At 62.6% G+C, this 115,343-nt stretch carries 86 protein-coding genes and 2 pseudogenes (2 of these 88 cut by a window edge); 49 read left to right on the forward strand and 39 right to left on the reverse strand.

Annotated features, from left to right (window positions below):
- Positions 1-870: the 5' portion of an acyl-CoA dehydrogenase family protein gene (locus tag J5M73_RS05700; protein WP_102865200.1), read on the reverse strand. Its footprint begins 366 nt before the window's first position; only the first 870 of its 1,236 coding nucleotides appear in the window; the start codon lies at positions 868-870; its stop codon lies off the left edge, out of view.
- 376 nt (positions 871-1,246) lie between these two features.
- Between J5M73_RS05700 and sfnG the strand changes: the two genes are divergently transcribed.
- Positions 1,247-2,341: a dimethylsulfone monooxygenase SfnG gene (gene sfnG, locus J5M73_RS05705; RefSeq protein ID WP_102865199.1), complete on the forward strand. Its 1,095-nt coding sequence runs from the start codon at positions 1,247-1,249 to the stop codon at positions 2,339-2,341.
- Between the two features lie 96 nt (positions 2,342-2,437).
- On the opposite strand, the gene J5M73_RS05710 is transcribed toward sfnG, so the two are convergent.
- Positions 2,438-2,917 carry a nuclear transport factor 2 family protein gene (locus J5M73_RS05710; protein WP_016965720.1) on the reverse strand — a complete coding sequence of 160 codons (480 nt, stop codon included), beginning with the start codon at positions 2,915-2,917 and terminating at the stop codon, positions 2,438-2,440.
- Between the two features lie 58 nt (positions 2,918-2,975).
- Positions 2,976-3,539, reverse strand: a complete 564-nt coding sequence (locus J5M73_RS05715; protein WP_102865197.1) for a TetR/AcrR family transcriptional regulator — start codon at positions 3,537-3,539, stop codon at positions 2,976-2,978.
- A 235-nt stretch (positions 3,540-3,774) separates the two neighbouring features.
- On the opposite strand from J5M73_RS05715, the gene pssA reads away from it, so the two are divergent.
- A complete protein-coding gene (gene pssA, locus J5M73_RS05720) occupies positions 3,775-5,118 on the forward strand; it encodes a CDP-diacylglycerol--serine O-phosphatidyltransferase (RefSeq protein ID WP_102865196.1) in 1,344 nt (447 codons plus the stop codon).
- Between the two features lie 106 nt (positions 5,119-5,224).
- Here the strand turns inward: pssA and J5M73_RS05725 are convergent, their stop codons facing one another.
- The 8 genes from J5M73_RS05725 to J5M73_RS05760 form a co-directional block, all read right to left on the reverse strand.
- Positions 5,225-6,424 (reverse strand): MFS transporter, encoded by a 1,200-nt coding sequence (locus J5M73_RS05725; RefSeq protein ID WP_102865195.1) that lies wholly within the window; start codon positions 6,422-6,424, stop codon positions 5,225-5,227.
- Positions 6,425-6,659: 235 nt separating this feature from the next.
- Positions 6,660-7,484: an iron uptake system protein EfeO gene (gene efeO / locus J5M73_RS05730; RefSeq protein ID WP_207815082.1), complete on the reverse strand. Its 825-nt coding sequence runs from the start codon at positions 7,482-7,484 to the stop codon at positions 6,660-6,662.
- 35 nt (positions 7,485-7,519) lie between these two features.
- Positions 7,520-8,833, reverse strand: a complete 1,314-nt coding sequence (gene efeB / locus J5M73_RS05735; RefSeq protein WP_207815084.1) for an iron uptake transporter deferrochelatase/peroxidase subunit — start codon at positions 8,831-8,833, stop codon at positions 7,520-7,522.
- 15 nt (positions 8,834-8,848) lie between these two features.
- Positions 8,849-10,048 (reverse strand): iron uptake system protein EfeO, encoded by a 1,200-nt coding sequence (gene efeO, locus J5M73_RS05740; RefSeq protein WP_207815086.1) that lies wholly within the window; start codon positions 10,046-10,048, stop codon positions 8,849-8,851.
- 10 nt (positions 10,049-10,058) lie between these two features.
- A complete protein-coding gene (efeU, locus tag J5M73_RS05745; protein ID WP_115582371.1) occupies positions 10,059-10,907 on the reverse strand; it encodes an iron uptake transporter permease EfeU in 849 nt (282 codons plus the stop codon).
- A 220-nt stretch (positions 10,908-11,127) separates the two neighbouring features.
- A complete protein-coding gene (locus tag J5M73_RS05750; protein WP_102865190.1) occupies positions 11,128-12,033 on the reverse strand; it encodes an AraC family transcriptional regulator in 906 nt (301 codons plus the stop codon).
- Between the two features lie 177 nt (positions 12,034-12,210).
- Positions 12,211-13,509, reverse strand: coding sequence for a glycosyltransferase (locus J5M73_RS05755; protein WP_207815089.1), 1,299 nt, complete (start codon positions 13,507-13,509; stop codon positions 12,211-12,213).
- An 85-nt stretch (positions 13,510-13,594) separates the two neighbouring features.
- Positions 13,595-13,954 carry a response regulator gene (locus tag J5M73_RS05760; RefSeq protein WP_102865187.1) on the reverse strand — a complete coding sequence of 120 codons (360 nt, stop codon included), beginning with the start codon at positions 13,952-13,954 and terminating at the stop codon, positions 13,595-13,597.
- 253 nt (positions 13,955-14,207) lie between these two features.
- Here J5M73_RS05760 and J5M73_RS05765 point away from each other — a divergent pair, with 253 nt between their 5' ends.
- The 5 genes from J5M73_RS05765 (at position 14,208) to J5M73_RS05785 (ending at position 20,765) form a co-directional block, all read left to right on the forward strand.
- Positions 14,208-17,702, forward strand: a complete 3,495-nt coding sequence (locus J5M73_RS05765; protein ID WP_207167827.1) for a response regulator — start codon at positions 14,208-14,210, stop codon at positions 17,700-17,702.
- Positions 17,702-18,517 carry a protein-glutamate O-methyltransferase CheR gene (locus tag J5M73_RS05770; protein ID WP_016964143.1) on the forward strand — a complete coding sequence of 272 codons (816 nt, stop codon included), beginning with the start codon at positions 17,702-17,704 and terminating at the stop codon, positions 18,515-18,517. The genes J5M73_RS05765 and J5M73_RS05770 overlap by 1 nt, the downstream gene beginning before the upstream one ends.
- A complete protein-coding gene (locus tag J5M73_RS05775) occupies positions 18,514-19,119 on the forward strand; it encodes a chemotaxis protein CheB (RefSeq protein ID WP_207815091.1) in 606 nt (201 codons plus the stop codon). Before J5M73_RS05770 ends, J5M73_RS05775 begins: the two co-directional genes overlap by 4 nt.
- The gene (locus tag J5M73_RS05780; protein ID WP_102865184.1) at positions 19,113-20,309 is read left to right on the forward strand and encodes a hybrid sensor histidine kinase/response regulator; all 1,197 of its coding nucleotides are present in this window, start codon (positions 19,113-19,115) and stop codon (positions 20,307-20,309) included. The genes J5M73_RS05775 and J5M73_RS05780 overlap by 7 nt, the downstream gene beginning before the upstream one ends.
- A gap of 78 nt (positions 20,310-20,387) precedes the next feature.
- Positions 20,388-20,765 (forward strand): response regulator, encoded by a 378-nt coding sequence (locus tag J5M73_RS05785; RefSeq protein ID WP_011061530.1) that lies wholly within the window; start codon positions 20,388-20,390, stop codon positions 20,763-20,765.
- An 8-nt stretch (positions 20,766-20,773) separates the two neighbouring features.
- Here J5M73_RS05785 and J5M73_RS05790 read toward each other — a convergent pair whose 3' ends face one another.
- The 7 genes from J5M73_RS05790 to mexE all read right to left on the reverse strand — a co-directional run bounded on the left by J5M73_RS05790 (position 20,774) and on the right by mexE (position 33,066).
- A complete protein-coding gene (locus J5M73_RS05790) occupies positions 20,774-22,444 on the reverse strand; it encodes a response regulator (RefSeq protein ID WP_207815093.1) in 1,671 nt (556 codons plus the stop codon).
- Positions 22,441-23,943: an ATPase domain-containing protein gene (locus J5M73_RS05795; protein WP_102879594.1), complete on the reverse strand. Its 1,503-nt coding sequence runs from the start codon at positions 23,941-23,943 to the stop codon at positions 22,441-22,443. Before J5M73_RS05795 ends, J5M73_RS05790 begins: the two co-directional genes overlap by 4 nt.
- A 423-nt stretch (positions 23,944-24,366) precedes the next feature.
- Positions 24,367-25,422, reverse strand: coding sequence for a HEAT repeat domain-containing protein (locus J5M73_RS05800; RefSeq protein WP_102865181.1), 1,056 nt, complete (start codon positions 25,420-25,422; stop codon positions 24,367-24,369).
- Positions 25,423-25,496: 74 nt separating this feature from the next.
- Positions 25,497-26,396, reverse strand: coding sequence for a bestrophin family protein (locus J5M73_RS05805; protein WP_207815095.1), 900 nt, complete (start codon positions 26,394-26,396; stop codon positions 25,497-25,499).
- Between the two features lie 809 nt (positions 26,397-27,205).
- Entirely contained in the window at positions 27,206-28,627 is a 1,422-nt protein-coding gene (locus tag J5M73_RS05810; RefSeq protein ID WP_102865179.1) for a TolC family protein, read from the reverse strand.
- Positions 28,624-31,803, reverse strand: a complete 3,180-nt coding sequence (locus J5M73_RS05815; protein ID WP_102865178.1) for an efflux RND transporter permease subunit — start codon at positions 31,801-31,803, stop codon at positions 28,624-28,626. The genes J5M73_RS05810 and J5M73_RS05815 overlap by 4 nt, the downstream gene beginning before the upstream one ends.
- 15 nt (positions 31,804-31,818) lie before the next feature.
- Positions 31,819-33,066, reverse strand: coding sequence for a multidrug efflux RND transporter periplasmic adaptor subunit MexE (gene mexE / locus J5M73_RS05820; RefSeq protein ID WP_102865177.1), 1,248 nt, complete (start codon positions 33,064-33,066; stop codon positions 31,819-31,821).
- 428 nt (positions 33,067-33,494) lie between these two features.
- Between mexE and J5M73_RS05825 the strand changes: the two genes are divergently transcribed.
- The 4 genes from J5M73_RS05825 (at position 33,495) to J5M73_RS05840 (ending at position 37,961) form a co-directional block, all read left to right on the forward strand.
- Positions 33,495-34,784, forward strand: a complete 1,290-nt coding sequence (locus J5M73_RS05825; RefSeq protein WP_102865176.1) for an MFS transporter — start codon at positions 33,495-33,497, stop codon at positions 34,782-34,784.
- 13 nt (positions 34,785-34,797) lie between these two features.
- Positions 34,798-36,273 carry a glycoside hydrolase family 32 protein gene (locus J5M73_RS05830; protein WP_102865175.1) on the forward strand — a complete coding sequence of 492 codons (1,476 nt, stop codon included), beginning with the start codon at positions 34,798-34,800 and terminating at the stop codon, positions 36,271-36,273.
- A gap of 101 nt (positions 36,274-36,374) precedes the next feature.
- A complete protein-coding gene (locus tag J5M73_RS05835; protein ID WP_102865174.1) occupies positions 36,375-37,373 on the forward strand; it encodes a LacI family DNA-binding transcriptional regulator in 999 nt (332 codons plus the stop codon).
- A gap of 216 nt (positions 37,374-37,589) precedes the next feature.
- Complete coding sequence (locus tag J5M73_RS05840; protein ID WP_102865173.1) at positions 37,590-37,961, forward strand: DUF4156 domain-containing protein; 372 nt, start codon at positions 37,590-37,592, stop codon at positions 37,959-37,961.
- Positions 37,962-38,164: 203 nt separating this feature from the next.
- On the opposite strand, the gene J5M73_RS05845 is transcribed toward J5M73_RS05840, so the two are convergent.
- On the reverse strand, positions 38,165-39,058 hold the full coding sequence (locus J5M73_RS05845) for a LysR substrate-binding domain-containing protein (RefSeq protein WP_102865172.1): 894 nt from the start codon (positions 39,056-39,058) through the stop codon (positions 38,165-38,167).
- Between the two features lie 159 nt (positions 39,059-39,217).
- Here J5M73_RS05845 and J5M73_RS05850 point away from each other — a divergent pair, with 159 nt between their 5' ends.
- Positions 39,218-42,277 carry an FAD-binding and (Fe-S)-binding domain-containing protein gene (locus J5M73_RS05850; protein ID WP_207815097.1) on the forward strand — a complete coding sequence of 1,020 codons (3,060 nt, stop codon included), beginning with the start codon at positions 39,218-39,220 and terminating at the stop codon, positions 42,275-42,277.
- Positions 42,278-42,380: 103 nt separating this feature from the next.
- Here the strand turns inward: J5M73_RS05850 and J5M73_RS05855 are convergent, their stop codons facing one another.
- The 3 genes from J5M73_RS05855 to J5M73_RS05865 form a co-directional block, all read right to left on the reverse strand.
- The gene (locus J5M73_RS05855) at positions 42,381-43,991 is read right to left on the reverse strand and encodes an amidohydrolase family protein (RefSeq protein ID WP_102865170.1); all 1,611 of its coding nucleotides are present in this window, start codon (positions 43,989-43,991) and stop codon (positions 42,381-42,383) included.
- Positions 43,992-44,089: 98 nt separating this feature from the next.
- Positions 44,090-45,319 (reverse strand): MFS transporter, encoded by a 1,230-nt coding sequence (locus tag J5M73_RS05860; protein WP_047304692.1) that lies wholly within the window; start codon positions 45,317-45,319, stop codon positions 44,090-44,092.
- Positions 45,320-45,366: 47 nt separating this feature from the next.
- Positions 45,367-46,257, reverse strand: coding sequence for an amidohydrolase family protein (locus J5M73_RS05865; RefSeq protein ID WP_207815099.1), 891 nt, complete (start codon positions 46,255-46,257; stop codon positions 45,367-45,369).
- Positions 46,258-46,558: 301 nt separating this feature from the next.
- Between J5M73_RS05865 and J5M73_RS05870 the strand changes: the two genes are divergently transcribed.
- Both J5M73_RS05870 and J5M73_RS05875 read left to right on the forward strand, forming a co-directional pair.
- Positions 46,559-48,685 (forward strand): TonB-dependent siderophore receptor, encoded by a 2,127-nt coding sequence (locus J5M73_RS05870; protein ID WP_102865168.1) that lies wholly within the window; start codon positions 46,559-46,561, stop codon positions 48,683-48,685.
- A gap of 121 nt (positions 48,686-48,806) precedes the next feature.
- On the forward strand, positions 48,807-49,019 hold the full coding sequence (locus tag J5M73_RS05875; protein WP_115582385.1) for a hypothetical protein: 213 nt from the start codon (positions 48,807-48,809) through the stop codon (positions 49,017-49,019).
- Positions 49,020-49,431: 412 nt separating this feature from the next.
- Here the strand turns inward: J5M73_RS05875 and J5M73_RS05880 are convergent, their stop codons facing one another.
- On the reverse strand, positions 49,432-50,346 hold the full coding sequence (locus J5M73_RS05880) for a LysR family transcriptional regulator (protein WP_102865166.1): 915 nt from the start codon (positions 50,344-50,346) through the stop codon (positions 49,432-49,434).
- A 269-nt stretch (positions 50,347-50,615) separates the two neighbouring features.
- Between J5M73_RS05880 and J5M73_RS05885 the strand changes: the two genes are divergently transcribed.
- Both J5M73_RS05885 and pgm read left to right on the forward strand, forming a co-directional pair.
- The gene (locus J5M73_RS05885; RefSeq protein WP_102865165.1) at positions 50,616-51,638 is read left to right on the forward strand and encodes a zinc-dependent alcohol dehydrogenase family protein; all 1,023 of its coding nucleotides are present in this window, start codon (positions 50,616-50,618) and stop codon (positions 51,636-51,638) included.
- Between the two features lie 255 nt (positions 51,639-51,893).
- Complete coding sequence (gene pgm, locus J5M73_RS05890) at positions 51,894-53,540, forward strand: phosphoglucomutase (alpha-D-glucose-1,6-bisphosphate-dependent) (protein WP_102865164.1); 1,647 nt, start codon at positions 51,894-51,896, stop codon at positions 53,538-53,540.
- A 180-nt stretch (positions 53,541-53,720) separates the two neighbouring features.
- Here the strand turns inward: pgm and J5M73_RS05895 are convergent, their stop codons facing one another.
- Complete coding sequence (locus J5M73_RS05895; protein ID WP_102865163.1) at positions 53,721-54,416, reverse strand: pirin family protein; 696 nt, start codon at positions 54,414-54,416, stop codon at positions 53,721-53,723.
- Between the two features lie 274 nt (positions 54,417-54,690).
- On the opposite strand from J5M73_RS05895, the gene J5M73_RS05900 reads away from it, so the two are divergent.
- Positions 54,691-57,147 carry a UvrD-helicase domain-containing protein gene (locus J5M73_RS05900; RefSeq protein ID WP_102865162.1) on the forward strand — a complete coding sequence of 819 codons (2,457 nt, stop codon included), beginning with the start codon at positions 54,691-54,693 and terminating at the stop codon, positions 57,145-57,147.
- Positions 57,148-57,198: 51 nt separating this feature from the next.
- Here J5M73_RS05900 and J5M73_RS05905 read toward each other — a convergent pair whose 3' ends face one another.
- Positions 57,199-57,468: a DUF1652 domain-containing protein gene (locus tag J5M73_RS05905; protein ID WP_102865161.1), complete on the reverse strand. Its 270-nt coding sequence runs from the start codon at positions 57,466-57,468 to the stop codon at positions 57,199-57,201.
- Between the two features lie 278 nt (positions 57,469-57,746).
- Between J5M73_RS05905 and J5M73_RS05910 the strand changes: the two genes are divergently transcribed.
- The 4 genes from J5M73_RS05910 to J5M73_RS05925 are packed head-to-tail and all read left to right on the forward strand — an operon-like array spanning position 57,747 to position 61,561.
- Complete coding sequence (locus J5M73_RS05910) at positions 57,747-58,562, forward strand: helix-turn-helix domain-containing protein (RefSeq protein ID WP_102865160.1); 816 nt, start codon at positions 57,747-57,749, stop codon at positions 58,560-58,562.
- Between the two features lie 51 nt (positions 58,563-58,613).
- Positions 58,614-60,020: an FAD-dependent oxidoreductase gene (locus J5M73_RS05915; RefSeq protein ID WP_207815100.1), complete on the forward strand. Its 1,407-nt coding sequence runs from the start codon at positions 58,614-58,616 to the stop codon at positions 60,018-60,020.
- 57 nt (positions 60,021-60,077) lie between these two features.
- Positions 60,078-60,419: a cupin domain-containing protein gene (locus J5M73_RS05920; RefSeq protein WP_102865158.1), complete on the forward strand. Its 342-nt coding sequence runs from the start codon at positions 60,078-60,080 to the stop codon at positions 60,417-60,419.
- Between the two features lie 47 nt (positions 60,420-60,466).
- Complete coding sequence (locus J5M73_RS05925; protein WP_102865157.1) at positions 60,467-61,561, forward strand: polyamine ABC transporter substrate-binding protein; 1,095 nt, start codon at positions 60,467-60,469, stop codon at positions 61,559-61,561.
- A 95-nt stretch (positions 61,562-61,656) separates the two neighbouring features.
- On the opposite strand, the pseudogene J5M73_RS05930 reads toward J5M73_RS05925, so the two are convergent.
- A pseudogene (locus J5M73_RS05930) lies at positions 61,657-61,826 on the reverse strand (SDR family oxidoreductase); the annotation flags it as partial.
- A gap of 30 nt (positions 61,827-61,856) precedes the next feature.
- On the opposite strand from J5M73_RS05930, the pseudogene J5M73_RS05935 reads away from it, so the two are divergent.
- The 7 genes and pseudogenes from J5M73_RS05935 to J5M73_RS05965 all read left to right on the forward strand — a co-directional run.
- A pseudogene (locus tag J5M73_RS05935) lies at positions 61,857-61,943 on the forward strand (cupin); the annotation flags it as partial.
- Between the two features lie 312 nt (positions 61,944-62,255).
- Positions 62,256-63,872 carry a tryptophan halogenase family protein gene (locus tag J5M73_RS05940; RefSeq protein ID WP_102865155.1) on the forward strand — a complete coding sequence of 539 codons (1,617 nt, stop codon included), beginning with the start codon at positions 62,256-62,258 and terminating at the stop codon, positions 63,870-63,872.
- Entirely contained in the window at positions 63,872-64,957 is a 1,086-nt protein-coding gene (locus J5M73_RS05945; RefSeq protein WP_102865154.1) for a monodechloroaminopyrrolnitrin synthase PrnB family protein, read from the forward strand. Before J5M73_RS05940 ends, J5M73_RS05945 begins: the two co-directional genes overlap by 1 nt.
- A 41-nt stretch (positions 64,958-64,998) precedes the next feature.
- On the forward strand, positions 64,999-66,702 hold the full coding sequence (locus J5M73_RS05950; protein WP_102865153.1) for a tryptophan 7-halogenase: 1,704 nt from the start codon (positions 64,999-65,001) through the stop codon (positions 66,700-66,702).
- 24 nt (positions 66,703-66,726) lie between these two features.
- The gene (locus J5M73_RS05955) at positions 66,727-67,818 is read left to right on the forward strand and encodes a Rieske 2Fe-2S domain-containing protein (RefSeq protein WP_102865152.1); all 1,092 of its coding nucleotides are present in this window, start codon (positions 66,727-66,729) and stop codon (positions 67,816-67,818) included.
- A gap of 112 nt (positions 67,819-67,930) precedes the next feature.
- On the forward strand, positions 67,931-69,166 hold the full coding sequence (locus J5M73_RS05960) for a cation:proton antiporter (protein WP_102865150.1): 1,236 nt from the start codon (positions 67,931-67,933) through the stop codon (positions 69,164-69,166).
- 24 nt (positions 69,167-69,190) lie between these two features.
- Complete coding sequence (locus J5M73_RS05965; RefSeq protein ID WP_102865149.1) at positions 69,191-69,751, forward strand: flavin reductase family protein; 561 nt, start codon at positions 69,191-69,193, stop codon at positions 69,749-69,751.
- A 91-nt stretch (positions 69,752-69,842) separates the two neighbouring features.
- Here the strand turns inward: J5M73_RS05965 and J5M73_RS05970 are convergent, their stop codons facing one another.
- From J5M73_RS05970 to J5M73_RS05990, 5 genes are all read right to left on the reverse strand, one after another.
- Entirely contained in the window at positions 69,843-70,604 is a 762-nt protein-coding gene (locus J5M73_RS05970; RefSeq protein ID WP_207815102.1) for an SDR family oxidoreductase, read from the reverse strand.
- The gene (locus tag J5M73_RS05975) at positions 70,601-71,983 is read right to left on the reverse strand and encodes an aspartate aminotransferase family protein (protein WP_102865147.1); all 1,383 of its coding nucleotides are present in this window, start codon (positions 71,981-71,983) and stop codon (positions 70,601-70,603) included. The genes J5M73_RS05970 and J5M73_RS05975 overlap by 4 nt, the downstream gene beginning before the upstream one ends.
- A gap of 61 nt (positions 71,984-72,044) precedes the next feature.
- Positions 72,045-72,860: a molybdenum cofactor biosynthesis F family protein gene (locus J5M73_RS05980; protein ID WP_102865146.1), complete on the reverse strand. Its 816-nt coding sequence runs from the start codon at positions 72,858-72,860 to the stop codon at positions 72,045-72,047.
- 90 nt (positions 72,861-72,950) lie between these two features.
- Positions 72,951-73,625, reverse strand: a complete 675-nt coding sequence (locus J5M73_RS05985) for a helix-turn-helix transcriptional regulator (RefSeq protein WP_102865145.1) — start codon at positions 73,623-73,625, stop codon at positions 72,951-72,953.
- A gap of 168 nt (positions 73,626-73,793) precedes the next feature.
- Positions 73,794-75,128: an aspartate aminotransferase family protein gene (locus J5M73_RS05990; protein WP_102865144.1), complete on the reverse strand. Its 1,335-nt coding sequence runs from the start codon at positions 75,126-75,128 to the stop codon at positions 73,794-73,796.
- Positions 75,129-75,402: 274 nt separating this feature from the next.
- Here J5M73_RS05990 and J5M73_RS05995 point away from each other — a divergent pair, with 274 nt between their 5' ends.
- From J5M73_RS05995 to feaR, 4 genes are all read left to right on the forward strand, one after another.
- Complete coding sequence (locus tag J5M73_RS05995) at positions 75,403-76,890, forward strand: aldehyde dehydrogenase family protein (RefSeq protein ID WP_207815104.1); 1,488 nt, start codon at positions 75,403-75,405, stop codon at positions 76,888-76,890.
- Positions 76,891-77,130: 240 nt separating this feature from the next.
- Positions 77,131-78,651 (forward strand): APC family permease, encoded by a 1,521-nt coding sequence (locus J5M73_RS06000; protein ID WP_102865142.1) that lies wholly within the window; start codon positions 77,131-77,133, stop codon positions 78,649-78,651.
- Positions 78,617-79,210 (forward strand): DUF3156 family protein, encoded by a 594-nt coding sequence (locus J5M73_RS06005; protein ID WP_102865141.1) that lies wholly within the window; start codon positions 78,617-78,619, stop codon positions 79,208-79,210. Before J5M73_RS06000 ends, J5M73_RS06005 begins: the two co-directional genes overlap by 35 nt.
- Before the next feature lie 149 nt (positions 79,211-79,359).
- Entirely contained in the window at positions 79,360-80,298 is a 939-nt protein-coding gene (gene feaR / locus J5M73_RS06010; protein ID WP_102865140.1) for a transcriptional regulator FeaR, read from the forward strand.
- A 270-nt stretch (positions 80,299-80,568) separates the two neighbouring features.
- Here feaR and J5M73_RS06015 read toward each other — a convergent pair whose 3' ends face one another.
- Positions 80,569-81,372, reverse strand: a complete 804-nt coding sequence (locus tag J5M73_RS06015) for a helix-turn-helix transcriptional regulator (RefSeq protein ID WP_102865139.1) — start codon at positions 81,370-81,372, stop codon at positions 80,569-80,571.
- A gap of 205 nt (positions 81,373-81,577) precedes the next feature.
- On the opposite strand from J5M73_RS06015, the gene J5M73_RS06020 reads away from it, so the two are divergent.
- From J5M73_RS06020 to J5M73_RS06070, 11 genes are all read left to right on the forward strand, one after another.
- A complete protein-coding gene (locus tag J5M73_RS06020; RefSeq protein ID WP_102865138.1) occupies positions 81,578-82,942 on the forward strand; it encodes an APC family permease in 1,365 nt (454 codons plus the stop codon).
- A gap of 9 nt (positions 82,943-82,951) precedes the next feature.
- On the forward strand, positions 82,952-84,052 hold the full coding sequence (locus J5M73_RS06025) for a P1 family peptidase (RefSeq protein ID WP_102865137.1): 1,101 nt from the start codon (positions 82,952-82,954) through the stop codon (positions 84,050-84,052).
- Between the two features lie 299 nt (positions 84,053-84,351).
- The gene (locus J5M73_RS06030; RefSeq protein ID WP_115579979.1) at positions 84,352-85,800 is read left to right on the forward strand and encodes a serralysin family metalloprotease; all 1,449 of its coding nucleotides are present in this window, start codon (positions 84,352-84,354) and stop codon (positions 85,798-85,800) included.
- A 93-nt stretch (positions 85,801-85,893) separates the two neighbouring features.
- Positions 85,894-86,277: an AprI/Inh family metalloprotease inhibitor gene (locus J5M73_RS06035; RefSeq protein WP_102865135.1), complete on the forward strand. Its 384-nt coding sequence runs from the start codon at positions 85,894-85,896 to the stop codon at positions 86,275-86,277.
- A gap of 216 nt (positions 86,278-86,493) precedes the next feature.
- Complete coding sequence (locus J5M73_RS06040) at positions 86,494-88,287, forward strand: type I secretion system permease/ATPase (RefSeq protein WP_102865134.1); 1,794 nt, start codon at positions 86,494-86,496, stop codon at positions 88,285-88,287.
- Between the two features lie 14 nt (positions 88,288-88,301).
- A complete protein-coding gene (locus J5M73_RS06045) occupies positions 88,302-89,618 on the forward strand; it encodes an HlyD family type I secretion periplasmic adaptor subunit (RefSeq protein ID WP_102865252.1) in 1,317 nt (438 codons plus the stop codon).
- A gap of 2 nt (positions 89,619-89,620) precedes the next feature.
- Positions 89,621-90,982, forward strand: a complete 1,362-nt coding sequence (locus tag J5M73_RS06050) for a TolC family outer membrane protein (protein ID WP_102865133.1) — start codon at positions 89,621-89,623, stop codon at positions 90,980-90,982.
- 48 nt (positions 90,983-91,030) lie between these two features.
- Positions 91,031-92,716, forward strand: coding sequence for a polyurethanase (locus tag J5M73_RS06055; RefSeq protein ID WP_102865132.1), 1,686 nt, complete (start codon positions 91,031-91,033; stop codon positions 92,714-92,716).
- A 607-nt stretch (positions 92,717-93,323) separates the two neighbouring features.
- Complete coding sequence (locus J5M73_RS06060; protein WP_243433690.1) at positions 93,324-96,332, forward strand: autotransporter serine protease; 3,009 nt, start codon at positions 93,324-93,326, stop codon at positions 96,330-96,332.
- Positions 96,333-96,442: 110 nt separating this feature from the next.
- Positions 96,443-98,296, forward strand: coding sequence for a polyurethanase (locus tag J5M73_RS06065; protein WP_102865130.1), 1,854 nt, complete (start codon positions 96,443-96,445; stop codon positions 98,294-98,296).
- Positions 98,297-98,465: 169 nt separating this feature from the next.
- Positions 98,466-98,846: a hypothetical protein gene (locus tag J5M73_RS06070; protein WP_102865129.1), complete on the forward strand. Its 381-nt coding sequence runs from the start codon at positions 98,466-98,468 to the stop codon at positions 98,844-98,846.
- Between the two features lie 14 nt (positions 98,847-98,860).
- Here the strand turns inward: J5M73_RS06070 and J5M73_RS06075 are convergent, their stop codons facing one another.
- Positions 98,861-99,085, reverse strand: a complete 225-nt coding sequence (locus J5M73_RS06075) for a YgdI/YgdR family lipoprotein (RefSeq protein ID WP_102865128.1) — start codon at positions 99,083-99,085, stop codon at positions 98,861-98,863.
- A 204-nt stretch (positions 99,086-99,289) separates the two neighbouring features.
- Here J5M73_RS06075 and J5M73_RS06080 point away from each other — a divergent pair, with 204 nt between their 5' ends.
- Positions 99,290-100,942: a VRR-NUC domain-containing protein gene (locus J5M73_RS06080; RefSeq protein WP_102865127.1), complete on the forward strand. Its 1,653-nt coding sequence runs from the start codon at positions 99,290-99,292 to the stop codon at positions 100,940-100,942.
- A complete protein-coding gene (locus tag J5M73_RS06085; RefSeq protein ID WP_102865126.1) occupies positions 100,939-103,236 on the forward strand; it encodes an ATP-dependent DNA helicase in 2,298 nt (765 codons plus the stop codon). Before J5M73_RS06080 ends, J5M73_RS06085 begins: the two co-directional genes overlap by 4 nt.
- 50 nt (positions 103,237-103,286) lie before the next feature.
- Here J5M73_RS06085 and J5M73_RS06090 read toward each other — a convergent pair whose 3' ends face one another.
- The 6 genes from J5M73_RS06090 to J5M73_RS06115 form a co-directional block, all read right to left on the reverse strand.
- Positions 103,287-103,700: a TIGR03067 domain-containing protein gene (locus J5M73_RS06090; protein WP_102865125.1), complete on the reverse strand. Its 414-nt coding sequence runs from the start codon at positions 103,698-103,700 to the stop codon at positions 103,287-103,289.
- Between the two features lie 26 nt (positions 103,701-103,726).
- Positions 103,727-104,374, reverse strand: a complete 648-nt coding sequence (locus J5M73_RS06095; RefSeq protein WP_102865251.1) for a response regulator — start codon at positions 104,372-104,374, stop codon at positions 103,727-103,729.
- A 74-nt stretch (positions 104,375-104,448) separates the two neighbouring features.
- Positions 104,449-107,688 (reverse strand): hybrid sensor histidine kinase/response regulator, encoded by a 3,240-nt coding sequence (locus tag J5M73_RS06100; RefSeq protein ID WP_102865124.1) that lies wholly within the window; start codon positions 107,686-107,688, stop codon positions 104,449-104,451.
- Positions 107,689-107,797: 109 nt separating this feature from the next.
- The gene (locus J5M73_RS06105) at positions 107,798-108,988 is read right to left on the reverse strand and encodes an EAL domain-containing protein (RefSeq protein WP_102865123.1); all 1,191 of its coding nucleotides are present in this window, start codon (positions 108,986-108,988) and stop codon (positions 107,798-107,800) included.
- Complete coding sequence (locus J5M73_RS06110; RefSeq protein WP_207815107.1) at positions 108,975-111,809, reverse strand: ATP-binding protein; 2,835 nt, start codon at positions 111,807-111,809, stop codon at positions 108,975-108,977. Before J5M73_RS06110 ends, J5M73_RS06105 begins: the two co-directional genes overlap by 14 nt.
- A gap of 204 nt (positions 111,810-112,013) precedes the next feature.
- Entirely contained in the window at positions 112,014-112,835 is an 822-nt protein-coding gene (locus J5M73_RS06115; protein WP_207815109.1) for an aldo/keto reductase, read from the reverse strand.
- A 224-nt stretch (positions 112,836-113,059) separates the two neighbouring features.
- Here J5M73_RS06115 and J5M73_RS06120 point away from each other — a divergent pair, with 224 nt between their 5' ends.
- The 4 genes in view from J5M73_RS06120 to J5M73_RS06135 are tightly spaced (at most 42 nt apart) and all read left to right on the forward strand, a layout consistent with a single transcriptional unit that may run on beyond the window.
- Complete coding sequence (locus J5M73_RS06120) at positions 113,060-113,275, forward strand: TOBE domain-containing protein (protein WP_102865121.1); 216 nt, start codon at positions 113,060-113,062, stop codon at positions 113,273-113,275.
- Positions 113,276-113,317: 42 nt separating this feature from the next.
- On the forward strand, positions 113,318-114,355 hold the full coding sequence (locus tag J5M73_RS06125) for an isopenicillin N synthase family oxygenase (protein WP_207167866.1): 1,038 nt from the start codon (positions 113,318-113,320) through the stop codon (positions 114,353-114,355).
- A 29-nt stretch (positions 114,356-114,384) separates the two neighbouring features.
- Positions 114,385-115,194, forward strand: a complete 810-nt coding sequence (locus J5M73_RS06130) for a MetQ/NlpA family ABC transporter substrate-binding protein (protein ID WP_102865119.1) — start codon at positions 114,385-114,387, stop codon at positions 115,192-115,194.
- Positions 115,191-115,343 carry the beginning of a methionine ABC transporter ATP-binding protein gene (locus J5M73_RS06135; protein ID WP_115579988.1) on the forward strand. Its footprint extends 825 nt past the window's final position, so the window shows 153 of its 978 coding nt (coding positions 1-153); its start codon is at positions 115,191-115,193; its stop codon lies beyond the right edge, outside the window. Before J5M73_RS06130 ends, J5M73_RS06135 begins: the two co-directional genes overlap by 4 nt.

Here is a 115,343-nt window from a genome sequence, read left to right on the forward strand (position 1 = left end):
TGCAATCTCGCCCACCACCTGCTGCACCTGGGCGTCGGCGCTGACCTGCGGTGCGTTGCCATGGCTGTAGATGCGCTTGCGCACCCGCACTTCGTGAGCCACATCGCGCAGTGCAGCGCGGCCGATCCCGGACAGGGTCGCCAGCAGCACCAGTTGATAGAAGGCGGTCTGGTATTTGAAACGGGTGGCGAAGTCGATGAGGTTCTCGGCCTCCACTTCGGCGTCGGTAAAGCGCGAGGTGCCACTGCCGGTGGTGCGCTGGCCGAAACCGTCCCAGTCATCGCTTTGCTGGATGCCGCTCTGGCGAGTCCTTACGGCGGCAATCACATCGGCGCCGGTATCGCTGCGCTGGGCGTAGACATCGATCCAGTCGGAGAAAATGCTGCCGGTGCTGTAGAACTTTTCGCCATTGAGGCGCCATTTGTCGCCGTCCGGCGTCACCTTGGTGATCACCTGGCCAATCTCCACCGCGCCGATTTCAGTCCAGGCGCAGCCGACGATATCGCCCTCGACAAAACGCTTGAACCACAGGTCCCGGGCCGGGCCAGGGGGCGCATTGAGGCGATCCTCGGCAAAGGCGAAGTGCCCGCGCAGGGCCTGGGGCACATTGGCATCGGCCTCGGCCAGCTCGATCAGCAGTTGAAACAGCTGGGGCAGGGAGGCGCCGCCGCCACCGTACTCCACCGGCACCCGTAGCGCGCCGAAGCCGGCCTCCTTGAGCCATTGGATAGGTTCATAAGGCAAGGTACGGCTGTGCTCGCGCTCCACGGCACCGGCGGCGATCTTCTGGAAGATTGGCCGGAAGCGCTCGGCCAGGGCTTCGTAGTCGACGCCTACGGACAGCGGATTGATTACCTGATGTTCGGTCATGGTGTGGCTCCTGGGGCAGGCAGTAAAAAACGGTAGGTGTCGAAGCTGATTGCACACAGCATGCCGGAATCCCCAGTGCCGGTTTGCCTGGGCGCGGGCGGGGACGAGCATCCGGCAACTGTTGACCGGGCAACAGTTGATCAACAAATCGGTTGATTGCGGGTTTTTTGGATGGCCTGTCGCAGCTGTTGCAAGTGGTACTTGCAGGGGCAACGAAGTCGCCCCTGCAACCCTGGCAAGCCGCTGCGGGCCTGGCCCTGCGCCGCGGGGCTGTGCCTTGCCCGGGCTCCGGAACAAGGCTTGCGCCGGCGCTGTCGGGCGCTGGCACGCTTGCTGCTCTGGTCCTTGCACCTTAATCAGTCCCGAGGACCGAATCATGAGTCAGCAAGCCGTCAAATTTGCTTATTGGGTGCCTAATGTCAGTGGCGGGCTGGTGGTGAGCAAGATCGAACAGCGCACCCACTGGGGCATCGACTACAACCGCAAGCTGGCGCAGATCGCCGAAGCGGCGGGCTTTGAATATGCCCTGACGCAGATCCGTTTCACCGCCGGCTACGGCGCCGAATATCAGCATGAGTCGGTGGCCTTCAGCCATGCGCTGTTGGCGGCAACCGACAAGCTCAAGGTGATCGCGGCGATCCTGCCCGGGCCCTGGCAACCGGCCCTGGCGGCCAAGCAACTGGCGACCATCGATCAACTGACCAACGGCCGCATCGCGGTAAACATTGTCAGCGGCTGGTTCAAGGGCGAGTTCCAGGCCATCGGCGAGCACTGGCTCGAACACGATGAGCGTTATCGCCGCTCCGAGGAGTTCATCCGTTCCCTGCGCGGGATCTGGAGCCAGGACCACTTCACCTTCAAGGGGGACTTCTATCGCTTCGACAATTACAGCCTCAAACCCAAGCCCCTGGGGCAACCGGAAATCTTCCAGGGCGGCAGTTCGCGGGCGGCCCGGGACATGGCCGCGAGGGTGTCGGACTGGTACTTCACCAATGGCAACAGCGTGGAGGGCATCAAGGCCCAGGTTGACGATATTCGTGCCAAGGCCGCCGCCAACCAGCATTCGGTGAAAGTCGGGGTGAATGCCTTTGTGATCGCCCGGGACACCGAGGAAGAAGCCCGGGCGGTGCTGGCGGAGATTATCGACAAGGCCGATCCGGAGGCGGTGAATGCCTTTGGCGATGCAGCCAAGCAGGCCGGCAAGGCCTCACCGGAGGGTGAGGGCAACTGGGCCAAGTCCAGCTTCGAGGACCTGGTGCAATACAACGACGGCTTCAAGACCAACCTGATCGGCACCCCGCAGCAGATTGCCCAGCGGATTGTCGCCTTGAAGGCGGTGGGGGTGGATCTGGTCCTGGCGGGCTTCCTGCATTTTCAGGAGGAAGTTGAGTATTTCGGCCAGCGCGTACTGCCGTTGGTGCGCGAGCTGGAAGCCCAGGCCCTGCTCAAGGAGCAAGAAGCCGCGGCGTGAAACCCGCGTTGCTTGCCGGCGAAGAAGTTCACCAGCCTGATGCAAGGCTGGAGACTTCTTCACTGGCAAGCCAGCTCCCAGGTGGTGTGGGAGGGGTTACAGGCCCAGGTCGCTGAGGCCTGGATGGTCATCCGGGCGCCGGCCCAGGGGCCAGTGGAATTTGCGCTCGGTTGCCTTGATCGGCATGTCGTTGACGCAGGCAAAACGCCGGGCCATCAGCCCTTGTTCGTCGAACTCCCAGTTCTCGTTGCCGTAGGAGCGGAACCAGTTGCCCGAGTCGTCATGCCATTCATAGGCGTAGCGCACGGCGATGCGGTTGTCGGTAAAGGCCCAGAGTTCCTTGATCAGGCGGTAATCCAGTTCCTTGGCCCATTTGCGGGCGAGGAAGGCCTTGGCCTCTTCGCGGTTGTGGGCAAACTCGGCGCGGTTGCGCCATTGGGTGTCCAGGGTATACGCCAGGGATACCCGTTCCGGGTCCCGGGAGTTCCAGCCATCTTCGGCCAGACGGATCTTTTCAATCGCCGACTCGCGAGTGAAAGGTGGAAGGGGCGGGCGCACTTGAGCGTTAGACGACATGACTTGTCTCCAATAAAAGTTGCTGTTCAAACAAAGCAGTTGCTCTTGTTTAAAACAATCAGAGGTCCAATAACTTTCGCGCCATGCATTGCGCATTATCAGCAGCACTGTGATCGCCCATGACAAGGGCAACGGTAATGGCGCCATCGATCAGGATCAGCAGTTGCGCTGCCAGTTCCTTGGGATGTTGCACGCCATGTTCCTGGCAAAGCTCGGTCACGTAATCGAGCAGTTTCTGTTTATGTTGTTTGGCCACCTGGCGCACCGGGTCCTGGGGATCGCCGGTCTCGCCGCTGGTGTTGATAAAGGCGCAGCCGCGGAAACCTTCGGACCCGAACCAGTCCCTGAGTACGCTGAACAGCGCCAGCAGCCGCTGTGCAGAGCCTTCGGCCTTGCCCACTTCAGTCCTGTACCAGTGCATCCAGCGCTGGTCACGACGTTCCAGGGCGGCCACCACCAGTTCGTCCTTGTTGCTGAAATAGCGATAGACGCTCTTTCTCGAGACCCCGGCGGTCTTCACCAACAGATCCATGCCAGTGGCGGCAATGCCGCTCTTGTAGATCAGCTTCTCGGTGACGTCGAGGATGATGTCGCGTGTTTCAGAGGGAGTGATTTCGTTCATGGGGCAAAGAGTAGAACGATCGTTCTCCTTGGTCAATCCTGTTGTTCAAACTTTTATATTCAGCGGTCTTTCTTACAGGTGCAGGCTTGCTGGCCAAGGTAATTTCCTGGGCTGTGCAAGACTCAAGATGCTTTGCGCCGGCAAGCCGGTTACTTCAGAACGGGCTGGCAGGGGACTCAGCCTGTTCCATGGTGTAAGCTCTTGCGCTCTTTGGATTTGAGCCACTGCGAGCCCTATGCCGTCGCTTTTCAAACGTTCCTTGCTGCCCAAACTGCGCAGCTTCCCCCTGGCTGCCGAAGCCTTCACCACTCTGACTGGCGCTGCGCAATTTCGTCGCACTCTGCTCGAGCAAATTGCCCAGGCCCGGCGGCGTATCTATATCGTCGCGCTGTACCTGCAGCAGGATGAGGCCGGTCAGGAAATCCTCGATGCCCTGCATGCCGCCAAGGCCGCGCGCCCGGAACTCGAGGTGCTTGTGGTGGTGGACTGGCTGCGGGCCCAGCGCGGCCTGATCGGCGCCGGCAAGCAGCCGGGCAACTCGGCCTGGTATCAGGAAATGACCCGTACCCACGCTACCGAAGTGCCGATCTACGGCGTGCCGGTGCAGACCCGGGAGCTGTTCGGGGTCCTGCACCTCAAGGGCTTCGTGATCGACGATTGCGTGCTCTACAGCGGCGCCAGCCTGAACAACGTGTACCTGCACAAGTTCGACAAGTACCGCTTCGACCGTTACCACCTGCTGCACAACCGCGCCCTGGCCGACTCCATGCACCATCTGGTGCAGCACGGGCTGGTGGCGTCGCGGGCGGTACATCGCCTGGACCTGCCGAACCTGCCGACCACTCGCAGTCTGCGTAACGACATCGGCGACCTGCGCAGTCGACTCAAGCACGCCACCTACGACACCACCGCTGGTGGCCTGGACAAGAGCGGGCTGTCGGTCAGTCCGTTGCTCGGTGTCGGCAAGGGCAACCCGCTGAACCGGATCATCTGCGAACTGATCGCCGGGGCCCGCCAGCAACTGACCATCTGCACCCCGTATTTCAACCTGCCCTTGGTGGTGACCCGGGAAATCAATCGGGCCCTGGAGCGCGGGGTAAAGATCGACATCATTGTCGGCGACAAGACCGCCAACGACTTCTACATCCCGCCTAGCGAGCCGTTCAAGGTCATCGCGGCCCTGCCTTACCTGTACGAGATCAGCCTGCGACGCTTTGCCAAGCGCCACCAGAAAGTCATCGACAGCGGCCTGCTCAACCTGCACCTGTGGCGTGACGGCGACAACACCTACCACCTCAAGGGCCTGTGGGTGGATGAGCGCTACACCTTGCTCACCGGTAACAACCTCAATCCCCGGGCCTTCCGCCTGGACCTGGAGAACGCCCTGTTGCTGGACGATCCCAAGGGCGAGTTGCTGGAGGCGCGTCGTGCCGAACAGGCCGAGATCTACCGCCATACCCGGCGCATCGAGCACTTCCAGTACCTGGACAGCCTGGTGGACTACCCCGAGGCGGTGGGCAAGTTCCTGCGTCGGGTCAGCCGGGTGCGCATCGAACGCCTGCTCTACCGCATGCTGTAGCCTGTCGCCGCTGCCGAGCCCGCGAGGCTGCGCAAAGGTCCGCAGGACCTTCAGCGCTTCCAGGAACGACGCCTCTTGCAGAGCCGTTCGCAGCCTGCGGCAGCGGCTACAGGGATCGGGGGGTTGGCCAGATGGCGATCAGTACCAGCAACACCGCTGCCAGCAGGTAGGGCAGGCGCGGTTCGATGGCGTAGATCAGGCTGCCGGCCATGGGGCCGATGACCACGCCCAGGCCCTGGGCCGCGCCGATGCTGCCAGCAGTCGCGCCCTGTTCCGAGGCCTCTACGGCATTGGCCGCCAGCGCCGAGAACGATGGAAACACCCCACCCATGCCCGCCGCCGAGACAAAGAACGCCAGCCACAGGCCCCAGGCGCTGTCCACCAGCATGCTGCCGGCATAGCCCAGCGCCGACAGCAGGGCGCCGTAGCGGATCATCCGCAGCGGCGGCCATTCCAGCTTGCGCACCACCAATTGCGCGCAGATCAGCGCTACGCCGACCATGGCCAGGGCCACCCCGGCCGTCTGGGCGGCATCGGCGGGGCTCATGCGCAGCCGGTCCAGGGCGTAGAAGCTGACGGTGATCTGGGCAATCGACACACAGAGCATGGCGACAAAGGCCACCACCATCGGCCGGCGCAGCCGTGGGTCGCCCAGGCGCACCCGCGTCGGGGCCTGGGCCAGGTGCAGTTCCTGGCGTGGCAACTGGTAGCGCAGCACCACAAATGCCAGTAACGGCAGCAGCGCCATGGCGTAGAACGGCAGGCTGAGGCTGTAGCGGGCCAGCAAGGCGGCCACCGCAGGACCCACCACCAAGCCCACGGCGTTGGCGGCGCCCAGGGTGGCCATGGCACGGGCGCGGTGCTGGGGTTCGACGTTATCGGCGATCAGGGCGAAGCCGCCCACCGGGATCGCCGCATAAAAGGCGCCGATCAGCCCGCGGCCCAGCATCAGGCCGAGAAAGGCCATGGCGACGCTGGGCAGCGACTGCAGCGACAGGTCGATGAACAGGCACAGGGCCCAGTAGGCGAGGGTGAAGCCGGCCGTGCCCAGCAGCAGCACCCGACGCCGGCCGAAGCGGTCACTGGCCTGGCCCCAGGGGCGTGCCAGGAGCATCCAGATCACCCCGGAAACGGTCACGGCGGCGCCCGCATGCCAGGTTTCCAGATGCAGGGCCCGGGAGATCGGGCCGATCAGCGAGACGAAGGCCATCATCGACATGGTGCAGGCCATGTAGGCGGCCATCAGCGGCAGCAGCGAGAAGGGTTTGGCAGCCAGCGGCGTGGCCGCTGCTGTGGAGCGAGACATAGTGGGTCTTCCATGAAAGCCGTTGGGCCGTGAACGTTATCGGGATAACCGGCCACCGCCCAGCCTTATCTGCGTCGGTGATGGCAGCACCCTTGAGGCGCCGGCTGGTCGGCGAAGCGGGCGACCAGGACGAAGAAGCCATTGGGGCCTGTGTTGTTCTGGGCGTCGCTTTGGCTGGCCAGCCAATGCCTGCACCCGCCAACTCCTGCATGAGCTGGCTCAAGTGAGGGTGGGCTCAGTTCAGGCCCAGTTTGCCGCGCAGGGTGGAGAGGTCTTCGGCCAGGGTGTTGACCGGACCGATCAGGGCCTTGCGGTCGTTTTCCTTGACCTTGTCGTAGGTCATGAAGCCGCCGTCCGGGGTGTTGTACTTGGCGAGGATCTTGTTCACCGTGGCGAAGTTCTTGTCCACCTTGGCGACAAAGGCCGGGTCCTGTTTCGCGATCTGCCCACGGAACAGGTCGACGATTTTCTTTGCGCCGTCGATGTTGCCCTGGAAGTCGTAGAGGTCGGTGTGGCTGTAGCGGTCTTCTTCTCCGGAGATCTTGGTCGCGGCCACTTCCTCCAGCAGCGCGGCGGCACCCCCCACGACCTTTTCCGGTGGGAAGGTCAGGCCGGCGACGCGGGTTTGCAGGTCCATGACGTTCTTGTTCAGGCCGTCGGCCAGCTCGCCCAGGCCTTCGGTGCTGTTTTCCGAGAACAGCGAATATTCCAGGCGGTGGAAGCCGGTGAAGTCTTCGGCCTTGACGCCTTGCTCGTGGTCGTCGACCCGGGAGTCGATGGCGGCGTCCAGGTCGCTGAAGAGTTCGGCGATGGGCTCGATCGACTCGTAGTACACCCGGGTCGGTGCGTAGAGCTTCCTGGCGCTGGCCAGGTCGCCCTGTTTCACCGCATCGGTGAATTGCTGGGTGTGGCTGGCCAGTTCATCGAGCTGCTCGGTGACGTAGATCTTGTAATCGGAGATCGGCCCCACCAGCTCCAGGGGCGCAGCGGCGGCGAACGCCGACAGCGGAGCGTGGAGCAAGCCAAGGGTCAGCAACACAGCGAGAGGCGACTTTTTCATGGGACTTTTCCGTGGGGGTTGAAGTGTCATGGGGTTCAGGCGGTGGTGTTCGGTCGGGTGGCTTCGAGCAACGAGCGACCGATGAAATCGCCGGCGCCGGTGACCCCCGGCAAGCTGAAGAAATAGCCGCCGCCGGTAGGCTTGAGGTACTCCTCCAGAGGCTCGCCGTTGAGGCGGGTCTGGACCGCGATAAAGCCTTTTTCCAGGTCCGCCTGGTAGCAGATGAACAGCAGGCCCATGTCCAGCTGACCGTTCTTGTTGACCCCATTGGAGTAGTTGAACGGCCGGCGCAGGATCAGGTTCTGCCGGGTCTGTGGGGTGCGCGGGTTGGCCAGGCGGATGTGGGCATCGAGCTTGGTCAGCTTGCCGTGGGGGTCACGGGCGTAGTCGGGGACCTGGGTTTCCTTCTGGCCATCCATGGGCGCGCCCGTGGTCTTGATCCGGCCGATGATGCTTTCCTGCTCCTGCTGCGGGGTGCGGTCCCAGCGCTCGACAAAATTGCGGATGATCCGTACCGCCTGGTAGCTGCCGTGGGTTGCCCAGGCCGGTTCGTCGCTGCCGGGCTGGACCCAGACGATCTGCTGCATGGCTTGCTGGTCATTGGAGTCGGGGTTGGCCGAGCCGTCGCGAAAGCCCAGGAAGTTGCGCGCGCTTTGCGCCGGCTCCCCGGGCTTGGCCGGCGCCTGGGGCGGCACGCTGCCTTCCTGCTTCCAGCGCACCAGCAGCAGGTCGGGGAGGTTTTTCACGATGTCGCGCAGGGCGTGGATATTGGTGTCGGCGGTGTTGGAGCAGAACTGCAGGCTCAGGTCGCCATGGCAGCAGGCCGGCTCCAGGGCATCGTTGGGAAAACCCACCATGCGGATCAGGCGCTTGGGTTTGGCGGCGGCCAGGCCAAAACGTTCGTCGAACAACGATTCGCCCACCGACACGGTGATGGTCAGGTTGTCCGGGGGCACCACCGGGCCGAGGATGCCGGAATCCAGGGGCGGCAGTTTCGGGTCGACCTGGGCCACCGGCCCGCCGCTCATGAGAAAGGCGATGCGCTCGTCGAGGGTACGGAACAGTCGCTCCAGGTCGTCGCGGTCGCTGGCCAGCACATCGAAGGACACCAGCATGCCCGAGGTCGGGCGCGGGGTGACGATGCCGCTCTGGTGCTGGCCGTGGTAGTCGTGGCGGTCCTGGGTCCTGTCGCTGCTGGGGGCCTGGGTGACCTGGGCTGCGGCGCCGGCGGCCATGGCCGGGCCACTCAGGCTGCTGCCGGCCAGGGCCATGCCGGCGGCGCCCATGCCCAGCAGCACACGCCGGCGCTGGGCGCAAAAGCACGGGTTGGATGGATCGGAATCGTTCATTGAAAACTCGTCTGGTTACAGGCCGGAGAGGCCGAGTGCGGGATCGATGGCGTCGAGAGTGTCGGCCAGGGCCTTGGCCTTGTCGGCGATCTCTTTGCGTTGTGCGGCGCTGACCTTGTCGTAGTCCAGGTAGCCGAAGCCGTCGCGCAGGCTGGCGAGACGGGTGTCCAGGGCGTTCGCGGCGTTGTCGACCTGGGGCAACAACCGGGCAGCGGACTTGGCCAGCAAGGGGCGCAGCAGGTCGATGACCTTGCGGGTGGTCGCCAGGTTGGCGGCAAAGCCGTTGAGGTCGCTGTGGCTGTAGCGTTCTTCCTCGCCGCTGCTGGCCCGCAGGTCGGCAAGGCTGCGCAGGTTGCGTGCGACGATGCTCACCAGTTGTTCGGGCGGCAGGGTTTGGGCCAGCAGTTGCTCCTTGAGGCGCGAGACGTCGCTGGACAGCTGCTTCGCGACCGGAGCCAGGCCGGCCAGGTCGCGTTTCTGGAACAGGCCGTATTCCAGGCGGTGGAAGCCGCTGAAGCCCGGGTCCTGTTCCCGCTGTTCGAAATAGTCGGCGCGGGCGTTGATGGCGTTGTCCAGCTCGGCCAGGCGCTGGGCGGCCGGGGCCAGTTGCTGGTAGGCGGCGCGGGCCGGCAGATACAGGGCTTGGGCCTGCTTCAGGTCACCGGCATCGATGGCCTGTTGCAGAGCGTTCACCGCCTTGATCAGGGCACCGCCCTGGGTGCTCAGGTAAACCCGGAATTCCGCCAGTGGGCCGATAAAGGCCTCCATCGAAGGCCGGGCCTTGGCCTGGGCCTCGGACTGCGCGGTCGGGGTCACGTGCAGTGTGCCGCGCGGGTTGCTCAGCAGCCCGCACGTGATGGCGTAATCACCCGGTTGCAGGGTGGCGTTGATCACCTGGCTCAGGCCCGGAGCGATGTTCTCCCGCTCCTCGACCACCAGCACGCCATCGAGGATTTCCCATTCCACGGCGCGGTCCGAGCGGTTGACGATGCGAAAGCTGGCGTGACCTGCCGGCACCGTCAGCGCGTTGGGCTCACAGCTGTGGGGATGGAGGGTCACGGTGATTTCGCCCTGGTGGGCCTGGCGCTTGTTGGCGGCCCGTTGCGAGGCGTAATAGAACAGCCCGCCGGCGGCGATCATGACGATCACCGAGCCGGCAACCGCCCAGCGCAAGGCGCGGGGCGGCGAGGCCTGGGGAGAGGCTTGCTGAGTCATTGAGGGAGCCTTACTGACTGGAAACGGAAGATGCTGAGCCGGGCGCCTTGGCCGGGGCGCCGCCGGGCAGGAAGAACAGCACCAGGGTCACGCCCAGGTACAGCACATAGGCGCCTAAGGTGCTGAGGGTGGGCGCGTCCTGGTAGCCGAACATGCCGGCCAGCACCGAGCCCAAAGGGCCATCCATGGGCAGGCTGGCGCTGACATCGAAGAGCACGCTCTGCAGGTGGTTCCAGACTCCGGCTTCATGCAGGGCCTGCACCGAGTTGGCGAGGATGCCGGCGGCCACCACCAGGATGAACAGCCCGGTCCAGCGGAAGAAGGCGGCGAGGTTCAGGCGCATGCTGCCGGTATAGATCAGGAAACCGACGATGATCGCCATGATCAGCCCCAGCAGGGCGCCGAGCGGCGCGCCCGGGCCTTCGCTCTGCTGGAACACCGCCAACAGGAAGAACACGGTTTCCAGGCCTTCCCGGGCGACGGCGAAGAACACCATGGCGATCAGCGCGATGAGCTGATGCCGGGAGCCAGCCAGGGCCTGGTCCAGGGACGCTTGCAGGGAGTGCTTGATCGAGCGCGCCACCTTGCGCATCCAGAACACCATGGAACTGAGGATGCCTACGGCCACCAGGCCGACGATGCCCTCGAAGAGTTCCTGCTGCTTTTGCGGGAATTCGGCGCTCATCAGCTCCAGGCCGCCGCCCACCAGCAGGGCCAGGGCTGCGGCGAGAAACACTCCGATCCACACCGCGGGCATCCACTGGCCGCGGCCGGTCTGCTTCAGGTAGCTGGCGATGATGCCAACGATAAGCGCGGCTTCAATCCCTTCGCGCAGCATGATCAGAAATGGAACAAGCATTCAGCACCGGCGGGGCAATGGATAGGGAGCTAACTTGTAACATAATGATACTCATTGCCAAATGAAGATTATTGACAACTGCTGAACGAAGCCTGAACGAGATTTATTTACCAGTGTTTGCGCTCTGTAGGAGCCGGCTTGCCGGCGAAGAGGCCCCTGAGCCTTGTGCAGGACGTTGGACCGCCTTAGCTGGCAAGCCAACTGCTACGGGGCGGGGCGATCAGCCCAGGTTCTGCTCGGTCAGGCGTTGCACCGCCAGGCGGCGGTAGTGGGAAGGGGTCATGCCCTTGAGTTGCTGGAAGCGGCGATTGAAGTTGGAGATGTTGTTGAATCCCGATTCGAAGCACACATCGGTCACCGGCTTGTCGCCATCGGCCAGCAGTTCGCAGGATTTGCTGATCCGCAGGCGATTGACGAACTCGATGAAGCAGCGCCCCGTGGCCTGTTTGAACACCCGGGAGAAGTAGGTGGGCTTCATCCCCAGGTACTGGGCCACTTCCTCCAGGGGCAGCTCTCGGGCGTAGTGGGCAAAGATGTAGTCCACGGCACGGTTGGTGCGATCGACACTGTGTTCGTCCGCCAGTTGCACACGGGTGGCGCCGGACAGCAGTTGATAGTCGTCGCAGGCCGCCAGCAGTTCCATGAGGATGAAAAAGTGGCCGAGGCGGGTGATGCCGCTGGAATCGGCAATGCGCTGCATCAGGGGCAGGGCCTGGGCGATGGTGTGCTTGCAGCGGAACTCGATACCGTATTGCGCCCGCTCCAGCAGTGGGCTGAGGTTCTTCAGTTCGGTGAACACCTGGCTGCCGCTGTCGAACAGTTCGTCGGTGAAGTTCACCAGCATGTCGCGCTTGGCCACGACCTCGTCCTCGGCCACCTGGCTGATCCAGTTGTGGGGCAGGTTGGGGCCGGTCAGGAACAGCGTCTGCGGATAGAAGTTGCCAATGTAGTCGCCGATGAACACCTTGCCGGAGCTGGCGACGATCAGGTGCAGTTCGTATTCCTTGTGGAAGTGCCAGCGCACCAGGGGGCAGGGGAAGCCGTGCTGGCGATAGATGATCGACAGGCCGTTATGGTCGTCCATCAACTCGTAGGAGGGGTCGCTGATCTTGCCGGTTCGACTCATGGCGCGGGACTGTTCTTGTTGTTGGCCGCGCTGATAATGCCTTGTGCCCCGCCCGCGCACCAGTAGGAGCTGGCTTGCCAGCGAAGGCGTCCTTGAGGGCGATGCAGGGCTTGTGGGCCTCTTCGCCGGCAAGCCGGCTCCTGCATGGAGTTTGCGTGTCTCGCCCGTAGGAGGAGGTCATGGGGCAGGGCGGTTCTTGGCTTCGATCCATTGCGCCATGTATTGGGTGCTCTTGTGATGGTGGTGTCGCAGCATGGCGCCGGTGAAGTTGTCCCGGCGCAATTGTTCCAGGTGCTGGCGGCAGTCTTGCAGGCGCTGGATCAGGGCCGGGCCGTGGACTTGCTGGCGGTAGCGCGCCTCAAGCAACCGCCGGCCATCGGTCTGGGCCTGTTCCCACAACTGTTGGTCCTGGTACAGGCGCACGGCCGCGGCCGCCAGGGCGCTGGCCGATTCGGCCACCGCGCCAGGCCAGGGCAGGCCATCCTGGGACATGGATTCGCTGCCCACCGGCGTGGTGACGCTGGGCGTGCCGCAGAGCATGGCGTCCAGCAGCTTGCCCTTGATCCCGGCGCCAAAACGCAGGGGGGCCAGGCAGATCCGCGCGGCACTCATCACCTGCAGCGCGTCTTGTGCCCAGTTCATGATGTAAAAACCCTGGGCCGGGTTGTGCAGGGCTGCCGCCTTGGGCGGTGTGTAGGCGCCATACAGGTGCAACTGGGCGCCGGGCAGTTGTTGGCGGATCAATGGCCACACGCGGTTTTTCATCCAGAGCACGGCGTCCCAGTTTGGCGCGTGGCGGAAATTGCCGATGCTGAGGAAGTGCGCCCGCTGTTCGAAGGGCGGGAAGTCCTGCGGCAGTTGTTCCAGCATCAACGGGCACCAGTGCAGCAGCGCCGGTGGCAGGCGGAACTGCTGCACCAGCAGTTCGATCTCCACCTCGGAGATCATCAGGCTCAGGTCGCAGCGGTAGATGGCGGCGATCTCGCGCTTGGCCAGGTCGGTGTCGGCCATGTGCTGGAACTCTTGCGCCGTGGCCTGGGTGAACAGAGCGCTGAAGTCATCTTCGTCGGCGCAGGCCTTGAGCTGATCCTTGAGGCGCTGGTGCCGGGCATGGCGCAGGCATTGCAAATCCGAGGTTTCCAGGACCCGCAGGGCATTCGGGCAGTGTTGCTCGACCCGCCAGCCGAACTGTTCCTCCATCATGAACTGGTCGAACAGCACGATGTCCGGGGCCAGTTCGGCGACAAAGCGGTCAAAACTGCTGTTGTTGAGCTCGATCGGGCATTCGCGGATACCCAGGGCCGCGAGGTCCTCCTTGTGTTCGCCCTCCTTGGCCGGGCTGCTGAAGGTCAGCTCCCAGCCCTGGTCGAGGAAACTCTGGAGGATCTGCATCATGTGCCCGCCGGCGGCGGAGGAGCGGGGTTCGGGCCAGACGTAACCAATGATCAGGACTTTGGTTGCGGCGGTGGGACTCATGAGGGGCGATTCCTGGCAGGCAAGGGCAAAAAAAGGCCGCCATTAAACCACAGCGCGCCAGCGGCGGATCAGGCCGCTGCCGGGCTCAACCGAGGATGCTGCGCACCTTGTCCCGCAACTGGTCGATGGAGAAGGGCTTGCCGATCACCGACATGCCGGCAGGCACGTCGATGGACTCGGCATAGCCGCTGGCAAACAGCACCGGCAGGTGCGGACGCAATTGCCGGGCGCGTTCGGCCAGTTCACGGCCGTTCATGCCGGGCAGGCCGACATCGGTCATCAGCAGGTCGATGGTCTGTTGCGGGTTTTCCAACAGGCTCAGCGCGGCGTCACTGCCATCAGCCTCCAGGACGCTGAATTCGAGCTCTTCGAGAACATCGACAATCAGCATGCGCACGATGGCATCGTCTTCGACGACTAGGATGGTGGAGACGCTGGCGGGCATAGGGACTCTCTCAAGAAGTGGGTGGTACGGGGCGCTGCGACAGGCGGCCCTGTGCATCAGTAAGTGGCGACTGGCCACAAGTTCCCGAAGCTGTACAGAAAAAGGCTGTTGTACAAGCGCCGGCAAGAATAACCGCTTCCCTTGTCCCAGGGCAGGTCCAATCGCAGTTGTGAACCCGTGGGTTATAAAAAATAGCTGCGATGGCCGAATGTGGGGCAAACTTCGTTTTTTTTCCTGCGCCAAGGTCCATCAAATGATCCGTCCGTCATCGGTTGATGAACAGAGTTTTCGCAAGCTGCTGACCCGCAACATCAGCCTGCCCCTCGGTGTAGGCGTGCTCAGCGCGGTTTTTTTCGTGTCCCTGATCACCTATCTGCTCTCGGTCATCCAGTGGGTGCAGCACACTGACCGGGTGATCAACAATCTCAATGAGGCGGCGCGCCTGACCATCGACCTGGAAACCGGCATGCGCGGTTTCCTGATCACCGGCGATGAGCATTTCCTCGACCCTTATGAAGTGGCCAAGCCACGCATCCTCAGCGAGCTCAATGGGCTGCGTGATCTGGTCGCCGACAACCCGCAGCAGGTCGACCGCCTCAAGCGCCTGGAAGCCCTGCAGCTGGAGTGGAACAACTTCTCCCAGAGCATGATCGAGCTGCGTCGGCAGAACGGCGACTACCGTGGCGCGGTGCAGGCCGGGCGGGGCAAGCGCCTGACCGACGAGATCCGCAAGGAATACGAGGATGCGGTGGTCATGGAGCAGCAGTTGCGCCTGGAACGCAATGAGAGCGTCAGCCGCACGACCATTTTCAGCGTGATCCTGTACCTGTTGTTCGTGGTGGGCATCAGCGGCTTGCTGGCCTATGTCGGGCGTCGGGATCTGCTGGCGCTGTCCAAAAGCTACAGCGACAACCTCGAGGCCCAGGAAAACAGCGCCCGGCGCCTGGAACAGCAGGCCTGGCTGCGCAACGGCCAGACCGAACTGGCCGAACAGATGCTCGGCCAACTGACCCTGAACCTGCTGGGGCGCAATATCCTCCAGTTCTGCGCCCATTACCTGGGGACACCGGTGGCGGCGCTGTATGTCCGTGAAGATCACGGCGGCCTCAAGCGTGTGGCTTCTTATGGATTTTCCCGGGAGCTGGAGCAGCAAGAGCAGTCGCTGTATGGCGATGAGGGTCTGGTGGGCCAGGCCGCGCAGCACAAGCGCCTGATCCGCCTGGACGATGTGCCGGCGGATTACTTCAAGGTCAGCTCCGGCCTGGGCGAGGGCGCGCCGCGCAGCGTGCTGGTGGTGCCGACCCGTGATGACGACCGGGTCAATGGCGTGATCGAGCTGGGCTTCCTGCGGGCGCTGAGCGATCGCGATGTGGAGTTGCTGGAGCTGATTGCCGGCAATATCGGCACCTCCATCGAAGCTGCGCGCTACCGCCAGCGCCTTCAGGAAGTGCTGGCCGAAACCCAGCAGCTCAACGAAGAGTTGCAGGTGCAGCAGGAAGAGTTGAAGACCGCCAACGAGGAGTTGGAGGAGCAGTCGCGGATTCTCAAGGAGTCCCAGGTGCACCTGGAGACGCAGCAGGTGGAACTGGAACAGACCAACGAACAGTTGGCCGAGCAGGCGCAGATCCTCGCCGAGCAGCGCGACGCCATGGACCGCAAGAACAGCGAGCTGAACGAGGCGCAGACCCAGCTTGAAGAGCGCGCCGAAGAACTGCAGCGCTCCAGCAAGTACAAGTCCGAATTCCTCGCCAACATGTCCCACGAACTGCGCACACCGCTCAACAGTTCGCTGATCCTGGCCAAGTTGCTGGCGGAGAACCCCCAGGAGAACCTCACTGCCGAGCAGGTCAAGTTCGCCGAGTCGATCTATTCCGCCGGCAACGACCTGCTGAACCTGATCAATGACATCCTGGATATCTCCAAGGTCGAGGCGGGCAAGCTCGAAGTGCGTCCGGAAAATGCCAGCGTGCCGCGCCTGGTGGACGGCCTGCGCAGCCTGTTCCAGCCGTTGACCGCGGACAAGGGCCTGGCCTTCAAGGTGGAGCTGCAACCGGGGGCGCCACAGAGGCTGTTCACGGATCGCCAGCGGGTCGAACAGATACTCAAGAACCTGCTGTCCAACGCGGTCAAGTTCACCGAAAGGGGCCAGGTCAGCCTGAGCGTTGGTGCTCAGCCGGGGGGCGGTATCGCCTTTGTCGTGCAGGATTCGGGGATCGGCATCGCCCAGGACCAGCAGGAAAGCATTTTCGAAGCCTTCCGCCAGGCCGACGGCACCACCAACCGGCGTTATGGCGGCACTGGCCTGGGGCTGTCGATCTCCCGGGATCTGGCGACCTTGCTGGGGGGCTCCATCAGCGTCAGCAGTGAGCCGGGGCAGGGCAGCATTTTCACGCTGGTGCTGCCAGAGCAGTACAGCGAGGCGGCCGAACCGGTGCTGGCGCCAGCGCCTGCAATGATGCCGGTGGCGGCGCCTGTTGCACCCAGTGCGCCGTTGCCGGTGGCTGAAGGGCCTGGCAGTGAGATCCCGCGCTTTGCCGATGACCGGGACAAGGCACCATTCAGCAGCCGCTGCATCCTGGTGGTGGAAGATGAGCCGAATTTTGCGCATATCCTCTTCGATCTGGCCCACGAACTGGGTTACCACTGCCTGGTGGCCCATGGCGCCGACGAGGGCTACAGCCTGGCCGAGCAGTACATCCCGGACGCCATCCTGCTGGACATGCGCCTGCCCGACCATTCCGGCCTGACTGTGCTCCAACGCCTCAAGGAACATGCCCAGACCCGGCACATCCCGGTGCACGTGATCTCGGTGGAAGACCGGGTGGAAGCGGCCATGCACATGGGCGCCGTGGGCTACGCGGTGAAACCCACCACCCGCGAGGAACTCAAGGATGTCTTCGCCCGCCTGGAAGCCAAGCTGACGCAGAAGGTCAAGCGCGTGCTGCTGGTGGAGGACGACGACCTGCAACGCGACAGCATTGCCCGGCTGATCGGCGACGACGATATCGAGATCACCGCCGTGGGCCTGGCCCAGGATGCCCTGGACCTGCTGCGCGAGAATGTCTACGACTGCATGGTCATCGACCTCAAGCTGCCAGACATGCTCGGCAACGACCTGCTCAAGCGCATGTCCACCGAGGACATCTGCTCCTTCCCGCCGGTGATCGTCTATACCGGGCGCAACCTGACCCGGGATGAAGAGACCGAGCTGCGCAAGTATTCCCGTTCGATCATCATCAAGGGCGCCCGCTCGCCGGAGCGCCTGCTGGATGAAGTGACGTTGTTTCTGCACAAAGTCGAATCCCAGTTGTCCCATGAGCGGCAGAAGATGCTCAAGACCGCCCGCAGCCGTGACAAGGTCTTCGAGGGGCGCAAGATCCTCCTGGTGGACGATGACGTGCGCAACATCTTTGCCTTGACCAGCGCCCTGGAACACAAGGGCGCGGTGGTGGTGATCGGCCGTAACGGCCATGAGGCCATTGCCAGACTCAATGAAGTCGAAGATATCGACCTGGTGCTGATGGACGTGATGATGCCGGAGATGGACGGTTTCGAAGCCACGGTGCAGATCCGCAAGGACCCGCGCTGGCGCAAGCTGCCGATCATCGCCGTGACCGCCAAGGCCATGAAGGACGACCAGGAGCGCTGCCTGCAGGCCGGTTCCAACGACTACCTGGCCAAGCCCATCGACCTTGACCGGCTGTTTTCCCTTATCCGCGTGTGGCTACCGAAGATGGAAAGAATTTAGTGGAGCGCAATACCGAGATCGAACTGCGTTTGCTGATCGAAGCTATTTATCTCAAATACAGCTACGACTTCCGCGACTACTCCGGTGCTTCGATCAAGCGCCGGGTCAACCACGCTTTGCGTCAGTTCGAGTGCAAGACCATTTCCGCGCTGCAGGAGCGGGTGTTGCACGACCCGACGGCGTTCATGCAATTGCTGCAGTTCCTGACCATTCCGGTGAGCGAGATGTTTCGCGACCCATCGCACTTCCTGGCGATCCGCCAGGAGGTGGTGCCGCTGCTCAAGACCTACCCGTCGATCAAGATCTGGATCGCTGGTTGCAGCACCGGGGAAGAGGTCTACTCCATGGCCATCCTGCTGCGCGAAGAGGGGCTGCTGGAACGCACCATCATCTACGCCACCGACATCAACCCCAGCTCCCTGGAGAAGGCCAAGCAGGGCATCTTCTCCCTGGAGAACGTGCGGGCCTACACCCACAACTACCAGCAGGCCGGTGGCCAGCGTTCCTTTGCCGACTACTACACCGCCGCCTACGACTACGCGATCTTCGACAAGACCCTGCGCGAGAACGTGACCTTTGCCGATCACAGCCTGGCGACCGACAGTGTATTCTCGGAAACTCAATTAATTTCGTGTCGTAACGTATTGATTTACTTCAATAAAAAGCTGCAGGATCGGGCCTTTGGGCTGTTCCATGAGTCGCTCTGCCACCGTGGTTTCCTGGTGCTGGGCAGCAAGGAAACCCTGGAATTTTCCGCCTATGGCAAGCATTTCGAACCCTTGGTCAAACAAGAACGGATCTACCGCAAGACATGAGCCAGGAAAGTGTCGCGCCGCATCGCCGGCCTCGGATCGAGGCTGTCGTAGTAGGCGCCTCCGCGGGGGGCGTCGAGGCCTTGTTGAGCCTGTTCAATGAGTTCAGCGCCAGTTTCAGCCTGCCGGTGATCGTGGTCCTGCACCTGCCCGACGAGCGTCGCAGCCAATTGGCCGACGTCTTCGACCGGCGCCTGGCGCTGAGGGTGAAGGAGGCCGACGACAAGGAAGCGATCGTTGCGGGCACCCTGTACTTCGCCGCCCCCGGTTATCACCTGTCGGTGGAGCAGGACCGCACCCTGTCCCTGAGCCAGGAGGAGCGCCTGCATCACTCGCGGCCGGCCATCGATTACCTGTTCGAGTCCGCCGCTGATGCCTACGGGGAGCACCTCGTGGCGGTGCTGCTGACCGGGGCCAATCAGGACGGCGCCCAGGGCCTGGTCGAGGTCAAGCGCCAGGGCGGGCTGACCATCGTCCAGGACCCCGGCGAAGCCAGTGTCCCCGCCATGCCGGAAGCAGCCCTGGCCCTGCAGCAACCGGATTACATTCTCCCTTTGCGCGGCATCAGCCGTCTGCTTGCCGAGCTGGAACGAATCGCATGTTAAGTACTATTCAAGCCAAGCTGCTGATCGTCGACGATCTGCCGGAGAACCTGCTGGCCCTGGAAGCGCTGATCAAGCGCGAGGACCGCCTGGTGTACAAGGCGCTGTCGGCCGACGAGGCCTTGTCGCTGCTGCTCCAGCATGAGTTCGCCATGGCCATCCTCGATGTACAGATGCCAGGCATGAATGGCTTCGAGCTGGCCGAGTTGATGCGCGGCACCGAGAAGACCAAGCACATTCCCATCGTTTTCGTCAGTGCCGCCGGACGCGAGCTCAACTACGCCTTCAAGGGCTACGAGAGCGGGGCGGTGGACTTCCTGCACAAGCCCCTGGACATCCACGCGGTCAAGAGCAAGGTCAATGTGTTCGTCGACCTGTACCGCCAGAGCAAGGCCATGAAGCAGCAGGTCGAGGCCCTGGAGCAGAGCCGGCGTGAGCAGGAGGTGTTGCTCAACAAGCTTCAGGCCACCCAGAACGAGTTGGAGCAGGCGGTGCGCATGCGCGATGACTTCATGTCCATCGTCGCCCATGAAGTGCGCACGCCCCTCAACGGCCTGATCCTGGAAACCCAGCTGCGCAAGATGCACCTGGCCCGGGAGAACGCTGCCGCCTTCAGCCTGGACAAGATGCACGCCATGGTGGATCGCGACGAGCGCCAGATCAAAAGCCTGATCCGCCTGATCGAAGACATGCTGGACATCTCGCGGATTCGCACTGGCAAGCTATCGATCCGCCCGTCCCGGTTTGACCTGGCGCAGTTGGTACGCGGATTGGTGGAGAACTTCGCGCCCCAGGTGGAAGCTGCGCAATCGTCCCTGAGCCTGGAAGCCGAGCAGCCGTTGCAAGGCCACTGGGACGAATTCCGCATCGAACAGGTGATTTCCAATCTGCTGACCAATGCCTTGCGCTACGGCGCCAAGAGCCCCATCCAAGTCCGGGTCTATGCCCAGGACGGCGAGGCCCGGGTCGAGGTGCGCGATCATGGGATTGGCATCAGCGAAGAGAACCAGAAGCGAATTTTCCAGCAGTTCGAGCGGGTCAGTGCCAGCCACGTGGCGGCGGGCCTTGGGCTTGGGCTGTTTATTTCCGAGCAGATCGTCACTGCCCATGGCGGCACCATCAGTGTTGAAAGCCGGATCGGCGAGGGCGCGCTGTTTCGCGTGAGCCTGCCCTTGTCGGCGACCGACGAATGACTAAAAGCGTAATGCTCACGCAACCTCTGCGTGACCCAATGGTCGAAGGGGCAGCAATTGATCGAGCAAAGGTTTTCCATGAGTGAAGATGCACAAGACGTCGTACTGATCGTCGAAGATGAACCCGTCATCCTAATGCTGCTGGCCGACTATCTGTCGGGCCTGGGCTACCGGGTACTCCAAGCGGAAAATGGCGAGCAGGCGTTCGAGATCCTGGCCAGCAAGCCGCACCTGGATGTGATGATCACCGACTACCGGCTGCCTGGCGGCATTACCGGGGTAATGATCGCTGAACCGGCGGTGAAGCTGCGTCCGGACCTCAAGGTGATTTTCATCAGCGGCTATCCCAACGAAATCCTCGAATGCGGCAGCCCCATCACCCGCAAGGCACCGATCCTGGCCAAGCCCTTCGACCTCAACAGCCTGCAGGAGCAGATCCAGCAACTGCTGGCTTGAGCCGCTCCTCAGTCGCGGATCATCTCCTGCACCTTGGCGGTCAGCAGGTCGAAGGTGAAGGGCTTGGTGATCAGTTGCATGCCGGGGTCGAGGAAGCCGCCCCGGGCGGCGGCGTGCTCGGCGTAGCCGGTGATGAACAGGACTTTCAGTTGCGGGCGGATCTGCCGCCCGATCTCCGCCAGTTGCCGGCCGTTCATGCCCGGCAAGCCCACATCGCTGATCAATAGGTCGATGCGTTGCCCCGAATCGAGGATCGGCATGGCGCTGCGGGCGTCGCCGGCTTCGACAAAGGCGTAGCCCAGCTCGCCGAGTACCGCGCTGACCAGCAGCCGGACCGCCGGATCATCCTCGACGATCAGCACCGTCTCGCCGTTCTGCGCGGTGCCCGACTGTTGCTCCAGCGGCTGTTCATCCAGCTGCGCACTGCCCCGATAGCGCGGCAGGTACAGGCTGACCTCGGTGCCCCGGCCCAGGGTGCTGTTGAGGGACACGTGGCCGTGGGACTGCTTGCTGAAGCCATAGATCATCGACAGCCCGAGCCCGGTGCCCTGGCCGATGGGCTTGGTGGTGAAGAAGGGGTCGAACACCCGATGGATGATGGCGTCGGGCATGCCGCAGCCGTTGTCGCTGACTCTCAGTAGCACGTAGTCGCCGGGTTCGAGGTTGTCGTGGGCCTGGGTGAAGTCCGGGCCCAGGTGCTGATTGAGGGTTTCCACCAGCAGCCGGCCGCCATTGGGCATGGCATCCCGGGCGTTGAGGACCAGATTGAGCAGGGTGCTTTCCAACTGGTTGGGGTCGGCCTCGGCGACCCACAGTTGCGGGCACAGCTGCATGTCCAGCTGGATGCTTTCGCTGAGGCTGCGTTGCAGCAGTTCGCCCATGGACGTCACCAGGGCATTCATTTCCACTGGCTTGGAGTCCAGCGACTGGCGCCGGGAGAAGGCCAGCAGGCGATGGGTCAGGCCGGCGGCGCGATTGGCCGAGGTGACCCCCAGGTCGATCAGTCGGTCCAGGTCTTCGGTGCGGCCCCGGGCCAGGCGCCGGCGCAGCAGCTCCAGGCTGCCGATGATGCCGGTGAGCATGTTGTTGAAGTCATGGGCGATGCCGCCAGTGAGCTGGCCCACGGCTTCCATCTTTTGCGACTGGCGCAGGGCTTCCTCGTTGTGCCGCAGTTGCGCGGTGCGCTCCTGCACCTGCTGTTCCAGGGTTTCCAGGGTGCATTGCAGGCGCAGTTCGCTCTGGCTCAGGTCGATCAGCCGGTCCCGGGCTTCGTATTGGCGACGGCGTCCGCGCAGGGCGGCGCTGACCAGGCTGATCAGGGTGGCCGGATGGAAGGGCCGTTCGAGGAAACTGACGTTGCCCAGGGGCACGCTGAAGCCTGAGGCCGGGTTCTGCTCCGGACCGCCGTGCTGGGTCAGCAGCACGATGGGCAGGTCGGACCAGGCCGGTTGTTGTTGCAGATGGCGCAGCAGGGGGGCCAGGTCGACCCCGCGCAAAGCCTCGGCGGCGATGATCACCAGCCCGGCGCCGTGCTCCAGCTCTGCGCACAGGGCCGGCAGGTCCGGGCAGATCAGACTGCGAAATCCCGCCTCGTTGAGCATCATCTGCGCCAGCTGGCTGTCACGGCCGTGGGGTGTGAGCACCAGGGCGCGTTCGGAAAATGCCAGGTCCTGGGTCATCGCCCCTCGTCCCGCAGCAGCGGTTTGCTTTCGCCCAGGTAGGTGGGCACGCCTCGCAGTACGCCCTGGAAGGCTTCCAGGGGTTCGCCGATGGTCAAGCCGCGAGCGCCGATGCGGTACTCACGGATGGTGGACTCGTGGCTGCCGGTGCGTTTCTTGATGATGGAGATGGCCCGACGCACCTTGCCCAGGGCCTCGAAGTAGCGCAGCAGGACCACGGTGTCCGCCAGGTAGGTGATGTCCACCGGGGCCTGCATGTCGCCCACCAGGCCATGCTGGGCCACGGTCATGAAGGTCGCGGCGCCCTGGCGGTTGAGGTACAGCAGCAGTTCGTGCATGTGCAGCACCAGGGCGTTTTCCTCGGGCATGGCCGCCTGGTAGCCGTTGATGCTGTCGATCACCACGGTCTTGATCCGTTGCTGGTCGACACAGCGCCGGACCCGGTAGGACAGTTCCCCCGGGGACAGTTCTGCGGCGTCCACTTGCTCGATCACCAGGTTGCCTGTGGCTTGCAGGGCCTCCAGGTCGATGCCCATGTTGCGCATGCGTTCCAACAGCAGCCCCAGCTCTTCGTCGAAGATGAACAGCGCGGCTTTCTCGCCCCGGGCTACTGCGGCCGCGGCGAAGATCATCGAAATAAGCGATTTGCCGGTACCGGCGGGGCCGAGGATCAGGGTGCTGGAACCGCTTTCGATGCCGCCTCCCAGGAGCGCGTCCATTTCCGCAATGCCGCTTGTCAGGGTCAGGCGCTCGTTGCGGCCGCGGTGTTCGGCAGCCACCAGCCTTGGGAAGACATGGACCCCGTCGCCCATGATGGTGAAATCATGGAAGCCGCCGCGGTACTTCTGGCCACGGTATTTCACCACCCGGACGCGCCGGCGCTCGGCGCCGTAGCTGGGGGTCAGCTCTTCCAGGCGGATCACCCCGTGGGCCACGCTGTGCACGGTCTTGTCCAGGGATTCGGTGGTCAGGTCGTCCAGTAGCAGCACGGTGGCGTCATAGCGCACGAAGTAGTGCTTGATCGCCAGGATCTGTCGCCGGTAGCGCAGGGAACTCTGGGCCAGCAGGCGGATTTCCGAGAGGCTGTCGAGCACCACCCGCGTCGGCTTGACCCGTTCCACCACGTCGAAGATCTGCCGGGTGGCTTCCCCCAGCTCCAGGTCCGAGGAATACAGCAGGCTTTGCTGGTGCTCGGCGTTGAGCAGGCTTTCCGGTGGGGTCAGCTCGAAGATGTGGATGTTGTGGTCCAGCTGCCAGCCGTGGGACTGGGCGCCCTGGCGCAGTTCGCGCTCGGTTTCCGAGAGGGTGATGTACAGGCAGCGCTCACCGGCCAGGGCGCCGGCACGCAGAAAATGCAAGGCCACGGTGGTCTTGCCGGTGCCGGGTTCGCCTTCCAGCAGGAATACATGGCTGCGTGATAATCCTCCAGAGAGAATATCGTCCAGGCCTTCGACGCCAGTGGCGGCTTTTTCGCTGAGCAACGCAGATGAGGTCGACAAACAATGCCCTCGCACATATGGGTCCAGGTGATCGGCGATGGCGACGAACGCCTTGATATCGCTGATAAATCACTTGACCGTCTGCCGTTGCCACGGTTCAACCTTTTGTTGTGTAGCCGCTGCCGCAGGCTGCGAACGGCTTGGGCGGCATTCCGACGCAGCAGGCGCGGGGATCTTGAGGGCGGCAAAGGTTTGGCTGGGGATCGCCAGGCAAGGCCCTGCGGGCCTTTTCGCAGCCTCGCGGGCTCGGCAGCGGCTACAGGTTTTGTGCGGGCTCTTGTAGCCGCTGCCGCAGGCTGCGAACGGCTTGGGCGGTATTCCGACGCAGCAGGCGCGAGGATCTTGAGGGCGGTAAAGGTTTGGCTGGGGATCGCCAGGCAAGGCCCTGCGGGCCTTTTCGCAGCCTCGCGGGCTCGGCAGCGGCTACAGGCCCTGCTGCAGGGCCGGGTCGTCGGGGTTCTGCTGTTCCAGCTGGGCCAGCAACACCTGGACGTTCTGCAACTGGCCGCTCTCTTTCCAATAGTTGATCAGCAGCACCCGCGCCTTGCGGTTGTAAGGCTGGCGCTGGACGATTTCCTCCAGTTGCTTCTGCGCCGCCTCCAGCTCCTGCTGGCTGTGCAGGGTGGTGGCCAGGTCGTAGCGGTAGGCGGCGTTGTTGGGTTCCAGTTCCACCGCCCGTGACAGGCCCAGCAGGGCAAATTCGCCCTGGCCGTGGTGCAGCAGCCAGAGCCCCAGGGCATGTTGCAGGTAGGCGGAGTCTTGCTGGGCCTGCAGTTGCTTGGCCAGCAACTGGCGGGCGGCGTCGCTCTGGCCTTGCTTGTCCAGCACTTCGATCTGCAGCACCACCGCTTGCAGGTTGTCCGGTGCCAGGCGCAGGGCTTGTTCCAGGGTCTGCTGGGCCTTGCTCAGGTTGGCGTTGTGCAGGTATAGGCGGGCCAGTTGGTATTGGGCCTCGACGTCATCACCCCGGGTCTTGAGCACCTGGGTGTATTCGTCGATCACCTGCTGCAGTGGGCCGAAGTACAGGCCCTGGTCATCCGGGCTCAGGCCGAGCAGGGCGTCTACCGCGGCAAAGCGCACGCTTTGCTCGTGATCGTCGAGCAAGGGGCCGAGCAGCAAGCTGCGCTGGCCACTGGGAACCAGGCCCAGCACGCTCTCGATCGCGGCTTTGCGCACCTCGGGCGAGGGATGATAGAGATCGGCGTCCGCCAGCTTCAGGGCCTGGGGGCTGGGGTAGTTGGGCAATACCGCCAGCAGGCGGGTGCGCTGCTGGTCATTGAGGTCGGGGCGCGCCAGTTGCTGGTACAGCACCCGTGCTGCGCCCGGCTGGCCGTTGCGGGCTTTCTCCAGGGCCGGGCCGTAGCCATGCTTGATCGCCTCGGGAACCGCTGGCGGGCTGCTGCGCAGAAAGGTCCAGGCCAGGGCCAGGGCGATAACGAGCAACAGGCTGATCAGCAGATAGCGACGGGGCAGGGGCATGCAGGAATCCGGAAGCTGGCGACTTTTGGAAGGCGCAAGCTTCGGTCAGGAATGGGCCTGAGTCAAACCCGGGATCAGGTCAGTACGTATTCCTGGGGTTGCAGTGGCGGCGGCAGGTCCCGGTGCCCCAGCGCGGCCAGGACCTCACGCTCCAAACCGCGCAATAGAGCGTTGCACGGCAGATCGTTGTCGTCGTAGCCAAAGGGGTCTTCGAGGTCATTGCCGATTTCGTCGAGGCCCAGGAAGGTGTAGCTGACGATGGCGGTGAAGATCGGCGTCAGCCAGCCCAGGGGCTCGGCCATGGCAAATGGCAGGAGGATGCAGAACAGGTAGATGGTGCGGTGCAGCAGCAAGGTGTAGGGGAAGGGCAGCGGGGTGTTCTGGATGCGTTCGCAGGTGGCCTGGACCAGGCTCAGGCTGACCAGGCGGGTTTCCATCTGGGTGTAGCGCCATTCACTGATCAGCCCCTGCTGCGCCCACTGCGAGCAGCGCTGGCCGATGCGTTGCAACTGGGCATCGGTGAGGTTGGGGTGCTGCGGGTCGATGTCGGCCTGGGCCCAGGGTTGCAGGGCGCGGGCTTCGTCTTCATGGCGCAGGCGGGCAATCAGGCTGTGGGCGAAGCCGCAGAGGTCGCGCAGCAGGCCCTCGCGTTGAGGATGAGCGTCGATGATCAGGCTTTCGCGGATCAGCGAACGGACCTCGATGATCAACTGCCCCAACTGCTTGCGGCCTTCCCACCAGCGGTCGTAGCAGGCGTTGTTGCGAAAACTCATGAAGATCGACAGCGACAGGCCCAGCAGGGTGAAGGGCGTGGCATTGACCTTGGAGAAATAGGTGGGCTGCAGGGTTTCCACCAGGACGATGACCGACGCCAGCAGGGTGATCAGCACGCAGCGCAAGGCAATGCGCTTGGCGATCGAGCCCTTGAGGGCAAAGAGGATGCTGATCAGGTTGGGCTTGGGGCGGACGATCATGAGGGCTGAGGCCAGGGCGATTACGCGGCGAGTGAAGAGTAGGAGCGCGCTGTAGGGCTGTCCAATCGCAATGATCGACCGAATGATCGATTGCCTCTATCGGCCAACGACCCTGTAGCCGCTGTCGAGCCCTCGGCGAGGCTGCGAAAAGGTCCGCAGGACCTTGCCTGACGATTGCCCGCGGAGTCTTGAGCGGCTTTGCGATCCTGGCGTCCCTTCGGGCCGTTCGCAGCCTGCGGCAGCGGCTACAGGGAGCTGTGTAGCCGCTGTCGAGCCCTCGGCGAGGCTGCGAAAAGGTCCGCAGGACCTTGTCTGACGATTGCCCGCGGAGTCTTGAGCGGCTTTGCGATCCTGGCGTCCCTTCGGGCCGTTCGCAGCCTGCGGCAGCGGCTACAGGGAGTTGTGTAGCCGCTGTCGAGCCTGCGGCGAGGCTGCGAAAAGGTCCGCAGGACCTTGCCTGACGATTGCCCGCGGAGTCTTGAGCGGCCTTGCGATCCTGGCGTCCCTTCGGGCCGTTCGCAGCCTGCGGCAGCGGCTACAGGGAGCTGTGTAGCCGCTGTCGAGCCCTCGGCGAGGCTGCGAAAAGGTCCGCAGGACCTTGCTTGACGATTGCCCGCGGAGCCTTGAGCGGCCTGCGGCAGTGGCTACAGGGAGTTGTGTAGCCGCTGTCGAGCCTGCGGCGAGGCTGCGCGAAGGTCCGCAGGACCTTGCTTGGCGATGTCGTGGCAAAAAAAAGCCCCGCGACCGAATGATCCACGGGGCTAAACATTGGTTGGTTGCGGCCAACCAAAGGAGCTCGTTGCAAATCCTTACTGGCTGGCCAGCGTCTCCGGTTGCCAGCCACCGCCCAGGGCCTTGTAGATGGCGACAATGCCGCGGTACAGGTCGACTTCGGCCTGGGCCTGGGCATCTTCGGCCGCCAGCCGTTCACGCTGGGCGTCCAGCAGCACCAGGAAGTCCACGGTGCCTTCGCGGTAGCGGATCTCGGCCAGGTCCGCGGCGGCACGGCTGGACTCGCTCTGGCGAATCAGCGAGATCAGCCGTTGCTGGCGCTTGCCGTAATCGCTGAAGGCGTTTTCCGATTCTTCCAGGGCCAGCAGTACTTGCTGCTCGTAGCTGGCCAGGGCGCCGTCGGCATTGGCGTCGGCACCCCGCAGGCGGGCCCGCACGCTGCCCAGGTCAAAGGCCGCCCAGGTGATGCTCGGACCCAGGGCCCAGGCACTGGCCGCCGAGGAGCCGATCTGTGAACCGCGTCCGGCGGTGAAGCCGAGGAAGCCGCTGAGGCTGACCCGTGGAAACAGGTCGGCCTTGGCCACGCCAATCCGTGCGGTGGCCGCCGCCAGCTGGCGTTCGGCGCTGAGAATGTCCGGCCGGCGTTGCAGCAGCTCGCCCGGGTCGCCAATCGGCAGGGCCTTGGCAATCGCCGGTAGTTGCGCCGGCGAGAGGTCGACGCTGAGCTGGTCCGGACGCTCACCCAGCAGGGTGGCGATGCGGTTGCGCTGGCGGGTCTGCTCGGCCTGCAGCTGCGGCACGCTGGCTTCCACCGAAGCCAGGCGGGCATCGGCGCGGACCACGTCGAGCTGGTCGCCGACCCCGGCGTCGCGCAGGCTTTCGGTGATCTTGCGCGAGGCCTGCTGGTTGTCCAGGTTGGCCAGGGCGATCTTTTCCCGCAGTTGCGCGCCGCGCAGCTGGCCGTAGGCGTCCACCAGCTCGGCGATCATGGTCACTTGCAACTGATACAGGTCGGCCTCGGCGGCTTGCTGGTCGGCGTCGGTGGCTTCCAGGTTGCGCTGGATGCGGCCGAACAGGTCCAGCTCCCAGGCCATGTCCAGGCCCAGGTCGTAGCGCTCGCTTTTGACCCGCTTGGTGGTCTGCCCCGGAATCTGCCCCTTGGCTTGGTCGCTGCTGGCGCGGCTGGTGATGGTGGGCATGGCGTCATTGCTGGCGTCATCGCGAATTGCCCGGGCGGCCCGCAGGCGGGCGAAGGCCACCCGCAGTTCACGGTTGCCCTGCAAGGATTTGCTCACCAGCTGGTTGAGGGTCGGGTCATCGAACTGTTGCCACCAGATGCCTTCGAAGCGTGCGCGGTCGAAGTTCTTCTGGCCCGCAGCGCCATCGGTGGCGGCGCTGATGTGCGCCGCCTCGGTGGTTGGGCTCTGGTAGTCCGGACCGACGGCGCAGGCACTCAGGGCCAGCACCAGCAGGCTCGGCAGGAAGACTTTGGCACTCATTGTTGCGTCTCCAGTTGCAGGGCGCGGGCGGCTTTGCGGGCCTCGCTGCGCTCCACATAATTGCGGATCAGGACATAGAACACTGGGGTCAGCAGCAGGCCGAAGAAGGTCACCCCGAGCATCCCGGAGAACACGGCGACGCCCATGGCATGACGCATTTCCGCACCGGCGCCGCTGGAGATCACCAGGGGCACCACGCCCATGATGAAGGCGAAGGAGGTCATCAGGATCGGCCGCAGACGCAGGCGGCAGGCTTCCAGTACCGCCGCCAGCGGATCGAGGCCTTCCTCTTGCTTGTCCTTGGCGAACTCGACGATCAGGATCGCGTTCTTGCAGGCCAGGCCCACCAGTACGATCAGGCCGATCTGGGTGAAGATGTTGTTGTCGCCACCGGAGATGATCACCCCGGTAATCGCCGACAGCAGGGTCATCGGCACGATCAGGATCACCGCCAGCGGCAGGCTCCAGCTCTCGTATTGCGCGGCCAGTACCAGGAAGGCCAGCAGCACGCAGAGCGGGAAGACGAACAGGGCGGTGTTACCGGCGAGGATCTGCTGGTAGGTCAACTCGGTCCATTCGTAGGTCATGCCATTGGGCAGTTCTTCCTTGAGCAGTTTCTCGATCGCCGCTTCCGCCTGCCCGGAGCTGTAGCCCGGGGCGGCCGCACCGTTGATTTCCGCGGTGACGAAGCCGTTGTAGTGCATCACGCGGTCGGGACCGGCGGTGTCGCTGACCTTGATGAAGGTCGCCAGGGGGATCATCTCGCCCTTGTTGTTGCGCACTTTCAGCTGGCCGATCTGTTCGGGCTCGAGACGGAACTGCTGCTCGGCCTGGACGTTGACCTGATAGGTGCGGCCAAAGCGGTTGAAGTCGTTGGCATACAGCGAACCCAGGTAGATCTGCAGGGTGTCGAAGATGTCGGAAATCGCCACGCCGTGGGTCTTGGCCTTTTCCCGGTCGATGGCCGCATCCACCTGAGGCACGTTGACCTGGTAGCTGGTGAACAGCCCGGCCAGTTCCGGCACGCTGCGGCTCTTGGTGATGACGTTCTGCACTTCTTTATACAGCTCGTCGTAACCCAGCCCGCTGCGGTCTTCCACTTGCAGGCGGAAGCCGCCAATGGTTCCCAGGCCCTGTACCGGCGGCGGTGGGAAGATCGCCATGTAGGCGTCCTGGATATCGGCGTATTTGCCGTTCAGGGCACCGGCGATGGCACCGGCTGACATGCTCGGGTCCTTGCGCTCATCGAAGGGCTTCAAGGTGACGAAGACGATGCCGTTGTTCGGGCTGTTGGTGAAGCCGTTGATCGACAGGCCGGGGAAGGCCACCGCGCTTTCCACACCGGGTTGCTTGAGGGCGATGTCGGACATGCGCTTGATCACGTCTTCGGTGCGGTCCAGGCTCGCCGCGTCCGGCAGTTGGGCGAAGGCCACCAGGTACTGCTTGTCCTGGGCCGGCACGAAACCGGTCGGGGTGTGGGCGAAGCCGAACCAGGTCAGCACCATCAGGCCGGCATAGAGGAACAGGGCGATACCGCTGCCGCGGATGACTCGGCGTACGGTGCCGACGTAGCCATGACTGGCCCGGTCGAAGAAGCGGTTGAACGGCTTGAACAGCCAGCCCCCCAGCAGCTTGTCGAGGATCTTCGAGAAGCGGTCCTTGGGCGCATGGTGTTCCTTGAGCAGTACCGCGGCCAGGGCCGGCGACAGGGTCAGGGAGTTGAAGGCCGAGATCACCGTGGAAATCGCGATGGTCAGGGCGAACTGCTTGTAGAACTGCCCGGTCAGGCCGCTGATGAAGGCCGCCGGTACGAACACCGCACACAGCACCAGGGCGGTGGCGATGATCGGGCCGGTCACTTCACGCATGGCGCGCTGGGTGGCCTCCACCGGGTTCAGTCCCAGGCCGATGTTCCGTTCGACGTTCTCCACCACCACGATGGCGTCGTCCACCACGATACCGATGGCCAGCACCAGGCCGAACAGCGACAGGGCATTGAGGGAGAAACCGAACAGGTGCATGACCGCGAAGGTGCCGATCAGCGACACCGGTACGGCCACCAGCGGGATGATCGAGGCGCGCCAGGTCTGCAGGAACAGGATCACCACCAGCACCACCAGGATCAGCGCTTCGAACAGGGTGTGCACCACCGCTTCGATGGAGCCGCGGACGAAGATGGTCGGGTCGTAGACGATGCTGAAGTCCATGCCCTGCGGGAAGTTCTGCTTGAGTTCGGCCATCTTGGCCCGCACTTCGTTGGAGATCTCGATGGCGTTGGAGCCCGGGCGCTGGAAGATCGGGATCGCCACTGCCGGCTGGTTGTTGAGCAGGGAGCGCAGGGCATACTGGCTCGAGCCCAGTTCGATGCGGGCGATGTCTTTCAGGCGAGTGATCTCACCGTCTTCGCCTGAGCGAATGATGATGTTCTCGAACTCTTCCTCGGTGACCAGTCGGCCCTGGGTGTTGACCGACAGCTGGAAGCTGGTGGCGCTGGGCGCAGGCGGAGCGCCCAGGGCACCGGCGGCGACCTGGCGGTTCTGTTCGCGGATCGCGGTGACCACGTCGGTGGCGGTCAGGTTGCGCGAAGCGGTCTTGTTCGGATCGAGCCAGACCCGCAGCGAGTAGTCGCCCATGCCGAACAGTTGCACATCGCCCACGCCGCCCAGGCGCGCCAGCTCATCCTTGATGTTGAGCAGGGCGTAGTTGGACAGGTAGAGCATGTCGTAGCGTTGGTCCGGCGAGGTCAGGTGGACCACCATGGTCAGGTCCGGAGAGGCCTTGTCCACGGTGATGCCGATGCGCGTCACTTCTTCCGGCAGCTTGGGCTGGGTGCGGGTCACGCGGTTCTGCACCTGCACCTGGGCGTTGTCCAGGTCGGTGCCCAGGGCGAAGGTGATGGTCAGGGTGATCTTGCCGTCGGCGGTGGATTGCGAGGACATGTAGAGCATGTTCTCGACCCCGGTGATCGCCTGTTCCAGCGGCGCGGCCACGGTTTCACCGATGACTTTCGGGTTGGCCCCCGGGAAGTTGGCGCGTACCACCACGGTGGGTGGCACCACTTCCGGGTATTCGCTGATGGGCAGTTGGAACAGCGAGATGGCGCCGGCGATCAGGATCAGCAGCGACAGCACCGCGGCGAAGATCGGCCTTGAAATGAAGAACTGGGAAAAATTCATCTTGAGAGTCGTCCCTTAACCGCGCGGTGTCGCAGCGGCGAGTTTCACAGCCGGAGCCGCCTTGGCAGGGGTGACCTGCGGCAGGTTGCTGGCTTCCAGTGCTTGGCGTTGTTGGGCCAGGGCGGCGAGGGTTTCCTGGCTGGCCATGGGGATCACTTCAGGCGTGACCGGGGCACCGGGACGTGCCCGCTGCAAGCCCTTGACGATGATGGTGTCGTCCTTGCTCAGCCCGTTGCGCACGATGCGCAGGCCCTCGATCTTCGGCCCCAGCTCCACGGCGCGGTAGGCCGGCTTGTTGTCGGCGTCCATCACCAGCACGAACTTCTTGCCCAGGTCGGTGCCCACGGCTTCGTCATTGATCAGCATCGCCGAGTAGGTGCCGCTGCCCACCAGTTTCAGGCGCGCATACAGGCCCGGGGTGTAGCTGCCGTCACGGTTGTCGAACACCGCGCGGCCGCGGATGGTGCCGGTCTTGGGGTTGACCTGGTTGTCGACGAAGTTCATCTGGCCCAGGTGCGGGTGGCCTTCTTCATTGGACAGGCCCAGGTACACCGGGGTGGTCTGGCCGCGCTGGCCCTGGCGGGCGAGCTGGGTGTACTTGAGGTACACGCGTTCGTCGGCGTCGAAGTAGGCGTAGACCTTGTCCGTGGACACCAGGCTGGTGAGCGCGGTGACATCGGCGGTCACCAGGTTGCCGGCGGTGATCTGTGCGCGGCTGACGCGACCGCTGATGGGGGCCACTACCCGGGTAAAGCTCAGGTTGAGCTTGGCCAGGTCCAGTTGAGCCTGGATCGCATCGACGCCGGCCCGGGCTTCCTGGGCGGCGCTGCTGCGGGTGTCGGCCAGCTCGGCGGAAATCGCGTTGCTGGTCAGCAGGCGCTGGCCGCGCTGGGCTTCGTTGGCGCTGCGGGTGGCGGTGGCCCGGGCTTGCTGCAGCTGGGCTTCGAGGCGGCGGACTTCAGCCTGGAAGGGGCGCGGGTCGATCTGGAACAGCAGGTCGCCTTTCTTCACCAGGGCGCCTTCGGTGAACGCCACCTGATCGATCTGGCCCGAGACCCGTGGCCGGATTTCCACGGTTTCCGGGGCTTCCAGGCGTCCGGTGAACTCATCCCATTCGTTGACCGGCTGCTCCAGCACCTTGGCCACACTGACCTTGGCAGCGGGCGGGGTGGAGGCGGTTTCCGGGGCTTTGCCGCAGGCACTCATGACCAGAACGGCGAGGGCGGCTAAGGGGTAACGCAAGAGTTTGACTGACTGGTCCATGGTTCATCCGCCAAGGTAATTTGAGATGGGCGGATGATGCTCGGCAGGGTGGTATCTCACGAATCGAATGAAGCGAAGGTAACTATTATTCGGAATGATATAAGCCCCAAGCGAGCCCTCTAGCCTGCACCTTTCGTTAGGGTGCTATCAATCCCCTGGTATGCAATTGATTGTTGTCGCATACGCAACATTGCCCGCCGGGGCAGGGGGCAGCTGTCGGCGAACAGGCCCTCCTGTCTTTGTATTCGGGCATTGCAGAGATTGTTTGAACGGCTCGCAGGCGCCTGTCGCGCAGGGACCTTCTGCGGGTCATGCGGGGCGTGTTGAGCGCTTTTTGCAGATGACTCCACTTGACAGCGAAGGGTTTGAAGACGCGTAATATGTCGCAATGTTAACGTTAACCTAGATAAGAACAAGAGGGTCGTCACATGCAGCTTGCCGCCAAACGCGAGTACTGGCTTATCAGTGGTTTATTGTTTTTCTTCTTCTTTTCGTGGTCATCCAGCTACTCGCTGTTCTCTATCTGGCTGCATCGAGTCATTGGCTTGAATGGCACGGAAACCGGGTTCATTTTCGCCGCCAACGCCATTGCGGCGTTGCTGGTTCAGCCCTTCTACGGCGCTCTTCAAGACCGCCTCGGACTGTCCAAAAAACTGTTGGTATGGATTGGCATCTTGCTCTGCGCCGCGGCGCCGTTTGCCATTTATGTCTACGCCGGCCTGTTGGCGCAGAACGTGGTGCTCGGCGCCTTGGTCGGTGCGGCGTTTCTGGCGCTGGCGATGCTGGCAGGCGTGGGGGTAATCGAGTCCTACACCGAGCGTTTGTCACGTCATGCGGGGTTCGAGTTTGGAACCACCCGAATGTGGGGGTCGTTGGGCTGGGCCAGCGCGACCGGCGTGGTCGGCGTGGTGTTCAACATTGATCCTGACATTGCGTTTTACATGAGCAGCGCCGCCGGCGTCGTGTTCCTGCTGATCCTGTCCCGCCTGGACCTTGACCGTTTGAACCCGCCGGCTGCGCAGGCGGGCAGCGTTGCCCACCCCGTGCGCCTGAACGATCTCTGGAAGTTGCTGACACTCCCGCGATTCTGGGCTTTCAGCCTGTACCTGACAGGGGTGTGCGGGATCTACATGATCTACGAGCAACAGTTTCCGGTGTATTTCTCCTCGTTTTTCCCGACCCCGGAGGAGGGCACCCGCGCCTATGGTTACCTGAACTCGTCTCAGGTGCTGGTCGAGGCGGTCTTGATGCTGTTTGCACCCTGGGTGGTCAGCCGCACAGGCGCCAAATACGGGCTGATCCTGGCCGGCAGCATCATGTTTGTGCGCATCCTTGGCTCCGGGATGGCAACGCAGGCCTGGGCTATCGCTGCCTGCAAGATGTTGCACGCCTTGGAAGTGCCCATCTTGCTGGTCTCGATATTCAAATACATTTCGCTGAACTTCGACTCTCGGCTGTCCGCCTCGATCTACCTGGTGGGATTCCAGTTCGCCCAGCAATTGACCGCCATGCTGCTATCGCCGCTGGTGGGCTACGGCTACGACCATCTCGGTTTCTCCAGCGTCTACGTGCTGATGGCAGGCCTGGTCGGCGTTTGCCTGTTGCTGTCATGGACCTTGTTGCGCAAGGACCCCGTGCGCGGCGCCGCTCAAGACCGGCCTGGCGATTCGCCGGAGCTGCCTGCCATCGCTCAATCTGCCCTTCGTTATGAACCCTAGACAGGAACCGGCCATGCACGCTGCACTGTTAGAGCAAGCGCATCGCGCTATCGAAAAAAAACTGCCCGAGCGGGAGGATGATTATCGCCTGGCCTATCACCTGGCGCCGCCGGCAGGATGGATGAATGACCCGAACGGCCTGGTGTTTTTTCGCGGTGAGTACCATGTGTTCTACCAACATCATCCCTATTCGGCCAAGTGGGGGCCGATGCACTGGGGGCATGCCAAGAGCCGCGACCTGGTGCACTGGGAGCATCTGCCCATCGCGCTGGCGCCTGGCGACGCCTATGACCGCGATGGCTGCTTTTCAGGATCTGCGGTGGTCGCGGACGACAGGCTGTACCTGATCTACACCGGGCATACCTGGCTGGGTGCGCCGGGTGATGAGCGGCACATTCGTCAGGTCCAGTGCCTGGCCAGCAGCATCGATGGCGTTTCGTTCAGCAAGCACGGGGCGGTGATCGATGCGGCGCCTGAGCCGAGCATCATGCATTTTCGCGATCCCAAGGTGTGGTGGCGAGCAGGGCAGTGGTGGATGGCCCTGGGCGCTCGCCAAGGCGACGACCCGCTGCTCCTGCTCTATTGCTCCGACGATCTGCATCACTGGAAGTACCTCAGGTGCGCGCTGCAGGGGCGACGCGAGTCGGACGGCTACATGTGGGAGTGTCCGGACCTGTTCGAACTCGATGGCAACGATGTGTTTCTCTATTCGCCTCAAGGCCTGAAGCCCAGCGGTTATGACAACTGGAACAAGTTCCAGAACAGCTATCGGATGGGCCTGCTGGACGACCGTGGATACTTCAGCGAGTGTGGTGAGCCGCGTGAACTGGATCATGGTCACGATTTTTATGCGGCGCAGACCCTGCTGGCGCCGGACGGACGCCGCCTGTTGTGGGCCTGGATGGACATGTGGGAGAGCCCGATGCCGAGTCAGGCGCAGCACTGGTGTGGTGCGCTGTCGCTGCCTCGTGAACTGAGCCGTAATGGCGAACGGCTGCGCATGCGGCCGGCCCGCGAGCTGAAGGCGCTACGCCAGTCGCAACGGACACTGGCGATCGGCGTGGTCGAATCCGGCAATTGCCTGCTCGATGAGCGAGGGACGTTACTGGAGTTCGAACTGTCCCTGGACCTGGCAGGCAGCACTGCTGAGCGCTTTGGGCTGGCGTTGCGTTGCAGTGAGGATCAGCAAGAGCGGACCCTGGTGTATTTCGATGCGATGGCGCGCCGCCTGGTGCTGGACAGGCAACACTCGGGAGTGGGGGTGAGCGGTGCGCGCAGCGTGCCGATAGCCAAGGGACAAACGCGGATAGACTTGCGGATTTTCCTTGATCGTTCGTCTATCGAGGTGTTTGTCGATGACGGCGCTTATAGCTTGAGCAGCCGGATCTATCCTCGTCCGGACAGTCAGGCGGTCATGGCGTTTGCGGTCAATGGCAGCGCTGGGTTTGGCGATGCGTCGGTCTGGCACCTGGCTGATCTGCGCCTCTGACCCTGCTGATCGGCCATGGGCGCGCGACGTCTGGCGATGTGTTGTCATGCTTTTGCCAAGCATGACATGATGCCCGGCCACACAAGCATTGGCACCTGCGAATGGCCTCAGTTAAAGATGTCGCGCACCTCGCAGGGGTTTCCTTGATGACGGTGTCCAGGGCGCTCAATACCCCGGAAAAAGTCAATCAGGAAACCCTGGCGAAGGTTCTGCAAGCGGTTGAGACCCTGGGTTATGTCCCCAGTCTTTCTGCCCGACAGATCCGCGGCGGCGCTTCCCGTAGCAAAACCATTGGCGTCTTCGCGCTGGATACCGCCACCACGCCCTTCGCCGTGGAAATGCTCCTGTCCATGGAGCGCACCGCCCGGGAACACGGCTGGAATGTCTTCATCCTCAACGTGTTCGAAGTGCCGCCGAGCCAGCAGACCATCGACCTGATGCTGTCCCACCAGCCTGACGGAATCATCTTCAGCGCCATGCAGCTGCGGACCATCGAGATCCCCCCGGCGTTGCGCAGCCTGCCGCTGGTGCTGAGCAATTGCATGAGCCTGGAGTCCGGGGTGGCCTGTTATGTGCCTGACGATGCCGACGGCCAGTATCAGGCTGTGCGGCATGCGCTCAAGCGTGGCTACCGCAGTCCGTTGTGCATCAACCTGCCACAAGCCAGCCTGGCCTGGGAGCAGCGCCAGCTTGGATTGTGTCGAGCCCTCACTGAGGCTGGAATATCCGTGGCCGATGTTGCGCAATACAGCCTGTCCCAGGATGACGCCTATCAGGAAACGATCGCCGCGCTGGAGGCGCAATTGCAAGCGTCGCAAGGAGCGCCAGCGTTCGATCTTCTTATCTGTGGTAACGACCGCATCGCTTTGGTGGCTTACCAGTACTTGCTAAGTCGCGGTCTGCGTATTCCGCAGGACGTGGCGGTTCTGGGGTACGACAACATGATCGGTGTTGCCGAGCTGTTCTACCCGCCGCTCAGTACCGTGCAGTTGCCGTATTACGAAATGGGGCGGCGTTCTGCGCAATACCTCATCGAGCGCTGGGAACAGCCGACGATTCACAGGGTTGCGTGCCCGCTGGTAGAACGCGAATCCTGCTGAGCGGCATGGCTGACAGGACCATGCGCACACCCGGCGGGTGCTCATGATCCTGGCGCTGGAGCTGGCGAATCGTCGACCGGTCTTTACATTTTTTGACTGTAGATTCACTGATTAATACAACTCCGGCTTCAGCAAAGTTTGATACTGCGCGCTCTACCGCCCCGAAGGATTCTCCGCTCGGGGTATCGCTCCAAATGCACGAAAGGAATCATCCGGATGTATCTCTCTCATAGGCTCACGGGGATCGGTCTGTGTGCCGCGTTGTTTGTCCTGGCAGGTTGCGCGCCCACTTCAATAGCCGGACCCGGGGCCAACAATGTGCGCATCACCCACAACGAACCGGGACGTGAATGCCAGTTTCTTGGTGATGTCACCGGCAGTCAGGGCGACTTTTTATTGGGCAGTATCACGGGTAACGCCAATCTCGAAACCGGCGCCCGCAACGACCTGAAAAACAAGGCCGCGGCGCTGGGGGGCAACCGGGTTTACCTGCTCACTCAACGCGCAGGGCAGACCGGTTCGGATAATCGCCTGGAGCAAACCAACGTGACGCTTTCGGGCAATGTCTATCGCTGCCCCGAGTCCTGAGTCTGCCGCTGAGCGCTGAACAGCTTTGCCCCGCCAATGGCAGAGCTGTCAGCGCTATGAATGTCGGCATTGGTTCGGGAGCGGTCAGCGCCGGGATTTGCGTTCGCTGCTGTCGATGGTCATGCGCTGGTGATGTGTTGAACGGAGCGCTAGGCCATTTCTGCTGCCGAGCCCGCAGCAGGATGATGCTTGCAGCGGGCGCTTCAGGAGGGGAGGGACAGCAACCAGGCGCTGAATGTCTTGAACGCCGGAAAGTGCTGGTAGCGCGCGGCGCAGGTCAGGTAATAGTTGCGACCGCTGTCCATGGGGCCGAACAGCTTGACCACGGCTCCAGACTCGATTTCCTCCTGCACCAGGATATCGGGAACCAGCCCGATACCTATGCCTGCGGCCACCGCCTGGATCAGGTGGGCGGTGAGCTCGAAGCTGGGGCCCGTGCGCATTTTCTGGTGATCCAGGTTGTTGAAGTCGAACCAATCAGACCAGCCGTTGGGGCGAGACACCACGTTCAGCAGCAAATGATGGGGGAGCTCGTCCAGCGATAGCTCGGGGTTGCCTGCCAGGGCCTTGGGGCTGGCGATGACGATCAGTTTTTCTTGCAGCAGCAGGTGCGACACGTAGCCCGGCCAGTCCCCTTTTCCCGCACAGATGATGGCCTGCATGTCGCCCACGCTGGAGGGGTTGTCGGCGTGAATGATCCTTGAATGGATATGCACCAGGTTCCTGGGATGACGGGCATAGAACTCATGCATTTTCGGCAGCAGCCATTTTGAGCCGAACGTCGGAAGCACCGCCAGGTTCAACGGGCCATCTTCTTCCTTGAAGGCAATGGTCTGCAGGGTGGCGCTGCGAATGCGCCCCAATGCGGCGCTGAGTTCATGCTGGTACAGAGCGCCGGCGGCGGTGAGTTCGATTTTTCTGCCCTCGCGCTTGAACAGCGAGATCTCCAGCTGCGATTCCAGGGCCTGCACTTGCCGGCTGACCGCGCTTTGGGTCAGGGCCAGTTCGTCCGCAGCTTTGGTGAAGCTGCAATGGCGGGCGGCGGCCTCGAAAGCGACCAGCAAGGACATTGAAGGGGTCAGTCGGCGTGGGTTCATTCATAAAGCTCATGCAAAAGCTGCAGGTTTTACGTTTGTGTGAAACGTCTTGGCCCCACAAAATCGTGGGTGCGCCCCTTGCCATGCAGCAGCTGTCGAGGGGTAAGCATACATAACGAGAATGCTCAGATTAGCGGTATCGCCAGTAGGAATTCCAGCATGATTGCCCGGTTGTCTCCCCATGAAGTCAAAAACCCAGCCTGTGAGTTGTTCCTGGCTCGCCTGGAACAGGAGGGTTTCCAGGGAGAAATCGCTCGCGATCATGGGCTCAGGACCGTGCTGGCGACCGACAACTCGATCTATCAGCGCCTGCCGCAAGCCGCGGTGTTTCCGCGCAATGTGCAAGATGTTCAGCTGTTGGCCCGCCTCGTGGCGCTGGCGCCATTCAGCTCGGTGGTACTCACGCCGCGGGGCGGAGGAACCGGCACCAATGGCCAATCGTTGACCAGCGGGATCGTGGTCGACTTGTCGCGCCACATGAACGGCATCCTTGAGATCAACGTCGAGGAGCGCCGGGTGCGGGTGCAAAGCGGCGTGGTCAAAGACCAGCTCAACGCGGCGTTGAAACCCCATGGACTGTTTTTTGCGCCCGAGCTGTCGACGTCAAACCGGGCCACCATCGGCGGCATGATCAACACCGATGCAAGTGGCCAGGGAAGCTGCACCTATGGCAAGACCCGTGATCATGTCCTGGCGCTGTCGACCATTCTCATTGGTGGCGAGCGGCTCGACAGTGTGCCCCTGGACCCTGACCAGTGGCAGGCACAGGCCCGTCGCGAAGACAAGGTTGGCGCGATCCATCGCTGTGCATCGCAGATCGTGGAGCAATATGCCGAGCTGATCGAACACACCTTTCCCAAGCTGAACCGTTGCCTGACGGGGTACGACCTGGCGCATCTGCAGGAGCCCAACGAGCGACTCAATCTGAACAGTGTCCTGTGCGGCTCCGAAGGCTCGCTGGGTTTCATTGTGGAAGCCACGCTGAATGTGCTGCCCATTCCCCAGTATTCGATCCTGGTCAATGTGCGGTATGCCGGCTTCATGGACGCACTGCGCGACGCCAAGGCGTTGATGCAGCTCAAGCCGCTGTCCATCGAGACGGTGGACTCCAAGGTCCTCGGGCTGGCGATGAACGACATCGTCTGGCACGGCGTCGCCGAATACTTTCCCCAAGACCCCGATGTGGCGACCCTGGGCATCAACCTGGTTGAATTCAGCGGCGACGACGAGGCGGTCTTGCTGCAACGCGTGGATGAATTTGTCCTGCACCTGCAGCGTGACACCCGCGTGGTGCGATTGGGGCACACCCTGGCCGTCGGCGCCCAGGCAGTGCAGCGGGTCTACGCGATGCGCAAGCGGGCCGTGGGGCTGCTGGGCAACGTCAAAGGCTCCGCCCGGCCCCAGCCGTTCGTGGAAGATACCGCCGTTCCTCCCGAGCACCTGGCTGATTTCATTGCGCAGTTCCGCGAGTTGCTTGATGGCCATGGCCTGGAATATGGCATGTTCGGTCACGTGGACGCCGGGGTCCTGCATGTGCGGCCGATCCTGGACATGAAAGACCCCGCTCAGGCGGCCCTGATCCGGCCCATTTCCGACGCCGTCGCCGAGCTCACGCACAAGCACGGCGGCTTGCTCTGGGGCGAGCACGGTAAAGGGTTGCGGTCGCAATACGTGCCCGACTACTTCGGCGAACTCTATCCGGCCCTGCAGGAACTCAAGGCGGCTTTTGACCCGAACAACCAACTCAACCCGGGCAAGATCGCCACGCCCAAGACGCTGCCCGGCGCCCGGTTGACCCGGGTGGACGAGGTCCGGTTGCGGGGCGAGCTTGATCGCACCATCGATGAGCGGGTCTGGTCGCACTACGACGCCGCGGTGCATTGCAATGGCAACGGCGCCTGCTACAACTTCGACCCCGATGACGCCATGTGTCCGTCCTGGAAAGGCACCCGCAATAGACTGCACTCGCCCAAGGGGCGCGCGTCGCTGGTGCGTGAGTGGCTGCGCTTGCAGGGCCAGCAAGGTGTCGATGTGCTGGAAGTGGCTCTCTCGTCCAGGTCCGAGCTGCTCGGCCTGCCCAGGCGTGCGGTCAATACGCTTGCACGGAAGCTGGGCCAGAAAGACTTTTCCCATGAGGTCTACGAGGCGATGGCCGGGTGCCTCGCCTGCAAGTCCTGTGCGGGGCAGTGCCCGGTGAAAGTCAATGTGCCGGACTTTCGCTCGCGGTTTTTGCAGCTGTATCACAGTCGCTATCTGCGCCCGTTGAAGGATTACCTCATCGGTTCCCTTGAGTACACCATTCCCCACTTCGCCCGCGTGCCGCGTTTGTACAACGGCATCATCGGCTCGCGGATGGTGGGGGCGTTTCTGCGGCGGGTGGCCGGAATGATCGACAGCCCGCTGCTGAGCCTGCTGGATTTTGATGAGGTTTGCCGGCGGTGGAACGTGCGCGTGGCGTCGCCTGCGCTGCTTGAGGGGATGGACGAGGCGCAACGGGCTCGCAGCGTGATTCTCGTGCAGGACGCCTTTACCCGTTACTTCGAAACACCGCTGCTGGCCGATTGGATCGAACTGATTTCCAGGCTGGGGTTTGAGGTGTACATCGCGCCGTTCGCGGCCAATGGCAAGCCGCTGCAGGTCCAGGGCTTTTTGAAAGCCTTCGAAAAGGCTGCGCATTACAACGGCCGAACGCTGCGCCAGCTGCACCGCTATCAGATTCCATTGGTGGGTCTTGATCCGGCGATGACCCTGGTTTATCGGCAGGAGTACGCCAAGACCCTGGGGCAGGATCAGGCTCCGAGCGTGCTGCTGCCGCAGGAATGGCTGGCGCAGGTACTGGCGCCGTCAGCGCTGGGCGCGGACCAGGAGACTTACCACTTTGTGCCGCACTGCACCGAGAAAACCAACGAGCCTGGCAGCGTGGCGCTGTGGCAGACGATCTTCGCCCGAGTCGGCCTGAAGTTGCAGGTGCAAGCCAGCGGCTGCTGTGGGATGTCCGGAACCTATGGTCACGAAACCCAGAACGCCGGGACCTCGGAGGTCATTTACCGTCAGTCCTGGGGCCCCTTGGTGGCCCGTCTCAATGGGGCCGGGCGCCTGCTGGCGGACGGCTACTCGTGCCGCAGCCAGGTCAAGCGCAAGGACGGACAGACCGTCCAGCACCCGCTCCAGGCCTTGCTGAAGTTGCTGCGCGGCGCCGACCAGACCTCAGGCGCTTGAGCGGCGCGGGCATGGTGCGGTTTGACCGCCGCGGCTGGGTATCGGCGTGGACTGGTGCTTATGTTTTCGTTGAGCACTGGTGCGACCAGCTCGCTGGGCGTCTTCAGAAGCCGTAGAGCTGGGCCGGGTTGTCCACCAGGATCTGCTTGATCAGCGCGTCATCGTTTTCTACCCAGTCGAACAGCATCTCCAGCAGGCTGGCGTCGTTGGGCATCGGCACCGGTATGCACGGATGTGGCCAATCGCTTGCCCACAGCAGCCGGTTCGGATTGGCTTCGATCAACGCCCGGGCGTAGGGCGTTACGTCGTCGTAAGGAAAGTCCTTCGACGCGGTAAAGCGATAGGCGCCGGAAAGCTTGACCCACACCCGGCCTTCTTGCAGCAGGCGCAGCAGGTCGGTGAATCCCGGGTGGTTCAGCCCGCAACTGGTGGGCATGTGCCCCATGTGGTCGATGACGACTGGCACGGGCAGGCTGGCCACGGTTTCGTACAAGTCGGCGAATTCGGTGATATCGATCAGCAACTGAAGGTGCCAGCCAAGGGGCGCGACTTTTTCCGCCAGGGCCGCAACATCCGATACCTCGACGCCACTTTTAAAGATCAGGTTGACGCGCACGCCGCGAACCCCGAGGCGATGCATCGCCTGCAGGGTTTGGCTATCGGTGTCGGTATCGATCACCACAACCCCGCGCAATGCGCTGCCCCCTTGCTTCAGCGCCGCCAGGGTGGTGCTGTTGTCCGCCCCGTAGACACTGGGTTGGACGATGACTGCGCGACTCAACCCCAGGGTTTTCTGGACGTGCTCAAAGGCCTCCAGGGGAGCGGGGGGCGGCGTGTAGGAACGGTGAGGGGAGAACGGTTGCCCATGCTCGTCACCAAAGACGTGGAAGTGGCAGTCGCATGCCCCGTCCGGCAAGGTGCGTTGCAGTTTGCGCGGCTCGGGATCCGGGCCTGCGCATTGCGGGGCGTAGGTTTCGCCCAGCGAACTCATGCGAGTGATTTCCCAGCCTTGCAATCCCCGCAACCCATTGCGCTCGGCGGAGTTGATGATCTGTTGCCAGGTGGCGCGTCTGGCGAGGTCGGGGTCGCCGAGCTTGATCGCGTCAAAGATCGCCTGGTGTTCGGCCAGCAGGGTTTCGCCGAGGTCGCTCGAACGCACCAGGTGGTTCTCCAGCAAGGCCGCTTCGTAGACGTGGCTGCAGAGAAAGATGATGAAGTTGCGAAAGTAGTCATTGCCTGTGGCGTCGGCAATGGCCCGCTTGAACTGCAGGCTGTGCTCCAGCATGTCCTGAGGGTTTTGCAGGCCGTCGCGCAGGGTGTCCAGCGCCGCCGCGATCTTGTTCAACTGATTGAGTGAGCGACGTCGGGCGGCCATGGCGGCTGCGGCGACTTCGAGGTCCAGGCGCAGTTCGTAGAGCTGGCGCAGCTTGGTGCTGTCGGTCAGTTCCTCTTGAGTGATGCGGAAGCTGCTCTGGTTGGCTTCGGTGGCAACAAACACCCCAAGCCCTTGGCGACTGATGACGAGGCCAGCCGAATTGAGCCGCGCCACGGCTTCACGCACGACATTTCGGCTAACGGCGAAGGCTTCGGCTAAACGGCTTTCGGTGGGGATGCGATCACCGGGACGGAGTCGACCTTCACGTATTTCACTTTCCAGATAACGAAAGATCTCAACCGAGAAGTGATCACGTCGGCCAATTGCTTTTATAGTCATTTTTCTCAGTCATCGAATGTCGGTTTCAAAAGCTTGAAACGTAGAACGCCCGCGTAAGGAACGATACGCGGGCGTTACTCTAACAAATGATGTCTGGTTCAGTGCAATTGCTTGCCCCTGGTTTCCGGGAGGAAGCAGGTCACCACCAGGACCAGGCAGTAGGCACCTCCGGCGAACATCGCAATCGCGGTGCCCAGGCTGTATTGGGCACTGATGAAACCGACGAGTCCCGGGAACAGTGCGCCCACCGCGCGCCCGAAGTTATAGGAGAACGCCTGGCCGTTGGCCCTCACTGCCGAAGGATAAAGTTCTGTCAGAAAGGCCCCCATGCCGCTGTAGATACCGGATGCGGCGAACCCCAAGGGAAAGCCGAGAATCAGCATCTGGGTATTGGTCAGGTTCAGTTGCATGTAGCAGATCACGCTGATGGCCGACAGGACGGCGAAGAGGATGAAGTTGGCGCGGCGCCCCAGCCGGTCAGACAGGTAGGCGCCGCAGACATAGCCGAAGAATGACCCCAGGATGACCACCAGCAGGTAGCTGCCGGTGCCGAAGACTGACAGGCCCTTCTCCAGCTTCAGATAGGCCGGCAACCATGTGGTGATCGCGTAGTAGCCACCTTGTACTCCCATGCACAGCAGCGCGGACAACAGGGTGGTACGCAGCAGCGAGGGGGAGAAGATGTGCCAGAAAGCCACCCTGTTGCCTGTTTCGCTCTGGTGCTTTTTGCTCTGCAGGAACACCTCGGGTTCTGGCACGTATTTACGAATGTAGAGCACCAGGAGTGCAGGTGCGATGCCGATCCAGAACAGCGAGCGCCAGGCAAGGTCTTCGGGAAGGTAGCTGAAGGCCACTGTGTAGAGCAGCGCGGCCGCGCCCCAGCCAATGGCCCATCCGCTCTGCACGATACCCACGGCCTTGCCGCGATGTTCCGCTCGGACCATTTCGCCGATCAGCACCGAGCCCACCGCCCATTCGCCGCCGAACCCGAGTCCCTGCAGCGCACGAAGGACAAACAGTTGTTCGAAGTTTTGCGCGAAGCCGATCAGTACGGTGCAGATCGAGAACCACAGAATGCTGATCTGCAGCAGCCGCACCCGACCGTAGCGGTCAGCCAGAATCCCCGCTCCCCATCCGCCAATGGACGAAAACAGCAAGGTCACGGTGCTCAGTAGTCCTACTGATCCCTTATCGATGTGCCAGAGGGTCATCAAGGAGGCGATGACGAAGGTGAACACCATGAAGTCCAGGGCGTCCAGCGCCCAGCCACCCAATGCGGAGTAGAAGGTGCGTTTTTCAACGGTATTAAGTTCGCTAAACCAGCTCATTATTGTTCTCCGTGCAGCACCTTAGTGCCGCTGGGTTATTGTTTTTGTTATTTGAAGTCGTACAGAACGGCGGGGTTATCGACCAGGATGCTCTGTCGCTGGCGTTCATCGGGCGCCCATGAGTACAAGCGATCCAGTAATGAACCGGTGTCGGGCGTGCTTTCGAGCGCTACGTGGGGCCAGTCGCTGCCCCAAACCATTCGTTCGGGGGCGGCGCCCAGCAAGGCATGGGCCAACGCATCCGTATCGGCATAGTCCGGATGCCGCTCACTCAGGCGATAAGCGCCCGACAACTTGACCCACCAACCGTGTTCCGCCACGTTTCTCAGCAGCAACTCGAACCCTGGCTCCTTGACGCCCAGGCGGGCCGGGAAGTGTCCGAAGTGATCGATCACCACGGGGCAGGGCAGCCTGGCTATCCGTGCCTGCAGCTCGCTTAACAGCCGGACATCAATCAAAAACTGCAGATGCCAGCCAAGGTCGGCAACTCGATTGGCAAGACGCTCCATCAAGTCCAGATTCACGCCGCCGCGAAACAGCACGTTGATGCGAACTCCACGCACACCCAAGGCGTGCATGTGCGCCAGTTCGTCATCGCTGATTCGTTCATCGACTACCGCGACGCCCCTCAGTCGATCGTGATGACGTTGCAACACCTCGAGCATGTAGCGGTTATCGATGCCGTAGACGCTCGGCTGCACCAGAACCCCGCGCTGCATCCCCGTGGCCCGCAACATGTCCAGATACAGCGCCTCAGGTGCGGGAGGCGGGGTGTAACTGCGCTCGGGTACCAGGGGATAGCGCTCAAAATCAGCGCAGATCACATGCGCATGGGTGTCGCATGCACCTGGCGGCAGCACGAAGCTCGGGGCTTGGATCGTTTCTCTCGGGGCGGCGCAGGAGGGCGGCCAAGCTGTGGCGGATTTGGGGTGAGGCATGGATTTCATCTCCTCGACAGCTCTTCGCACGCCTTGGCGCTTGCAGAGCGGTACTTGTTGGTTGTTGGTTGTAGGTTGTCCAACAAGTACTGGCATGTTGAATTTTTGCCCTGGCCTTGTCAATGGATGCCAGTGGGGATTTCGCGCGACGCGCTTCGGTGATGGCTACGGCGGGGGAATAGCGGCCTTGGGTGCTAATGGGAATTTGTATTAATTGCGAATGGTTTTGTATAGCATGCGCCGGAGTTTTTTGGCGGTTTCACCCCTTGTATTGGCCTATTCGTAAAGGTTTTTTCTCTCCATGCGCCGAACCCTGCTTTCCATTTGCGTGCTGCAAGCGTTGTCGTCTACCTCATGGGCTGAACAAGCGCAGGTAAAGCCCTCAACCCTTGAGCTGGGCACGGCCGATGTCATCGGCACCGCGACTTACGAAAGGGCAGATGGTCCGGTGCAGGGTTATCGCGCAACGCGCTCGGCCAGCGCCACGCGGACCGATACCTCGATCCATGAAACCCCGCAGTCGATCAGTGTGGTCGCCAAGGATGCAGTGGAGGATCTTGGAGCCACGCGTTTGCAGGACGCGCTGGACTACGCCGGGGGCGTGGGGCGGGCGAACAATTTTGGTGGGCAGGGGCTGACCACCTTTACCGTCCGTGGCTTCACCACCGGCGAGTTTTACCGCAACGGTTTTCCCATCAATCGCGGCTATCCGAACATGCCGGATGCCAACACCATTGAACGTCTTGAAGTGCTGCGCGGCCCGGCAACCATGCTTTATGGCCGGGGTGATCCTGGCGGTACTTTCAACGTGGTTTCCAAACAGCCGTTGCCCGAGCGCACGGTCACCCTGGGCAGTCAACTGAACGACCAGGGCATGAGGCGCGGCACGTTGGACGCTTCCGGGCCGCTCGACGAAGACGGGCGCCTGGCCTATCGACTGAACGTGGTGGGCGAGGGCGGCGACACCTTCCGCGATCATGTCGACACCGAGCGCTACGGCATTGCGCCGGTGCTCACCTGGCAGGTCAGCGATGCGACCAGGCTGATGTTCGAAGGTGATTTCATGCGTAACAACGCGCCTCTGGATCGAGGCATGACCCGTTACGCGAAGCAGGTTGGCAGCGCATCTCGCGACAGTTTTTTCGGTGAAAAAGACGTTGGCAAACTGCACAACGACAACAACATGGCGCAACTGCGCTTCGAACACCTGCTCAACGACGACTGGACCCTGGGGGGGGGTGTGCAGTGGCTCGATGGTTCGCTCAAGGGCAACGCGGTCGAGGCCAACGGCATTGCTGCTGACGGCCGTACCTTGGGGCGCAATTTCAACTATCGCAAGCTGGAATGGACCGACCGGGATGCCCAGCTCAACCTGACCGGCCATTTCGATACCGCCGGTTTGCAGCACACTTTGCTCACCGGTATCGAGTACGAAGACTACGACTATCAGTCGATCATTCAACGCTCCAGTGGTGCTGTCGGTGCGTACCCCATCGACCTCTTCGATCCGCTGTACGGCCAGCCGCGTCCGGCCCTGACCCGCACGCCGACTCATGACCAGGAAAACCTCAAGACTTATGCCGCGTTCGTGCAGGATCAAGTGGCCCTGACCGACAAACTGAAAGTGCTGGCAGGGGCGCGTTTCGAACGCTTCGAACATGACTATGAAACCTATGTACCCGGCGGCAAGAGTTGGCAGGCCAGTGACAACGCGGTCACACCGCGCATGGGCGTGAGCTACGACTTGACCGAGACCTTGGCGCTCTACGCCGATACCGCTCGCTCGTTCAAGCCCAACACCGGCGCCAGCCGGCTCGGCGGCGGGTTTGCGCCGGAGAAGGGCAAGTCTTATGAAATGGGTCTCAAGTGGGAAGCACTGGATCAGCAGTTGAGTGTCGACGCGGCGATCTATCAGATCGAAAAGCGCAACGTCTTGACCGCCGACCCTGTTGACTCGACCTTCAGCGTGGCCGCTGGTGAAGTGCGAAGCCGTGGTTTCGATGTCAACGTTGCCGGCAACCTGACGCCCGAATGGCGCGTGATCGGCGGCTACGCCTATGTCGATGCCGAAGTCACCAAGGACAACGTGCTGCGCTCTGGCACGCGGCTGCTGAACATCCCGAAAAACAGCTTCAGCCTGCTGAATATGTACGAGTTCCAGGACGGCATGCTCAAGGGCCTGGGCCTGGGGAGCGGACTCAAGTACGTCGACGAGCGCGCCGGGCAAACCGCCAATTCCGGGTTTTCGATGGGCAGCTACACCGTTGTCGATTTGCTCGGTTTCTACAAGGTCAATGACAAGGTGCGGCTGAATCTGGACCTGAAAAACCTGTTTGACCGTGATTATGAAGAGGGCGCGTTCGGCAACGTTTACGCCTATCCGGGGGCTCCGCGAACGCTGCAGGTCGGCATTGCCTACACCTTGTAGTGGGTGTGTTTTGCTGGTACGGGCCGAGCTTGTTCCGCTGACACGATGGTAATCCTGCCTGTTTGCAATAAGACCTTGTGCCGGTGATACGCAGCAACGCCAAAACCGAGAGAGCCTCGAAATGAGTCGACCGTACAATTTCCTTGTCGCCCATCTGAAAAAGGAGGGTTTGGCACAACTGCCTGCCGACAGCGTCTCTTTAAGAGAATGGTTTGGGCAGTTGGGAGTGGCCATTGAACGCTTCGGAAACAATGCCGGGAAAGTCGTCAAGTTCTCTGAGGAAAATCATGAAAAGAACTTGCTGGCTCCCGATTCCGCAGGAGTAACGCTTTAATTCGAGCGAATCTGGTCAAAGGATGAATGCGACGAATCGATGAACTGTCACGTCAGTGCCGTTTTCCTGCACGACAATGGCTTGCTCTTGAGCGTCGCAGACGAGGTCATGAGTCTCGAGCAACTGATCGAATGGTTCTGGCGTCTGGAGGCGACGTGCTCGCCGCCTTCTCTGCATGAGGGCCGAGTGTTGGCATTGATGCGGAATTGCCCCACCTGCTGAGATCAAGACTGCCCCAACATGGATAGGTAGATACCGCGCACAGACGGCCGTAGCCTTGAAGGCTGCTTGGGTCAGCGATTTTTCGGCAGATGGGTCAATTCTTCATCAGCGCCTACAACCCTGGCACCACGACCTGGATTGCAGCACTCATCCAATAATCGGTGGATGTTGAAGGCGACACTGGTCGATCTCAAAGGCTATCCGGATCGCCAAAGAACATCTGAATCCGCGAACGCAACCAGCGCTCTCCCGGGTCATTGTCCTGTGAACCGCGCCAGGCCATGTGCAGCTCGAAGCTGCGCACCGGCAGGGGCGGGTCTTCGGCGCGTACGCCGCCGGCGGCGGTCAGGGCCTCGGCGGTGTAGTCCGGAACGGTGGCGAGGATGTCGGTGCCAGCCAGCAGGGTGCTCAGGCCGTTGAACTGCGGCACGGCGAGTACCACATGGCGCTTGCGTCCGAGCTTCTCCAGTTCTTCATCGATAAAACCGCTCAGGTCCCCGGCGAACGACACCAGGGCGTGGGGGCGGGCGCAGAAGTCGTCCAGGCTCAGGGCGCCCGGAACGGTGTCGGCACGCAGCAGTTTGGGCAGGCTGCGGCGCAGGACTTTGCGTTTGGCGTTGGCCGGTAGGTCGGCGGTGTAGCTGACGCCGATGGAGATTTCACCGGAGGCCAGCAGCGACGGCATCAACAGGTAGTTGGCCCGGCGCACCACCAGCACGATGCCTGGAGCTTCGGCGCGCAGGCGTTTGAGCAGCATCGGCAGGAGGGCAAACTCCGCGTCGTCGGACAGGCCAATGCGGAACACTGTGGTGCTGGTGGCCGGGTCGAACTCGGCGGCGCGGCTGACGGCGGTGGAGATCGAGTCCAGGGCCGGTGAGAGCAGGGCGAAGATTTCCACGGCCCGGGCCGACGGCTCCATGCTGCGGCCGGTGCGTACAAATAGCGGGTCGTCGAACAAGTTGCGCAGCCGCGACAGGGCGGCACTGATGGCTGGCTGACCGAGAAACAGCTTCTCGGCGGCGCGAGTCACACTGCGTTCGTGCATCAGTGTCTCGAACACAATCAATAGATTCAGGTCGACACGACGCAGGTCATTACGATTCATCTGGAGTCCTGGCAGAGTCAGCGAACTTGACGGGAGCGGCCATATCGGAACAATGGCCGGCGTGAATCTTACGGGTAAAGGCTGGTACTCTGCATCGGCTAAATGTTGTTTGTTTGTGCTCAGGCTGCGGCCCGGCACGCTGTCCGCCCCGATTTTCAAGGGCACGGAATCAATGACAGACATGTCGACTATTAATAGGCACTGATAGTCTTGCTTTCAAAGCCCGGATAAAGTTCGCGGCATTAGAGGTTAATTTGACGAGGTTTGCGATGTCCCGCACGATTCGTTTTCACAAGTTTGGACCGGCCGAGGTGCTCAAATGCGAAGAGCATGCGGCCTCGTTGCCTGCGCCAGGCGAAGTGCAGGTACGAGTCGAAGCCATCGGTATCAGTTGGTACGACGTGCTCTGGCGGCAGAACCTGGCGTCGTCCCATGCGCGTCTGCCGTCTGGCCTCGGGCATGAAATGGCCGGTGTGGTCACGGCGGTAGGCGAGGGCGTCGACGACCTCGCGGTTGGTGACAAGGTCGCCAGCTTTCCCGCGCAAAGTCCCAATGACTACCCGGTGTATGGCGAGCAGATCGTCCTGCCACGCTCGGCCCTGACCCGTTATCCGGATGTGCTTAGCCCTATCGAAGCCGCTGTGCATTACACGCCGCTGTTGATTGCCTATTTCGCCTACGCTGACCTTGCGCGGGTCAAGCCCGGGCAGTTCGCCCTGGTCACCGACGCCAGCCACTGTGCCGGCCCGTCTTTTGTGCAGTTGGGCAAGGCCCTGGGTGTGCGGGTGATTGCCGCGACCAAGACCGCTGAAGAGCGTGAGTACCTGCTGTCCCTCGGCGCCGAGAAGGTGATTGTCACCGAAGAGCAGGACCTGCTGATGCAGATCAACAAGCTCACCGACAATCGCGGGGTCGATGTGGTGTTCGACGGCCTGGGCGGCCCGCAGATGTCGATGCTCGGTGATGTCCTGGCGCCTCGCGGCAGCCTGGTGTTGTACGGCCTGCAAGGCGGTAACCAGACTCCATTCCCGGCCTGCGCGGCGTTCCAGAAGAACATCCAGTTCTTTGTCCACTGCATCGGCAACTTCACCGGCAAGCCGGAGCTGGGGATCATTCAGGATCAGGTGGCGTTGCAGCGTGCGCTGCGCGACATCAACCAGCTGACTGCGGATCGAGTGCTGGTGCCCTTGAAGACCCGAGTCTTCCCCTTCAGCGAGTTTGTCGAGGCGCACCGTTACATGGACGAATGTCCATGTCGCGAACGTGTCGCACTGCAGGTCGAACCGGCCTGATTCCCCCAACGCCAGGCCAAGCCTGGCGTTTTTGTATCTGTATCTCTGTCGGCGCCGGCTTGTCGGCCAAGGGGGCCTGGACCTCGTGCAAGCCTTGAGGCTGTCTTCCCCGGCAAGCCAGTTCCTGCGTAAGCCAGGCCTGCTTCAGTCAGCTGAGAAAGGCGGGGTTGTTCTGGGATAGATTTCGTCGCGCGGTGGTCAAACTGCCAGTAAACTGCGCTCCATTCCCGAACCATCCTTTTTCAGAGGTTTTGCATGACTCTCAGTCCTTTTGCGGGCAAGCCGGCACCCGTTGAGTTGCTGGTCGATATCCCGCGACTGGTTACGGCGTATTACACCGGTCAGCCCGATGCATCGGTGCCCACCCAGCGCGTGGCTTTCGGCACCTCCGGGCACCGCGGCAGCTCGTTCGATCTGAGTTTCAATGAATGGCATGTCCTGGCCATCAGCCAGGCCATCTGCCTGTACCGCGAAGCCCAGGGCATCACCGGGCCGCTGTTTGTCGGCATCGATACCCACGCACTGTCGACCCCGGCCGGGGCCAGTGCCCTGGAAGTCCTGGCGGCCAACGGCGTGACCGTGATGATCGCTGCCGGTGACGAGTACACCCCGACCCCGGCGGTGTCCCATGCCATTCTCTGCTACAACCGCGGCCGGACCTCGGGCCTGGCGGACGGCATCGTTATCACGCCGTCCCACAACCCGCCACAAAGCGGCGGCTACAAGTACAACCCCACCAATGGCGGCCCGGCCGACACCCACATCACCAAGTGGATCGAAGCCAAGGCCAACGAACTGCTGGCGGCCAAGCTGGTCGGGGTCAAGCGCATCAGCTACGAGCAGGCGCTGAAGGCCGACACCACCCACCGCCACGACTACCTCAACACCTATGTCGCCGACCTGATCAACGTCATCGACCTGGATGCGATCCGCAACGCCAAGCTGCGCCTGGGCGTGGACCCGCTGGGTGGAGCAGGGGTGCGTTACTGGTCGGCGATCGCCGAGCACTACCGCCTTGATCTGGAGGTAGTGAACAAGCAGGCGGACGCCACCTTCCGTTTCATGTCGGTGGACTGGGACGGACAGATTCGCATGGACCCATCCTCCAGCTACGCCATGCAAGGGCTGATCGGCCTGAAAGAACGCTTTGACGTGGCCTTCGCCTGCGACCCCGATCACGACCGTCACGGCATCGTGACCCCAAGCGGCGGCCTGCTGGCGCCCAACAACTACCTGGCGGTGTCCATCGACTATCTGTTCCAGAACCGTCCGCAATGGCGGGCCGATGCCGCCGTGGGCAAGACCGTGGTCAGCAGTGGCTTGATCGATCGGGTGACGGCACGCCTGGGCCGTCGCCTGTACGAAGTGCCGGTGGGCTTCAAGTGGTTTGCCGATGGCCTGTTCGATGGCTCTCTGGGCTTTGGTGGTGAAGAAAGTGCCGGTGCCTCTTTCCTGCGCAAGGACGGCGGCGTCTGGTGCACCGACAAGGACGGCCTGATCCCGTCGCTGCTGGCCGCTGAAATGACCGCGCGCACTGGCCGTGATCCAAGCCAGGCTTACCGCGCGCTGTGCGACGAGCTGGGCGAACCTTTCTCGGTGCGGGTCGATGCCAAGGCCAATCCGCAGCAGAAAGCCTTGCTCAGCAAGCTCTCCCCGCAGCAAGTGACCTCGACCCAGTTGGCTGGCGAGCCGATCCAGCAGATCCTCAGCCAGGCCCCGGGTAACGATCAGGCCATTGGCGGCCTGAAAGTCATGACAGAGAACGGCTGGTTCGCCGCACGCCCGTCTGGCACCGAGGACATCTACAAGATCTACGCTGAAAGCTTCATCGGCGACGACCACCTCAAGCAGCTGGTGCAGGAAGCCCAGACCCTGGTGGACACCGCCATCAGCGGCAACTGATTCACGTTAGGAGCCGGCTCTCCGGCGAAAAGGTCCTTGAGACGGACACAGGTCTTGCGGATGCGTTCGCTGGCAAGCCAGCGCCTGCGGTCGTTGTTCATTGCACGATCTGTGTAGCCGGCTAGCGGGCAAAAAAAGGGGCGACCAGCATGGTCGCCCCTTTTTAATTGCCGCTGCGTTTCAAGCCAGGTCTACCAGCACGATTTCGCTGTCTTGCACGGCGCTCACCCGCAGCACCCGCTCATCTTCGATTGCAACACCGTCTCGAGCTTCGGCACGCAAGCCGTTGATCTCGATCACCCCGGTCGCTGGTACCAGATAAGCCCGACGCCCTGCGTCCAGGTGATACTCGGCGGTTTCCCCAGCCTTCAGGTTGGCCGCCACCAGCCGCGCATCGGCGCGAATACGCAAGCTTTCCTCATCGCCTTCCTTACCGCTGGCCAGGGTCACGAACCCTTCGCGCAACCCCTTGGGAAAAGGCTTGGCGCCCCAAGACGGCGCGGAGCCGGCCTGGTTGGGAATGATCCAGATCTGGAAGATCTTGGTCGGCGTGGCTTCCAGGTTGTATTCGCTGTGGGCGATCCCGGTCCCCGCACTCATCACCTGCACGTCACCGGCTTCGGTGCGTCCCTTGTTGCCCAGGTTGTCCTGGTGGCTGATGGCGCCTTCGCGAACGTAGGTGATGATTTCCATGTCCCGGTGCGGATGCTGGGGGAAGCCAGTGCCGGGAGCGATCACGTCATCGTTCCACACCCGCAGGTTGCCCCAGTGCATGCGCTTGGGGTCATGGTACTCGGCGAAGGAAAAGTGGTGATGGGCATCCAGCCAGCCGTGGTGAGCGCCACCCAGGGAGTTGAAAGGTCTGAGTTCAAGCATGATCGTCTCCTCAAAAGGGCTCGTAATGGCTCGTTGGACCCGGGCCAAAAAACGATAACCGTTGGTTGATGGCGTGCATCTTCTATCAGCTATTGATCGATAAAAAGCGCAAAAAATGCCGTAATCCAATCGTAAAATTAGATGGTTTTTTTGTCGCAGAGCTGGTGTTAAACCTTCGGTTCATCGCTTAAGTTAATGACCCGCAAGCAATTCGCTGGATACCGTGAAAAAATCCGGCGACCATTACCGCTCAGTCTCATCCCCTGGAGTCCGCGTGTCGCAACACAGCCCCGATCTGCCACCTGATCTTTTGCCCCTGGCTCAGATGCCCCTGTTGAAGCGCTTGGCGGCGCGGTTTTTCGGCCATGGCCTGAATCGTCTGCGGGCTCAGCATCGCGCGTCCTGGCTGCACGGTCAGGCCGACGGCTTTCGCAGCGGGCACACGGCAGGAGTGGAATACGGCTACCAGGAAGGGCGGCTCGAAGGGCTGGAGGAAGGGCGTCAGGTGCTGCTGATTCGCGACAGTCGCAACACCGAGCACCGGCCGCCAGGGGTGGATGACCGGCTGTTCGACGACTGGCGTCTGCCGCTGAGCGCCGAGTTGAAAAAACGCTTCAAGGCCGATGTCGCTCGTTTGCTGGCGCCGCAGTCCCAGCCCAGCGCTGCCCAATGGAAGATGATTTTCAGCGACACGCCTGCCACTGCAGTGATTGCCGGGGCCGGGGCGGGCAAGTCGACTTCTTTGGTATTGCGCCTGCTTTTGCTCAATCACTACCTGGGATTCGAGCTGGACTCCATGACCGTAGTGACCTTCACCCGGGAGTCACGCAAGGATTTCATCAACAAGCTGGTGCAGGTCTTTGCCCTGTGGGGCCGGGCGCTCAGCCCCCGGGAAGCCCGGGATCTGGTGCGCACCTTCCATTCGCGGATCTTGCCCATGGTGCGCAGCCTGCCGGGGTTCGAACGCCTTCAGGCCTTCGAGAACCTCAGTGAGCGGGTGCAGGGTGCCGAAGACGAGGTGGACAGCAACCCCTTCGACCTGCGTATCAACGACGCCCAGCGCAAGCACCTCAATGCCTGCTACCAGGCGCTGTACCGCAGCGACGAACGCTTCCGCCTGGCGCTCAAGCCCTTGTTGCGCCACGCCTTGCAGCTCAAGGAGCTGGAGCGCGATCACCCCGATGTACAGAAGCGCGTGGCGGTCACCGAGTTGGCAGCCAAGCGTGATGAGGAGCTCTGCGACACGCTGGAAGACCTGTGGTTTCGGGCCGGGGCCTGGCCGATCAAGGGCATCGAGCCTCAGCGCCAGAGCTTTGAAATCAACGGCTCGACCTTCCATTGCCATGGCTATGCCGCTGAGCTGGATGCCTGGGTGGTACTGGGCTTCGACCCGCGGGAGAACCCGCAGATCAGCCGACCCGGAGCCAAGCTGACGGTGCGGGCGGAGTGGGCGGTAAAACGCACCCTGTTTCAAGCTTTCTGTCGTAAACCATTGATTTGGTTGGATAGTTACGAATCATCCAAGCGAGCTTTGGGCGCCTTTTCTGCCGAGGTCAGTGCCGGCCCGGGCTTCGACTACAAGGTCAAGGGCGAGCTGGCTTCGGCACCGTTGCTGGATTGTTTTGTTGCTGCCGCCGGTTTTATCGAGAACCTGGGACTGGATGTGGGCGATGCGGTCGGCAACATGAGCTTTGCCCAGGATGATCCGGACCGGTTCTTCTTCGAGGCCTTGAGCCTGTTCTGGCGAGCCCTTGAAGACCACTTGCTGGATCAGTCGCCGCCGATCATGAGCTACAACCGGATGTTCGCCCTGTTCAGCGAGCGCTCCCCGGAAAACTTCAAGCTGCTCAGCGACAGTTGCCTGAGGCCGATGTCGCATCTGATGATCGACGAGTTTCAAGACGTTTCGCCGCAGATCGTTTCCTGGATCAAGGCCAGTCTCAGGGAGATTCGCAGCCGTGGCGCGGCCCTGCACGTGGGGCGTGGAGCCCAGCATTCTTCCCTGCTGTGCGTGGGCGATGACTGGCAATCGATCTACGGCTGGCGCGGCAGTTCGCCGAAGTACTTTATCGAGTTCAACAAGGAGTTTCCGTCCCCGGGCACCAATCGAGTCATGCTCAGCGAGAACTACCGCAGTCACCAGCATGTGATCGATGCGGCGGAGCATATTGTTCGCGCAGCCCCGGCGATTGCCGGGAAGAAGGCCAAGGCCAGTGGCGAGGCCAAGGACCTATGGCCGGTGCAGGTACTGGATCGTGACGATCAGGGCCTGGCCCAGCGCCTGGCAGAGCACTATCGGCAGGGTGATTCAATCTTGATGCTGTTTCGAAAAACTAGCGATAAGTTGTTGATTGAGCAGCATATTTCACCAATAGTTAATGTTGATTCTAGCTTGCCGCCCGCGGCTCGTCGGCTCAAGCAACTCACCTATCACAGTGCCAAGGGCTTGCAGGCGGACGCGGTGTTCCTGCTGGGGGATTGCCAGCACCTGAGCAGCTCGCCCTACAAGAATCAGGTGTATCGCATGGCCGGCCTGGGCAAGGATGGCGACGCCGAACCCTACGACAGCGCACAAAAGGACGAGATCCTGCGCCTGGCTTATGTGGGGATCACTCGGGCGGCCAAGCACTGCTACTGGTACGTCGATCGCCAGGAGGCGGCGGGCAATGCGCCCAAGGCTTCGGATCGGGTGCCCCGAGACAAGCCTTATTTCCGCGACCTGCGGCAGTGAAGACGAAAAAAGCCCGCCGGTCAGGCGGGCTTCGGTCGATGGGGTCTGGCGTCAGGCCTTGAGTGTCAGGGACGGAGCAAAGGCCTCCAGTTCATCTTCCACCGCCTCGATTATTCGTTCGACATCCGCGGCGCTCATCACCGTGGCACAGGGAATGCCGGCGATGGCGATCATGGTTTCGCCGCTGGCACGGTCGAAGAGCCGGGCGATCATGCTGCCTGGCGCATCCATGCTGGCCTCGAAGCCCAGGGGATGAAAATGCCAGCGCATCAGCTGGCAGGCGTTGGGAAAGGTGACTTTACTGGCCCAGACTCTGTTCATCGGTGGCCCACCTTGATTCATTGAGCGCTTCCTTGTGCTCGCGGTAGGAACGATCGGGCCGTCAATGGCCCGATCAGTCAAGGGTTTAAAAATAGCACCGGCTTGTGACCGCTCGCAGTTTTTTTGCCCACCGTCCGGCGGTTCACTCGCAGATTTTTGATGCATGTCATGTATTCGCCCAAATGGGGCTGGAGAACCCGGGTCCTTGGCTGAAGGACGGTCGTTGATGCCTCTGCCGAAGTTCGGCAAGCTGCGTTTTTTTGCTGTTCGAGATCCTTATGACTGCCCCTGACGACGGGCCTCTGCAAACCCAGGCCACCGGTGAAACCGTGATGCGTTATCACCTGTGCTGGAAGCACCGCGACCTCGATGGCGTGATGGCGCTTTACCATCCGCAAATCCAGTACAACGACTTTTTCCAGAATCGCACCCTGGGCCTGGCCGAACTGCGGGAATACGTGCGTGTGAGCATGCCCCGGGCCCCCGATGAGGCCCTGGAGCACTGTGATCGCATTCGCTTGGATGGCAACACGGCCTTTATCCAGTATCAGGTGACCCTGCGGGGTGGCCAGGGCCTGGTGTCGTTCCGCTCCAGTGAAGCGATTACCGTGCGCGACGGTCTGATCTGGCGGGTCAATGAATATGCGTCCCTGGTGCGTGAGTCGGCGCCGAACAGCTCTTCAGCCAGCCTGCGCCCGGCGGTCAGCCGCCTGGGGCTGTCGCCGCGCCAGTTGAGTTTCATGGCCGAGGACTTGCAGCAGTACTTCCAGCGCCAGCAGCCTTACCTCGATCCGCAACTGGACCTGCAGCGGGTCGCCCGGGAGTGCGGCTACAGCCGCAATCAGATTTCCTACCTGCTCAATCAGGTGCTGGGCCAAAGCTTCTACCGCTATGTGAACCAGGCGCGCCTGCAGCATGTGCTGGCGGCCCTGGACAAGGCCACGCCGCCGCTACGGGTCGACGAACTGGCCTTTGCGGCCGGGTTCAATTCCCTGTCGGCGTTCTACAGCTGTTTTCGCCAGCACACCGGGCAGTCGCCCAAGGCTTATGCCAAGCAAATTTCTTTGCGTGCACGCGCGCAAGACAGCCCCTGAAGACAGGGACTAGGATCGCCGCATTCGAAGTTCGGATTGCGGAGTGCTTGCATGCCAGCGTGGCGCAGTATCAGTTTGTGGATGGACCAGTTGGACGAGCCGCTGTTGCCGCGCCCGTCCCTTGAGCAAGACCTGGATCTGGACGTGGCGATCATCGGCGCCGGTTACACCGGGCTGTGGACGGCCTATTACCTCAAGCGCCAAGCGCCGCAGCTCAAGGTGGCGGTGATCGAGGCCCAGACCGCAGGTTTCGGTGCCTCAGGCCGCAACGGTGGCTGGCTGATGGGCAATCTGCTGGGAGAAGACCGCCTGCTGGCAGGGCTGGCGCCGGAGCATCGTCGAGCCTCTTTCGACCTGCTGCATGGCATTCCCGATGAAGTGGCCAACGTCATCGAACGCGAAGGCATCGACTGCGATTACCGCAAAGGCGGGGTGCTGTATTGCGCGGCCCGCTATCCCGAGCAGGAAACCAGCCTGCGTCAGTACCTGGACAAGCTCTACGCCCAGGGCCTGAACCAGGACGATTACCGCTGGCTGAACCCCGAGCAACTGGCTCAGCAGTTGCGGGTGGCCAACGCCTATGGCGCTATCTATGCCCCCCATTGCGCCACCATCCAGCCGGCCAAGCTGGTGCGCGGGCTGGCGCGTGCGGTGGAGCGCCTGGGGGTAAAGATTTACGAGAACAGCCCGGTGACCCATTGGCAGGCCGGCAGCCTGCAGACCCGCCACGCCGCGGTGCGCAGCCGTTGGATAGTGCCGGCGGTGGAGGGGTACTCAGTGACCTTGCCGCCCCTGGGTCGTTATCAGTTGCCGGTGCAAAGCCTGCTGGTGGCCACCGAGCCCCTGTCGGAATCGACCTGGGACGAAATCGGTCTGAGCCAGGGCCAGGCCTTCAGCGAAAGCAGTCGCCAGGTCACTTACGGTCAGCGCTCCATGGATAACCGCCTGGTGTTTGGTGCCCGGGGTGGATATCAATTCGCCAGCAAGCTGCGCCACGATTTCGACCTGAGTTGGGACGAGGTCGAGCTGCGTCGCTACCTGTTCGGCGAGCTGTTCCCGCAATTGAAGAATGTGCGCATCACCCACTCCTGGGGCGGCAACCTGGGCATGTCCCGGCACTTCATGCCGCACATGCTGTGTGACCGGCGCAAGGGCATCGCCCTGTCCGGTGGCTACGGCGGCGAGGGCGTCGGTGCCAGCAATCTGGGTGGCCGGACCCTGGCCGACCTGATTCTCCAGCACGACAGCCCGCTGGTCCGCCAACCCTGGGTGTTGGCGCAAAGCGGCCTCGACGCCCTGCGGGTCTGGGAACCTGAACCCTGCCGCTGGCTGGGCTACAACGCGATCATTCGCAGCTTTGTCCATGAAGACCAGACCCTGGCCAACCCGGCTTCGCCTGCGTGGCGACGGCGTCTGGCCAGCCGGGTCGCCGGGTTCATGGAAGGTTTCATGCACTGAGTCGGGTTTCTTGCACCGAACGATGTCCGTTCGGTTTTTTCAACCAAAGGTAGAGCCATGAGCATCACGCAATTCAAGCACACCGCCACGGTCACCCTGGACGAGTCGGCGCCGGTCGCCGTGCCCCTGGGGACGCCCGTGGCCGTGACATCGGTGACTGCCGTCGAACGCAACGACGGGGTCGAAACCGGGATCTGGGAATGTACTCCGGGGCGCTGGCGGCGGCAGATCGTCGCCCAGGAGTTCTGTCATTTCATCCAGGGCCGCTGCACCTTCACGCCCGATCATGGCGAGCCCCTGCACATAGAAGCCGGCGATGCACTGATGTTGCCGGCCAACAGCACCGGCATCTGGGATATCCAGGAAACGGTGCGCAAGACCTACGTCTTGATTTTCTGATCCCTTGATTGCCTGCCAATAACAAAACCAGCCACAGGTATCGACTCATGATCCACAAGACTTGCACTTTGCTGTTACTCAGCCCCTTGTTCCTGGGCGCTTCTCTGGCCCAGGCCGCCGACACGGTCAAGATCTACAACTGGTCGGACTACATTGCCCCGGACACCACCAAGCAGTTCCAGAAGGAAACCGGGACAGGTTTCACCTATGACGTCTACGACAGCAACGAGACCCTGGACGGCAAGCTGATGACCGGTAAATCCGGTTACGACGTGGTGTTCCCCTCCAACCATTTCATGGCGCGGCAGATCCAGGGCGGGGCGTTGAAGAAGCTCGACAAGAGCCAGTTGCCCAACTGGAAGAACCTCAACCCGGCGTTGCTCAAAGCGCTGGAGGTCAATGACCCGGGCAACCAGCACGGTTTTCCGTACCTGTGGGGCAGCACCGGGATTGGCTACAACGTGGCCAAGATCAAGGAAGTGCTGGGGGATGACGCACCGCTGGACTCCTGGGACCTGATCTTCAAGCCCGAGTACATGCAGAAGCTGCAGAAGTGCGGCGTGGCGATTCTCGACAACGGCCCCGAACTGATTCCCACAGCCTTGAATTACCTGGGGCTGCCACACCACAGCAAGAACCCGGCGGACTACAAGAAAGCCGAGGCGCTGCTGATGAAGGTCCGGCCTTATGTCAGCTACTTCCATTCGTCGAAGTACACCAGCGACCTGGCCAACGGCAATATCTGCGTAGCGGTGGGGTTCTCCGGGGACATCCTGCAAGCGGAGAGCCGGGCCAGGGAAGCGAAGAACGGGGTGGAGATCGGCTATTCGATTCCCAAGGAAGGCTCGCCGATCTGGTTCGACATGGTGGCCATGCCCGTGGACGCACCGGATGAGAGGGCCGGGTATGCCTTCATGAACTACCTGCTGCGCCCGGACGTAATGGCCAACATCAGCAACTACGTGCATTACGCCAATGGCAACCAGCAAGCCGATGCTCTGGTCGACCCTGTGATCAAGAACGACACCAAGGTTTACCCGAGCCCGGCCATGATGGACAAGTTGTTTGCCCTGGAAGCCATGCCGCTGGACATCGACCGTATCCGCACCCGCTTGTGGAACAAGATCCGCAGCGGCAACTGATCCCCATCACCCCAGACGGTGTAGGAGCCGGCTGCCGGCGAAGAGGCCTCAGACAAGCACCGCCCTTGAGGACGCCTTCGCTGGCAAGCCAGCGCCTACAACTGGCTATTTTCCGGGAGCAGGGCGCCGCCGTCCACTATCAGGGTCTGGCCGGTGATGTAGCCGGCCTGTGGCGAGGCCAGGAACAGCATGGCGTAGGCAATGTCCTCAGGCGTTCCCAGGCGCCCGAGGGAAATGCCCCTGGACAGGGTCGCGGCGTCATCAGGTCATGGCGGGCGGCGCCGATCGCCGTACCCTGGGAATACCCGTGGCCGTGACATCGATGACTGCCGTCGAATGCAGCGACGGGGTCGAAACCGGGATCTGGGAATGCGCCCCCGGGGTGCTCGCGACGCCTTTGATCGGCTCGCCTATTGCAAAATCGGCGGTGGATGAAGTCAGCCCAAAATACACCGCTACGTCAGACCACCCTTGGCGGCGGGCTGATTAGGCGCAAAGGACCTCCGCAACACCTTCCTCTATAGCCAACGCCTTTGCATTTTAGAAATGCTAATTCGGAAACAGAATTTGCATCGCTTTTGCGGCCGGCTAGAGTCAACTCGAACAAGCACATTGATGTGGCTCTTGCACGGATGCACGGAGACTGGCGGCCTCTACCTCATGGCCGGCAGTTCGCCTTGAAACAAGGAGTGTTATGAACAAGCCGATCAAGAATATCGTCATCGTGGGCGGCGGTACTGCGGGCTGGATGGCCGCCTCGTACCTCGTCCGGGCGCTCCAACAGCAGGTAAACATCACGCTCATCGAGTCTGCGGCGATCCCCCGGATCGGCGTGGGCGAGGCGACCATCCCGAGTTTGCAGAAGGTGTTCTTCGACTTCCTCGGGATACCGGAGCGGGAGTGGATGCCCCAAGTGAACGGCGCGTTCAAGGCCGCGATCAAGTTCGTGAATTGGAGAAAGCCTCCCGACCACTCGCGCGACGATTACTTCTACCATTTGTTCGGCAGCGTGCCGAACTGCGACGGCGTACCGCTTACCCACTACTGGCTGCGCAAGCGCGAACAGGGCTTCCAGCAGCCGATGGAGTACGCGTGCTATCCGCAGCCCGGGGCGCTTGACGGCAAGCTGGCACCGTGCCTGCTCGACGGCACCCGCCAGATGTCCCACGCGTGGCACTTCGACGCGCACCTGGTGGCCGACTTCTTGAAGCGCTGGGCCGTCGAACGCGGTGTGAACCGTGTGGTCGACGAAGTCGTGGAGGTTTGCCTGAACGACCGCGGCTACATCTCCACCCTGTTAACCAAGGAAGGTCGGACGCTGGAGGGAGACCTGTTCATCGACTGCTCCGGCATGCGGGGGCTCCTGATCAATCAGGCCCTGAAGGAGCCCTTCATCGACATGTCCGACTATCTGCTGTGCGACAGCGCGGTCGCCAGCGCCGTGCCCAATGACGACGTGCGCGAGGGGGTCGAGCCGTACACCTCCGCGATCGCCATGAACTCGGGGTGGACCTGGAAGATTCCGATGCTGGGCCGGTTCGGCAGCGGCTACGTCTTCTCGAGCAAGTTCACCTCGCGCGACCAGGCCACCGCCGACTTCCTCAACCTCTGGGGCCTCTCGGACAATCAGTCGCTCAACCAGATCAAGTTTCGAGTCGGGCGCAACAAGCGGGCGTGGGTCAACAACTGCGTCTCGATCGGGTTGTCGTCGTGTTTTCTGGAGCCCCTGGAATCGACGGGAATCTACTTCATCTACGCCGCGCTTTACCAACTCGTGAAGCACTTCCCCGACACCTCGTTCGACCCGCGGTTGAGCGACGCATTCAACGCCGAGATCGTCTACATGTTCGACGACTGTCGAGACTTCGTCCAGGCGCACTATTTCACCACGTCGCGCGAAGACACGCCGTTCTGGCTCGCGAACCGGCATGAGCTGCGGCTCTCGGATGCCATCAAAGAGAAGGTTCAGCGCTACAAGGCGGGACTGCCGCTGACCACCACGTCGTTCGACGATTCCACGTACTACGAGACCTTCGACTACGAATTCAAGAACTTCTGGTTGAACGGCAACTACTACTGCATCTTTGCCGGCTTAGGCATGCTGCCCGACCGGTCGCTGCCGCTCTTGCAGCACCGACCGGAGTCGATCGAGAAGGCCGAGGCGATGTTCGCCAGCATCCGGCGCGAGGCCGAGCGTCTGCGCACGAGCCTGCCGACGAACTACGACTACCTGCGGTCGCTGCGTAACGGCGATGCGGGGCAGTCGCGCAACCAGCGCGGGCCGACACTCGCGGCGAAGGAAGGCCTGTAGTGGAACGCACCTTGAACCGGGTATCCGCATTCGCGGCCACGCACGCCGCCGTGGCGGCCTGCGATCCGCTACAGGCGCGCTCGCTGGTTCTGCAGTTGCCGGGCCTGAATCGTAACAAGGACGTGCCGGGCATCGTCGGCCTGCTGCGCGAGTTCCTTCCGGTGCGCGGCGTGCCCTCCGGCTGGGGCTTCGTCGAAGCCGCCGCCGCGATGCGGGACATCGGTTTCTTCCTGGGGTCGCTCAAGCGGCACGGACATGAGCCTACTGACGTGGTGCCCGGGCTTGAGCTGGTGCTGCTCGACTTGGCACGCGCGACCGACCTGCCGCCGCGCGAGACGCTCCTGCATGTGACGGTCTGGAACCCCGCGGCGGCCGATGCGCAGCGGAGCTACACAGGGCTCCGCGACGAAGCGCACCTGCTCGATAGCGTGCGCATCTCGATGGCGGCCCTCGAGGCGGCCATCGCGGTGACCGTCGAGTTGTCCGATGTGCCCCTGCAGTCGCCCGCGTTCGCGCAAGGGTGCGACGAGCTAGCAGCCTATCTGGAGAAAATGGTCGAATCGATCGTCTACGCGTACCGCTTCATCTCGCCGCAGGTCTTCTACGATGAGCTGCGCCCCTTCTACGAACCGATTCGAGTCGGGGGCCAGAGTTACCTGGGCCCTGGAGCCGTAGAAATGCCCCTCTTCGTGCTGGAACACGTCCTGTGGGGCTCGCAATCGGAAGACCAAGCTTATCGAGAATTCAAAGAGACGTACCTGCCCTACGTGCTTCCCGCGTACAGGGCGGTCTACGCTCGGTTCGCTGGGGGGCCGGCGCTCATTGATCGCGTGCTCGCCGAGGCGCGAGCGGTCGATGCACGAGGCGAGTCCGTTCGGGCTGGGCTGACAGCCCTCGAACGGGTCTTCAAGGTCCTGCTGCGCTTCCGGGCGCCTCACCTTAAATTGGCGGAGCGGGCGTACGAAGTCGGGCGCAGCGGCCCCGCAACGGGCAGCGGGGGGTACGCGCCCAGCATGCTCGGCGATCTACTCACGCTCACGTGTGCCGCGCGGTCCCGCATCCGCGCCGCGCTCGACGAATCCTGACGCGCACGGCCAGGTCCTATCTGACAAGGAGAGTTTGCCCCATGACTCAGCAGAGCCCCGCGAACGGGCGCGATAGCAACCATTTCGACGTGATCATCCTCGGCTCCGGCATGTCCGGAACCCAGATGGGAGCCATCCTGGCCAAACAACAGTTTCGCGTGCTGATCATCGAGGAGTCGTCGCACCCGCGGTTTACGATCGGCGAATCGTCGATCCCCGAGACGTCGCTCATGAACCGCATCATTGCTGATCGCTACGGCATTCCGGAGCTGGGCCACATCACGTCGTTCTACTCGACGCAACGTTACGTCTCGTCGAGCACGGGCATCAAGCGCAACTTCGGCTTCGTGTTCCACAAGCCCGGCCAGGAGCACGACCCGAAGGAGTTTACGCAGTGCGTCATTCCCGAGCTGCCGTGGGGGCCGGAGAGCCATTATTACCGGCAAGACGTCGACGCCTACCTGTTGCAAGCCGCCATTAAGTACGGCTGCAAGGTTCGCCAGAAGACCAGCGTGACCGAATACCACGCCGATAAAGACGGCGTCGCGGTGACCACCGCCGAGGGCGAACGGTTCACCGGCCGGTACATGATCGACTGCGGAGGCCCGCGCGCGCCGCTCGCGACCAAGTTCAAGCTCCGCGAAGAACCGTGTCGCTTCAAGACGCACTCGCGCAGCCTCTATACGCACATGCTCGGGGTCAAGCCGTTCGACGACATCTTCAAGGTCAAGGGGCAGCGCTGGCGCTGGCACGAGGGGACCTTGCACCACATGTTCACAGGCGGCTGGCTCTGGGTGATTCCGTTCAACAACCACCCGCGGTCGACCAACAACCTGGTGAGCGTCGGCCTGCAGCTCGATCCGCGTGTCTACCCGAAAACGGACATCAGCGCGCAGCAAGAATTCGATGAGTTCCTCGCGCGGTTCCCGAGTATCGGAGCTCAATTCCGGGACGCCGTGCCGGTGCGCGACTGGGTCAAGACCGACCGCCTGCAGTTCTCGTCGACCGCCTGCGTCGGCGACCGCTACTGCCTGATGCTGCACGCGAACGGGTTCATCGATCCGCTTTTCTCCCGGGGGCTCGAGAACACCGCGGTGACCATCCACGCGCTTGCGGCGCGTCTCATCAAGGCGCTACGCGACGACGACTTCTCCCCCGAGCGCTTCGAGTACATCGAGCGCCTGCAGCAAAAGCTTTTGGACCACAACGACGACTTCGTCAGCTGCTGCTACACGGCGTTCTCGGACTTTCGCCTATGGGACGCGTTCCACAGGCTGTGGGCGGTCGGCACAATCCTCGGGCAGTTCCGGCTCGTGCAAGCCCACGCGAGGTTCCGCGCGTCGCGCGACGAGGGCGACCTCGATCACCTCGACAACGACCCCCCGTACCTCGGGTACCTGTGCGCGGACATGGAGCAGTACTACCAGTTGTTCAACGACGCCAAGGCCGAGGTCGAGGCCGTTAGCGCCGGGCGCAAGTCGGCCGAGGAGGCCGCGGTGCGGATTCACGCCCTCATCGACGAACGCGACTTCGCCAAGCCGATGTTCGGCTTCGGGTACTGCATCACCGGGGACAAGCCGCAGCTCAACAACTCGAAGTACAGCCTGCTGCCGGCGATGAAGCTGATGTACTGGACGCAGACCCGTGCGCCGGCAGAGGTGAAAAAGTACTTCGACTACAACCCGATGTTCGCGCTGCTCAAGGCGTACGTCACAACCCGCATCGGCTTGGTTCTGAAGAAGTAGTCGGCCGAGGACGACACAAAAGCGATGAACAACATTCAACTGGATCAAGCGAGCGTCAAGAAGCATTCCCCGGGGGCGTACGACGCGACCACGCGCGTGGCCGCGAGCTGGTACGTCGCAATGCGCTCGCACGACCTCAAGGGCAAGCCGAAGGAGTTGACGCTCTTCGGCCGTCCGTGCGTGGCGTGGCGCGGAGCGACGGGGCGGGCAGTGGTGATGGACCGCCACTGTTCGCACCTGGGCGCGAACCTGGCTGACGGGCGGGTCAAGGACGGATGCATCCAATGCCCGTTTCACCACTGGCGGTACGACGAGCAGGGCAAGTGCGTTCACATCCCCGGCCACAGCCAGGCGGTGTGCCGGCTGGAGCCCGTGCCGCGCGGGGCGCGCCAGCCGACGTTGGTCACCACCGAGCGATACGGCTACGTGTGGGTCTGGTACGGCTCCCCGCAGCCGCTGCACCCGCTGCCCGAAATCGCCGCGGCCGACGTCGACAACGGCGACTTTATGCACTTGCACTTCGCGTTCGAGACGACGACGGCGGTCTTGCGGATCGTCGAGAACTTCTACGATGCGCAGCACGCGACCCCCGTGCACGCGCTCCCGATCTCGGCCTTCGAGCTCAAGCTTTTCGACGACTGGCGCCGGTGGCCGGAGGTTGAGTCGCTGGCCCGGGCGGGCGCGTGGTTCGGTGCCGGGATCGACTTCACCGTGAACCGCTACTTCGGCCCTCTCGGCATGCTGTCGCGCGCGCTCGGCCTGAACATGTCGCAGATGAACCTGCACTTCGATGGCTACCCCGGCGGGTGCGTCATGACCGTTGCCCTGGACGGAGACGTCAAATACAAGCTGCTCCAGTGTGTGACGCCGGTGAGCGACGGCAAGAACGTCATGCACATGCTCATCTCGATCAAGAAGGTGGGCGGCGCCCTGCGCCGTGCGACCGACTTCGTGCTGTTTGGGCTGCAGACCAGACAGGCCGCGGGGTACGACGTCAAAATCTGGAACGGGATGAAGCCGGACGGCGGCGGTGCGTACAGCAAGTACGACAAGCTCGTGCTCAAGTACCGTGCGTTCTACCGGGGCTGGGTCGACCGCGTCGCGGGTGAGCGGTGATGCATGAGGCCGAGCCGGTATCGGCCGCGTCGCTCCGCCAGGCGCTCGCGAACCTGGCGAGCTGCGTCGCGGCCACCCGCTTCGCGTCGGCGTCGCTCTTTCCGAGGTACTCATGACCATCTGGCTGTTGCAACTCGTGCTGGTGATCGCGCTCTGCAATGTCTGCGGCCGCATTGCCGAACGCCTCGGCCAGTGCGCGGTCGTCGGCGAGATCGCGGCCGGCCTGCTGTTGGGACCTTCGCTGTTCGGCGTGATCGCACCGAGTTTCTACGACCTGTTGTTCGGCCCACGTACGCTGTCAGCCATGGCGCAAGTCGGCGAAGTCGGCCTGATACTGCTGATGTTTCAGATCGGTCTGCATATGGAGTTGAGGGAGACGCTGCGCGGCAGGCGCTGGCGCATACCTGTCGCGATCGCGGCGTGCGGGCTCATCGCGCCGGCCGCGATCGGCATGATCGTCGCCAGCGTCTCGAAAGATACGCTTGCCAGCGACGTGCCGGCGCTGCCCTACATACTCTTCTGCGGTGTTGCGCTTGCGGTATCAGCGGTACCGGTGATGGCGCGCATCATCGACGACCTGGCGCTCAGCGCCATGGTGGGCGCGCGGCACGCAATGTCTGCCGCGATGCTGACGGATGCGCTCGGATGGATGCTGCTTGCAACGATTGCCTCGCTCTCGAGCGGCCCTGGCTGGGCATTTGCGCGCATGCTCGTCAGCCTGCTCGTGTATCTGGTGCTGTGCGCGCTCCTGGTGCGCTTCGTGGTTCGACCGGCGCTTGCGCGGCTCGCATTGACTGCGCATGCGGCGCGCGACCGCTTGGCCGTTTTGCTTTGCTTCGTAATAGCGTCGGCACTCGCGACGTCGCTGATCGGATTCCATAGCGCATTTGGCGCACTTGCGGCGGCGCTGTTCGTGCGGCGCATGCCCGGCGTCGCGAAGGAGTGGCGCGACAACGTCGAAGGCTTCGTCAAGCTTGTGCTGATGCCGGTGTTTTTCGCCTATGCGGGGCTGCATGCCTCGGTCGGCACGATCGATGACGCGGCATCCTGGATGTGGTTCGGTGTATTCCTCGCGGGCGGATTCATCGGCAAGTTCGGCGGCAGCTATCTGGGCGCGCGTGCCACCGGGCTTGTGCCACACGATGCGATGCTGGTGAGCTCGTTGATGAATACGCGCGGCTTGATGGAGCTAATCGTCCTGTCGATCGGTCTGCAGATGCAGATCCTTCCACCAAAGGTCTACACGATCCTCGTGGTGTTCGCGCTGGTGACGACGGCGCTTACCGCTCCGCTGATTCGATTCACGCTGCGCGTGCAATCGCGCGCAATGAGCCAACAGGCCATCTGAGCCAGCTTGAGGGGAGAGATCACCATGAATGCTGCCACCGAAACCAAGGCTCAGGATTTGCTCGATGCCGAGGGCTGCGATGTTCACGATGTCCGCGAGCTGCGCAACTTGCTGGGGCAGTTTGCTACCGGTGTGACCGTGATCACCACGCGCACCGCTGAGGGCCGCAACGTCGGTGTGACAGCCAACTCGTTCTCTTCACTCTCGCTATCGCCGGCGCTGGTGCTCTGGAGCCTGGCACGCACCGCACCGAGCCTGAAGTTTTTTTGCTCGGCGAGTCACTTCGCCATCAATGTGCTGGGCGCGCACCAGCACCACTTGTCGGAGCAGTTCGCACGGGCAGCCGCTGACAAGTTCGCCGGTGTAGCTCATTCCTATGGCAAGGCGGGATCCCCGGTGCTGGACGATGTGGTGGCAGTGCTGGTGTGCCGTAACGTCACTCAGTACGAGGGCGGTGATCACCTGATCTTCATTGGCGAGATCGAACAATACCGATACAGCGGCGCAGAACCGCTGGTCTTCCATGCAGGCCAGTACCGGGGTTTAGGGAGCAATGAAACAGAAAGTGCAATCAAGCTCGAATAGCCCGGTTTGTGTGATCCTTTGGCGGTGGGTGGCACTGATCTGCGTCCGGATTGCGTAGTGCCACAGTTCATCTTGGGCAATTTCCCAGCGCCTACAACTGGCTGTTTTCCGGGAGCAGGGCGCCGCCGTCCACTATCAGGGTCTGGCCGGTGATGTAGCCGGCCTGTGGTGAGGCCAGGAACAGCATGGCGTAGGCAATGTCCTCAGGCGTTCCCAGGCGCCCGAGGGGAATGCCCCTGGACAGGGTCGCGGCGTCGCCGAGGTTGTCCATGGCTTGGGTGGCGATAAGCCCCGGCTCGACGCCGTTGACGGTGATTCCATACTCCGCCAGTTCCAGTGCCGCAGCGCGAATGAAGCCATTGACCCCTGCCTTGGACGCCGCGTAGTGGGCCAGTCCGGGAATTGCCGTGCGTGGGCCGGTCACCGATGAGGTGACGACGATCCGCGGTGATCGGGCCCGGCGTAGCGCCGGCAAGGCTGCCTGGGTCAGCCAGAAGCAGCTTTTCAGATTCACCGCCAAGGTGCTGTCGAGGGTCTGCTCCTCAAGCTCGGCCAGCTTCTGCATCGGAAAGATCCCGGCGTTGTGCAGCAGCAGGTCCAGGCCGCCGAAGGCGTCCAGGGTCGCCGCTACCGCCTGTTCGGCGGCTGCCCGGGTGCCGAGGTCCAGGGTCAGCAGCTCCGCTGTTCCGCCGGCCTGACGAATCAGGCGTTGGGTTTCGGCGCCTGACGCAGCGCTGCGGGTGGCCAGCATGACCTTGGCGCCCCCGGCGGCGAACACCTGAGCGATCGCCCGGCCAATACCCTGGCCCGAGCCGGTGATCAGGGCGATGCGCCTGCGGTCATCCTGGCTCATGGCTGGGCCCCTGGCAGGACCTGGGCCAGGCACTGGTCCAGCAGCCGATTGTGCAGGTCGACCTGCGCCTCGCGGGTGGCCGGACACACCAGGGCCATGTTGTGGAATGGGGTCAACAGCACCCCGCGATTGAGCAGGTACAGGTGCAGGTACGCCTCGATCAGAGCATGGCGGGCGTGGTGGGCTTCGCCACCGTTACGCGGGGCCTGCTGCATGAACAGGTATTCGACCCGGGCACCGATGCGGGTCACATGCCAGGGCAAGCCGTGCTTGCCGATGATGCTGTCGACGCCCGCTCGCAGGCGCTCCGCGAGCAGGAACATGCGTGCGTAGTTTTCATCGTTCATCACTTCGCTGAAGGTGGCGCGCATGGCGGCCATTTGCAGGGCGTTGCCGGCCAGGGTTCCACCGAAGCCGAAGTGGTTGATCGCCTGGCCCGGCTGGAAATGCGGCAGTACCCGCCAGATCCGTTCGGCCATGGCCTGGCTGCAGCCCCAGACGGCCGTGGGAATGCCCCCGGCGATGGATTTTCCCAGGACGAAGAAGTCCGGCTGCAAGCCCTGTTCGCCGCAATAGCCCCCCGGTCCACAGGACAGGGTATGGGTTTCGTCAATGATCAGCGGTACGTCATAGCGCTGGGTCAACTGCCGCAAGCCGTCATGGAAGTCCGGGGCCGGAGGCACCATGCCGACGTTGGTCATGAAGGGTTCGGTCAGCACCGCGGCCACGTCGCCATGGGCCAGCGCCGCCTCCAGGGCCGGCAGGTCGTTGAACTCCACCAGTCGGGTGGTGGAGGCGTGCTGCAAGCCGTTGGCGTGCACGCCGTCTCGGGGAATCATCTGCCCCTGGGCGTCGAATTCCACCTGGGATTCGTCGACGCTGCCGTGGTAGTTGCAGTTGAACACCAGGACCTTCTGCCGTCCGGTGATCATCCGGCACAGGCGCAGGACAAAGCGGTTGGCATCGGTGGCTGAAGTGGTGACCTGCCAGTAGGGCAGACCAAAACGCCGGCTCAGCTCCTTGCCGACCCACAGGCTGTCGGCGGTGGGCAGCATCAGCGTCGAGCCATGCAGCGCCTGTTCGGCAATGGCTGCGGCTACCGCCGGCTGGGCATGGCCGAACATGGCGCCGGTGTCGCCCAGGGCAAAGTCCACGTACTCGCGGCCGTCGCAATCGGTGAGGGTCGCGCCATGGGCATCCGCCACCATGATCGGGTAGGCGCCGGGCCATTGCTGCATCCAGTGCAACGGCGCGCCGTACAGCCAGTGCTTGAGGTTTTCCTGATAGAAGGCGCCGGAGCGCGGGTGTTGCTCGACAAACAGCTGCAGTTCGGACTGATAGCAGCTGGCGACGCGTTGCAGATCAAGGCCCAGAGTCATGGAAGTATCCTGTGAAAAGCGCTGCCGGCTGGCGCTCGGACAAGCCTGCAGCAGTGTGGAATCAGGGGTGCAGGGTTCGGTTGAGGACCTGGGCCAGGGCGCCCACCGGGAAGTTGGCGGCATGGCTGAAGTCTGCACCCTGGTAGCCGAATATCTTGCCGTCGCTACGTCCGGCCTTGAGGTCGATCAGCACCAGGCCCAGGGTCGGGACGATCTTCTCGCGCCAGACAAACAGGTACAGCTGCTCGGCGATCTTGTAGTAGTGACAGCGGTCGGTGTCCGCCAGGCCTTGCTCGACACCCCTGAGGCACTGCCAGCTATAGAAGTTGGCATTCAGGTAGATGTGCTCGTAGGCCTCGCTGGCGCTGTAGACATACTGGTTGCGCAGGCCGATCAGTTCGGCGGTGGGCGCATGTCGCGCAGTCTCGGCCGTGGGCAAGGCATCGATTGCACCGTGGAGGAACTGCGCCTTGACCGAGGTCAGCTCGCCGCCGGCCAGCGCCCGGCTGAACAGGTCGACGCCGCATTCGGCCTGGCTCGGCATCTGGCCGATCACGGCGGTGAAGCACTGGCGCTCAAGATCGAGAATCAGGCTCACCGAATGGGGCTGGCCTTGCTCCCGCTTGAGGAAGTCCACCAGGTAGATACCGGGGCGTATCGAGGTGGCGCGATAGGGCAGGTCGTCACTGGGGCTCTGGCCGAGGCTGTTCCAGCGCAGCGTGTCGAGCGCGAAGTGGTGTTCGATCTGCCAGCCGTTGTCGAAGTGCAGGGTCAAGGTGCGACCGGACAGATCATCCACCCCCGCAAGGATGTGATTGTCGTCTGCAAAACCGTCCGCCAGGGCGCCGACGGTGATCCACTCAGGTTGCTGATTCATGGCAAGGCTCTTTGTCCAGGAAAGGAGAACCCCATGTTCTGCCCGGGCGCCGCTGCTGCCCATCAACCAGATGGTTGAGCCGGTGCTCCGTTACAAGAACAGCGTGCTCACCAGCTCCGTGCGATTGCCGACCCCGACCTTGCGAAACAGGTTGATCAGGTGGGTCTTGACCGTGGGCAGCCCCAGGTCCAGGCGCCTGGCGATGCTCTTGTTGTCGGCACCATCGCGCAGCAGCCAGGCGATCTCCCGTTCCCTGGGAGTGAGGTTGGCCAGACGTTCGTCGACCTGGGAATAGGGCGCCAGGGCAGCGATTTCCAGCAGGCCCTGCAAGGCATGCAGGGTGCCCAGTTCGTCGACGCTGAAATGCCCCAGGGCGTTGTCCCGCAGCAGCGACAGGCCGGCGATGGGGCGTTCACCGTCACAGGCGAGAATCTCCACCACATCCAGTACCCCGTGGCGTTGCAGGAATCCCTGGTAGACCTCGGTTGCATGACGGCCCTGCTGGGCCATGCCCATGTGCAGCGACAGCACCGGGCGCCCGGCGGCGGCACAGTTGCGTGGCTGCAACGGGTCGTAGTGGCGGTAGCGTTGCAAATAGGCTTGGTGCATCTGCTCGGGCATGCGGTACAGCGAGAAGTCCCGGGCCTGCAGGTTCGGATCGATGCGGTAGAAAGCGCAGAGGGTGGCGGGTACTACTCGGGTAAAGGCGGCGATGCAGCGTTGCCCCAGCTCATGGGCCCCGGGCAAGGAAGTGGGCGCAATCATCGGATAGCTCCTGGCTGCCGGCTGGGCAGTGGCTCGGGTGGTTGGGGGCTGCGACGGGTGGCGCTGTCCGTGTCAGGGCGAGCGAAAACCACGAGCGGGGCGCCTGGCAAGCAGGGATGCAGCACAGGCTGCGGTCGCTGTTTGATTGACCGCAGCCGGTTGCAACGATCAGCGCTGGGCCTTGCTCAACCCCTCGGCGAGGGCATCGACTATGGCATCCACCTGTGGCTGCTGGATCACCAAGGGCGGCGAGAGAATGATCTTGGTGCCCACCGGTCGCACCATGACGCCATTGTCCCGGGCAATCTGTGCCACCTGATTGGCATAGCCGCTCATGGGGTCGATGGGTTCGCGGGTGCTCTTGTCCGCCACCAGATCCAGGGCCAGCATCAAGCCCTGGCCCCGCACTTCACCGACGGTGTCGAAGCGCTCGACGAAGGGCCGCAGCTTGCCCAGCATGTAGTCGCCCATCTTCGCCGCGTTGGCCGGCAGGTCTTCCTTGACCACGATGTCCAGGCAGGCCAGGGCAGCAGCGCAGGCCACCGGGTGCCCGGAGTAGGTGTAGCCGTGCATGATGGCGCCGGTGAAGTTGGCGTTTTTCTCGAAGGCGGCCTCGATCCGCCGGTTGACCACTGTCGCGCCCAAGGGGATGTAGCCCGAGGTGATGCCCTTGGCCAGGCACATGATGTCGGGTTTGACGCCCCACAGACGGCTGCCGAACATCGAACCGCTGCGGCCGAAACCGGTGACCACCTCGTCGGCGATCAGCAGGACGCCGTACTTGTCGCAGACTTCGCGGATCAGCGGCCAGTAGTTGGCCGGTGGCACTATCACGCCGCCGGCGCCCTGGATCGGCTCGGCAATGAACGCGGCCACGGTGTCCGGGCTCTGGAACTGGATCTCCCGTTCCAGCAGGTCGGCGCAGATCTTGCCCAGCTCTTGTGGGTCCTGGCTGTAGGGGTTGCGGTACAGCCAGGGCGTATCGATGTGGTAGCAGCCGGGCAGCAGGGGCTCGTAGTTGCGTCGGAACACCGTGTTGCCGTTGACCGAGGCGCCACCGAAGTGGGTGCCGTGGTAGCCCTGGCGCAGGGAAATGAACTTGGTGCGGTCGGCCTGGCCTTCGAGCTTCCAGTACTGGCGGGCCAGCTTCAGGGCGCTTTCGATGGCATCCGAACCGCCGGAACTGAAGGACACCCGGCACATGTCCTCGGGCTCCAGCAGGTTCATCAGCACCCGGGACAGTTCTTCGGCACGAGGGTGGCTGACCCCGTCGAACAGCTGGAAATACTCCAGCTCATCGAGCTGAGCGGTGATGGCCGCTTTCACTTCCTTGCGGTTGTGGCCGACGTTGACGTTCCACAGCCCGGCGACGCCATCCACCAGCTGGTGGCCCTTGTCGTCATAGACATAGCAACCATCGCCACGGACGATGCGGATCGGTTCGCGTTGCTTCATTTCGTTGGGGTGCAGCATGGGGTGCCAGAAACGGCTTGCTTGGCTCACGTTGAGTCTCCTGAAAACGCACGGACAGCGTGGAGCTATTAGTGCGTCATTTGCGGGCTCCTGGCTTGCCTCTGTGTGCCAGGACATTTGACCCAGGCTGCCAGTGGCGACTTGGCGGGTCTCGCTGCCGGCCATTGGCAGGGGCTGGCTTGCCAGCCCAGGCGCCGCTGGCGTTGGCAGCCAGGGCCAAGTTTTGCGGCAGCCAGGATCAAGACGGCATCCGACTTTGGGCTCAAAGTCCACCTCGAACAAGGTCCACCTGCGAGGAATCAAGATGAGCGTTGCCATCGACCCACGTGTCGCTGCATTCATAGACAGTCAGCACGGCCTGCTGATTGACGGTCTCAGCCAGCCCGCGCTTTCCGGAGCACGGATGCCGGTGTACAACCCCGCCAGTGGCGAGCAGTTGACCCAGGTTGCCGCCGCCGGCCAGGCCGATGTGGATCTGGCGGTGGGGGCCGCGCGCCGGGCCTTCGAAGGCAACTGGAAGGCGTTGCGTCCCGCCGATCGCGAGCGCCTGCTGTTGAAGCTGGCGGATCTGCTGGAAGCCAATGGCGAGGAGCTGGCGCAGTTGGAGACTCTCAACAACGGCCAGTCGATCCATCTGGCCCGGGCCCTGGAGGTGGGGGCGGCGGCGGAGTTCACCCGCTACATGGCCGGCTGGGCCACCAAGATCGAAGGCAAGAGCCTGGATGTGTCCATCGCCGCGGTCCCGGGGGCACAGTACCGGGCTTATACGGTGCCGGAACCGGTGGGCGTGGTGGGAGCCATTGTGCCGTGGAATTTTCCGTTGCTGATGGCCATCTGGAAAATCGTCCCGGCCCTGGCTTGCGGCTGCACCGTGGTACTCAAGCCCGCCGACGAGACTCCGCTCACCGCGCTGCGCCTTGGCCAGCTTTGCCTGGAAGCGGGGATCGCCCCCGGCGTGGTCAACGTGGTGACCGGCAGTGGCGCCCAGGCCGGTGCCGCGCTGGCTGCCCATCCGGGGATCGACAAGCTGGCGTTCACCGGCTCGACCCAGGTCGGCAAGCTGATCGGCCACGCGGCGGTGGACAACATGACGCGCTTTTCCCTGGAGCTGGGTGGCAAGTCGCCGGTGATCGTCCTCGACGACTGCGACCCGCAGACTGCTGCCGCCGGGGCGGCCGGGGCCATCTTCTTCAATCAGGGACAGGTCTGCACGGCGGGCTCGCGGTTGTATGTCCAGCGCGGGATCTACACCCAGGTGCTGGAGCGTCTGGTGGCCATTGCCGAATCCTTGCGCATTGGCCCGGGGCTGGACGAGCAGGCACAGATCAATCCGCTGATTTCTGCCAAACAGCAAAAGCGCGTGCTGCAGATGGTCCAGCGCGGGGTCGAGGAGGGCGCCAAGGTGCTCTGCGGCGGAGTTGCCCATGGTGAGCAGGGCTTTTATGTCCGTCCCACGGTGGTGGCCAACGTCAACGCCAACCTGCCGCTGGTGCGCGAGGAGATTTTCGGCCCGGTGGTGGTCGCGACGCCTTTCGATTCTCTGGAGGAAGTGGTGGCCCTGGCCAATGACAACCAGTACGGGCTGGGGGCGAGCATCTGGTCCAACGATCTGAGTCAGGTCATGCAACTGATTCCCCAGATCAAGGCCGGCACCGTTTGGGTCAACACCCACAACATGCTGGACCCCTCGATGCCCTTCGGCGGTTACAAGCAATCGGGCATGGGCCGCGAGATGGGCCATGCGGCCATCGAGGCCTATACCGAGAACAAATCGGTGTGCATCGCTTATTGAGCACGCCCCATGCAGACGCCTTTGCCGGCCAGCCGGTTGACTGTAGGAGCCGGTTGGCCGGCGAAGACGCCCCCAGGACAGGCGTCATTCTCATGGACGTCTTCGCTGGCAAGCCAGCGCCTACAGGGCGTGAACATGATTTCAGCTGCGTCAGACAGCCAAGCTCTGCGCCCTTGCCGGGCGTGCCCTTGAAATGCCTAGAACAACAATCATCAACCCATGCTTTCGAGGTTTACCATCATGTCGCTCAACGACAGACTCAAGCACCACCTGGATCAGGGCGTGGTCGGCTTTCCCACCGCGCTGGCCAGTGCCGTGGGCCTGATCATGGCCAGCCCGGTGATCCTGACGGCTACCACCGGATTCGGTATCGGTGGTGGAGCGTTCGCCGCGGCGATGGTGATCGCCCTGCTGATGATGCTGGCGCAATCCACCACCTTCGCCGAAGCGGCCTGCCTGTTGCCCACCAATGGCTCGGTCTATGACTACCTGGCCTGTGGCCTGGGGCGTTTCTTCGCTATCACCGGGACCTTGTCCGCCTACCTGATCGTGCATGTGTTTGCCGGGACGGCGGAAACCATTCTCAGCGGCGTCATGGCCCTGGTGAATTTCGAATCCCTCAATACCCTGCTGGAACAGAGCGGCAGCGCCTGGTTGGTGGGTGTCGGGTTGGTAGTGTTCTTCGGCCTGCTCAACGCCGTGGGCATTACCGCCTTCAGCCGTGCCGAGGTGATCCTGACCTTCGGCATGTGGACCACCCTGATCATCTTTGGCGTGCTCGGGGTCATCAAGGCTCCGGCAGTGGAACTTGATGGCTGGTTCGGTGCTTCCAGGGTGGGGACCGATCTGACGACCATCCTGTCTCTGGTGGGCATGGCCATGTTCATGTTCGTCGGCTGCGAGTTCGTCACCCCCCTGACACCGGATGTACGCAAGGCAGCCAGGACCATTCCCCGGGCCATGGCCCTGGGTCTGGTAGGCGTCGCGGTGTGCATGTTCATCTACGGCGCGGCCATGAAGCGCCAGGTGGAAAACATTGCCTTGAGTGAGGACGGCAGCGTGCATTTGCTGGATACGCCCATGGCCATCCCGCATTTCGCCGAGCAGATCATGGGGCCGTTCGGCCGCATCTGGCTGGGGATCGGCCTGCTGTTTGCCGGTGCCGCGACTATCAACACGTTGATGGCCGGCCTGCCGCGAATTCTCTATGGCATGGCCCTGGACGGGGCATTACCCAAGGTTTTCACCTATCTGCACCCACGCTTCAAGACACCGCTGCTGTGCATCGCCGTGGCGGTCCTGATTCCCTGCCTGCATGCCTGGTGGCTGGGTGGCAGCACCGACAGCATCATGCACCTGGTGCTGGCGGCGGTTTGTGCCTGGAGCACCGCCTACCTGCTGGTCACCTTGTCGGTGGTGATGTTGCGCATTCGCCGGCCGGATTTGCCGCGGGCTTATAAATCGCCATGGTTTCCGTTGCCGCAGATTCTGTCCTCGGTGGGAATTGTCCTGGGCATGTGGTTCATCACCCCCCCGGGGATGAATCCACGGGATATCTATGTGCCCTTCGGCAGCATGTTGGGCCTGACCGCTATCTACGCGCTGGTCTGGACCTTGCTGGTACAGAAGGTCAATCCGTTTCGTCCGGTGCCGGTGGAGGAGGTGCTGGAACAGGCACTGAGCCTGTCGCCGGATGAAACCCCAAGCCCTCGGGAGAACCTGTCTGATGAATCTTTCAAGCTGGCGACAAAACCTCTTTGAATTCTGGCACCGGGCACCTTCGGGCTATCGCCCGGGGGTCACCCTGGGTCAGGTGCGGCGGGATCTGGCGGGCCTGGATTTCACCCCTCGCTCTGCTGGGCAGGGGGTTTTCCATTGCCCGCAAAGCGCTCTGGAGTTCCAAGTGCGGGAGCGTCCCCAGGCGCAGTTCCTGATGCATATCGTGGTCTGTGAGTGGCGTCTGCAGGTGCCCTGCGAGCGTCCCGGGCAAGCGCGGATTGGCCTGCGCCACACCGGGGCGATTCGTCGACAGGGCGTCGCCGCGCGATTGCTTGCGGGGGAGGCAGAGCAATGGGCGCCCTTGCTGCAGAAGCTGTGCAGTGATCAGTCGTTGCTGGAGCGGCTGCTGCCGCTGGACTTCAAGCACCTTGAGCTGTGGCGGGATGAGCAGGGCTGGCAAGTGCGCCTTGAGCACTTTGGCGCCAGCGAGGTGGTCAATCGTTTACCGGGGTTCAGGCGCTACATCCGCTTGAGTCCCCAACAGCGGGCGGCGCTGTTGGGCAGCTTCACTGAGTTGTACAAGCTTCTACGAGAATTCTGACCGACATAACCGTTAGTACTGGCATACACCCTGCTTAAGCCATAACAGACTATCCATGCTGTCAGGCTCCTTGCCTGGCAAATAGATAACATGTTAATGATATCGCCATAACAACAAAGGCGGTCTGAACCGGCTTATGGAGGTGCACAGTGCTTGCTTCGCATAGTTTCAGTTCCTGGGTAGGTGCCCTGCAGGGTGTCTGCGGTCGATTCGACGCCCGCCCGGCGCGCAATCCCGCCTTGTTTATCGGTGAAGTGGGTTTGCAGGATTATGCCGGGCTGGAGGTGGCGCAGATCCGCACCAATGCCGGGCTGATCTCCCGCCAGAGCACCAAGGTCGACCATGAGGACGATCGTCATTGTTTCCTGATCATCCAGCGCAGTGGCCACGCTCGCCTGAGCCAGGATGGTGAGAGCATTGAGCTGGCTCCCGGCGACATGGCGTTGCTGGATTCGGCCGGTGCCTGTGAAATCGTGCCCCACGGCCTGATCGAGCACGCCTCGTTCCACCTCAGCCGGGAAGAGGTTTACCGGCATCTGCCGACCCCGCAGCGCAAGTTCGGCAAGTTGTCGCAAAACTGTGCCAGTGGTCGCCTGATGCGTTTGCTGGTGGAGCAGATCTGCGCCGGCGATCTGCAGGGGTGTGCGGCGCAGCAGGAGGGTCAGGCCCTGCAAGAGGCCCTGATCGCCTTGCTTGGGCCGACCCTGCGTCAGACGGCCAGCACCCTGGATGGCTTTGACGACAACCTGCATGGTCAATGTCTGCGTGATCAGGCTCGGCAACTGATCAATCAATCCCTCAATGAGCCGGGCCTGACCCCGGTATCCCTGGCCGGGCAGTTGAATATTTCGGTGCGCCAGCTGTACCGACTGTTTGAGGAGCAGGGCGACAGCGTGTGTCGCTTCATCCAGCGCTCCCGGCTCAAGCGCAGCGCGGCGGACCTGAGCAACCCGCAGCTGCGCAACGAATCCATCACCGACATCGCCTTCAAGTGGGGCTTTACCGATTCGGCGCATTTCAGCCGGACGTTCAAGAAGCACTTCGAACAGTCGCCCCGTGACTTCCGCGCCCGCTCCCTGAACGCGTAGGCGCCGGAATTTCGCATCGCCCTCAAAACGGCAACGCTGGCTGCGTAGGAGCCGGCCTGCCGGCAAAGGGGCCCTTTGGTTTTGCGCTGCTCTTGAGGACGCCTTCGCTGGCTGTGTAGGAGCCGGCTTGCCGGCGAAGAGGCCCTTGAATTTTGCGTTGTCCTTGAGGACGCCTTCGCTGGCAAGCCAGCTCCTACGGCAAGCGGGCAAGCAGGTAGGCAAGAACGCAAGGCCGCGAAAAGACCGTGAACAGCAGCCTGAACAGGGGCGTCAGGGATTTTCCAGATCATGCCCCAGGGATTGGATGAACAACGAAAACAACTCGGGCTGGCTGGAGATGTCCAGCTTGGCGTAAAGGTGGCGGCGGTGCACCTTGATGGTGTCCGGCGAGATTTTCAAACGCTCGGCCATGGCTTTGGAAGAAAAACCCCGGAGGATCAGTCGGGCGATCTCCAGCTCCCGATCCGACAGCACCGCGCTGCCGAAATGGCTCAGGGCATCGCGAATCTGGCTGGCCATTTCCTCTGCAACCGGGGCCTGGGGACGTATCTGGCTGTGTTGCCAATGCTGTTGCATCAGTGGCAGCACCCAGGCCGCGAAGGTCGTGAGCTGGCCGATTTCCTCGCGATTGAAGACCCGTTGGTTGCCCAGTGACAGGGACAGGGTGCCGGTATCGGGCAGTTGCAGGATGAATTGCACTTCATCTTCCAGGACATTGTCGTGGAAGTAGCTGAGAAAGTACTCGCTCTGGCGGAAGTGGTCCGGGGCCACTTCTTCCAGGCGGTACAGGCCGCTGGGGTAGCCCTCGCGACAGGCCTGGAAGAACGGGTCCAGTAGGTACAGGCCATTGAGGTAGGTGAGCATCGACGCCGGTTTGCTGCTGGGCTCCGCGTCATATTCCTCAAGGGCCCGGGGCGGGCCATCCACCGGGTAGAAGATCGCCAGGGCATTGTCGAACGGCGTCGCCTGGTGCAACAGCAGGATCAGCTGTTTCCAGAATCGCGGGTTGCCGATCAGCGTAAGGGTGCGACCCAGGCCGGCGTGCATGCCGACCTCCCTGAACAGATTGCTCAAAGACCTTGCTCCATTGATGCGTCGAAAGTGCCGTAGAAGGGTTTCGTCGATTTGCCTGTTGCCGTCAAGGGGAGTACTCCAATAGGGGAATTGGTCGCAGTCATGTGACTGCCTAGAGTAGCTCCCAGCCAGTGCGTCCCAGAGCGCACCCGCCCGATGGATTTCGTTTCTGCCTCAGACCAACAATAAACACGAGGATAACGATATGAGCTCTCCCTCCGCGCCCGACGGCGCGCTGAAACCAACCCTGAGTGTGTTCGATGTGGTGGCTATCACGGTCTCCGGCGTGACCCCCGCCAGTTCCGTGTTCGTGATCGCGCCCTTTGCCATCCACCAGGCCGGCAGCGGGGTGTTCCTGGCGTTCGTCATGGCCGGGTTGCTGGCACTGATGTTTGCCTTCTGTTACGCCGAGCTGGGCCGGGCCCATAACAGTGCCGGCGGTGAGTACGTGTATGCCAAGCGCGTGTTTGGCGGCATGGCCGGCTATGCCACCTTCCTCACGGTGCTGGTGATGCTGCTGTTCATCCCTCCGGTGCTGGCCACTGGCGCCGCCACCTATTTGAACAACGCCCTGGGTACCGACTTCGACTCCCAGACCGTAGCCCTGGTGATAGTGGTCTGCAGCTACCTGCTGGGCATCCTCAACATCAAGCTCAATGCCTGGATCACCGGCACTTGCCTGTTGCTGGAGGTGGCGGCGTTGCTGGTGATTGTCTGGCTGGGCTTTGGCAACGCCACGCAACCGGTGAGCATTCTTTTGCAACCGCAGATCGTCGATCACGGTGCATTGCAGATGGCGCCCTGGGCCCTGGTGATCGGTGCGGTGGGCATCGGCCTGTTTTCCTACAACGGCTACGGGCCGGCGGTACTGCTGGCCGAAGACATGAAGTGCAAGGGGCGCGGCGTGCACAAGGCGGTGCTCTGGTCCCTGGTGCTGGTGGTGATCATCGAACTGGTGCCGCTCACCGCGCTGCTGATCGGCGCGCCGTCCTTGAGCGCGATGCTGGCCAGCCCAGATCCCATCGGCTACCTACTCACCAGCCATGGCAATGAAACCCTCGCCAGGGTGGTCAGTGGCGGGATCTTCCTGTCGGTGTTCAACGCCATTGTCGCGATCGTCATCCAGATCGGCCGGGTGGTGTTCAGCAGCGGCCGCGACGCCCTGTGGACGCCCACCATCAACCGCCTGTTCACGCGGATTCATCCACGCTGGGACTCGCCATGGCTGGCTACGTTGTTCCTGGCGATTCCTTCGGCAGTACTCAGTTTCAGCTCGAATCTGGCGGACCTCACGTCCTTCAGTGTGTTGCTGATCATGCTGGTGTACCTGATCGTTGCCCTCAGCGCGCTGATGAGCCGGGTGCTGCTGCGCGACCGCGAGCATCCCTATCGCATGCCCCTGTGGCCAGTACCGGCGCTGCTGGCGGTGATGGGCGCGGGGTATCTGCTGATCAATCTGTTCCTCGAGGCGTCCCTGCGGGACATCATGGTGATTATCGGGCTGCTGGCACTGTCGGTGATTCTCTATGGCACCAATGGCCGGTACAGCCCGGCGTTTCAGAAATTGTAAGGAGTGGTTATGCGAGCACGTCAATTGGGCATCAGCCTGGGTCTGGGGACACCAGGTCCGTTCAATGCGATCACCGACGTACCCGGGGTACGGGTGGGGCACAGCACTCTGAAAGCCAGCGTGGGCGGCAAGCAGGTGCGCACCGGGGTCACTCTGGTCCAGCCCCGGGCCGGGCATGCGCGGCAACAGCCCTGTTTCGCCGGTTGCCATGTGCTCAACGGCAATGGCGATGCCACGGGGCTGGAGTGGATTCGCGAGGCGGGCACCCTGACCACGCCGCTGGCCATTACCAATACCCACAGCGTCGGCGTGGTGCGCGACACCCTGATCGCCCTGGAGCGCGAGGCCCTTGCGGACACCGCCGTGTACTGGTGCATGCCGGTGGTGATGGAAACCTACGACGGCCTGCTGAACGACATCTGGGGGCAGCATGTGGGGCCGCAACAGGTGCGCGAGGCCATGGCCAGCGCCGAGTCCGGGCCGGTGGCCGAAGGCGCGGTAGGCGGCGGCACCGGGATGATCTGTCATGAGTTCAAGGGCGGGATCGGTACCGCCTCCCGGCGGCTGGCGGCAGAGCAGGGCGGCTACACCGTCGGCGCTCTGGTCCAGGCCAACCACGGCAAGCGTGAAGAGCTGCGGGTGGACGGTTACCCGGTGGGGCGTCATCTGGGAGGGATTGCCTCACCTTTTGCCGAGCGCGGCACCCCGGGCATGGGCTCGATCGTGGTGATCCTGGCCACTGATGCGCCGCTGCTGCCCCATCAGTGCCAGCGCCTGGCCCAGCGTGCTTCCATCGGCATTGCCCGCACCGGTGGCGGCACCGAAGATTCCAGTGGCGATATCTTCCTGGCCTTTGCCACGGGAAACCGGGACTTGCCCGCTGCGGATTATGGACGCAAGGACCTGGCGTTCACTGCGCCTCTGGCGATGCTCAACAACGATCACATCTCGCCGCTGTTCAGCGCAGCCGCCGAGGCGGTGGAGGAGGCCATCATCAATGCCATGCTGGCAGCCGAGCCGATGAGCAGTGCCGACGGGGTGCAAGTACCGGCGCTGACCCCGCAAGTATTGAGGCAAGCATTGGAACTAACTGGTTGGAACATGAAATAACCGACTAAGAAGTGCGACGCAATCGACATAATTTTCTATATGGATATTTAATAATTAAATTGTAGATTGTCGGACAATGTCTAGCGCTAATCGGCTGGAAAAGAATCTTTTAAGTGCACGGTCATTGTTTGCGGGAGTTTGTCGGAACAGTGGAATTTGACGTCAAAAAAGTAGTGGACGCCTGATTTCAAACTGTGTCAGCTTGCTTTCGCCTGCTTAGGGCGAGTGATAGGACGATCTCGCCAGGGATTGTCGCTATCTGACAAAAACTGTTCCATTGATTACAAGGAAGTGTGTTTATGTCGACAATAAAAAAGAGCGCTATTGCATCTGCCGAACAGCAACTCGAGCCATTGGCCGCAGCAAGTTCGGCGTATAACCAGATCAATAGCTTTAGCCACCAATACGATCGTGGCGGCAATCTCACGGTTAACGGCAAGCCTTCGTTCTCAGTCGATCAAGCCGCCACGCAATTGCTGCGTGACGGCGCTGCGTTCAAGGACCTGAACGGTAACGGCAAAATCGATCTGTCCTATACCTTCCTGACCTCGGCCTCCTCGAGCACCATGTACAAGCACGGTATCTCCGGGTTCAGCCAGTTCAGCGCCCAGCAGAAGGCCCAAGCAGTGCTGGCCATGCAATCCTGGGCCGATGTGGCCAATGTCGTGTTTACCGAGAAAGCCTCGGGTGGCGACGCTCGCATGACCTTCGGCAACTACAGTGGTGGCCAGGACGGCGCGGCGGCCTTCGCCTACCTGCCGGGCACCGGTGCCGGTTACGACGGTACCTCCTGGTACCTGATCAACAGCAGCTACACCCAGAACAAGAATCCCGACCTGAACAACTATGGCCGTCAGACCCTGACCCATGAGATCGGTCACACCCTGGGCCTGGCTCACCCTGGCGACTACAACGCAGGCGAAGGCAACCCAAGCTACAAGGACGCCAGCTACGGCCAGGACACGCGTGGCTACAGCATCATGAGCTACTGGAGTGAAAGCAACACCAGCCAGAACTTCAGCAAGGGCGGGGTCGTGGCCTATTCGTCCGGTCCGCTGATGGACGATATCGCAGCCATCCAGAAACTCTACGGGGCCAACTACGGCACCCGTGCCGGCGATACCACCTATGGCTTCAACTCCAACACCGGGCGCGACTTCTACAGCGCCAGTTCGTCTGCCGACAAGCTGGTGTTCTCGGTGTGGGACGGTGGTGGCAACGATACCCTGGACTTCTCCGGGTTCACTCAAAACCAGAAGATCAACCTCAATGAGGCCTCGTTCTCCGACGTTGGCGGCATGGTGGGTAACGTCTCCATTGCTCAGGGCGTGACCGTGGAGAACGCCATCGGCGGTTCGGGCAACGATCTGTTGATCGGCAACAACGCTGCCAACGTGCTCAAGGGAGGTGCCGGCAACGACATCATCTACGGTGGCGGTGGCGCCGATAAGCTCTGGGGCGGTTCGGGTTCGGACACCTTCGTGTTCGGCGCCAGTTCCGACTCCAAGCCGGGCGCGGCCGACCAGATCATGGATTTTGTCAGCGGCCTGGACAAGATCGATCTGACCGGTATCACCAAGGGTGCAGGCTTGCATTTCGTCAACGCCTTCACCGGCGCGGTGGGTGACGCCATCCTCACTACCTCCGGGGGCGTCAGCACCCTGTCCGTGGACTTCTCCGGACAGGGCGTGGCGGACTTCCTGGTCAGCACCGTTGGCCAGGCAGCCGTCAGTGACATCGTGGCCTGAGTGAAGTAGGCGGAAGGCGGCGCCGATGCGCTGCCTTCCGTTCTTGCATTGGCCCCGGGGCTGAGCGAGTCTACCGGGCGGACGGAGCACCCTATGACCCCACACACCTTGAGTTGCAAGGCGGCCACCTGGCTGCTGGCGACGCTGACGATCTTTTATGGAGCAATAACCATGGCAAGCAGCCTGCGCTTGGCGGACCCCTCGGAACTGGTTGGACACTGGCAGTTGCAGCAACAGAGCGAACCTGGCGCCGCCTGTGCCCTGGACCTGTTGCAAAACGCAGCCCTGGGAGACGGCGCCGAGTGCCTGTCGAAGTGGATCGGTGAGGCGGCGGTGGGCTGGTTTCCGGAGCCCGACGGTATTGCCATCACGGGGCGGGAAGGTTCAAGGATTATCTTTTTCAGTCGACAGAGAGAAGGCCTGTACGAAGCGCGCCTCAAAGGCGACGGTTTGATCGTGTTACAGCGTGCTGGCTAATTAAGGCAGCAGGCTGTTCGTTTAATCTTGGGTGGTTGTGGTTTTAGTTTTACCACTCTTTTAATCGACAGGTTTTTAACCGGATGACTGTTAACTACAGTTGTCTGGTTTGGGTGTGTCCGCAGACTTTGAGACTAAGGGGCACACATCTTTAGTTGCGCCGTATATGAGGTGCTCGCGTTCGGCGCGCAGGGTCGGCTCAGGGAAATGTTGAAGATGCTGAATAATAGTCATCCTGCACCACTGTTCAAGGCATTGGGCGAATACAAGGGCATCCTGATCAGTGTCGGCTGTTTCACCGCGTTGATTAATGTGCTGATGCTGGTGCCCTCCATCTATATGTTGCAAGTCTACGACCGGGTGCTGTCGTCGCAGAATGAGACCACTCTGGTGATGCTGTCGCTGATGGTGGTGGGCTTTTTCCTGTTTATCGGGCTGCTGGAAGTGGTGCGCAGCTTTATCGTCATCCGCATCGGCAGCCAGTTGGAGCGTCGCTTCAACCTGCGGGTGTATCAGGCTGCATTCGAACGCAACCTGGCCCGTGGCGAAGGCCATGCCGGCCAGTCACTGGGCGATTTGACCCATATCCGCCAGTTCCTCACCGGGCCGGCGTTGTTCGCCTTCTTCGATGCCCCCTGGTTTCCGATCTACCTGCTGGTTATCTATGCCTTCAACGTCTGGCTCGGGGTGTTCGCCACGGTGGGCGCGGTGTTGCTGATCGCCCTGGCGTACCTGAATGAAGCCATGACCAAGAAACCCCTGGCCGAGGCCAGCGGTTTTTCGCAACGCTCCACCCAATTGGCCACCAGCCATTTGCACAATGCCGAGACCATTCAGGCGATGGGCATGCTCGGTGCCTTGCGCAAGCGCTGGTTTGCCGTGCACTCGCGCTTTCTCGGCCTGCAGAACGAGGCCAGCGACACAGGTTCGGTGATCAGTTCCCTGAGCAAGACCCTGCGTCTGTGCCTGCAATCCCTGGTGCTGGGCCTGGGCGCCTTGCTGGTGATCAAGGGCGACATGACCGCGGGGATGATGATCGCCGGGTCGATCCTCATGGGCCGGGTCCTGAGTCCCATCGACCAGTTGATCGCGGTGTGGAAGCAATGGAGTTCGGCCAAGCTGGCCTATGGTCGGCTGGACGCGCTGCTGCGCGAGTTCCCACCCAGTGACAGCGCCATGTCGTTGCCGGCGCCCAAGGGCCAGGTGAGTTTCGAGCAGGTCAGCGCCGGGCCTCCCGGACGTCGGGCGGCGACCCTGCAGCAGGTGAGCTTCAGTATCAATGCCGGTGAAGTGCTCGGGGTGCTGGGGGCCTCCGGTTCCGGCAAGTCGACCCTGGCTCGGGTACTGGTGGGCGTCTGGCCGACCCTGGCCGGCACGGTGCGCCTGGACGGCGCCGACATTCATCGCTGGAATCGCGATGAGTTGGGTCCCTACATCGGCTATTTGCCCCAGGACATCGAACTCTTCACCGGCAGCATCGCCGAGAACATCGCACGCTTTCGCCAGGCCGACCCGGAGCAGGTGGTCCAGGCCGCGCAGCTGGCCGGAGTGCACGAGTTGATCCTGCGCCTGCCTCAAGGCTACGACACCGTGCTTGGCGATGACGGCAGCGGCTTGTCCGGGGGCCAGAAGCAACGGGTGGCCCTGGCCCGGGCACTGTATGGCAATCCCAGCCTGGTGGTGCTCGACGAGCCCAACTCCAACCTCGACACCGTGGGCGAGAGCGCCCTGGCGGCGGCGATTGCCCAGCTCAAGGCCCGGGGGACCAGCGTGGTTCTGGTGACCCATCGCTCGTCGGTGCTGGCCCTGGCCGACAAGCTGCTGGTACTCAATGAAGGCCGCCTGCAGGCCTTTGGCCCCAGCCAGGAAGTACTCAAGGCGTTGGCCGGTGCCCAGCAGCCCCAGTCACTCCAACCCCAGGAACCGGCCAGACCCGCCGCTGCAGCCGCACCCGGTGGCTTGAGCATGAGCCGCCAGTATCAGGCCCCGACACGGAACAAAGGCGCATGAGCAAGGACAGCAACATGATGAACGAAGAGGGTTACGCGCCGGAACGGGTTGAGCGTGATGCGGGCTTTTTCGCGCGCATGGGCTGGATACTGGCCCTGGTGGGGGCCGGCAGTTTTTTCATCTGGGCCGCGCTGGCTCCACTGGATCAGGGGATTCCCGTGCAAGGCACGGTGGTGGTGTCCGGCAAGCGCAAAGCGGTGCAGTCCATGAGCAGCGGCGTGGTCAGCCGGATTCTGGTGCGCGAAGGCCAAAGCGTGAAGCAGGGCCAGCCGTTGTTCCGCCTGGATCAGACCCAGGTGGCGGCGGACGTGCAGTCGCTGCAGGCCCAGTACCGCATGGCCATGGCCAGCCTGGCGCGCTGGCGCAGCGAGCGCGACAACCTCAAGCAGGTGGACTTCCCGCTGCAGTTGAGCAACAGCGACGACCCACGCCTGGCCCTGGTGCTGGAAGGCCAGCGTCAGCTGTTCAGCAGCCGCCGTGAGGCGTTCTCCCGCGAGCAGGCGGGCATCCGCGCCAATATCGAAGGCGCCACCGCGCAACTGGCGGGCATGCGCCGGGCGCGCACCGACCTGGCCAGCCAGGCCGAGTCCCTGCGCCAGCAACTGAGCAACCTGCAGCCTTTGGCCGACAACGGCTACATCCCGCGCAACCGCTTGCTGGAGTACCAGCGCCAGTTGTCCCAGGTGCAACAGGAGCTGGCGCAGAACACCGGTGAAAGCGGGCGAATCGAGCAGGGCATTCTCGAGTCCCGGCTCAAGCTGCAACAGCACAGCGAGGAGTACCAGAAAGAGGTCCGCAGCCAATTGGCCGAAGCCCAGCTCAAGACCCAGACCCTGGAGCAGCAACTGACCTCCGCCGGCTTCGACTTGCAGCACAGCGAAATCATCGCCACTGCCGACGGCATCGCGGTCAACCTGGGGGTACACACCGAAGGCGCCGTGGTGCGCCAGGGTGAAACCCTGCTGGAAATCGTGCCCCAGGGCACGCACCTGGAAGTGGAAGGGCGGTTGCCAGTCAACCTGGTGGACAAGGTCGGCCCCCATCTACCGGTGGACATCCTGTTCACCGCCTTCAACCAGAGCCGCACGCCACGGGTGCCGGGGGAAGTCAGCCTGATATCCGCCGACCAGATGGTCGACGAGAAGACCGGCATGCCGTACTACGTGCTGCGCAGCAGCGTCAGCGACCAGGCCATGGAGAAGCTCAACGGCCTGGTGATCAAGCCCGGGATGCCGGCGGAGATGTTCGTACGCACCGGCGAGCGTTCACTGCTCAATTACCTGTTCAAGCCTCTGCTCGACCGGGCCAGCTCTGCATTGACCGAAGAATAAGGATGTCGCGTCGTATGAGTAAGCTTTCCATTCTCGCCGCGGCCTTGTCCTTGCTGGTGTGCCAGGGGGCCCAGGCCATGGGGCCGTTCCAGATCTACGAACAGGCGCTGCGCAATGACCCGGTGTTCCTCGGCGCCATCAAGGAGCGCGATGCCGGCCTGGAAAACCGCGCCATCGGCCGCGCCGGTCTGCTGCCCAAGGTGGGCTACAGCTACAACAAGGGCCACAACAACTCCAAGGTCACCTACCTGGACACGGTGCGCGGCAGCGTCAGCGAAAAACGCAACTACGACAGCTACGGCTCGTCCCTGACCCTGCAGCAGCCGCTGATCGACTACGAGGCCTACGCCAACTACCGCAAGGGCGTGGCCCAGGCCCTGTTTGCCGACGAGAACTTTCGCGGCAAGAGCCAGGAGTTGCTGGTGCGGGTGCTCAGTTACTACACCAAGGCCCTGTTCGCCCAGGATCAGATCGAGATCGCCCTGGCCAAGAAGAAGGCCTTCGAGCAACAGTTCCAGCAGAACCGGCACATGTTCGAGCAGGGCGAGGGCACCCGTACCGACATCCTCGAGGCCGAGTCGCGCTACGAGCTGGCCACCGCCGAGGAGATCGAGGCCCGGGACGAACAGGACGCGGCCTTGCGTGAACTGGGGGCGCTGATTGGCGTGCCCGACCTCGACGTGCGCGATCTCGACCCCTTGCAGGAAAACTTCCAGTCCTTTGCCCTGAGCCCCGCCAATTACGACACCTGGCATGAGATGGCCCTGAGCAACAACCCGGTGCTGGCCTCCCAGCGGCAACGGGTCGAGGTGGCGCGTTATGAAGTGGAGCGCAACCGCGCCGGGCACCTGCCCAAGCTCAGCGCTTACGCCAGCGTGCGGCAGAACGAATCGGAAAGCGGCAACACCTACAACCAGCGCTACGACACCAACACCATCGGCATCGAAGTCAGCCTGCCGCTGTACGCCGGTGGCGGGGTGTCGGCCTCCACTCGCCAGGCCAGCCGCGCCATGGAGCAGGCCGAGTACGAACTGGACGGCAAGACCCGCGAGACGCTGATTGAACTACGCCGGCAATTCAGTGCCTGTCTATCGGGGGTGAACAAGTTGCGGGCCTACCAGAAAGCCCTGACCTCGGCCGAGGCCCTGGTGGTTTCGACCCAGCAGAGCATTCTGGGCGGCGAGCGGGTCAACCTCGATGCGCTCAATGCCGAGCAGCAGCTCTACACTACCCGGCGTGACCTGGCCCAGGCTCGTTACGACTACCTGATGGCATGGACCAAGTTGCATTACTACGCAGGAACCTTGCGAGAAGAAGATCTGGCCAGGGTCGATGAAGCCTTTGGCCAGCGCACAGCGCCGTAGACGGCCCGGAATCGGACCTGCCGGCGCTGAAATAACAAGGAGAAAGGAATGAGCATCTTCGACTACAAAAATGCCCTTGGCGGTGCCGGCAAAGCCCAGTACAGCGATGCCATCACGCTGGCCTTGTATGCTTCATCGCCCACCGGTGAAGCCCTGCCGGGCACCTCATGGCGACCGATCAGCGCCTCGCAACTGGGCTACCAGGGCAACATCAGCGCCCAGGGCACCATTTCCGGCGAGCAGTCTTCGGTCGGCGACGCTCAGGTCGAAATCCTGGGCAAGTACGATGCCGCCGGGCAGTTGCTGTCCATCGGCATCAGCTTTCGTGGCACGGATAGCCTGGCGGACGGGATCAACGACCTGCAGGCGGCCTTTGTTCCGGGTTTTGCCGACAACTACAGCCGCTTGGCTTTCGACCAACTGCTGGGCAAGGTTGCCGCCTTCGCCAACGCTCAGGGCTTGAGCGGCAATGATGTGCTGGTCACCGGGCACAGCCTCGGCGGCCTGGCGGTCAACAGCCTGGCGGCCATGAGCGCGGAGCATTGGGGCGGGTTCTACAAGGACGCCAGCTATGTGGCCTTTGCCTCGCCGACCCAGAGCGCCGACAGCCAGCAGGTGCTGAACATCGGTTATGAAAACGACCCGGTGTTCCGCGCGCTGGACGGCACCCATTTCAACGCCTCGTCCCTGGGCACCCATGACAAGCCACAGGAGTCGGCCACCAACAATATCGTCAGCTTTACCGATCACTATTCGTCGTTGTCCGGCAAGCTGGTGCCCCAGAGCATCCTCAACCCCTGGTCCTGGTCGGCCCATAGCGCGGTCGACTACGCCGCGGGGCTCAACCGCGTGATCAATTCGGACTTCTATGACCTGACCCGTCGTGATTCGACGGTGGTGGTTTCCAACCTGTCCGAGGACAAGCGCGACCAGGTCTGGGTCAAGGACCTGAATCTCTACGCCGACCAGCACAGCGGCAGCACCTTCATCATCGGCACCCAGAGCAACGACCTGCTGCACGGCGGCAAGGGCAACGATTACCTCGATGGCGGGGCCGGTGATGACCGTTTCCGCGACGACGGCGGCTACAACATCATCCATGGCGGTTCGGGTCATAACGTTTTGCAGCTGCAGCAGCCGCTGAAGAACTTCTCCATTGCCAATGACGGCGACGGCACTTTGTACATCCGCGATGCCTATGGCGGCATCAGCATGACCCGGGATATCGGCGCCCTGGTCAGTCACGAGGCCGGGAGCTGGTGGCAACTGCTCGGCAAGGACGTCAGCTATAGCGTGACCGCCGACGGCTTGCAGAACGGCAACCAGTGGACCGCCTACAACCACTCCCTCAATGGCGATGCCTATGGCAATGCACTGGTGGCCAGCGTCAATGGCGATTGGCTGTTCGGCCATGGCGGCGACGACCTGCTGAGCAGCGATAAGGCCAACGTGACCTTTGTCGGCGGTGCCGGCAACGACGTGATGTACTCCAGCGGAGGTGGCAGCAACACGTTCCTGTTCAGCGGCAACTTCGGCCTCGACCTGATCCACGGCTACCAGAGCAACGACAAGCTGGTGTTCATGGGCGTGCCCGGCATCGATGCCCATTACGACTACAGCCAGCACCTGTCCCAGAGCGGCAACGACACCTTGCTCAAGGTGGGCGACTACTCGGTGACCCTGGTGGGCATCGGTATGGAGGGGCTCAACGGTTCAGGCATCGTGTTCGCCTGATTCAGCCTCGGCCGGGGGAGCGCAGGATTCGTTCCCCCGGGCTTTGCGGACCTTGAACCCAGAGGGCGTCGGGGTGGCCCCCCCTGAAGTCGCCGGCAACACCCTGATCCGTCCTGGATGGACGATCGAACAACAACAAAAAACGAGAAGTCATCAACATGGATGTCAGATGTCATCAGTTCAACAGGCTGGCGGGCACCCTGTGCCTGGCGTTTGCCGCAGGCCTGCCGTTGACGGCCGCCCAACGCCGTTCGGCACACCGGCCAGTGGGGCGTTCCCGCCCCCCATGCCATCGGCGCTCTGGCGCCAGCCATGGCACCTTTCCCTTATCTGAACAACCAGCAAGCCCAGCAGGTGCTGCCCAGTCCCGTGCGCCTGTGCGGCTGCGTTGGCGCGCCTGGGGTGTTCGCGAGCGACACAAGGGTGTCGGAGTCAATCTGCAATGGCGTTTCCACGACGTCATTCGAGCGGCGGGCAGGGAGCCTGTCAGGGTCATTTCGCAACACAACTAAGGAAGGTCGTAGTGAAGCAAGTCAAACGCAAGGATGGCGCGGTGCTTGGGCAGGAACGTGGGTGGTTGCCCCTGGCTCCGGCCCTGTTGGGTTGGATGGCCTTGATGGGCACAGCCCAGGCGGCGCCCTATGTGGAGAACGGCCGCCGCGGTGATGCCGCGAGCTGGCGCAGCAGCGAGTTCAAGGCCGATTGGGGCCTGGGGGCGATTCATGCCGACAGTGCCTATGCCGCCGGTTACAGCGGCAAGGGTGTCAAGCTGGGGATCTTCGACCAGCCGGTGTATGCCCAGCATCCGGAGTTCGCCAGCCCGGGCAAGGTGCTGACCCTGGTCACCAGCGGCACTCGTCAATACACCGATCCCTATATTCCGGTGCGGGCCGGCGATGCCTTCGTCTATGACGGCCGACCTTCGGTGGGCTCGGACGGCAAGCTGGGGTCCCACGGCACCCATGTCGGCGGGATTGCCGCTGGCAACCGCGATGGTGGGGCGATGCACGGGGTGGCCTTCGACGCCCAGATCATCAGCGCCGACAACGGCGATCCCGGCCCGGAGGACGGCATCATCCTCGGTAACGATGGCGCAGTGTACAAGGCCGGCTGGGACGGCCTGGTGGCCAGTGGCGCGCGGATCATCAACAACAGCTGGGGCATCGGCATTACCGAGCACTTCAGCAAGGGCGGTCGTGATCCGGCGTTCCCGCACTTCACCCTGGACGATGCCCGGGCGCAGTTCGCGCAGATCCAGCCGTTGCTGGGCAGCTTGCCGGGCGGCGCCTACGACGGGGCGATCGCCGCAGCCCGCAGCGGGGTGCTGACGATTTTTGCCGCCGGCAACGATTACAACCTGAACAACCCCGACGCTATCGCCGGGCTGGCCTACTTCGTGCCGCAGATTGCCCCCAACTGGCTGACCGTGGCGGCCTTGCAGCAGAACCCCGACACCAGCAGCGCCGATCCCTATGTCATCAGTACCTTTTCCTCGCGTTGCGGCTACACCGCGAGCTTTTGCGTGTCGGCCCCCGGCACCCGGATCTACAGCTCGGTGATCGGTGGCACCAGCCTTGCGAACATGACCCTGGGCTACGCCAACAAGAATGGCACCTCCATGGCCGCGCCCCATGCGGCCGGTGCCGCGGCGGTGCTGATGGAGCGTTTCCCCTACATGAGCGCGGCACAGGTGGCCAGCGTCCTGCGCACCACGGCCACCGACCTGGGTGCCCCGGGCGTTGATGCCTTGTACGGCTGGGGGATGATCGATCTGGGCAAGGGGATTCGCGGGCCCGGCATGCTGGTGACCGAAGCGGATATCCCTGAGGAGTTCCGTATCCAGGGCGGCTACGGTTCGACCCAGTTCGTCGCTGATCTGCCGGGCTATGGCGCGCTGCTGGATGTCGGCAAGCCGACCCAGCGGCGCTGCAATGACATCAGTTGCGTACTGGATATCTGGAGCAACGACATCAGTGGCCACGGCGGCCTGACCAAGCAGGGCGTCGGCACCCTGGTGCTCAGCGGCGCCAACACCTACGCCGGGCCGACCCTGGTCAATCAGGGGCGGCTGGCGGTCAACGGCTCGCTGCTGTCGGCGGTGACGGTGAACGCTGGTGGCATCCTCGGCGGCACGGGCCGCGTGGGCGCACTGACCGCCAACGCGGGCGCGATTGTGGCTCCGGGCAACTCCATCGGCACCTTGCATGTCAGCTCCGATGTGAACTTCCTCCCGGGTTCGACCTACGCGGTGGAGGTGTCCCCCAGCGGCAGCGACCGGATTGTCAGCGACGGCCAGGCAACCCTCGGCGGGGCCAGCCTGGCTCTGGAGCTGGAAAACCCGGGATTGTCCCTCAATGCACAACGGGTCCCGAGCCTGGTGGGGCGGCAGCTGGATATCCTCCAGGCCGCCAATGGCGTGCAGGGCAGCTTTGGCCCGGTGCTGTCCAACTCGCTGTTTCTGGGGGGCAACCTCAATTACAGCGCCGGCGGTGTACAGCTGGCGGTGGCGCGCAATGCCACCTCGTTCAGCAGCATCGGCCTGAGCCCCAACCAGCGTTCGGTGGCCGATGCAGCCGAGCAACTGGGGGCGGGCAACCCGGTGTATGAAAGCCTGCTGCTGGCCGCCAGCGCGGCCAGTGCACAACAGGCCTTCGAGCAACTGTCCGGGGAAATTCATCCGGCCATTGGCAGCCAGTTGCTCAATGACAGCCGCTACCTGCGTGACGCGATGGGTGAGCGGCTACGCCAGCAGGATGGGGGCGCGGTGCCTACCGTCGAGGGCGGCGAGCAGGGGCTGTGGCTCAAGACCCTGGGCGCCTGGGGCAAGGCCGACGGCGGCCAGGATCGAGCCGGCTACACCCGCTCCATCGGCGGCCTGCTGGCCGGTGTCGACGGGCAAGTGGACCCGAGCACCCGCCTGGGCGTGTTCACCGGCTACAGCGACAGCTCGCTGAGCATGGGCGATGGCCGGCATTCTTCGGCCAGCATCGACAGCTACCACCTGGGCGCCTACGCCGGACGCGAGCTTGCGCAACTGCGCCTGAGCCTGGGCGGTTCCTACAGCTGGCACCGCATCGCCACTCGGCGCGAGCTGCAATACGACGAGGTTGCCGATCGCCAGAAGAGCAAGCGTGATGCCCGCAGCCTGCAGCTGTTCGGCGAGGCGGCGTGGCACCTGGATCTGCAGCCCATGGCCCTGGAACCCTTTGCCAGCCTGGCCTATGTGCAGGTGGACAGCGAGCGTTTCAAGGAACACGGCGGCGCCACGGCACTCAAGGGCGATAGCGACAATCGCGAGGCTTGGCTCTCGACCCTGGGCATGCGCGCCGGCAAGCAGTTGCAGTTGTCTTCCGGGCAGACTGTGGAACTGTCCGCTACCCTCGGCTGGCAGCACAATCTGAGCGCCACCGGCGCCGACCAGCATCTGGCGTTTGCCGACGGTGGACAAAGCTACAAGGTGCAGAGCCTGTCACTGGACCGCGATGCGGCGGTCGTCGGTGCACGGGCGGGCATTGCCCTGGGTCGACAGACCCGGGTCAATCTGGATTACAACGGGTTGCTGGGCAGCCGTGACCGGAACCATGGGGTCGGCTTGACCCTGGACTGGACTTTCTAAGACCCAGGCAACGGATGTGCAAGGTGTTGTACAGGTCCTCCAGACCCGGAAACGGGGCCTGCGAGGGCCTGAGCTTTCTCTGACAATTCCAACAAAAGAGAGGCAATACCATGGGTGTCTTTGACTACAAGAACTTCACCGCAGCCGATTCCAAGGCGCTGTTTTCCGATGCGCTGGCGATCACGCTGTACTCCTATCACAACCTCGACAACGGCTTCGCCGTGGGTTACCAGCACCATGGCTTCGGCCTGGGCCTGCCGGCGACCCTGATCACCGCGCTGATCGGCAGCAGCGATTCCCAGGGCGTCATCCCCGGTATTCCCTGGAACCCGGATTCGGAGCAGGCCGCCAAGGACGCGTTGCACCAGGCCGGGTGGTCCACCCTCAGTGCCCAGCAACTGGGCTACAGCGGCAAGGTGGATGCCCGGGGCACCTTCTTCGGCGAGAAGGACGGCTACGGCACGGCCCAGGTGGAGATCCTCGGCAAGTACGATGCCCAGGGCCACCTGAGTTCCATCGGCATCGCCTTTCGCGGCACCAGCGGCCCTCGGGAATCGGTGATCGGCGACACCATCGGTGATGTCATCAGTGACCTGCTGGCCGCCCTGGGACCCAAGGACTATGCGAAGAACTACGCCGGTGAGGCCTTCGGCAAACTGTTCGCCGATGTGGCGGCTTTTGCCCAGGCCAATGGCCTGTCGGGCAAGGACATTCTGGTCAGTGGCCACAGCCTGGGCGGGCTGGGGGTCAACAGCCTGGCGGACCTGAGTGCCGATCGCTGGTCCGGGTTCTACAAGGATGCCAACTACATCGCCTATGCCTCGCCGACCCAGAGCAGCAGCGACAAGGTGTTGAACATCGGTTATGAAAACGACCCGGTGTTCCGCGCCCTGGACGGTTACAACTTCAACCTGTCGTCCCTGGGGGTGCACGATGCCCAGCAGGACTCGGCCACCAACAACATCGTCAACTTCAACGACCATTACGCCTCGACCCTGTGGAACGTGCTGCCGTTCTCGATCCTCAACATCCCCACCTGGATTTCTCACTTGCCCACCGGCTACGGCGATGGCCTGACCCGGGTGCTGCAGTCGCAGTTCTATGACTTCACCAGCAAGGACTCCACCATTGTCGTCGCCAACCTGTCGGACCCGGCCCGGGGTAGCACCTGGGTCCAGGATCTGAACCGCAACGCCGATACCCACAAGGGCAGCACCTTCATCATCGGCAGCGACGGTAACGACCTGATCCAGGGTGGGGGCGGCAACGACTACCTGGAAGGCCGCGACGGCAACGACACCTTCCGTGATGACGGCGGCTACAACATCATCCTCGGCGGCAAGGGCAGCAACACCCTGGACCTGCAGCACTCGGTGAAGGACTACAGCTTCGCCAGCGACGGCGCCGGGACCCTGTACGTGCGCGACGCCAGCGGCGGGATCAGCATGACCCGCGACATCGGCGCCATTCAGAGCAAGGAGCCGGGGTTTCTCTGGGGCCTGTTCAAGGATGATGTGGTCCACCAGGTCACCGACCAGGGGTTGAAGGTGGGCAGCCAACTGACCCAGTACGCGTCTTCGGTGAAGGGGGACGGCGGCGACAACCTGCTCAAGGCCCATGCCGGCGGCGATTGGCTGTTCGGCCTGGATGGCAACGATCACCTGATCGGCGGCAAGGGCAACGATGTCTTCGTCGGTGGCGCCGGCAATGACCTGATGGAGTCGGGTGGGGGCAACAACACCTTCCTGTTCACCGGTCATTTCGGCCAGGACCGCATCCTCGGCTACCAGAGTGGCGACAAGCTGGTGTTCATGGGGGTGAGCGGCGTGCTGCCGGACCAGGACTATCGGGCCCACGCCAGTAGCAGCGGCAATGACACCGTGCTGACCTTCGGCCATGACTCGGTGACCCTGGTGGGTGTCAGCCTCGCGCACCTCAACGGCTCGGGCATCACCCTCGCCTGATGGACCTGCAGCGTGGGGCTCGCAACGGGTTCCGCGCTGACTTGGCAAGAAAATCGTGACCTGTCGGTCGGTTGGCGACTCAAATACTTGTAAAACCCAAGCCTGGTCATGCGTTACCCAAGGTATTGGGCAGTAATCGATTCAAGGAAAAGGCAGGAGAGTGTTGACAGTGAGTAATAGCAAGAGGTGTGCGGGCGGACTGGTGCTGGCCCTGTGGGCGCTCATGGCATCGGCCGAAGAGCTGCCTCAGAGCTCGATTCTGAAACGTTACGGAGTCACCCCGGATCAATTGCCGGCCGGCCAGCCGGCGCCAGCCGAGAAAGAGGAGCCGGCACCCAGTCGCTTCAATCTGCAGCCGGAGCAACCCATTGCAAATTTCCGTCTGGGGGACGGCAAGGCGCCAGAGAGCACGGGCAACATCAGTATCGATAACGCCGAAGCCCGGGAGCGGCAGCGCTGCCAGCAAGTGCGTGACGAGATGTCAAAGCGCGGCAAGCCCCTGGGGATTGTCTGCGAGCCGGGGCAGGGACCCTTTCCCTGGTCGCACTGAGGTGCACGGCTGAATCATTGTTCCTGGCGAACGGTGGCCACATCGTCCGCCTTGACCCGGATGGTCTTGCCGGAAATGTCCTGGAATTCGTAGAAGCCATCAGCGGTCTTGGTCTTGGGCTGGTCCCGGGTCAGGTACTGGGTACCGTTCTGCAAGGTCACCACGGTGGGTGAGGCGCAGCCGGTCAGGGCCAGGGCGGCGACACTGGCCAGGAGCAATCCCAGGTTCTTCACATTCATATAGACCTCTTATCGGTAGGGGTATCCGTGTTGCGCCGGACACTATAAGCATGGCCCCTTGGTGTCGTGAAGACGACGAAAGTTCGCCTGGGCACTGGAAAAATCTTCTTCCCGCCATTTATCCAATAGTGTTTGCCAGACCGGGGCGTCGGCTGTTATCTGTACGCATAACCAGTATCAGTCCAGCCGTGGCGCCTTCGTTCAGTGACTTCCAATCCCCTCGAGAACCCCTTTTATTACCTGCACAACTTCCAGCAAGTCCTGAACTGGCTGGAGCTGCGCTATGCCGATGTGCTGCGCGATGAAGAGCAGCGTTTCATCACCGATTTCGCGCAGTTGCCCCAGCCATCCCAGGCCTTGCTGGTGCGCATGGTGATGCGCAAGGGGCGGCATTTTCGCCTCGGCAAGTTGCGTTACCCGGAGATCGGCGACAGCGCCCGGGCCCTGCAGCCGTTGCTGGCGTTGGGCTGGGTCGATGAGCAGGCGCCCTTGGCCCTGGACGAGTTGTTCGGCCTGTTGCAAAAGGCCGAGATCCTGCAGTGCTTCAGTGACCAGGGGCTGGTGGCCAAGGCCAAGAAGAACCAGTGGCTGGAGACCCTGCAGGCGCTGTACCCGCAACCCCGGGCTTTCGGCCAATGGTGCCCGGCACTGGCGGACCGGCTGCTGAGCCTGACGGTCATGCCGTTGTGCGATCGCCTGCGCTTGATGTTCTTCGGCAATCTCTACCAGGACTGGTCGGAATTCGTGCTGGCGGACCTGGGGATCTACAGCTACGAAAAGGTCGAGATCAGTGCCGATGCCCGTGGCTTGCGCAGCCGTGACGATGTGGACGGCTTCATCTACCTGCACCAGTGTCAGGAAGCCTTCGAGGCCGGGGAGGAGGTGGACGCGGTGCTCGCGCGCATCGCGGCTTTCAGCACCGCCAACCCCTGGCTGGAGAAACGCCGCGGCAAGCTGTTGTTCCAGCTGGGGCAGCATTGCGAGCGGTTGACGGACTGGCGGCAGGCCCGGGAGATCTACCAGCAATGTGCCTACCCCGGTGCTCGCCTGCGGTTGATCCGGGTTTTGGAGCTCAGTGCCGAGTATCAGGCGGCGCTGGCGCTGGCCGAGCAGGCTGCGGCGGCGCCCCAGAGCGCTGCCGAGGCCCAGCAGCTGCTGCGGGTCATGCCCCGGCTGCGGCGCAAGCTGGGTGGCCCGCCGGCGCCCCGGACGGTCAGCCGCGAGGTGGCGCGACTGGATCTGTGCCTGCCCCGTGACGCCGATGGGCTGGCGGTGGAGCTGCATGTCCAGGCCCATCTGCAGCAGCCCCAGGCGCCGGTGCACTACGTGGAAAACAGCCTGATCAATTCGCTGTTCGGGTTGCTGTGCTGGCCGGCGATCTTCGCCCCCTTGCCCGGGGCGTTCTTCCACCCGTTCCAGCGCGGGCCGGTGGATCTGCTGAGCGAGGACTTTCATCAGCGGCGCAGCGATCTGTTCCAGGCCTGCCTGGAGGAGCTGGACGATGGTCGCTACCGGGACAGCATCCGCCAGCGGTTTGTCGATAAGTGGGGCCTGCAGTCGCCCTTCGTGTTCTGGGGGGCCTTGACCGAGGAGTTGCTGGAGCAGGCCCTCGACTGCCTGCCGGCCGAGCACCTGAAACACTGGTTTGAGCGCCTGTTGCTGGATATCAAGGCCAACCGGGCCGGTATGCCGGACTTGATCCAGTTCTGGCCCGAGGCCAGGACCTACCGGATGATCGAGGTCAAGGGCCCGGGCGACCGCCTGCAGGACAACCAGCTGCGCTGGCTGGACTTCTGCCAGGAGCACCGGATGCCGGTGGCGGTGTGCTATGTGCAATGGCAGGACCTGTCGACGTGAGCTACCGCATTGCGGTGCGGGCCCTGTGCGAGTTCAGCGCCAAGAGCGGCGACCTGGATCTGCGTTTCACCCCATCGCCTACCGCCCTGGAGGGAATAGTCGGGCACCGCACCGTGGCGTCCCGGCGCAATCCCGGCTACCAGAGCGAAGTGGCCCTGGAGGGTCAATACGGCGAGTTGCTGGTCAAGGGCCGGGCGGACGGTTATGACCCGGCGCAGAACCTCCTGGAGGAGATCAAGACCTATCGGGGCGACCTGGCGCGCATGCCCGACAACCACCGGCAACTGCACTGGGCCCAGGCCAAGGTCTATGGCTGGCTGTTGTGCCAGAGCCTGCAACTGCCGAGTATCCGAGTCTCGCTGGTGTATTTCGACATCCTCAGCGAGCAGGAAACCGCCCTGGTGGAGGAGCACAGTGCCGAGGCATTGCAGGCGTTCTTCAATCGACAGTGCGCGGTGTTCCTGGAGTGGGCGCAGCAGGAAATGCGCCACCGCAAGGCCCGGGACCAGGCCACTGGGGCCCTGGTCTTTCCCCATGGCGAGTTCCGCCCTGGCCAGCGGCACCTGGCGGAATCGGTGTACAAGGCGGTCAGCACCGGCCGTTGCCTGCTGGCCCAGGCGCCCACCGGCATCGGCAAGACCCTGGGCACGATCTTTCCCATGCTCAAGGCCATGGCCCCGCAGCAACTGGACAAGCTGCTGTTTCTCACCGCCAAGACCCCGGGGCGGCAGTTGGCGCTGGATGCGGCCCGGGTGCTGTTCGCCAGCCAGTCCCAGCTGCCGTTGCGGGTCCTGGAACTGGTGGCCCGGGACAAGGCCTGCGAACACCTGGACAAGGCTTGCCACGGCGAGTCCTGCCCGCTGGCCAAGGGGTTCTACCAGCGCCTGCCCGCGGCGCGTCAGGCGGCCAGCCAGGTACCGATGCTGGATCGCCAGGCGCTGCGCGAGGTGGCCCTGGCGCATCAGGTCTGTCCTTACTACCTGAGTCAGGAGATGGCCCGCTGGAGCGATCTGGTGGTGGCCGACTACAACTATTATTTCGATTTCAGCGCCTTGCTGTTCGGCCTGGCCCAGGCCAATCAATGGCAAGTGGCGGTGCTGGTGGACGAGGCCCATAACCTGGTGGAGCGCGGGCGTGGCATGTACAGCGCCAGCCTGGATCAACAAACGCTGGCCAGCGTGCGCAGCACTGCGCCCCAGGCGCTGAAAAGTTCGTTGCAACGGCTCAACCGCGAATGGAACGCCTTGCACAAGGAACAGCTCGCGCCATACCAGGCCTATGGCCAACTCCCGACGGCCTGGCTCAGGGCGCTGGCCTTGTGTGTCGCTGCCCTGGGGGACTACTTCAACGAGCAGCCTCAGGGCCTGGACGTTGGTTTGCAGGGGCTGTATTTCGAGCTGCTGCAATTTGCCCGGGTGGCGGAGTTGTTCGATGAACAGCAGTTCATCTTCGATATCAGCAAGCGCTCCCTGAGTGCCAGGCGCAGCCTGTCGCGGCTGAGCCTGCGCAATGTGGTGCCGGCGCCGCTACTCGGGCCGCGACTGACGGCGGCTCGCAGCACCGTGCTGTTTTCCGCCACCCTCAACCCGCAGCATTACTACCGCGACCTGCTGGGATTGCCCCAGACCACGGTGTGGCTGGACGTGGAATCGCCGTTTGCCGCCGCGCAGTTGGACGTGCATATCGTCAGCCGCATCTCCACCCGCTATGTGCATCGACAGGCGTCCCTGGCGCCCATCGTCGAACTGCTGGCCCAGCAGTTCGCTGCGCGGCCGGGCAACTACCTGGCGTTCTTCAGCAGCTTCGATTACCTGCAGCAAGTGGCCGAGCTGTTGGCTCGCGAGCACCCGCAGATTCCCCTGTGGTTGCAGTCCAGGGGCATGGATGAAGCGTCGCGCCTGGGCTTTCTCCAGCAGTTTCGTGCAGAGGGGCAGGGCATCGGGTTCGCCGTGCTCGGCGGGGCTTTCGGCGAGGGCATCGACTTGCCGGGCTCAAAGCTTATCGGCGCCTTTGTCGCCACCCTCGGGCTGCCTCAGCTCAACCCGTTGAACGAGCAGATGAAACAACGCATGGCCCGGCTGTTTGGCTCCGGGTACGACTACACCTACCTCTATCCCGGACTGCAGAAAGTGGTGCAGGCGGCAGGGCGGGTGATTCGCAGCCAGGCCGATCGGGGCGTGTTGATGTTGATCGACGATCGCTTTGCCGAGCCCAGGGTGCGGCAGTTGTTGCCGAGCTGGTGGGCCGTGGACGCCCAAGACCCGGCGTCGGCTGGTGAGATTTCGAGGTGTTAGCGCGGAGCTGAAGCCGCTTGCCACCGGCGTTTGTGCGCCGGGGGCGAGGGTCACTGGCCCTGGCGGACCCGGACGAAGCGCCGCAGGGTCTGGCCCGGGCCGGTGCTGAAGCGAGTTGGCCTGGGTTGACCTTCATCGGCGGCGATGAACACGAAGTCGTCCTCAGTCAGCTCATAGCTGGCGGGCAAGGGCTTGCCCGCATCCGCGCCGATGGAGTCGATCCAGGTGATCGACTTGGGGGTGGTGCTGCTGTCGAGGGTGAAGCTTCCGGCCAGCAGCACGTCTCCCGCCACCGTCAGCACGCGAAACTGATCACCTTCGATCAGGGTCAGGGCCCCGGGCGCACTGTGTTCGTCCGGCGGATTCAGCACGCCGCTGTCCTCCATTGAGATTTGCTCCCAGGCTCCCTGCAGGCGCTGAAGTTCCAGCGAGTCGTTGCTCCTGGCTGAGGATGCAGTATCCATTGTCGATCAACTCCTTGTGGGGGCGTTCAGTTGAAGATATTGCGGCCTATGCAGTAGGTCAGCAGGTCCTGGTCGCTCTGTACCTCCAGCTTGCGCATGGCGGAGATCTTCTGGGCACTGATGGTCTTGGAGCTGCGGTTCTGGCTGCGGGCGATGTCGCTGACGCTTTTGCCGGACACGAACAAGCGGAGGATTTCGAACTCCTTGGGCGACAGGGTGGAGATGCGCTCATCGATCGCCACATTGGATTCCATCACCGAGTTGGAAGCCGGCTCCAGACTGCGGTACACGCCTTTTTGCGCGATGGCCTTGAGGGCGGTCTGGATCTCTTCGTGCAGCTGGCTTTTCTGGATGACCCCGACCACGCCCAACTCGTGCAGGCGGGTGAGGATCAGTTGGTTGGAAATCATGGTGAGGATCAGGATCTGCAGGTGCGGAAAGTTACGCTTGAGGTATTCCACCAGCTTCAGGCCATCACCGTAGGGTGAGTCTCCAGGCATGTTGTAGTCGGTGATCACGATGTCCACCTGTTTGGCTTCCAATTGCTGGATCAGGCCTTTGGAACACACCGCTTCACCGACGATTTCAAAACGTTCGTCGCGCTCCATCAACTCGCGTACGCCCAGCAAGACAATAGGGTGATCGTCAGCAATGACTACTTTCAGTTTTTCCATGGCAAACACACCCGTGTAATACGCAAATGAGTAAAGAAACATGAGACTGACGGTACATTAAACCCTGCCACTCATTATTCAAGGGGCAACAGGAGTTCCGACAAGTGCTGCATCAGTTGCCTGACTTGAGCTACTAGTGTCGGGCTCAGGGTGCTTTCCAGTAATTGGCACTCCAGTTCGGCGCAGGCCCTGGCCAGCGCCCCGGCCTGCACCGCCCCCATGGCCCCGGCAATACTGTGCAGACGCTCGGCCGCCGCCTTGCCGGAGCCGGTTTCCAGGGCTTTGGCCAGCCGTTGCAGGTCATCGTGCATGGTGCTGAGAAACAGCGGTCGCATCCGCTCCGAGACCTGAATTCGGTCTCTGACGGGGTGCGGTGACACGGGCCGGTTTTCGCTTCGCAACCCAGGTCTGGCAGCGAGCGGGGCGCTTTTGCCGGGCACCTGGCAGAGTTTCGACAATTGCCCCCGCAGGGTCTGCAGGCTCATGGGCTTGACGATCCAGCTGTTCATTCCGGTAGCCAGGCAACGGCGGCCTTCCTCGCGCAAGGCGTTGGCAGTGACGCCGATGATCGGCAGTTCCGGCTCCCTCAGACGCAACTCTCTGGCCAGGTCGTAGCCGTTCATGACCGGCATGTTGACGTCGGTCAAGGCGATGTCGAACCGTTGCGGCAGCCACTGTTCCAGGGCTTGCTCACCATTGGCCGCCAGGGTTACCTGGCAACCCAGGGCCTCCAGCTGCTCCTTGATGATGGCCTGATTGATGGGGTTGTCTTCCGCCACCAGGATGTTCAGGTTCAGGCCTTGCAAGGTGTCGGCTTCGCGCTGTGCCAGATGCAGCGGCTGTCCCAGGCGGGCCAGCGCTGCGGCCTGGGCGATGGCACGGATGTCGTGGGCGTCGACCTCCCAGTGCGCCGGCTGCAAGCTGCTGCCGTGCCAGCGACCGCTGGAACTGGCACTGACGCAGGGGCCGGGCCAGGTGGGCTGGGCGTCCCGGGGCAGCATGTCGATCAGGACGCTGCTCTGGGGGTTGTCATCCCAACTGGTGGGCAGCGGATAGGCCTGGACCCCCAGGCGGTTGAGCCAGTCGCATGTGCTTTTCATCAGTTCCGGCACCGGTGCGCGGACATACACAGGCGGCCCTTCGGGCAGTGGCTCGGCTCCCGACAAGGTCCCCGGCAGGCGTTGCAGGGTCAGGCGCAGGGAAAAGCTGCTGCCGAGCCCTGGCTCGCTGATGACCTGCATCTGCCCGCCCATCATGTCGCTCAGGCGCTGGCAGATCGTCAGACCCAGCCCGGCCCCGGCTTCGCTGGAAGCGTCGCGGACCTGATAGAAGGGGTCGAACAACTGGGGTTGCTGCAAGGGCGAGATGCCAATCCCGGTATCGGTGACCTGCCATTCGATGCTGGCCTGGCGGGCGTCCTGCTCCAGCACCCGGACGCGCAGTACCACCCGGCCGCAATCGGTGAACTTGATCGCATTGCTCAGCAGGTTGCTGAGAATCTGCTGGATACGGTTGGCGTCACCCAGCATCAGGTCCGGCAGGCTCGGGTCGATGCAGGCGTAGAACAGCAGCCCGCGGCGTTCGGCAAAGGCGGCGTAGGCGTGCAAGGCATCTTCCACCAAGTCCAGGGGACAGAACGCCTCCGGGTCGATGCTCATCTGCCCGGATTCGATCTTGGAGACGTCGAGAACGTCGCTGATCAGTTGGAACAAGGTGCTGGAGGAGCGCTGGATGGTTTGCAGGTAATCGCTCTGGCGCGGATCCAGTTGGGTCAGGCCCAGCAGTTCAAGGGTGCCGAGCATGCCATAGAGCGGGGTACGGATCTCGTGGCTCATGGTGGCGAGGAACAGGGTCTTGGCTTCGTTGGCCGCGTCCGCCGAACGCCTGGCCTGTTCCAGTACCTGGGCGTCCTCGACATGCTGGGTGACGTCGTTGAAGGTGCAGAGCAGCACCTCCTGGCCCTGGTAGCGGGTCGAGACCAGGCCAACCTGCAAATGGCGTCCGTCGACATCGAGGCTGGTCTCGTCGTTGTCCATCAAGCGCTGGTTCTGCTGCAGCAGGGCCAGCAGTTTTGTCGTGCCTTGCCATTGTTCGGCCTGACGATTTTCCAGCAGCACTTTGAAGTCTTCCCGACGCACCACACACAGGCCCGTGGGCGCGGTGTCGAGTACCACCCGGCTGAAGGCTTCACTCTCGGCAATGCTCTGGTGCGCCAGTTGCGCCGGCGTCACTACCTTGTTGCGATACCAGCGACTGGCGGCCCAGCCGCTGAAGAAGGCGCCCAGGGCCAGGGTCAGCAGGCCGGCCAGGGTCCACAGGGCGTAGCCGAAGTAGCTCTTGTAGCTGATGCTGTAGATCCCGGTCCAGAGTGCCGGGGTGTGGCTCGTCACCTTGAAGGCCATTCCTTGCCAGCCGAAGTTGAGGCCCTCATGCAGGGCGTCGGCACGGACGTGGGAGCCGGTGAGGACGCTGCCGGAAGGTTCGATCAGGGTGAAGTCGTCATAAATCGACCAGTTCATGAGGCGTTCGATGTTATTGACGTCGTCCAGGTTCAGCAGCGAGGCGACCACCATCGACTCGTGCGTGCCCTGGGTGCGCAACTGTTGCGGCCCTGCATGCAGGCTGATGTAGGCCAGCAGCTTGGGGGAAAACTGCGCCGAGGCCGGCACATGGTATTTCTCCCAGTGGACCTGATTGTTCGGAAGGTCGTTGTTCTTCACCGCCAGGTGCTGCAGGACCCTATCCACCACGCTGCTGTAGGGCATGTCGCTGTTCCAGGGAGTGCCGCGGGTGTGCCGCGCTGCGGGTACGCTGATGTCGAAGTTACCGAAGGTGTTGAAGAGGAAGGTGCGTGGCGCTTGATAGTGCGAGGTGGACCAGAAGGCACCGTAGAACGTCGACAGGTGCATGCCCAGGGCGAACACCTTGGGCAGCTCGCTGGAGGCCAGTTGCTGGTGATTGAAGTTCAGACTGAAAGGAGTCGAATAGGGCGCTTGTTGCCCTTCGTAAGCGGTTTTCCCCTCGCTGGGCAGGGGCTGCTGCAGATACTGCGCAGTGGGTTCGTCGGCCAGCAATGCCTGTATGGACGGGTGGCTGGCCAGGCGCTGGAGGAACAGCTCTTGTTCCTGGATGTTTTCCATCAGTCCGGTGAAATGCAGCTTTACCGTGCTGTCCTGTTCATTGATCAGGCGTTGGGCGGCCCAGTAGAGAAGGGTGAACAGCAGCAGCGCCAGGCCCGCGAGAATCAACAGACCCTTGTTCAACCGGATCGAGCTTCGACTGAGACTCTCCAGGAAGGTGTCGCGGTATTTCATCACTGAATTCCCAAATGCATATAAGGGCCTCGATTCCGAGATTCCTCTCTCTGAAGCAAGGCCGTCAGCGATGAGTGAAGGTTGCGTGGGTGAGCAAAGGGCTCATCGGCTAGTACAGGGTCGCTGGTCCGTCTTGGGCCAGTAGCTGTTGAAACTGTTGCGAGGACACCGCGTGGGAAATCAGGAAGCCCTGTACCTGGGTGCAGTCGATTTTGCGCAGCAGGGCCAGTTCCTGTGCGCTCTCCACGCCCTCGGCGACCACTGTCAGGCCCAGTTGGCGGCCCAGCGCAATGATGCTGGTCAGGGCCTGGGCGATTTCCTCGTTGTTGTGGCAGCCCTGGACCAGGGCCCGATCGATCTTCAGCTCGGTAAAGGGCGTCGACACCAGATTCATGTAGGAGCTGTAGCCCTTGCCGAAATCGTCCTGGGACAGGCCGAAACCCTTGATGCGCAGGCGGCAGGCACCGGCGTAGAAGTTGCTGATGTGTTCCGGAGTGGAGCACTCCATCAGCTCGAAGCAGATCTTGCCGGGTATGCCCTGGCGCTGGATCACGAAGTCATGCAGTCGATCGGCCAGGTCGGCGCTGTTGAGCAGGTGGGTTGGCAGATTGATCGACACCGGAATGTCATAGCCGTCTTCCCGCCAGCGCACCTGAGCTTCCAGAGCCTGTTCGAGGATCAGCCACAACAGCTCCTCTTCGAGTCCCGCCTCGGTGAGTTCCGGTAGAAAGTCGCAGGGCAACAGCATGCCGTGTTGCGGGTGCATCCAGCGCACCAGCGCTTCGGCGGCGACGATGCGGCCGTTGTTCAGAGCTTTCTTGGGCTGGAACCAGGCTTGAATCTGCGAGTTGCGCAGGGCGTGTTGCAGGGTCTCGGTACTGCACTCGACCCAGATCGCTGGCGGCGGCTCGCTGCTGATCAGCTCCGGTAGCTGCGCAGTGAGGTTGCGCAGTGCCGCCAGGCTCACGGGTTTGGAAATCAAGCCTATGACCCGCAGGCCCAGGTTTCGAGCCACCAGGCTGGCGCCCATCAACATGCGCCGGGAAGAGGCACTCATGATTGCCAGGGCCGGGCGTACGCGGTGCTTGGCCAGACCCTGGATGAACTGCACACCGTCCATGCCAGGCATCAGCAGATCTGTCAGTACCAGATCGAAATGCCGTTGCTTGAGACGCTCGAGAGCCTCGGAACCGTTGCTCGCGACCTCCAGCTGGTAAGGCCCCAGCTCGTTGAACAAGTGTTGCAGGTACATGTACTGAAACGGCTGATCTTCGACGATCAAAATGCTACAGGACTTCATGAGGGGCTCTTTCATAGGGCGCCAGATAGTTGAACAACGCTCTTAGTGCAAAGGGCTTGACCAGGCAGTGGTTCATCCCGGCTGCAAGACAGAGCTCTTCTTCTCCGCGCATTGCATTGGCCGTCGCCCCGATGATCGGGATCGAACAGCCTTGACGTCGAAGCTCCTTGGCCAGTTCATAGCCGTTGAGCTTCGGCATGTTCACATCAGTCAACACCACGTCGAAGTGCCCGTTTCTCCAGATGGACAAGGCATCTTCTCCGTTCGAGGCCAGTTCCACGCTGCAGCCCAGTTCCTCCAACTGGTCCTTGAGGATCAACTGGTTGATCACGTTGTCTTCGGCCACCAGCACATGCAGGCTGAGTTTTTTCAGTTCGCGGCTGTCGGTATGTTCCTCGCTCTGGGCCACCCAGACGCCCTGTGCCTGGCTCACCGCCTGGTGGATCGCCCGCAGGTTGTTGGTGTTCACCTGCCAGCTGCCGCCACGGATCCGCGGTTCGTTGTGGCCGTCACCACTGGCGAGCACCAGAGGGCCCTGCCAATCGGGCTCCAGGCGATGTTCGACGATCCCCGGGTGCAGCTCGATCAGCACGTTGCCGCGGCTGCGATCCGACTGAGTGGGCAGGCTGAACTGGGCCCGGGCGCCCCAGCGACGTAACCACCCGGCCACGGATTCCGCCAGCTCGCGGACCGGGGACACCACATAGATCATCTCCGGCAAAAGCGGGCTGATCAGCGGGGTGTGGGACACCATGGGGCAGGCTTCCAGGGGCAGGGTGAGGGTAAAGCTGCTGCCCAGTCCGAGTTCGCTGACCATGCGGATGTTGCCGTTCATCAACTGTGTCAGGCGCTGGCAGATCGGCAGGCCCAGGCCCGTGCCGGCAATGACATTGGTGTTGCCTTCGGTCTGGTAGAAGGGTTCGAAGATCAGCGCCTGGTCGTCCTGGGCGATGCCGCGGCCAGTGTCAGATACCTGCCAGAGGATGTTGCTGCGTTCGCCGTCACGACTGTCCACTCGGACTCGCAGGACGATACGTCCTGAGTCGGTAAACTTGACTGCGTTGTTCAGCAGGTTGCTGAGGATCTGGCGGATCCGTGTGACATCACCAAGAAGAATTTCCGGCAACTGCGGGTCCACGCAAGCATAGAACTGCAGTCCCTTGGCGTGGGCGGCAGCGGCATAGCCCTGGATGATCTCGTGCACCAGATCCAGGGAGGAGAACTCACTGAGCTCCAGGGCCAACTGCCCGGCCTCGATCTTGGACACATCCAGCACGTCGCAAATCAGTTGCAGCAGAGTACCGGAGGAGCCTTCGATGGCCCGCAGGTAATCCCTCTGCTGGTTGTCCAGGTGGGTTCGGGAGAGCAGCTCAAGGGTGCCGAGCACGCCGTACAGCGGTGTGCGGATCTCGTGGCTCATGGTGGCCAGGAACAGCGTCTTGGCTTCGTTGGCGGTATCGGCCAGGCGTTTGGCTTCTTCCAGGGCCGCTTCGATCTGCTTGCGTGCGCTGATATCGCTGAAGGCACAGAACAGCACGTCCTCGCCGTTATAGCGGGTCGGTGCCGAGCTGAGATAGAGATGGCGGCCATCGGCGGTTTCAAAGTAATCCGAACTATTGGGGCGGCTGGGATCGAAGGCCTGTTCGATCCAGCCGGCACAGAGTTGATCGCGCTCGGTGCCATTGCCCAGCCATTGCTGAGACAGGGTGTTCTCCAGCACCACCCGGCCATCGCTGCGGCGCAGCACGCACAGGGCTACCGGAGCGATCTGGATCACGTCGCGACTGAAAGCTTCGCTTTCGATCAAGGCCTGGATCCGGTCCAGCGCTGGAGCGATCAGGCGCACCTCGACCCAGTGGGTCAAGAAGCCGATCAGTGCCATGCCGAACAGGCTGATGAGCAAGGCTACAAACAATTGCGGCCAAAGACTCTTGAGCAGATTGTGCAGGTCGAAGGAGTACACCAGTTGCCAGTCCGATGACCCCAGTTGCTTGCGGATCACCAGATGGTCGGGCCACCAGCGGCCGCCGAGAAAGCCGAAGAAGCTGCCGCCCTTGACCTGCTGCACGTCCTCGCTCAGTTGTGCGCTGGGGGTGCTGCTGAAAATCAGCCCGCCCTGGGAATTGAACATCATGAAATCCCCAGCGCTCTGGTCACTGAGGGCCGCGGAGACACTCTTGCCGTCCATCTCCAGACCCAGCCAGCCAGAGTTGGCGTAGCGCTCGTCAAGGCGGGTGAAAATGTACAGCAGGGCAGTGCCCGAGGAGTGATCCATCAGCCACAACTCTTCACCCGGCGGGACTTCGGAGAACTTCAGCGTGGCCAATTTGGCCAGCAGCGATCCGGGCAGATACGCCGATTCAGGCTGGGTACTGAACAGCCGTTGCACTTGGGATGGCTCGCCGCCGGAGACATACAGCAGGTTCAGCTGTTTGCTTTTGAGATAGTCGCGCATGCGCTGGGTAAGCCAGATCGACCATTGGTTTCCCTGCGGCCCACCCAGATGCAAGTGGATTTCCTCCGCCGCCTCGGCACTGGGCTCGTAGGCCTCGTTCTGCCGGGATTTGTGTACGGCGGACAGGCTCAGGCTTTCCAGCAGGGCTTCACGGCTGGTGAAGAAAGTCTGGGCTTCGGCAATGGCGCTGCTCATGTAGCTGCGCCGTTGTGACAACTCGTTGCTGATACTTGAACGCAAGAAGTTGTAAACGGCACCCAGCAGGCCGATCAAAAAAATCAGCGCCACGACACGAAGCAGCCGACGGGCTGCTTCAGGACTGGAAAAAAGGGGATTGATCTGATGCAGGTAGCTTTTTAATCTCATCCGCCAACTGTAATTGTGGGGCATGCCAACCAGGGATCAGACAATTCTTAAATAGCTGGGTGCAAAGTAGCTTTGTGGTGTTTATGTTTATCTGGAACTTAGTTGTTCGTCTGAAACAGCAACTTTCCTCTCAGCCATTTTCTTGCAACTAGTCTTTTGTAAATTTTCCTGAAGTCGAGAGTTTCTTATTCCGTTACAGCGGTTTCAGACCATCTCCAGGTGCTGTTTACGCCGGGGCGGAGTAAACACTTGATCCAGGGCTTGCAGGTCCTGGGGTTCCAGTTGCAGTTCACCGGCCTGGGCGTTGAGCCGCAGGTGCGCCGGGCGCACTGCCTTGGGAATCACCAGCACCTGGTCCTGGCGCAGCAACCAGGCCAGGGCCACCTGGGCTGAGGTAACCCCGTGGTTCCGGGCAATCTGCTGCAATACCGGTTCGGCCAGCAAGGCGCCACCCTGGCCGATCGGGCAATAGGCCATAAGCGGCATCCGTTGCTGTTGGCAGGCGGGCAACAGGTCGAACTCGATACCCCGCGACTCCAGGTTGTACAGCACTTGATTGGTGGCGCAGGCCGGTGCATCCAGTTCCTCCAGGTCAGCCACGTCGAAGTTGGAGACCCCCCAGCGGCGAATCTTGCCCGCTTCGCGCAGCCGTTCGAAGGCCTCGACGGTTTCCGCCAGCGGATACTGTCCGCGCCAGTGCAGCAGATACAGGTCGATGACCTCGGTACCCAGGCGTTGCAGGCTGCGTTCGCAGGCCAAAGGCAGGCCCTTGCGACTGGCATTGTGGGGATACACCTTGCTCACCAGGAACACCTGATCGCGGCGCCCGGCAATGGCCTGGCCGACCACCTCCTCGGCGCCGCCTTCGCCGTACATCTCCGCGGTGTCGATCAGGGTCATGCCCAGCTCGATTCCACTGCGCAGCGCGGCGATTTCCTGATCGCGCTGCCGGCGATCCTCACCCATGCGCCAAGTGCCCTGGCCAATGACCGGAACCTGAGTGTCCGCGAGCTCGAGCGTGCGCATGCTGCCTCCTGGGATCTGTAGCGAGTCGGATGGGGAGGGCACAGGGAAACAAAGCCTTGGGCGGTGGTCAAGGCCTGCCAAGCCCAGGGCGAGGGCGGAAATCATATATTCCCAAAAAGCATAAAATTCTAATTATTTATTCCTTTGAAGGCTTTGGCTAAAGGTGCATGTTTGTCACCAGCCGCTCAATTCCAGAGTCCGGTGCCAGCAGAGGAATTTTCAGCATGACCATTCAAGCGATCAACGTACGCAACCAGTTCAAAGGCGTGATCAAGGAGATCCACGAGGGCCAGGTGGTTTCGGAAATCGACGTGCAGACCGCTTCGGGCATTGTCACCTCGGTGATCACCACCCGCTCGGTGCGCGACCTGGAACTGAAGATCGGCAGTGAAGTGATCGCCTTCGTGAAGTCCACTGAAGTGTCCATCGCCAAGCTCTGAGACACGCACCTCGGACGTCATCAATTCACAGGGGAGTGAAACATGCCGCACTCGCTGGATATCACCGCGTTACCCGTGCTCGACCTGAGCCAGTTGGAGGGGCGCCCGGAGCAGCGCCAGGCCTTTCTCCAGAGCCTGCGCCAGGCGGCGCGGGATGTCGGGTTCTTCTACCTCACCGGGCATGGCATCGACAGTGACCTGCTGCGTCGGGTGCAGGATCAGGCCCGGGCCTTCTTTGCCTTGCCCGACGCCGACAAGGCGGCGGTGGGCATGATCCACTCGCCGCATTTTCGCGGCTACAACCGCGCGGCCTCGGAGATCACCCGAGGCCAGCCGGACCTGCGCGAGCAGTTCGACCTGGGTGCCGAACGCCAGGCCTTGCCGCTGGACCCGCAAAGTCCACCCTGGGCCCGCCTGCAAGGTCCCAATCAGTGGCCGGCACAGTTGCCGCACTTCAAGCCCCTGTTGTTGGAGTGGCAGCAGGCAATGACCGGCATGTCGCTGCGCCTGCTGCGAGGTTTTGCCCAGGCCCTGTCATTGCCGGAGCATGCTTTCGATCCCTTGTACGGCGAGCGGCCCAATGAACATATCAAGCTGATCCGCTATCCCGGACGCGCCCCGGGACAAAGCAACCAGGGCGTAGGCGCCCACAAGGATTCCGGATTCCTCAGCTTTTTGCTGCAGGACCAGCAGGCCGGTCTGCAGGTGGAAGTGCAAGAGGGCCGCTGGATCGACGCACTCCCCAGGGACAACACCCTGGTGGTAAATATCGGCGAGCTACTGGAACTGGCCACCCACGGCTACCTGCGGGCCACGGTGCACCGGGTGCTCTCGCCACCGGCGGACCGCGATCGCTTGTCGATTGCCTTTTTCCTCGGCGCCCAACTGGACGCCCGCGTGCCGCTGTACCCCTTGCCTGCAGCCCTGTTGCAGGAAGCCCGGGGCCCGGCCAGCGATCCGGACAATCCATTGTTTCGTGAAGTGGGCTGGAACTACCTCAAGGGCCGCCTGCGTTCCCACCCCGATGTCGCCCAGCGCTTCTACCCCGATGCCCTGGTCCCCAAGGCCCTGAGTGCCTGACCCCGATTCGCCGACCCAAGGACATAACCATGTTGAACAAGAACCTGTTTGCCCTGGCGCTGCTGGCCAGCCTGGGTCACCTCCTGCCGGCGGTTGCCGCACAGCCGTTGCGGGTCGCGGCAGACCCGGTACCCCACGCGCAGATCCTCGCTTATGTGCAGAAGCTCGACCCGCAATTGGCGTTGCAGATCATCGAGATTCCCAACGGCGTGAACTCCAATGAGTTGTTGGCCCACGGCGATGTGGACGCCAACTACTTCCAGCACCTGCCTTATCTCAAGTCCCAGGAACAGGCCCTGGGCCAGCCGTTCGCGGTGGCCGCCAGCGTGCACATCGAACCCCTGGGCATCTACTCCCAGCGGCACAAGAGCTTCGATCAGGTACCACAGGGCGGCACAGTGGCGGTGCCCAACAATGTCACCAACCTGAGCCGCGCCCTGTACCTGTTGCAGAGTTACCAGCTGATCCGCCTCAAGCCCGGCTTCAGCGATCCGGCCCGTGACCAGGCCACCCCCAAGGACATCGCCGACAACCCCAGGCAGTTGAAGATTCTGGAAATCGAATCACCGCAGATTCCCCGGGCCCTGGAAGATGTCGACCTGGCGGTGATCAACGGCAACTACGCCCTGGAAGCGGGCCTGGTGCCAGCCAAGGATGCCCTGGGGCTGGAGCAGGCCGAACACAACCCCTACGCCAATATCCTGGTGACCACCCCCCAACTGCAGGACGACCCCCGCATTCGGCAGTTGGCCAAGGACCTGGGTTCTCCTGAAGTGGCCAAGTACATCACCGAGTCCTACAAGGGCTCGGTGATCCCGGTCGCGGGCCGCCAGCCATGATCCAGGTGGAGCAGGTCAGCAAGGTCTATGGCGAAGGCCAGCCGCCGGCCCTGGATCGGGTGTCACTGACGGTTCCCGACGGCGCGGTCTACGGCATTCTCGGCCGCAGCGGTGCCGGCAAGTCGACCCTGCTGCGTTGCCTGAACCTG

Origin of the sequence: Pseudomonas sp. 50_B (genome assembly GCF_017491625.1) — a bacterium.
GTDB lineage: Bacteria > Pseudomonadota > Gammaproteobacteria > Pseudomonadales > Pseudomonadaceae > Aquipseudomonas > Aquipseudomonas danubii.

Bases quoted from the DNA above. Each gene is read 5' to 3' on its own strand.
- J5M73_RS05975 (WP_102865147.1), bottom strand. From the start codon at position 71,983: ATGACTCTGGGCCTTGATCTGCAACGCGTCGCCAGCTGCTATCAGTCC.
- J5M73_RS05755 (WP_207815089.1), bottom strand. From the start codon at position 13,509: ATGAGTCCCACCGCCGCAACCAAAGTCCTGATCATTGGTTACGTCTGG.
- J5M73_RS05870 (WP_102865168.1), top strand. From the start codon at position 46,559: ATGCGCCGAACCCTGCTTTCCATTTGCGTGCTGCAAGCGTTGTCGTCT.
- J5M73_RS06050 (WP_102865133.1), top strand. From the start codon at position 89,621: ATGTCGCGTCGTATGAGTAAGCTTTCCATTCTCGCCGCGGCCTTGTCC.
- J5M73_RS05895 (WP_102865163.1), bottom strand. From the start codon at position 54,416: ATGCTTGAACTCAGACCTTTCAACTCCCTGGGTGGCGCTCACCACGGC.
- J5M73_RS05875 (WP_115582385.1), top strand. From the start codon at position 48,807: ATGAGTCGACCGTACAATTTCCTTGTCGCCCATCTGAAAAAGGAGGGT.
- J5M73_RS05845 (WP_102865172.1), bottom strand. From the start codon at position 39,058: ATGAACCCACGCCGACTGACCCCTTCAATGTCCTTGCTGGTCGCTTTC.
- J5M73_RS05855 (WP_102865170.1), bottom strand. From the start codon at position 43,991: ATGACTATAAAAGCAATTGGCCGACGTGATCACTTCTCGGTTGAGATC.
- J5M73_RS05785 (WP_011061530.1), top strand. From the start codon at position 20,388: ATGAGTGAAGATGCACAAGACGTCGTACTGATCGTCGAAGATGAACCC.
- J5M73_RS05925 (WP_102865157.1), top strand. From the start codon at position 60,467: ATGATCCACAAGACTTGCACTTTGCTGTTACTCAGCCCCTTGTTCCTG.
- J5M73_RS05865 (WP_207815099.1), bottom strand. From the start codon at position 46,257: ATGCCTCACCCCAAATCCGCCACAGCTTGGCCGCCCTCCTGCGCCGCC.
- J5M73_RS06110 (WP_207815107.1), bottom strand. From the start codon at position 111,809: ATGAGATTAAAAAGCTACCTGCATCAGATCAATCCCCTTTTTTCCAGT.
- J5M73_RS05885 (WP_102865165.1), top strand. From the start codon at position 50,616: ATGTCCCGCACGATTCGTTTTCACAAGTTTGGACCGGCCGAGGTGCTC.
- sfnG (WP_102865199.1), top strand. From the start codon at position 1,247: ATGAGTCAGCAAGCCGTCAAATTTGCTTATTGGGTGCCTAATGTCAGT.
- J5M73_RS06040 (WP_102865134.1), top strand. From the start codon at position 86,494: ATGCTGAATAATAGTCATCCTGCACCACTGTTCAAGGCATTGGGCGAA.
- J5M73_RS05905 (WP_102865161.1), bottom strand. From the start codon at position 57,468: ATGAACAGAGTCTGGGCCAGTAAAGTCACCTTTCCCAACGCCTGCCAG.
- J5M73_RS06075 (WP_102865128.1), bottom strand. From the start codon at position 99,085: ATGAATGTGAAGAACCTGGGATTGCTCCTGGCCAGTGTCGCCGCCCTG.
- J5M73_RS05850 (WP_207815097.1), top strand. From the start codon at position 39,218: ATGATTGCCCGGTTGTCTCCCCATGAAGTCAAAAACCCAGCCTGTGAG.
- J5M73_RS06125 (WP_207167866.1), top strand. From the start codon at position 113,318: ATGCCGCACTCGCTGGATATCACCGCGTTACCCGTGCTCGACCTGAGC.
- J5M73_RS05825 (WP_102865176.1), top strand. From the start codon at position 33,495: ATGCAGCTTGCCGCCAAACGCGAGTACTGGCTTATCAGTGGTTTATTG.
- J5M73_RS06115 (WP_207815109.1), bottom strand. From the start codon at position 112,835: ATGCGCACGCTCGAGCTCGCGGACACTCAGGTTCCGGTCATTGGCCAG.
- J5M73_RS05810 (WP_102865179.1), bottom strand. From the start codon at position 28,627: ATGAGTGCCAAAGTCTTCCTGCCGAGCCTGCTGGTGCTGGCCCTGAGT.
- J5M73_RS06005 (WP_102865141.1), top strand. From the start codon at position 78,617: ATGAATCTTTCAAGCTGGCGACAAAACCTCTTTGAATTCTGGCACCGG.
- J5M73_RS06055 (WP_102865132.1), top strand. From the start codon at position 91,031: ATGAGCATCTTCGACTACAAAAATGCCCTTGGCGGTGCCGGCAAAGCC.
- J5M73_RS05955 (WP_102865152.1), top strand. From the start codon at position 66,727: ATGAACAACATTCAACTGGATCAAGCGAGCGTCAAGAAGCATTCCCCG.
- J5M73_RS05880 (WP_102865166.1), bottom strand. From the start codon at position 50,346: ATGAATCGTAATGACCTGCGTCGTGTCGACCTGAATCTATTGATTGTG.
- J5M73_RS06100 (WP_102865124.1), bottom strand. From the start codon at position 107,688: ATGAAATACCGCGACACCTTCCTGGAGAGTCTCAGTCGAAGCTCGATC.
- J5M73_RS05835 (WP_102865174.1), top strand. From the start codon at position 36,375: ATGGCCTCAGTTAAAGATGTCGCGCACCTCGCAGGGGTTTCCTTGATG.
- J5M73_RS06130 (WP_102865119.1), top strand. From the start codon at position 114,385: ATGTTGAACAAGAACCTGTTTGCCCTGGCGCTGCTGGCCAGCCTGGGT.
- J5M73_RS05790 (WP_207815093.1), bottom strand. From the start codon at position 22,444: ATGACCCAGGACCTGGCATTTTCCGAACGCGCCCTGGTGCTCACACCC.
- J5M73_RS05805 (WP_207815095.1), bottom strand. From the start codon at position 26,396: ATGATCGTCCGCCCCAAGCCCAACCTGATCAGCATCCTCTTTGCCCTC.
- efeO (WP_207815086.1), bottom strand. From the start codon at position 10,048: ATGACTCAGCAAGCCTCTCCCCAGGCCTCGCCGCCCCGCGCCTTGCGC.
- J5M73_RS05760 (WP_102865187.1), bottom strand. From the start codon at position 13,954: ATGCCCGCCAGCGTCTCCACCATCCTAGTCGTCGAAGACGATGCCATC.
- J5M73_RS05995 (WP_207815104.1), top strand. From the start codon at position 75,403: ATGAGCGTTGCCATCGACCCACGTGTCGCTGCATTCATAGACAGTCAG.
- J5M73_RS05750 (WP_102865190.1), bottom strand. From the start codon at position 12,033: ATGAGTCGAACCGGCAAGATCAGCGACCCCTCCTACGAGTTGATGGAC.
- J5M73_RS05915 (WP_207815100.1), top strand. From the start codon at position 58,614: ATGCCAGCGTGGCGCAGTATCAGTTTGTGGATGGACCAGTTGGACGAG.
- J5M73_RS05775 (WP_207815091.1), top strand. From the start codon at position 18,514: ATGAGCCAGGAAAGTGTCGCGCCGCATCGCCGGCCTCGGATCGAGGCT.
- J5M73_RS05920 (WP_102865158.1), top strand. From the start codon at position 60,078: ATGAGCATCACGCAATTCAAGCACACCGCCACGGTCACCCTGGACGAG.
- J5M73_RS06000 (WP_102865142.1), top strand. From the start codon at position 77,131: ATGTCGCTCAACGACAGACTCAAGCACCACCTGGATCAGGGCGTGGTC.
- J5M73_RS05840 (WP_102865173.1), top strand. From the start codon at position 37,590: ATGTATCTCTCTCATAGGCTCACGGGGATCGGTCTGTGTGCCGCGTTG.
- J5M73_RS06045 (WP_102865252.1), top strand. From the start codon at position 88,302: ATGATGAACGAAGAGGGTTACGCGCCGGAACGGGTTGAGCGTGATGCG.
- J5M73_RS05950 (WP_102865153.1), top strand. From the start codon at position 64,999: ATGACTCAGCAGAGCCCCGCGAACGGGCGCGATAGCAACCATTTCGAC.
- J5M73_RS06020 (WP_102865138.1), top strand. From the start codon at position 81,578: ATGAGCTCTCCCTCCGCGCCCGACGGCGCGCTGAAACCAACCCTGAGT.
- J5M73_RS06060 (WP_243433690.1), top strand. From the start codon at position 93,324: ATGGCCTTGATGGGCACAGCCCAGGCGGCGCCCTATGTGGAGAACGGC.
- J5M73_RS05715 (WP_102865197.1), bottom strand. From the start codon at position 3,539: ATGAACGAAATCACTCCCTCTGAAACACGCGACATCATCCTCGACGTC.
- J5M73_RS06065 (WP_102865130.1), top strand. From the start codon at position 96,443: ATGGGTGTCTTTGACTACAAGAACTTCACCGCAGCCGATTCCAAGGCG.
- efeU (WP_115582371.1), bottom strand. From the start codon at position 10,907: ATGCTTGTTCCATTTCTGATCATGCTGCGCGAAGGGATTGAAGCCGCG.
- J5M73_RS05965 (WP_102865149.1), top strand. From the start codon at position 69,191: ATGAATGCTGCCACCGAAACCAAGGCTCAGGATTTGCTCGATGCCGAG.
- J5M73_RS05830 (WP_102865175.1), top strand. From the start codon at position 34,798: ATGCACGCTGCACTGTTAGAGCAAGCGCATCGCGCTATCGAAAAAAAA.
- pgm (WP_102865164.1), top strand. From the start codon at position 51,894: ATGACTCTCAGTCCTTTTGCGGGCAAGCCGGCACCCGTTGAGTTGCTG.
- J5M73_RS05940 (WP_102865155.1), top strand. From the start codon at position 62,256: ATGAACAAGCCGATCAAGAATATCGTCATCGTGGGCGGCGGTACTGCG.
- J5M73_RS05985 (WP_102865145.1), bottom strand. From the start codon at position 73,625: ATGATTGCGCCCACTTCCTTGCCCGGGGCCCATGAGCTGGGGCAACGC.
- J5M73_RS06030 (WP_115579979.1), top strand. From the start codon at position 84,352: ATGTCGACAATAAAAAAGAGCGCTATTGCATCTGCCGAACAGCAACTC.
- J5M73_RS06095 (WP_102865251.1), bottom strand. From the start codon at position 104,374: ATGGAAAAACTGAAAGTAGTCATTGCTGACGATCACCCTATTGTCTTG.
- J5M73_RS05860 (WP_047304692.1), bottom strand. From the start codon at position 45,319: ATGAGCTGGTTTAGCGAACTTAATACCGTTGAAAAACGCACCTTCTAC.
- J5M73_RS05815 (WP_102865178.1), bottom strand. From the start codon at position 31,803: ATGAATTTTTCCCAGTTCTTCATTTCAAGGCCGATCTTCGCCGCGGTG.
- efeO (WP_207815082.1), bottom strand. From the start codon at position 7,484: ATGAAAAAGTCGCCTCTCGCTGTGTTGCTGACCCTTGGCTTGCTCCAC.
- J5M73_RS06090 (WP_102865125.1), bottom strand. From the start codon at position 103,700: ATGGATACTGCATCCTCAGCCAGGAGCAACGACTCGCTGGAACTTCAG.
- J5M73_RS05800 (WP_102865181.1), bottom strand. From the start codon at position 25,422: ATGCCCCTGCCCCGTCGCTATCTGCTGATCAGCCTGTTGCTCGTTATC.
- J5M73_RS05725 (WP_102865195.1), bottom strand. From the start codon at position 6,424: ATGTCTCGCTCCACAGCAGCGGCCACGCCGCTGGCTGCCAAACCCTTC.
- pssA (WP_102865196.1), top strand. From the start codon at position 3,775: ATGCCGTCGCTTTTCAAACGTTCCTTGCTGCCCAAACTGCGCAGCTTC.
- J5M73_RS05780 (WP_102865184.1), top strand. From the start codon at position 19,113: ATGTTAAGTACTATTCAAGCCAAGCTGCTGATCGTCGACGATCTGCCG.
- J5M73_RS06035 (WP_102865135.1), top strand. From the start codon at position 85,894: ATGACCCCACACACCTTGAGTTGCAAGGCGGCCACCTGGCTGCTGGCG.
- J5M73_RS05980 (WP_102865146.1), bottom strand. From the start codon at position 72,860: ATGAATCAGCAACCTGAGTGGATCACCGTCGGCGCCCTGGCGGACGGT.
- mexE (WP_102865177.1), bottom strand. From the start codon at position 33,066: ATGGACCAGTCAGTCAAACTCTTGCGTTACCCCTTAGCCGCCCTCGCC.
- J5M73_RS05910 (WP_102865160.1), top strand. From the start codon at position 57,747: ATGACTGCCCCTGACGACGGGCCTCTGCAAACCCAGGCCACCGGTGAA.
- J5M73_RS05765 (WP_207167827.1), top strand. From the start codon at position 14,208: ATGATCCGTCCGTCATCGGTTGATGAACAGAGTTTTCGCAAGCTGCTG.
- J5M73_RS06120 (WP_102865121.1), top strand. From the start codon at position 113,060: ATGACCATTCAAGCGATCAACGTACGCAACCAGTTCAAAGGCGTGATC.
- J5M73_RS05710 (WP_016965720.1), bottom strand. From the start codon at position 2,917: ATGTCGTCTAACGCTCAAGTGCGCCCGCCCCTTCCACCTTTCACTCGC.
- efeB (WP_207815084.1), bottom strand. From the start codon at position 8,833: ATGAACGATTCCGATCCATCCAACCCGTGCTTTTGCGCCCAGCGCCGG.
- J5M73_RS05970 (WP_207815102.1), bottom strand. From the start codon at position 70,604: ATGAGCCAGGATGACCGCAGGCGCATCGCCCTGATCACCGGCTCGGGC.
- J5M73_RS05960 (WP_102865150.1), top strand. From the start codon at position 67,931: ATGACCATCTGGCTGTTGCAACTCGTGCTGGTGATCGCGCTCTGCAAT.
- J5M73_RS06105 (WP_102865123.1), bottom strand. From the start codon at position 108,988: ATGAAGTCCTGTAGCATTTTGATCGTCGAAGATCAGCCGTTTCAGTAC.
- J5M73_RS06025 (WP_102865137.1), top strand. From the start codon at position 82,952: ATGCGAGCACGTCAATTGGGCATCAGCCTGGGTCTGGGGACACCAGGT.